The sequence below is a fragment of the Candidatus Palauibacter polyketidifaciens genome (assembly GCF_947581785.1).
In the GTDB taxonomy this organism is placed as follows: Bacteria; Gemmatimonadota; Gemmatimonadetes; order Palauibacterales; family Palauibacteraceae; genus Palauibacter; species Palauibacter polyketidifaciens.
Window position 1 is genome coordinate 1 of the sequence record NZ_CANPVO010000013.1, and the last position, 115,343, is coordinate 115,343.

A 115,343-nucleotide genomic window follows, 5' to 3' on the forward strand; every position below is an offset into this window, starting at 1 on the left:
CACGTGCGGCTTCGTTCGCTCGAACTTTTCCTTCGCCATCGCCCCTCGTTCTCCTCTCGGACTACGGGTTCGGCGGAGTTGCCCCGCGACGGATGCTCCTCTTGCTCGCGCGCGGGCTACGCCCTTTGTTTCGTCAGTGGTCTCGTGAAGGTGGTGGGGGGAGGATTCGAACCTCCGAAGGCATAAGCCAGCAGATTTACAGTCTGCCCCGTTTGGCCGCTTCGGTACCCCACCGCCGGTACCTGGCGCCCGATCGACGCCCGATCGATGAATTCCAGGGTTCGCCGCTTCGGGGCGGCTGTTCGTCCGACTCGACCGAGCTGGCGGTGGGGCTCGAACCCACAACCTCCGGATTACAAATCCGACGCTCTACCGGTTGAGCTACGCCAGCGACCCTTCCGCACAACAGTCTTCTAACATAGGGGTACGCATGGCCAATCGTCAAGGTGTTTTCGGGCACCCGATTCGGCCGTCATTCGAGGGCGCCGTCGCCTCATCTCGCGGCCCGGAGCGGACGCGGCACCTGGATCGTGCGACCCCCCACTCGAAGGCGAGTGAACTCCGCCAGATCCTCCACGATCACGCCCCGGGCCTCGAGTTCGGCGCGAATCGCGTCGGCGCGCGCGAAGTCCCGGTTCGTCCGGGCGCGTTCGCGTTCCCCGACGCGGGCCGTGGCCCATGCGACGAGTTCGTCGTCGCCACCGGATGACTCGCGGTCCCGCACGGCGAGTACTCCGAAGACGCGATCGAATTCGTCGATCATGGCAAGGGCGGCCTCCACGCCCGACGGGGTTCGGGGATGTGCGCGGTCGAGCAGGTGATTCGCTCCCCGGACGAGTCCGAACACTGCGGAGAGCGCTTCACTCACGTTCAGGTCGTCGTCCATCGCCGCTTCGAACCCGGCACGCGCTCGCGCCGCGGCCTCTCCCAGATCGGCCGAGGCATCGGTCTCCGCGTCGCCGGCCCCGCGCAGGCGGTTCCTGAACTCGTACAGGCGGCTCACGGCCTTCGCCGCGGCCTCCAGGCCGTCGAAGGTGAAGTTCAGCTGGGCCCGATGGTGTCCGCTGAGCAGCAGATACCGGATCGCCGAGGGCGCATGTCCGCGTTCGACGAGTTCCGGGATCGTAAAGCAGTTGCCGAGCGATTTCGACATCTTCCGGCCCTCGACCAGAAGGTGTTCGGCATGGAGCCAGAACTCCGAGAACGTCTTCCCCGTCACCCCTTCCGACTGTGCGATCTCGTTGGTGTGATGCGGGAAGAGGTTGTCGATGCCTCCGGTGTGGATGTCGAGCGTTTCGCCCAGGTGGTGCATCGCCATCGCCGAGCACTCGAGGTGCCAGCCCGGCCGGCCCGGTCCCCACGGAGAATCCCATACCGCCACCGCCCCGTCGGCGCCGGGGTCGCCGCCCTTCCAGAGGACGAAGTCTCGCGGGTCATCCTTGTCGTACTCCTCATCCCCCGCGGCCCTGCCGGCGGCCGCGAGTCCCGCGCAGTCGATCCCAGCCAGCCGCCCGTATTCAGGCGCACGCCCGATCGCGAAGTACACGGAACCCTCGCTCTCGTAGGTGAGTCCCCGCTCGGAGAGCGCTTCGATCAGCCGGATCATCCCCTCGACGAAGCGGGTCGCCCGTGGCCGGTGTTCCGGTTCCTCGAGTCCGAGCGTCTCCCAGTCCTCGAGGAACATCTCGATCACGGGATCGGTGACCTCGGCCAGCGGCACGCCCCGGGCAGAGGCCGCCGCAATCGTCCGATCATCGACATCCGTGAGGTTCATGACCTGGCAGACCTCGTATCCCTTGAACCGGAGGTAGCGGCGGAGCAGGTCTTCCCACGTAAAGGCGCGGAAGTTCCCGATATGCGCGCGATCGTACACCGTGGGCCCGCAGGTGTACATCCGCACCCGGCCCGGTTCGAGGGACTTGAACGGGCGGAGCCGCCTCGTAAGGGAGTCGTAGAGCCGGAGACTCATCGCCCGCCCGGAGGAAGGTAGCGTTCCGTTCGCCAGGCGCGGTAGGCGGCGACCTCCTCCGCGCGGCGTTCGCGGGAGACCTGCAGGCAACCACCCAGCTGGCGATCCGACCGGTCGAGGATGAGTCCCGCGAGGACGCCGGCCTCGCGCGCGAAGGCGAGTTCGTCGAGCGGCTCGTACGCGGGCCCGCCGAAGAGGAGTCGCGCCGCGACCCACCCGTCGATGAACCCGTCGACCGCCTCGACTTCCCGTGAGAAGAGCTCCTCGCAGGCCACGTCGGGATCCTGACGCACGGCGTGCATTCGCAGGACCGCGTAGCTCTCGTACGCCCGGCCGGCCTCCCTCAGATTCCCCGGCATCACGAGCGCAGCGCTCGAATCCGTCACGACTTCGACCGCGTTCCATGGCCATGCATCCCGCGCCTCGGATTCGTCCAGCTCCCGCCCGAACGACCGGTAGTAGAGCACGAGAGGGTCCTCCACGAGATCGGTCATGAGGGAGTCGGAACGATCCCGGAAGCCGAGGAGGAGGTCGGCCTCGAACTCCACGACGCCGCCGGAAGGGGCCGTCAGGCGATACTGGGCGTCCAGCGACCCCGCGCCGACTAGTCCGGCGAGCACGGCCAGCGCCGCCGTGATCCGCGGTCGGATGCCCGCGCTACCCGCCGGCCGCGGTGAGGACGAGCTGGGGGCGTTCCGCTTCGGGATCCGACCGCCGATCGAGGAGCCCCGCGAATTCGAGGACGTCATCGCCGGCCCCACCGAGCAGCTCCCGCTCGCGGGCGAGCAGGTTGTTCGAGACCTCGAGCGCCGATCGCTCGCCGGTCCAGTGCTCCTCCACCACATCCCAGCCAAGCTCCTCTCCGATCCGGTGCGTCACATACGCACAGCAGAAAACATCATCCAGAAAACCGTACGGCCCGACCTCATCCTCCGGGATCACATCATCCGGACTCACGAGGTAGGCGATCGCTGCATCCACCAGAATCCGCTGCTGCCGGGTCAGGCGCGGGTCCTTCATGAGGGTGAACATCAACAAACCGTAGACGGGCGCGAGGATGACGACGTCACGCAACGTGCCGGCGTATCGTGCGACCTGATCCTTCATCCCCTGGAGGTAGGCGCTTGGCATCCCCTTCCAATCCCGATCCCGGTGGAACGCGCAACCGGGCGGCCAGCCTGATGGGTACGGCCCGGCGGCGGCCGCGACGCCCCAAACATACCACCGGCCCTTTCGCGCTGTAACCCCTTCACTCCGCTGGAAGCCCGCCGCAAAATGTCACGGGCTGCCGGGTGGCGGGGTGGCGGCGTCCGAAGGACTACTCGACCGTCACGGTCTTCGCGAGGTTCCGCGGGCGATCCACGTCGCAACCCCGAAGGACCGCGATGTGGTAGGCGAGAAGCTGCAACGGAACGACGTTGACGATCGGTTGCAGGAGGGGCAGCGTCGCGGGCACCGGGATGAGGTGATCCACCTTTCGGGCGAGATCGTCGTCCCGGCGGGTCACGAGCGCGATCACGCGGCCGCCGCGCGCCTTCACCTCCTCGATGTTCACGAGCACCTTCGAGTAGACGGCACTGCGCGGAGCCATGAAGACGACGGGCATGTCCTCGTCGATGAGCGCGATCGGGCCGTGCTTCATCTCGGCCGCCGGATATCCTTCGGCGTGGATGTAGGAGATCTCCTTCAGCTTGAGCGCCCCCTCGAGGGCGATCGGGAAGTTCGGGCCCCGCCCCAGATAGAGGAAGTTGCGCGCGGGCGCGAACTCCTCCGCCACCCGCCGGATGTGGTCCTCCGTTGCCAGCACCTCTTCGATGAGGGCGGGAAGCCCGTCGAGCGCGAGCACGAAGCCGCGGCCCTCCTCGCGGGTCATCCCGCGCCGCCTCGCGAGCATGAGGCCGAGGAGCGCGAGAGACACGACCTGCGCCACGAAGGCCTTCGTGGACGCGACGCCGATCTCCGGACCGGCGTGCGTGTAGATTCCGGCGCGCGTCTCCCGCGCGATCGTCGATCCCACGACGTTGACGATGCCGAACGTGGGGGCCCCGAGCCGTCCGGCTTCGCGCACGGCCGCGAGCGTGTCTGCGGTCTCCCCGGACTGGGAGATGCCGCCCACCAGGGTCCCCGGAGCGATGATCGGGTTCCGGTATCGGAACTCGGAGGCGTACTCCACTTCGACCGGAAGGCGCGCGAGTGCCTCGATCAGGTACTCCCCGACAAGCGCCGCGTGCCAACTCGTCCCGCACCCGGTGAGGATGATGCGCTCGGCACCGTCGATGTCCGGGCGGAATTCGTCGAGCCCGCCCAGCCGAGCCGTGCCTTCCTCCGCCAGCAGCCGGCCCCGCATCGCATCGCGCACGGTGTACGGCTGTTCGTGAATCTCGCGGAGCATGAAGTGCGGGTATCCCGCCTTTTCGATCCTCTCGAGGTCCCAGTCGACGCGGCTGATTTCCTTCGGGACGGGCTCCCAGCCGACGCGGCCGCGGTTTCTCCCGAGATCGACGGTTCGGTGCCCTGAAGAGGTGAGGACGGCCATCTCGTCGTCCTCCAGATACACGATGTCGCGGGTGTGTTCGAGAACCGCCGCCACGTCCGAGGCCACCCAGGTCGCTTCTTCGTCCTGCTCCCCGATCCCGAGCAGCAGAGGGGCGCCGCGGCGCGCGACGACGATCCGCCCCGGGTCATGCACGCTCATGACGGCAAGCCCCAGCGTGCCCTCCACCTGGGTCAGCGAGGCGGCGACGGCGCGCTCGAGGTTCCCCTGGAACGCTTCCTCGATCAGGTGCGCGACGACCTCGGAGTCGGTCTCCGACGTGAAGCGGTGGCCGAGTTCGGTGAGCTTCGTTCGGAGTGCGTCGCAGTTCTCGATCACGCCGTTGTGGACCAGCGCGACCTCGCCCCGGCTGCCCGTCAGCGGGTGGGCATTGGCGTGAGTGGGCGCACCGTGCGTCGCCCAGCGGGTGTGAGCGATTCCGGCCTTTCCGGAGAGCTGGACCCCGGCGAGCCGGTCCGCCAGGTCGTCGACGCGGCCCGCGCACTTGTGGAGATCGAGCCGGGAACCGGTGTGGACGGCGAGGCCCGCCGAGTCGTACCCGCGATACTCGAGGCGGCGGAGCCCGTTCAAGAGAAGAGGGACCGCCTCCGCTGACCCGACGTAACCGACGATTCCGCACATCCGCCGTTCAGGCCTCGCGCCGCACGAGGGCTTCGATCCAGTCCGCGCGCTCGTCCGCCAGTTCCTCGCGCGGCGCCTCCGCCATGACGCGGAAGATCGGCTCGGTCCCGGACGGTCTGGCGTGGATCCACGACCCATCCGACCACTCGAGCCGGATTCCGTCCTGCCGGTCCACCTCCGCTCCGGACGGGGCCGCGGCCGCGATTGCGGCCAGCGCCTTCTCCACACCCAGTCCTTCCCGGGGGATCGTTCGCTTCACGATTCGGTACGAGGCCCGCTCGTCGACCAGCGCGCCGAGCGTGGAACGGCTCTCCGCGAGAAACTGCAGGATGAGGGCGGCGGCCAGCGGGGCGTCCCGCGTGAGGTGCAGCCTTCCGTAGATCACGCCGCCGTTTCCCTCTCCCCCGATCGAGCTCCCCGCCTCGAGCATGCGGGAGACGACGTTGGCCTCCGCCACCGGTGTGCGGAGCAACGGCACGCCTACGCGATCCGCGGCGTCCTGAATCAGGCGGCTGGCGGAGAGGTTCGTCACGACGGGCGCCGGCTCGCGCGCCGCCACGAGTTCGACGGCCAGCGCGAGGGTCCAGTCCTCACCCACTGGACGCCCCCTCTCGTCCACCAGGGCGAGGCGGTCGACATCGGGGTCCACGGCGAAGCCGACGTCCGCGCCGACTTCCGTTACGCGTTCGGAGAGCTTTCCGAGGTTTTCCACCAGAGGCTCGGGGGGCCGAGGGAAACGGCCATCGGGTTCGAGATCGAGGCCGCTCACCCGGCAGCCGAGGCTCTCGAGCAGCGGTAGCATGATCGGCCCCCCGGCGCCGCGCACGCAGTCGAGTGCGACGTGGAACGCGTTCGACGCGATGCGTTCGGGGTCGATGATCGGCAGCGACAGAATCCGCTCGATGTGGGCGCGGCCGGCGCCTTCCCGCGCGTGTCTCTCTCCCGTGCGCGCAGACCCGACGTACTCGATCTCTCCCTCGAACCTTCGCTGGACGTCCCGTCCGGCGTCCGGCGAGAGAAACCGCCCCTCGCGCGCCACCAGCTTGAGTCCGTTCCAGGGCGCGGGGTTGTGGGAGGCCGTAACGAGAAGTCCGCCGATCGCGGCCTCGTCCTCCTCCACGGCGAGGAGACCCGTGGGCGTCGCCACCATCCCGAGGTCGCAGACGTCCAGCCCGACAGCCCGGACCCCCGCGGACACGGCGTCGAGCAGCACGGGCCCGGAGACGCGGCTGTCACGGCCGACCACGATGTGCCCCCCGCCCGGGGCTCCGGCGGCGATGTGGCTGGCGAAGGCGGCGCCGTAGCGGGCCGCGATGTCGGGCGTGAGCCCTTCTCCGACGATGCCGCGGATGCCTGAAGCAGAAACGATGAGTGACGTTGACACGCTGTTCTCCACCAACGGTGAGATGGACGCGGGATGTTAATGGTTGGTCGCCCGCGCGGCTTGCGGCGACGGCTCCGGTCGCCCTCCCCGCACGGCGGGAATACCTTGCGCACTCGACCCGCGATGCGTCGTGCCACGCGTCGTCTGCCTCTACCCGAGCCGGAGATGAAGACGTGGACCCAGCCGCCCGACGGTTCGGCACCCGGGCCATCCACGCCGGGCAGCGCCCCGACCCCACGACCGGGGCGATCATGACGCCGATCTTCCAGACATCGACCTACGTGCAGGACGCCGTCGGCTCGCCGCGCGAGGGTTACGACTACGCGCGGGTCAGGAACCCCACGCGCGAAGCCCTGCAGGCGAACCTGGCCGCCCTCGAGAACGGGCGGTACGGCGCGGCGTTCTCCTCGGGCCTCGCCGCGACGGAGGCCATCGTCAAGACGGTGCTCAACGCGGGCGACCACCTCATCTGCGGCGCGGACGTCTACGGGGGCGTCGATCGCATGCTGCGACACGTGTGGGAGCGGTTCGGCGTCGACTTCGATTTCGTGAACACGGGAGATCTCGATCAGGTTCGCGCCGCGATCCGCCCGGAGACGCGCCTCGTCCACGTGGAAACGCCGAGCAACCCGACGATGACGATTACGGATATCGCGGCGTGCGCCGCAATCGCCCACGAGGCGGGGGCCGTTTTGTCCGTCGACAACACGTTTGCGACCCCTTTTCTCCAGCGCCCGCTGGACGATGGCGCGGACGTCGTGATGCACTCGACGACGAAGTTCCTCAACGGACACAGCGACATGATCGGTGGCGCGCTGGTCACGAACTCCGGGGAACTCGCCGAAGGGTTCAGCTTTCAACAGAAGACGAGCGGGGCCATCCCCGGCCCCTTCGACTGCTGGCTCGTCCTCCGCGGCACGAAAACGCTCCACCTGCGCATGCCGGCCCACTGCCGGAACGCACAACGGGTCGTCGATGTCCTCCAGGGGCACGACGAAGTCGAATCCGTCCTTTATCCCGGCCTCGAGAACCACCCGCAGCACGCCTTGGCCGGGCGTCAGATGCGCGACTTCGGCTCCATGGTCAGCTTCGATCTATGTACGGAGGAACGGGCCAACCGCTTCGCCGGACTCACGCAGGTGTTCCAGCTGGCCGAGAGTCTCGGCGGGGTCGAAAGCCTGGTATGCGTTCCCTTTTCGATGACCCACGCCTCGGTCCCCGACGACAAGAAGCGGGAGATCGGACTGGGCCCGGGACTCGTCCGGCTGTCGGTGGGCGTGGAGGACGGCGACGATCTGGCGGAGGACGTCGAGCAGGCCCTCGCCCGTCTCTGAGCGGCGGGTGCGGCAGTCCCGGCAGTTGAAACAGGGAATGGGGGCCGGACGTAGGACCGGGAGCGCGGAAGCCGGCCCCGCGACTCGGCCGGCTCACATTAGCGCGATTTGACGCGCAGGGGGGTGATTGATGGCAGCAGGTGACGAACACCAGAGGCGGATCCTCACACAGATCGCCGCGGTCTCGTGGGAACACCCGGCGGACCGGGCGGCGCTGAATACGCTCCGCAGGATTCCGGGGTTCGACCTCGCCCTGCGAAAGATCCTCGCGCTGTTCGGAGAGCGTGCGCTCCGGCTCGCCTTCAAGGCGAACGCGGTACGGACGTCGGAGACGCAATACGCCTGGGTTCACGCGCGTCTCGCCCGCGTCTGTGAAGTGCTCGACGTGCAGAAGCCGCCGGAGTGCTACGTCTCGCAGACGCCGATCGTGAACGCCGGGGCCGTCGGTTTCGGCGAGCCGTTCATCGTCCTCAACTCTTCGATGCTGGAGATTCTCTCCGAGGACGAGGTCGAGAGCGTGCTCGGCCACGAAGTCGGACACATTCTGTCCGGCCACGTGCTCTACAGGACGCTCCTGATCCTGATCCTCAACCTCGTGATCCTCCGATACACCCTCGCGGGGCTGGCGTTGCGGCCGATCCTCATGGCCCTGATGGAATGGTACCGGAAGAGCGAACTCTCGTCGGACCGCGCCGGGCTCCTCGCGGTGCAGAATCCGCGGGTCGCGATGTCCGCGCTGATGCAGCTTGCGGGCGGCGGGCGCGGCGTCTCCCTGGACCTCGATGAGTTCATCGCGCAGTCGGACGAGTACCGGGCCGGCGGCGACCTCCTTGACGCCGTTTACAAGGTGCTCAACGTGCTCGGCCAGACCCATCCGTTCGCGGTGATCCGCGTGGCCGAACTGCGCGACTGGATCGAGAGCGGCGAGTACGACCGCATTCTCGCGGGCGAGTACCAGCACCGGGACGAGAACGACGACCGCCCGTATCGCGAGGATCTCCGCGAGGCGGCGAAGGGCTATCAGGACGGCGCTCGCGAACTCTTCGACGAGGTCGACGCCGCGGTGGATCGATTGCGGGACCGGCTGACCGGCGCCTTCAGGGGACGCGCGGACGACTAGCGCCCCGCAAGCAGCCGTTGCCCGGCGGGGACGGGCACGTCATCCTGCCGCCATGAACCTCCTGATCATCGGAAGCGGCGGCCGGGAACATGCCTTCGCGGACTGTCTCCGCCGCGACGCGCCGGACGCCACGATCTACGCGGCGCCCGGCAACCCGGGCATGCTCGGCACGGCGGAACTCGTCGACATCCGGGCCGAAGACATCGGAAGCCTGCTCGACTTCGCGGCGGCGCGGCGCATCGACCTCACCGTCGTCGGACCCGAAGCGCCTCTCGCGGCAGGGATCGCCGACCGCTTCTCCGAGGCCGGCCTGCCGGTTTTTGGGCCCGACCGGGCGGGAGCCCGACTCGAGGCTTCCAAGGCGTTCGCCAAACAACTGATGCGCGACTGCGGCGTTCCGACGGCGGACCACGAGACGTTCGACGATGCCGCGGCGGCGCTGGACTACGTCGCGGGCCACGAGGAACCCCTCGTCGTAAAGGCTTCCGGCCTGGCCGCCGGCAAGGGCGCGATCGTCTGCGAAACGCGCGGTGAAGCCCGGACAGCGATCGAGGAGATGTTGGTCGGCCGCAAGTTCGGGGACGCGGGCGGGCGGGTCGTGATCGAGGAGTTCATGCGCGGCGTGGAGTTGTCCGTGTTCTTCGTGGCGGACGGGGAGCGCGCCGTGCCGCTCCTCACATCCCGGGACTACAAGCGCGTCGGCGAGGGAGACCGCGGCCTGAACACCGGCGGCATGGGGGCGTACTCCCCCGCGGCTCCCGCGGATCCGGAGTTCATCGACGAGGTGCGGCGCGAGATCGCGCAGCCCGTGCTCGAGGCGATGGCGGAGTCCGGCGCCCCCTATCGCGGCTTCCTGTACGCGGGGCTCATGCTGACCGCCGCGGGTCCGCGCGTCGTCGAGTTCAACTGTCGGATGGGAGATCCGGAGACACAGGTCGTCCTCCCGCTCACGAGTTCGAACCTGCTCGAACCGATGATGCGGGTCGCGCACGGTGACTCGCTCGCCGGCTGGCGTCCCGAAGCCGTTCCCGGGCACGCGCTCGTCACCGTGCTGGCGAGCGCCGGATATCCGGAGAGCTCGGATTCCGGGCGGCCGATCGAGATTCCGGTCTTCGACCCCGGCAAGGTGAGGGTGTTCCACGCCGGGACCGCGATGAGGGAGGGGCGGCTCGTCACCGCCGGAGGGCGAGTGCTCGGGATCACCGGGTTTGGCGGGACGCTCGAAGAAGCGGCGCGGCGCAGCCGCGCGGCCGCCGCCCGGATCCGATTCGACGGCGCCCATTCGCGATCCGACATCGGCTGGCACGAACTGGATCCCGGCCGGCTCGGGCCGGACGCGTCGGCGCGAATCCGTTCCTCGGGCACGACTTCGGGTCGCTAGGGTCGTGCCGGAACTCCCCGAGGTCGAGACGATGCGCCGGGATCTCGCCCCGCTCCTCCGAGGCCGGCGGATCCGCCGCACCCGGGTCCACCACGACGACCTGATCCTCGGAGGGCTTTCGGCGCGGTCGTTCTCCCGCGCCGTGCACGGACGTACCTTCGGAGACGCGGACCGCCGCGCCAAGTACCTGCTCTTCCCGCTGCATGCGGCGAACGGCATCGACGGTCCGGTCGAGCGGTTGATGCGCGTCCAGGTCCGTATGACCGGCCGTTTCGCGCTCGCCCCGGAACGTCCGGACTCCGCGGAGTTCCGGCACCCGGGCCTCGACCTCGAACTCGACGATGGCCGGACGCTCTTCTACGACGATGTCCGCCGCCTCGGCGGCTTCGATCTGCTGACCCCCGAGGCGTGGAAAACCCGGGAGGCCGCTCTCGGACCGGAACCCCTTGGCCGAACGTTCACCGCCGCCCGCCTGGCTCGCATCGTCGCGCCGCTGCGGGCGCCGATCAAGAACATGCTGCTGGACCAACGGCGCGTCGCGGGTCTGGGGAACATCTACGCCAGCGAGGCGTTGTACCGCGCGAGGATCGACCCGCGCCGACCCGCGGGGTCGCTCGACGCGCAGGAGGTGCGCCGGCTGCATCGGGCGGTGCGGGCGGTCCTCCGCGAGGCGCTCGAGAGTGCGGGAACGACGCTGCGGGACTATCGCGCCGTCAACGGCCGCTCGGGTTCATTTCAGACCCGGCTGGACGTCTACGGGCGCGAGGGCGTCGCGTGCCCCGCTTGCGACCGACCGATCCGCCGGATCGTGCAGGCCGGACGGAGTTCGTTCTTCTGTGTCGGCTGCCAGCGTTAGCATCGTCCGCCCCGGGACGGGATCGACGCATGCCGTCAACGGCCTTCGGAGCGCATATTGGTCGCGGAGCCGTGTAGGATGGGCCGGAACCCGGCATGCGGCGTCGGTCGCGGCGACCCGGCCGCCGCCGGCCCGCCGCCGCGACCCGGAGGGGCAGGATCGAGTGAGCTACTCGGATCACAGCGAGCAGACGCTGGTGGAGATGTGCCTCCGCGGCGATGAACGGGCTGCGCGCGAGATCGTGCTCCGGTTCGAACGTCCCGTCTTTTCCCTCATCTTCCGGATGGTGCGGGACAGGGAACTGGCGGAGGACCTGGCCCAGGAGACCTTCGTCCGTACGTTGAACAATCTCCGCCGCTACGATCCCTCCTACAAATTTTCCTCCTGGCTCTTCAAGATCGGCTACAACCTGACGATAGATCATCTGCGCAGGAAGGAACTCGAAGTCGTTTCCATGCACGGGGCGCCGGACGCGGTGACCCCGGACCGGCAGGCCGCGACGGAAATCACGCTGGTCTCCGGTGACGAACGACCTGATGAACTCCTCGAGGCTCGTGAACTCGGCTCGGAGATCGAAGCGGCCATCGGACAGCTGCGACCCGAATACCGAACCGCGATCCTCCTGCGGCACATCGAGGGCTACGCGTACGACGAGATCGCGCAGGTGATGGAGATCCCGCTCGGCACCGTGAAGACGTATATCCACCGGGCGAGAAACGAATTGAAGGCCGCTCTCGTACATCTGACGGAGCCATAGGAGCCCGCAGCCGCTCTTACCGAGGGTTGCCGGCGCCTCCAGGGGAGAACAGGAGTGAACTTGCCGCACCTTACACCTGAGGAAATCGAGCGATTCGCCAGCCGGAGGCCGGCGTCGTCCCCGCCCGGGACGGCGGTCGACCACCTGGCCGAGTGCGCCCGTTGCCGAAAGGAAGTGGAGGCGCTGCGGGACGTCGTCGCGTTTCTCGAGGGTCTGGCCCCACATCGGCCGACGGACGGATTTGCGGAGGGTGTCGCACGGCGGGTCGACCTCGCGGGTGCCGCGCTCGATCACCGGTTGGCGCAGCTGCCCGAGCGGTCGCCGGCGCCTTCCTTCGCGAGCGATGTCCTGGCGCGCGTCGATCTGCCTCACCCGGCGCTCGACCGCGCGCTCTCAAGGCTCCGCACCTGGTCTCCCGCCCCGGCGTTCGCCGCGGCGGTCATGGCCCGCGTGCGATTGCCGGTCCCCTGGCCGGAGCGGCTCCTGCGCTTCGCGCGGCGGCGCCGGGCGGCGCTGGCCACGGCGAGCGCGGCCATGCTCACCGTGTCGGGTGGCGCCGCTGCCTGGCTGTTCGGCGCTCAGGGCCTGGCGCCCGGCCAGCTTCTCGCGGTTGCCTTCGGCGGTGCGCGGGCCGTTCTGGTCGACGCCATGCTCGCGACGGGCCGTTTGGCATACCGTCTCGGCCTCGTGGACGCGGGTGGATCGATCACCGACCGGATCAGCCCCGCCGCCGCGCTCGGCAGCCTGGCGCTGTCGAGTCTTGTGGGACTCGCCTCCCTCTGGTTCATGGCCAGGATGTTCCGGCAGCCGCTTCCACAGCGCGTTCGCATCGAGAGGGCCGCATGACGCGGGCGCTGGCGTTCCTCTCCTGTTTCGCGGTCGCGCTTCCGGTCGGTGCGCAGGAGGTGGGCATCGCCGACGCCGCGATCACGTTCTCCGCCGTCGGCCGGGCCGAGTTGTGGTTCGAACTGGAGAGCGGTACCGAGCATCGACTACGTTTCGAGGGCGAGACCGTCGAGGTGGACGGAATCGGGATCGGATCCTACGCGGAGCACGGGGGCCTCGAGAGCGCCTGGCGTGATTTCCTCCGCGAGCACGCGGGAGAGGATGCTTCCGCGGTGCGCGGCGGCCTGGTCGAATTCCGACGGTTCCTGGAGGAGTGGAGTTCATCGGCGGAGGCTGCCGACCGGGATGCGGCCCGGGCCCTTGCCGGTCGGATCGACGCGATTCTCGGGCTCGCCGCGCCGTCGCCGGCCGGCGCTGCGCCCGCCCTCCCGGCGGGCGAACCGGCGCCGGGGATCTCCGGCCGACCGGGACCCATGCAGATCGTCCCCGGCGGACTCGGCTTCGACGTCACGGGCGAGCTGGACCGGCTACGCGACGCGCTCGGACGGCTCGGCGACTCCGGCGAATTCACCGAGGGCCGGCTGGCCATGATCGTCCACGGCGACTACGAGGTTCTCGCCGAGGCCACGATCCCGGGGGATGTCGCCATTCTCGACGGAACGCTGAGACTCGATGGGGATGTCGCTGGCGACATCCTCGTGCTGGACGGCGCGCTCGTGCTCGACGGCGGCGCGCGCGTACGAGGCGATGTGCTTCAGGTCGGAGGCGAGGTCGACTTCGGTGAAGACGCGTCAAGGGTCGAAGGGGAGGTCCTCTCCGACATCCGGCTGACGCCGTCGGAACCGTCGGCGGGGGCAGCGCCGGACGTTCCCTCCGTTCAGCGCGTCGAGTCGTTCGAAACCCCGATGCACATGCGGCCCGCGCAGCCGGGCCTCGGGTCGCGTCTGGCGCGGAACTTCGGGCGAGCCGCCGAGGGGGTGATCGCCGCGGGCTGCGCCTTCATGGTCCTCGCCGCACTCGGCTTGCTGCTCGTGTACTTCGGGCGGCGCCGGCTGGAGACCGTCTCGGATACGGTTCGGCTGGAGTTCGCCCGCTCGTTTGCGATGGGCCTCGCCGGGGAGGTGCTGTTCCTCCCCGTGCTTCTCGTCCTCACGGTGCTGGTCATCACATGGCTGGTCATCCCCTTCTTCCTGGTCGCCGCAGGGCTCGCCGCGGTCTTCGGATATCTCGCGGCGGCGCACGCCGGCGGCGAGATATTCGCCCGACGCCGCTTCCGCTCCGAATGGCTGGAGAGACTGCGCCGTTCGAACTCCTATTACTACGTCGTCAGCGGACTCGCGCTCCTGGTGCTCCCCTTCGCCGCCGGCGCCGCCCTGTGGGTGTTCGGCGGCGCGGCGGATTTCGTACGCGGCCTGATCCTCTTCGTGGCCATCGTCGGCACCTGGATCGTCGTCACGGCCGGGTTCGGGAGCGTCCTGCTCACGCGGGCCGGCGGACGGAGCGTCGTGATCGACTGGTCGGCGGACAGCGCCCCCGGTGATGGTGCGTCGGCGGGAGCCGGGACCGATCGGCCCTCCGCCCCCGCAGATGATGCCTGATGCCCCGATAGCCCGCGCCGCGGCGCGGACGCTGCCGGTCGTGTTCAGTTTCCTCTCGCTCGGCGGAGCGCTGACGCCGGTCGCGGCGCAGGAGTGGCGGGACTTTCGGGCGGCGCGGCAGATCGGCGACCTGGAAGCGCTGGAAATCGAACTGATGTACGCGGGAGGGCGGCTCGACGTATCCCCGTCGGAGACACAACTGCTTTACGACGTGCGGCTCCGCTACGACGCCGAACGTTCCCTTCCCCGTCGTGAATGGCGTCGTGTCGGTCGAACGGGACACCTTCGGCTGACCGCGTCGTCATCTCCCGAGGACGGGCGCGATGCCGACGATGCTGCGTGGTCCGGCGACCTGGAACTCGAACTCGACGACCTTCCTCGAGATGCGGACGCAGCCGGGAGGCTGGACCTGTCGCTGAATCCCTCGGTGCCCACGGATCTGTGGCTCGGGATCGGCGCCGGACGAGCGCGCCTCGACCTCGGCGGCGCCCACCTTACGGCGCTTGAACTCATCACCGGCGCCAGCGATGTCGAGATCGTTTTCGCTCGCGAGAACCGCGCGGCGATGGAGTTGCTGTCCATCAGGTCGGGTGCCACGGCCTTCATGGCCGAGAACCTCGGCAACGCCCGCTTCCGGCGCCTGGAGTTCTACGGTTTCGTCGGCGATGTGGTCCTGGACTTCTCCGGATCCTGGCGATCGAGCGCCGAAGCCGAGATCAGGATGGGACTGGGCGAACTACTGATGCGGGTGCCGGCGCACATCGGCGTCCGGGTTCGGCGGAGCGGACTCGCTTCACTGAGCGCGGAGAGCTTCGAGAAGGTGGGGGATTACTGGCTGAGTCCGAACTGGGAGACGGCGCGCGTGCGGCTGGAAGTTACGCTGGTCGCCGGGCTCGGTTCCGTCATCGTGGAGCACGGCTAGCAGCCTCGTCGCGCAAGGCTTCCACCGCATCCAAGCGGGTGACGGCCGCGGACGCGATGCTCGCGAAAGCGCGGGCTTCCGGTGCGTCCGGTCTTCCGATCGATGTGGGGACGCCTCGATCGCTCTCCTCGCGCACGGCCACGCCGAGCGGCACGGCGCCCAGGAAGGGCACGTCGATCGAGCCGGCGAGCCGCTCGCCGCCACCGGCGCCGAAGATGTCGTGGGTCTCGCCACACCCGGGACACGCGAAGCCGCGCATGTTCTCGACAATGCCGAGGACCGGCACATCGAGCTTCTCGAACATCCGGATACCGCGCAGCACGCCGCCGACCGCCACGTCCTGCGGCGTGGTCACCATGACCGCTCCGTCCACGCGCACGAGTTGACACAGCGACAACTGCGCGTCGCCCGTCCCCGGCGGCATGTCGATCACGAGGTAGTCGAGTTCCCCCCATGCGACCTGCTGGAGGAACTGGCGGATGACCCCCATGATGATGGGTCCGCGCCAGATCGCCGGAGCGTCCTCCTCGATGAGGAATCCGATGCTCATGAGCTTTACCCCGTGCGCCTCCAGAGGCACGACTTCTTCGCGGTCGATCCGTGGCTTCTCCTGGATGCCGAACATCGTCGGGATGTCCGGACCGTAGATGTCGGCGTCGAGCAGTCCGACGCGATGGCCCCGCCGGGTCCAGGTTGCGGCGAGATTCGTGGAGATCGTGGATTTCCCGACGCCACCCTTGCCCGAACTCACCGCGACGACGCGGCCCACGCCCGGCATGGGCGGCGCCTGCGAAGGGTGGCGCCGTGCCGCTCCCCCGTCGTCGCCCTTTGGGGGCGGCCCGGGACGCTTGGGCGCGGGATCCATGATCGGAAGCGGCCGGGGGCCGCGGGTCGGCGTGTCGGACACGGGTTGACGCTCGACTACGCGACGGCCTCGACGGAATGGACCATTGGGAGCGCGTGGCAAAGGTGCTGTTCGATCCCGGCCCGAAGCGTGGCGGTCGACATGGGACAGTCGTAGCAGGCGCCGACGAGCCGAACCGCGACGCACCCGCTCTCCGGGTCGAACGAAACGAGCTGAATGTCCCCTCCGTCCGCGCGCACCGCGGGACGGATGTCGTCGAGGACTCTCTCGATCTCGTCGAGCGTGCTCTCAACGGTGGCAGTGCTCAAATCGTCTGGATCCTGGCGCGGGTCGGGGGAGCGTTTCCGTGCCCTGCGGACACCCCGGAGTCGACGTTTCGGAGGGCTTGAGAAAGGTAGGATTCCGCCGTCCGGCGGTCAACGAGAGCTGGGCAGAAAAAGGAGCTCGCTTTCCACCGTCGCGGACGGCCGGCCCGGGCGGAGCCGGATGAGCGGACTCTCGGTCCACACGGCTCCCATGTCTCGATAGTGTAGATCGAGCGGGTTGCCGGCCTGCCCCGTGGGCAGCAGGAAGTAGCCCGCCATGTCCGCGAGCGCGGCCCGAGCGACGAATCTCGCGCTGGGGCCGTACTCGCTCACGACCGGGAACTTCCACGCTGTGGAGTCGAGACGCGCTCTCAGCGACGGGGCGTCGGGGCGAACGGTGTGGGGCCCGCCACGCGACGGATAGGGCCCGACGTGGAAGCCGAACAGGCGGTCGAGGAACGCCACGGTTCCGAGCGGGTGGGCCGACCGCTCGTGATGGACCTCCCCCCACGAGCGTGCCGGCGCGACCGCCGCAGTGCGAGCCGCCTCTTCTTCCAGCGCTTCGAGGCGCTCGACCTCCGGCGTGCGTGCATCGTCGATCCAGGCACTGTCCCCGGTTTCGACGATCTCCATGAACGCGATATCGGGGAACCACCCGTCTCCGTCCTCGAACTCATCGGCGACGATGAGTTCGCGCAGTCGGTAGAGCCAGGTGAAGAAGGGCACGGCGCCCCGGGAGGCCATCTCGGTGCGCAGATCCCAGCCCTCGAGCTGGAGCGCGAGCGAATCGAGACCCGCGCGACGAGCGGCCCGCACGGCGCGTGGCCGGTAGCGCTCCGCCCAGAGGCTGTGGCTGTCCAGCTGGGCCTCGCGCATGTCCTCCACCGTCCAGTCCGTGGCGCGAGACACGAGGTCATCGATGCGCCGGGCCCGGAACGGCGCCGGATAGTAGGCGCCCACCCGTCCGAAGAGGGACCGGGCCTGGAGGTTGTTCGCGCTGACAAGATATCCTCGTTCCGGGTCCCGCAACGCGGGCATCGCCTCAGGCGGCCAGAAGCCCGGCCAGCCCCCGGGCAGGCGCTCGAAGGAGATCGGGGAGGCGCCTTCTCCAGCCGGGCGCAGGGGCACGGATCCGGCCATGCGGTAGCCGATTTCTCCGCTCGACGCCGCGTAGACCACGTTCTGGTGAGGCGAGCGGAAGTGCGCGACCGCCGCCACGAACGCGTCCACGTTCGAGGCCCGGTTCATCTCAAGAAGAGCCGCGAAAGGCCCCCCGGGTTCGAGCCCGGTCCACAGCAGCGACAGCGTGAGTCCTCCGGCCGGTACGACATCCGTGATCACCGGGCCGCGCGCCGTCGAACGTACGACCCAGGTCTCCGGCTCGTCGCGCCCCCGCACGCGGATCTCCTCCGTCCGGGTCTCGAAGGGCCGCCAGTCGCCGGCGTCGCGATACATCGACCCGTCGAGGTTGATGCCTTCAACGACGAAGTCCGCGTCGTCCACCTCGGCGTTCGTGAACGACCATGCGATATCCCGGTTGAGTCCGACGATGACGCCGGGAGTTCCCGGGATGGACAGACCCGCGACGGCCAGCTCCGAATCCTCGGCCACGATGGAGTTGAGGTACCAGGTGGACGGCGCCCGGAGAGCGAGATGCATGTCGTTCGCGAGCAGCGGAACGCCATCCGCGGTGCGCGATCCCGCCAGCGCCCAGGAGTTCGAGGCGTGGAAGCCGAAGCGGGAGAGGTAGATCAGAGGATCGGGGGATGAGGCCGCGACGCCTGAATCCGGGGGAATCGGGGTCGGCGCGACGGCGATTCGCGGCGGCGAGGTGCCGGAAGGGAGGGTGTCCTGGAGGATGGTCGGCCCCCAGGCGGGGTATCCGGCCCTCAGCGCCCGCCGGTGATCCGCGTCGAGCGTCGCGAGCGCGGTCATCCGATCCAGTTCCTCCCGCCACTCCGAGAGGTCCAGCGACATGATACGGCCGATCGAAAGGGACGCCTGCGGACTCCACGGCTGCGGCTCGATGCCGAGGATGAGGAATTCGGGTGGCCACGGCCCGCGCCAGCTCGCGATGCGGGCGTTGACGCCCTCCGCGTATGCCTCGAGGAGGGCCCGATCCGTCTCCGCGATCTCGTCGAGTTCGCGGCCCGCGGCCGACCACAGGTCCAGCGTACGCGCGAGGCGGTCCGCGTCGATGGCGACCGGACCGAAGAGTTCGGCCAGACGTCCGCGCGCGACCCGCTGGAAGAGCTCCATCTGCCACAACCGGTCGGAGGCGTGGATGAACCCCTGGACGCGCATGGCGTCGAGTTCGGTCGTGGCGGAGATGGAGGGAACCGCCCATTCGTCGAACGTTACCGTAGCGGGCTCCGCCAGGCCCGTCAGGAGGTGCCGGCCGGATCGCGGCTGCATGGATCGCTGCAGATGGAACCACGCAAACGTCGTGAGAACTCCCACGATCACAAGGCCGGCCGCCAGTCCGACTCCCGCACGGCGCCGAAGGCTCATGGGTCGCGGCGGTCCGTGGGAGCGGGAGACGTCGGTCCCGCGTCGAGCAGGGCGTGGTGGAGCGAGACGTAGCGCTTGCCGTCACGAATCACGAGCGCCCGGGCGACAAGGTCATCAAGCAGCCCGCGCACCCGGTCGAGAGGAAGTTCGAGCCGGTCGGCGAGCGGAGACACGCCCGTGCGGCCGAGACTCCAGACCTCGCGCCACACCGCGGTGGCGCCGGGATCGAGCGCGCCCATCAGCAACGGTTCCCCGTCCGTGCTCTCGGCGGCGGCCGCGAGCCCCCGGCGCCGCAGGACCGAGTCGATCGGCCCGAGGTGGTGCTCCGCGATCCCGCGAAAGAGGATGAAGGACCGGCGCGTGGACGTGTCCGACGCGAGCAGCACGAGCTTCGCGACGATCTCGTCCGCGCAGGAAAAATCGATCACGGGGACGTGCCGCAGGTCGAGCACCGCGAGGACCGTGCGGTCCGCGTCGGCGATCTGGCGTTCGACCGTCGCCCGCACCGTCCGGCCGGTGGGACGTGTGACGAGGTAGCTGAAGAGCGTCGTGTGAGCGACGGCCGGCCTCACGCGATCACGTCCTTTCGCTCTCGACCCGCTCGGGCAGGACGATCAGTACCTGAGCGCCGGGAAAGCGGGGCAGATTCGTGCTGAGCGGCTCGCCGTCGTCCCAGTCCGGCACCCTGGCGATGCTCGCATCGCCGCTTCGGATACGGATGGTGCCGTTCCACTTGATGATCTGGCTTCGGATCGCCTGCAGGCCCTGGCCGCGACCGGGATCCGGGAAGCGCGACTCTCCGCGCAGAAAGGCCGCCTCCAGCGCCGCTGCCGCCGACCACCGCTCTCCATACCGGCGCGCATGCTCGGCGCCCAGGGAGCCCTGGAAGCCCACGCCCACATCCATGACGGCGAGCACGACGACGTCGCGGCCCAGACGCCGCTGCCACCGGTATCGCTGCGCACACACCCAGCCGATCGAATCGGCGTGTTCGAGGATGTTCTGGCACACCTCAGACAGCATGATGGAGAAGTGGATCACGGCGGGGCGGGGATAGCCGAGCCGGTCGTGCAGGATGCGCTGCGCACGGTCCCGCACACCCTCCACGACCGAATGGACATCCTCGTGGGAGCGAATCGTCGTGACTTCGATGAGGGCGTCGGAGATCTCGAGAGACGGTTTCGGCAGCTGCTTCAGGTCGAACACCTGTGCAGCCGCGAGCCAGAAGCGCATGCGGTTGATATAGGAACGCACCTCGGAATCTCGCGGAGGCTCGATCAGCGGAGGCAGCCCCGTGCGCAGCCGCGCCTCCTGACCGACCGCCAGAAGGCCAATGAGCCCGTACGGCGAAACCCAGCCGACGGAGCGGGCATCGAGCAGGAGACGCGCCTTCGGATTCCCCTCCGAGCGGACGCGCCGGACCAGCGTCTCGAAGGAGGACTCGTCCAGACGTTCGGGGACGCGGACGACCCGGCTCACGTGGAACCCCGCGCCCGACGTCCCGCCCGGCCGGTCAGGAGGCCCGTCTCGGAGCGCAGGTACTCCCCGAGCCCGGATGCGCCGCGGAATCCGGCGTTCCGTTGCGCCGCATGCGTGGCCGCCCGGACGGACGACTCGAGATCCCCGCCGCTCAGCATCTTCACGAAGCAGGTCGCCCCCCACACATCGCCGCATCCGGTCGGGTCGCCCCCCGCTACCGGGGCTTCGGGCTCCACCTTCCCGCTCACGAGCGCTTCCGCGGGCGCGACGGCGCCGGGCTGAGGGCGCGGATCCGTCGGCGCCTTCCAGAAGCCTCGGGTCGCGACCCAGGCCGCGCCGCGCTCCCCGAGTGTGACGAGGAGGCCGCGCGTGACCGGACCCACGACGTCCGCGGCGAGCGCCCACGGGTCTTCCCAGCCCGCCGCCAGCGTGCCGAGTTCCTCCTCGTTCAGCTGCACGACATCGAAGCAGGAGAGCCAGGCGCGCCAGTCGTCGAGCGGACGCGGCGAGCGCACTCCGTCGGCCCCCACGCCGAGCATCAACGAGTGCAGATCCGCGTAGACCGGGCCCTTCGCCGCCGTCCGGAGGGCCGCCGCGGCGGGGAGATCCACCTCCCAGCCCGCGATGAAGTTCACGTAGACCGCGTCGCACGAGCGTGCGAGGGGCACGAGCTCCTCCCGGGTCCAGCCCGGTACTCCGCCGGTGAGCTTCTCGGAGCGTCGCGCGTCGTCGAGGTAGATGAGTTCGACGCGGTTGTTCGGTTCCGTCACGGTCCACACGCCATCGAGGGAATCGACCCGCTCGAGCCCCCCGAGGAAGAGATCCGCCGCCTCGCGCATGTCCTTTCCGATCTTGAGGATCGGAAACAGGGTCCAGCCATCCCCGGCCTCCGCCGCGGCGGCGTCGGCGGCGGCCAGCGCATAGGCGATCCCTCCCCATTCCTCGACCGGCTCTTCCCGCCCGACGTCCCGGGCGCGGATCGTATCCCACACCATCGTCCCCACGATCCCGAGCCGCGGCATCGGCGACTCAGAGGGGTCCGAGCCGTGCGACGCGGAACACGGCGGCCGCGCCGATGACTCCCCCCAGGCCGCCGAGTTCGGTGCGCACGATCCGGCACGCCTCGGCCGCCGGCCGCAAAGCCCGCTTCCTGACCTCGCGGCGCAGGGGATCGAAGAGATGCCTGCCCGCGCGCGTCACTCCCCCCGAAACCACGATCATCTCGGGGTTGAGAATGTTGATGAGGTTCGCCAGACCCGTCCCGAGGTACCCCGCGGTCTCCCGCATCACCTCGGCGGCGTACTCGTCGCCCGCCACGATGGCATCGGATACGGCTTCGGCCGTTACCGCCCGCAGATCGCCCTCCACGAGGTCCAGCAGCATGCTCTCGGCGCCCGCCTTCAGTCCTTCCACCGCGCGGGCCGCGATCGCGGGCCCGGAGGCGTAGGCTTCCAGGCACCCGTAGTTGCCGCACGCGCACTTCCGGCCCGTGGGATCGATCGTCATGTGCCCGATCTCCGCGGCCGCGTCGGAGGCCCCGTGGTAGAGCGCGCCGTTGAGCACGATGCCGCCGCCGATCCCCGTCCCCAGCGTGATCCCCACGAGGTTGTCGACCCCGCGCCCCGCGCCCCGCCACCACTCCCCGAGAGTCGCCGCGTTCGCGTCGTTGTCGAGTTCGGTCTGGAGTCCGGTTCCCCTTACGATCAGATCGCGGAGCGGGAAGTTCCGCCACCCGAGATTCGGCGTCTCGATCACGGTGCCGGTGTCGCGGTCCAGCGGACCGGGCGCCCCCATTCCGACCCCGACGATCGCATCCTCCCCGAAGCCGCCCTCGCGCGCGGCGTCGCGCTTGACTTCGTGGATCATCGACACGATCCGGTCCACGACGAATTTCGCGCCGATGTGAGCGTCCGTGGGCAGCGTACGCATGCCGAGCACGGTGCCGCCGTCCACCGGGACGGCGCCGACGTTGATCGTGGTTCCCCCGAGATCGACACCGATGATGTGGTTTCTTCCGCTCACATCCCCTGCCCGCTTCGAGCTGGTGGGACTATCCGCCGCCGACCACGCCTCGGAGGATCATGGACGGGAATGATAGACCGGCGAGCCGAACCGCTCCAGCCGTGGTCTAGTCGCTTTCGACCTGCAGGACGGCGAGGAAGGCCTCCTGGGGAATCTCGACGCTCCCGACCTGCTTCATGCGCCGCTTCCCCTCCCTCTGCTTCTCGAGGAGCTTCCGCTTTCGCGTGATGTCGCCGCCGTAACACTTGGCGGTCACGTTCTTGCGCAGCGCCTTCACCGTCGTCCTCGCAATCACGTCCCGTCCGATCGCCGCCTGGATCGCCACGTCGAAGAGCTGCCGCGGGATGAGTTCCTTGAGCTTGCGGGCCATCTTCTGCCCGAACTCGTAGGCCCGGCTGCGGTGTACGATGACGCTCAGCGCGTCCACGGCCGCCCCGTTGAGAAGGATGTCCAGCTTCACGAGGTCCGAGCGCTCGTGGCCCGTCACTTCGTAGTCCAGCGAAGCGTAGCCGCGCGAGACGGACTTCAGCTTGTCGTAGAAGTCGAGTACGATCTCGCCGAGGGGCATCGAATACGAGATCTCGACCCGGGTCGGATCCAGGTACTGAAGGTCGACGTACCTGCCGCGCCGGTCGTGGCAGATCTTCTGGATCGCGCCGATGTACTCGGCCGGGGACACGACGCGAACCCGGACGAAAGGCTCCCGCACTTCGCTGATGTGGACGCGGTCCGGCATCTTCGACGGGTTTTCGAGCTGGATCTCGTCGTCGTTCGTGAGCGTCACCTGGTATTCCACGCTGGGCAGCGTCGTGATGAGGTCGACGCCGAACTCCCGGTCGAGCCGCTCCTGCACGATCTCAAGGTGGAGGAGCCCCAGAAAGCCGCAACGGAAACCGAAGCCGAGCGCGCCCGATGTCTCCGGCTCGTAGTTGAGGCTGGCGTCGTTCAACTGGAGCTTTTCGAGCGCCTCGCGGAGCTCCTCAAACTGGTCCGAGTCCGTCGGATAGAGGCCGGCGAAGACCATCGGTTTCGCTTCGCGGTAGCCGGCGAGAACCTCCGCGGCCCGGTCTCCGGCGTCCAGCACCGTATCGCCGACCCGGGTATGGCCCACGTTCTTGATCTGGGCCGTGAGATATCCGACCTCGCCGCAGCGGAGGGTGCCGGCGCGCTCGAACCCGAGACGCATGAAGCCGACCTCATCGACGTCGTAGACGGCGTCGTGGCGTCCGAACCCGATACGCATGCCCTCGCGCAGTTCGCCATCCACGACGCGCAGCATGGGCGTCGCTCCGCGATAGCGGTCGTACTGCGAGTCGAAGATCAGCGCCCGCAGCGGCTCCGCGGGGTCTCCGCCCGGAGCCGGGACACGCTCGACGATGGCGTCGAGGACCGCATCGACCCCCACCCCTTCCTTCGCCGACGTCCGGATCGTCGAGGCGGGATCCACACCGAGCAACTCCGAGATCTCCTCCGCCACGCGATCCGGATCGGCCGCCGGAAGATCGATTTTGTTGATGACGGGGACGACCTCGAGATCCGCTTCGAGCGCGAGGAAGAGGTTCGCGAGCGTCTGCGCCTCGATGCCCTGCGTGGCGTCGACGACAAGGAGGGCCCCTTCGCACGCGGCGAGACTCCGGCTCACCTCGTAGGCGAAGTCGACGTGTCCCGGCGTATCGATGAGGTTGAGCTGATACTCGACCCCGTCCCGGTATCCGTAGGCCATGCGGATCGCGTTGAGCTTGATCGTGATTCCGCGTTCCTGCTCGAGTTCCATCGTGTCGAGGACCTGCTTCCGCATCCGGCGCTCGTCCACCGCGCCGGTACGCTCGAGCAGCCGGTCGGCCAGCGTCGACTTCCCGTGGTCGATGTGCGCGATGATGGAGAAGTTCCGGATGTGCTCCGTGGTCCGGGACGCCATCACAGCTCCACCACCAGTCCGTCGTACGCCGGCATCACGCCGGGCGGGAGGCGGCGCTCGATCTCCGCGTGCCGCGTCCTGTGCGCGATGTGCGTGATGTACGTGCGCCCTGCCCCGAGTCGACGCGCCGTCGCCGCGGCCTCCTCCATCGAGAAGTGCCCGGGGTGCGGGTCGCCGAACCACAGCGCGTTCGTGACGAGAACGTCGACGCCCTCGAACACCTCCATGGCATCCTCGGGTACGGACTTCGCGTCGATCAGGACCCCGAGGCCGTCGAGGCGGAACCCGTAGCTGCGGTATGCTCCGTGCGGAAGCGCAACGACCTGCAGCGCGAGCCCGCAGGGTTCGATGACGTCGCGGTCGTCGAAGAGGATCAGATCGAGCCGGGGCACGGCGGATCCGGGCTGGCGCGGGGTGTCACCCCAGATATAGGAGAAGCGCCTCCGGATTCCGGCGTCGAACTCGCGCGCCACATAGACCGGGATGGGCCGGCCCTGCCGCAGCGAGAAGATCCGCAGATCGTCGATTCCGTGCGTGTGGTCCGCGTGCTCGTGCGAAAGAAAGACGGCGTCCAGCCGGTCGACGCCCGCCTGCAGCAGCTGAAGCCGAAGTTCCGGGGGCGTGTCCACAAGGAGACGGGTCGCGCCGGTTTCGATGAGGAGACCGTGGCGCGTGCGTCGGTCCCTGGGGTCCGGCGAGCGGCAGGTCGCACAGTCGCAGCCGATCACCGGAACCCCGAACGAAGTGCCGGTACCGAGAAAACGGACTCTCACGGGCCGGGCGTCAGTGGCGGAAGGGGCGGATCACAACTCTTCGACGCGCATCATGTTGGTCGTGCCCGGGACGTGGAAGGGGACTCCGGCCGTCACCACGAAGCGCTGTCCCGCCTCGCCCATGCCGAGCTCGAGCGCCACATCCCGGGCTTTGTCGAGCATGCTCGAATAGCTGATGCCGCCGTGGAAGAGGACCGGCTGCACGCCCCACACGAGCGCCAGCTGGTTGTACGTCCTCCACTGGTCCGTGATCGCCAGGATCGGGACCGAGGGACGCTGCGCCGACACGATGCGGGCCGTGTAGCCGCTCTGCGTGAACGTCGCGATGAACGGGGAGCCCACCCGCTCGACCGCGATGAGCGACGACGCCGCGATCGCGCCCGACGTGGTCTGCTGGATCTTCGAGAAGCCCTCGACCTGTTTGCCGGCCCGCCCGGTCCGCCCCAGCCGCTCGTGCTCGATGCGGCGGATGATCCGGTCCATCGTAAGGACGGCCCGCACCGGGTACCCGCCCGCGGCGGTCTCGGCCGAGAGCATCACCGCATCGGTGCCGTCGAGCAGCGCATTCGCGACGTCCGACACCTCCGCCCGGGTCGGCTGCGGGCTCTCGATCATCGACTCGAGCATCTGCGTCGCCGTAATCACCGGCCGCGCCCGTTCCTGCGCCAGGCCGATGATCCGCTTCTGGATCATCGGCACTTCCTCGTACGGCAGTTCCACACCGAGGTCGCCCCGCGCGACCATCACCGCGTCGCTCAGAGGCAGGATCTCCGCCAGGTTCTCCAGCGCCTGCGACTTCTCGATCTTCGCGATGAGCAGGCACCCGCGGTCCATTTTCTGACGGGTCGTTTCGAGGTCGGCCGGCTCCCGCACGAAGCTCAGCGCCAGGTAGTCGATGACCTGTTCGGCGGAGAACTCGATGTCCGCGATGTCCTTCTCCGTCAGCGCCGGCGCCCCGACTCGCACGCCCGGGAGGTTGATCCCCTTCTGGGACCTGAGGACGCCGGCGCTGAAGGCCACGGCCGAAACCCATGGCGGGTCATCGGAGACCTCGCGGACCGCGAACTCGAAGTGGCCATCGTCGAGCAGAATCCGGTTTCCGGGCGCGACCTCCTCGGCCAACTCCGGATATGTGGTCGGAATCTGTCGGCGCGGCGAGCTGCCCGCGGGAGCGTCTTCGCCTTCGGGGAAGAACCAGTACGTGCCTTCGGGCTCGATATCGAGCTGGTCGCCGGGCAGATCCCCGACCCGGATCTTCGGCCCGCCCAGATCGCCGATGATCGCCACCGGCCGGCCGACCTCGCGGGCCATATCGGAGATCTTCCGTACGAGGCCGGCGGCACGATCCGTCGGCGTATGGGTGAAGTTGATGCGGATTGCGTCGGAGCCGGCTTCAATCAGGTCGTGCAGCACGTCCCGGTCCCAGGAGGCGGGTCCGATCGTGCTGACGATCTTCGCTCTGCGGAAACCTGCGCTCATCCGTGGCCCAAATGGCGTGGGAGGCCACGGTTCCTATCCAGGCAGCCGGCCAGCCTCCGAGAGATCGGGTCGGTGGGCTACGATCCACTCGTGCATGTGCTGTAGCTGGCCGAGCGGGAGCCCCTCGAGGGATTTCACCTGCAAGCCCGGGATGATACAGGCGGCGGCGCGGCGGAGAAAGTAAGCGCGCTGGCGGCGGCGCTGTTCCGGGTTGAGGCTCGTTCCGCCGGGGATGTCCGGTATCGGCTCCATGAGGCGGCGGTAACTGTAAACTTCGCGGGCGGAGAACTCGGCGGGGATCAGATAGGCGTGACCTTCGACTTCAAGGGTGCCGTCGGATGAGATGGCAACGGGACCTGCCATGTCCAGCCTCCTTACGCCTTACGTAGCAACCAGAGACGCAAAAGACCGTGCCGCCGGAAGGTCGGACAATCTCCTCGATTCCCCTTCATCCCAGCCGCACGGTCCTCGGGCTTCCAGAATCTACTATAGGCTTGAACGTGCCCTCGATGCAAACTTCCCGCCCCATCTCGCCCCGGGTGCGGACCCCCGACACCGCTCGGGAGAGGATCGAGGCGGGACCGAGCATGGGCGGAATATTTGACGCGCTGCCGCAGGGGCCGCTAAACTTCGCCCCCGTTGCGCTTACGGGCCGTCCGGGTTGCCCTGTCAGGAGGCATACACTTTGCAGTACACGCTACGCGACAACGAAGAACTCGATCGCGCGCTGCGAAAATTTCGCCGCAAGGTTCAGCGAGCCGGGATCTTCCGTGATATCAAGAAGCACCGATTCTACGAGAAGCCGAGCGAGGCGCGCCGTCGCAAGATGAAGGCGGCGGAACGGCGTCGGCGTCGGCGTCGGCGTCGCCAGAAGGCCCGCCGCTAGCCGAAAGCCCCGCTGCTGGCCGAAGACCCGACCTGGCCGGCGGCTATCTCCGCCGTCTCAGGAAAAGCGGCGTTCGACGTACCCGTCGAGAATCTGCAGGAACTCCTCCACGATCCCATCGCCGCGCAGCGTCGAGTGGTGCTTGCCATCGACATAGACCGGCGCGGTCGGCGCCTCGGCCACCCCCGGCAGCGAGATGCCGAGATCCGCATGCTTCGACTCGCCGGGCCCGTTGACCACGCACCCCATCACGGCCACGGAGAGATCTTCGACGCCGGGATAGTGCTCCCGCCAGGCCGCGAGACGATCCGCTATGTGGCCTTCGACGTCGAGCGCCAACTGCTGGAAGAAGGTGCTCGTCGTCCTTCCACACCCGGGGCACGCCGTGACCTGAGGCTTGAAACTCCTCAGCTCGAGCGACTGCAGCAGCTGCTGCGCGATCCGGACCTCCTCGGTCCGGTCGGCGCCGGGTTCCGGCGTCAGCGACACGCGAATCGTATCGCCGATCCCCTCGGAGAGCAGGATGGCGAGAGCGGCCGAGGACGCCACCGTGCCCTTCCGCCCCATCCCCGCTTCCGTGAGTCCGAGGTGCAGCGGGTAGTCGCAGCGGGACGCGAGTTCCCGGTACACGGTCACGAGATCCGGCACGCGCGACACTTTCGCGCTCAGCACGATCCGGTCGGGCGCGAGACCGAGGCCTTCCGCGGCTTCGGCGGAAGCCAGCGCGCTCTCCACGATCGCGTCGAGGGTCACCCGGTGCGCATCGAGCGGCTCCGCCCGGCGCGCGTTCTCGTCCATCATCCGGGTCAGGAGCATCTGATCCAGCGAGCCCCAGTTGACCCCGATGCGGACCGGCTTGTCGTGCTCGATCGCGCAGCGGACGATCGTCGCAAACTGCTCATCGCGCCGCTTTCGGCCGACGTTCCCCGGATTGATGCGGAACTTGGAGAGGGCGGCGGCGCAGTCGGGATGGCCGGGCAGGAGGATGTGCCCGTTGAAATGGAAGTCGCCGACGAGCGGGACATCCAACCCCTGGTCTTCGAGACGCCGCGCGATCTTCGGCACGGCCGCGGCGGCGCGCGACGTGTTCACCGTGATGCGGACGATTTCGGAGCCCGCCTCGAACAGTTCCCGGACCTGATCCGCCGTGGCCGCGACGTCCGCCGTATCGGTGTTCGTCATCGACTGGACGACGATCGGGTGGGCGCCGCCCACTCGGACGCCTCCGATGTCGACCGATCTCGTCGAGCGGCGTGAAGAAGAAGGTGTGTTCAAGTGACAGGCCCCCGACGGATTTGCGCGGATCCCGCAGCCCCCGGCGGAAACCCCGCCGGAGGCCGCTACGCCGGTGGTTGAACCTGTGGCGTCAGCCGCACTCGCTGTAGCCGCAAGCGTAGCACTTCGCGCAGCCTTCTTCAAAGGCGAGGCTGCTCCCGCATTCCGAGCACACGCCCAGGAAAAGCCGGGCCGCCGACTCCTGGTAGCGTTCGATCACGGGGCGCTGCGACGACCGGGCGCCGCCGTTCGTGTTCTTTTTCCGGGCGGTCTCGACATCCTCGATGGGAAGCGTCTGCTGAATCCCTTCCTTCTCCTCGAGGTAGCGCTCGATGACCTGGGCGATCGCGTCCGGGCCGGAGAGCACCTTGCTCGCGCCGAGTCCGACGGCCCGGTCGGAAGAGATCCCGCGCAACTGCTTGTGCACATCGCGCAGTGAAATCCCCGAGCGCAGGGCGAGCGAACACAGCCTTCCGATGGCTTCGGCATCCGCCATCGCCGCCCCTCCCGTCTTGCCGAGGGCGACGAAGACCTCGAACGGGCGCCCCTGCTCGTCCTCGTTGATCGTCACATACATCGTACCCAGCGGCGACTCGATCTGCCGGGTGTGGCCCCGCAAAACGGCAGGCCGCTGCCGTCTCTCGACGCGGCGCATTCTGGAACCTTCGAGCTCGGTGATCCGCCGCTGCTTCTCCTCGACGGCATTCTCAAGCTTCCGGTTGTGCGTCTGCAGTTCGCTGTTCTGAACCTCCGCGGCGGCGAGCCGCTCAAGCGTGCCCGCGAGATCCCCGGCGAGTTCGGGCTCCACATCGACGGCTTCGAGCCGGACTCCGTCCGCCGCAACGGCCGAGCCGCTCTCGCTTGTCTGACGCTGGACATCCTTCGCCGTACTGCCCGTCGACAGCACCTGCTCGTCACGCGACCCATCGCGGTAGACGGTGACCCCCTTGCACCGCAGCTCGTACGCCATCTCGTAGATCTTGCGCACGTCCTCCTCCGTGGCGGTCGTCGCAAAATTGCACGTCTTCGAGATGGCGGAGTCGCAGTGCGCCTGGAATGCCGCCTGCATGCGAATGTGCTGCTCGGGCGGAACATCGTGCGCCGTAACGAAGATCCCCTGAACATCCCCCGGCACTTCATCGAAGTGGATGTGGCCCTCGTCGGCGATGCGCTGCATCAGCTCCTCGGAGTACCAACCCCCTTCCTTCGCACGGCGCACGAAGTCCGGATTCACATCCGGCATCAGCACGCCTGCCTGATTCCTCATGAATGCGACTGCGAACAGAGGCTCGATCCCACTTGAACACCCCGCAATGATCGAGATGGTCCCCGTGGGGGCGACCGTCGTCAGGTTGCAGTTGCGGAGCCGGCGTTCGGGGCGGATCCGATTGCCGTCACCGTCCCGCGCGCACGTCTCGTCGGGACCCCAGATCGATCGCTCCCACTCGGGGAAGACGCCGCGCTCGGCGGCCAGCCGTTCGGACTCGACCTTGCATTGCTCATCGACGAACTCCATCACCTCGCGCGCGAGTTCGACGGCGCGCTCGGAGCCGTAGGGTTCGCCGATCCTTACGAGCATGTCGGCCCATCCCATGATGCCGAGGCCGACGCGGCGGATCCGCTGGGACAGATCTTCGATTTTCGGGAGCGGGTAGCGGTTGGCATCGATGACGTTGTCGAGGAAACGGGTCGACTCCTGGACGGCCTCGCCGAGCCCGTCCCAGTCGATCCGACCCTGGTCGTCGACGAAGTAGCCCACGTTGATCGAGCCGAGATTGCACACGTCGTAGGCAAGCAGCGGCTGTTCGCCGCAGGGGTTCGTGGCTTCGTAGTCGCCGAGGTGCGGGACCGGGTTGTAGCGGTTCGCCTCGTCGATGAAGAAGACCCCGGGCTCGCCGTTCCGCCACGCGCTGGAGATGACGCTCGTGAACACCTCCTCGGCGTTCAGCTGATCCACGACATCGCCGGTCCGCGGGCTGATGAGGTCGTAGTCCGAACCCGTCCGGACCGCCGCCATGAAGGCGTCGGTGACGCCGACCGAGATGTTGAAGTTCGTGATCCGGGTCTTGTCCGCCTTGCACTCGATGAAGTGGCGGATGTCCGGATGATCGACGCGCAGGATGCCCATGTTCGCGCCCCGTCGCGTCCCGCCCTGCTTCACGGCCTCGGTCGAGGCGTCGTAGACCTCCATGAAACTGACCGGGCCGCTCGCCACGCCCATCGTCGACTTGACGACGTCGCCGGAAGGACGAAGGCGACTGAAGCCGAACCCGGTGCCGCCTCCGCTCTGATGGATGAGGGCCATGTCCCGCAGCGTCTCGTAGATGCCGTCGAGACTGTCCGGAACGGGAAGCACGAAGCAGGCGGAGAGTTGCCCGAGCGGACGCCCGGCGTTCATGAGCGTGGGGCTGTTCGGCTCGAAGATGCCGTCGGCCATCAGGTGATAGAAGCGCTCCGTGCGCTCGAGGACCTCCTCGTCCGTCGCCCCGTAGCGGCCATCCTGCGACGCAATGACATCGGCCACGCGCCAGAAGAGGTCGCGCGGCCCCTCGATGGGCTCGCCGCGGTCATTCTTCTTCAGGTACCGGCGCGCCAGCACCGTCCGCGCGTTTTCGGCAAGTCCGGGCTCGGCGAGGTCGGCCGGCCTGGCATTGGATCCCACCCGCATCTCACCCCGTACCGGGGCGCTCGTCGACACGCCCTCCCGCACCGCCACATCCGGTGGATTCATTGCCGCCCCCCCGCCTTCCTGTTTTCGACCGTCCACAAATCAAGCCAACCCGCGGAAAAAACCGGCTTCGGCCGGGACCCGACGACCGCGCGAGTCGAATGCCGGCCTAGGCCGGGAAGCCTGACGGGCGCGGAGATCGACGTACCCCGCGCCCATCGTTTCTGGTTCTTCGTATGCGATCGCTGTGGATCATCGTGAGGTTTTCAACGACTCCACAGCCTTTCCACACAAAATGCGTGTTTTTTCCACACGTACCGCTATATGTGGTGGCCTCCAGATGATAACTACACCATATGTTGTGGTCAAGCCAGGAAACCCCGGGAAACCGCCTTTCGCGCTACGGGAGAGCCCGCCGGGTGCGCAGGATCCAGAGCCCGCCTCCGCCCAGGGCGGCGACGCCGACGGAGAGGGCGGCGGTCCGTGGCTCGAGCAACAGCGTGCCGCCGAGCGCAAACATCGCCCCGAAGAGGAGCAGCGTTGCGCCGGCCGTCCGCAGGAGCGCCTCGCGGAGGGGAAGGTCGGGAGAGATGCCCGCGCGCTCGCGGATCGCGCGCCAGCCCGGCCCGGCGGGTCGTACCCGTCGATAGAACTCCAGCAGGGTCGCCTCGTCCTCGGCGCGCGTGAGCCACATCACGGGAAGCCAGACCGCCGCCGACCCGAAGGCGGTCAGTGCGAGCCGCGTCCCGAACTCCATCGCGCCGAACGCCGGCAGATAGGAACAGAGGGCAATGGCGAAACCGGCGAGCATGGAGGCGAGTTCGGCCCAGGCGTTCACCCGCCACCAGAACCAGCGCAGGATGAGCACCGCTCCGGGCCCCGTGCCGATTGCGATCATGAAACGGAAGAGGGCCCCGATGTCGTTGGCGAAGAACGCTGCAACCGTCGCGGCCGCAACGATGCAGGCCGAGGCGAGTCGGCCCAGCAACACGAGTCTCGCGGCCGATGCGTCCGGGTCGATGAAGCGGGCATAGAGGTCGTTCACCAGATAGCTCGCGCCCCAGTTGATCTGCGTCGAGACGGTCGACATGAAGGCGGCGAAGAACGACGCGACGACGAGCCCCAGGAGGCCGGCGGGAAGGTAGCGCAGCATGAGCATCGGGTATCCCAGATCGGGATCGGCCAGATCCGGAAAGACGACGACGGCCACGAGTCCGACGAGCACCCACGGCCACGCGCGGACCACGTAGTGAAGCCACACGAACCACCATGCGGCGCGCTCGGCGTCCGCTTCGGTGCGGCAGGCGAGGAGGCGCTGCACGAATTCACCCCCGCCATCGGAGCGGCGGAACGCCCACCACTGTATGCCGAGGTAGGCGAGGAAGGTCCCGAACGGGAGGGCTTCGGACCCCGGCCGGGGAACCATCCCCAGGACATCGCTCCGCCCCGCCGCCGCGAGCTGGGCCTTGAGTTCCGCGATCCCCCCGATTTCCGCGAGCGCGAAGGCGGCCACGAGAATGGCCCCGAAGAGGGCGAGAAAGAACTGGAAGAAGTCCGTCGCGACGACCCCCCACAGCCCGGCGATGCCCGCGTAGGCGAGTACGAAGATGGAGAGGGCCACGACAGCCCACAGGCGCTCGTCCCCCGGCACCCAGCCGGAGAGGTCCGGGAGGAGCCCGAGAGCCTCGACGACCTTGCGCATGGCGAGCATGACGAAGCCGATGGAGATGCAGTTGATCGGCACCGCGAACAGGAAGGCGCGCGTGGCCCGCAGGACGGCGGCAGGGCGGCCGCCGTAGCGAAGTTCCGTGAGTTCCACGTCCGTGACGATCCCGGCGCGGCGCCACAGACGCGCGAAGAGGTAGATGAGGAGGAGGTGGGAGAGGCCGAACGACCACCATTCCCAGTTGCCGGCGATGCCCCGGCGCGCGATGAGGGCCGAGACATAGAGCGGCGTATCCACCGAGAAGGTGGTCGCGGCCATCGACGTGCCCGCGAGCCACCACGGCAGCGCGCGTCCCCCGACGAAGAAGTCGACGATGCTCCCGCGCGCCCGGCGCGAGAGCCACAGTCCGACGCCGAACGTGAGCGCGAGGTAGATCGCGACGATCCACCAGTCGACCGGACTCAACGGCCTGCCCCGCCGGGCCGCGTCTCTGCCGCGGTGGCCGCGGAGCGCAGCCAGTCCGCGGCGGCCCGCTCCATCACGGTCTCGGTGGACCACGCGCAGATGCCGGGGACGCCGAGCACATCAAGCCAGCGGCGGTGGCCGAGCAGGACGACGAGGCCGCGGCGTGCGGAGCGGATGAGGGCGCGCGTCTGCTCAACGACTTCGGCCGCGGGCGCGCCGCGGCCCTTCCAGCCACGGGGCGTCGCGGCGAGCACGACGATGCACTGTCCGGCGTCGGAGCTGTCCGTGATCCGCCAGCCGGTCGCGCGCAGCTCGTCGGCGACGATCGTGCCCAGCGGTCCCGCCCGGCCCGCCGGCGGCCCGACGTCGGGGTCGTCCGACACGCCGACGACCCGTGTCGGCACCTGCGGCGTCCAGCCGCTCACTACCTCCACATCCCCCACGATCGTATCCCGGGCGAAGGCGACCGGCTCGAACGCCGGCCGCGACGTCGGCGAGGAGGGCGGGCAGTGCCGGTCCGAGCGGGTTACGGCCTCCTCGAGCCTGGCGGCAAAGCGCGCGTCGTCGGCGGCCCGCGTCAGCGACGCGATCGTCCCGCCGGCATCGGCCGGGTAGCAGATGAGGTCGCATCCCGCGGCCACCGCCTCGACGGCAGCGTCCGGATCATCGGGGCCGGCGCCGCCCATGATCATCGCGTCCGTCGTGACGACCCCTTCGAATCCCAACCGTCCGCGAAGGAGTCCCGAGACGATGTTCGGCTCCACCGTCGCCGCCCGCTCGCCGCCGAGAGCCGGATAGGCGACGTGTGCCACCATCACGCTTGCGACCCGATCCGCGGCGACCGCGAAAGGCGCCAGATCCTCCTCGAGGAGTGCGGCGGCGGCATCGATCGAGGGCAGCCCGATATGTGAATCCTCGGTCGTTCTGCCGTGGCCGGGGAAGTGCTTCGCGCACGCCGCGGCTCCGGCGGATTGGCAGGCGTCGATCCAGCGGACGCCCAGCTCTCCGACGCGCCGCGGATCCGCGCCGAAACTGCGCGTGGCGATGATCGGGTTGTCAGGTTCCGAATCCAGATCAAGCACCGGTGCAATCACCCAGTTGATCCCGACGGACAGCGCTTCCCGAGCGGTGACGCGACCGGCCGCGGAGACTGCGGCGCCGGGATCCGGCACCGCCGCGAGAGCTGCGGGCGGCGGCAACTCGATCAGGCCGCGGACCTGCTGACCGGCGCCCCGCTCGAGGTCCGCCCCGATCCAGAGCGGCCGCGCCGCGTCGTGGCGGACCCGTTCGACCAGGCGACCAACGCGATCCGCTTCGCCGCCGAACAGAATGAACCCTCCCACGCCGAGGGAGAGCGCCCGGTCCGCACGCCTCTCCACTTCGTCCGGAGACCAGCGGTCGAGCCGGAGCGCCTCGATGACGACCCGGGCCGGGTCCAGGTGGGGCCGGATCACGCGGCGGTCCGCACTCCGAGCAGGCGGGGACCGCGCGCGCCGGTGGCCCAGGGGGCGTTGGCGGGATACCCGAGCACATGCTGTCGCGCCAGGAACGCGAAGGCCACGGCCTCGCGGGCGTCCGCGTCCAGGCCGAGGGCGGACAGGTCGCGGACGGGCATGGGATCCAGCAGCCGCTCCAGCCGCGATGCGAGGACCGGGTTCCGGGCTCCCCCGCCGCAGAGGTAGCACGCCGTGGGAGGCTCCTCGATCCAGCGGTAGGCGTCCGCGATCGTGCGCGCGGTGAGTTCCGTCAGGGTGGCGATCGTGTCTTCGGGCGATAGCGCAGCGTGCCTCCGCAGCCATTCCAGCAGCCGGTCCCGAGAGAAGCGCTCGCGCCCCGTGGACCGGGGCGGGGGCCGGCGAAAGAACGGATCGCTCAGCCAATCGGAGAGGGCGTCTTCGCTCGCCGCGCCGCGCCGCGCCATGCCTCCGTCGAGATCGAAGCGGGATCGCCCTTCCGTGAGGCACTCGACCGCGCCATCGATGAGCACGACCCCGGGACCGGTGTCGTAGGCCTGCGGCGTTGCTCCACTGCACTCGGCGGGGAGCGCCGTCACGTTGCCGATGCCGCCGATGTTCTGAATCGCGCGTGATTCCGGTGCACGGAAGAGGAGCCAGTCGGTATAGGCCGTGAGGGGCGCGCCTTCCCCGCCCGCCGCCACGTCCCGGACCCGGAAGTCCGACACGACCGCGCACGAGGTGCGCTCGGCGATGACCGCCGCCTGGCCGAGCTGCAGCGTCGACCCTCCCCGGGCGCCCGCAGGAGGCTCATGCCACACGGTCTGGCCGTGGCTGCCGATGGCTTCGATGTCCGCCGGCCGGAGCGAGGCGGAAGCCAGCGTCCGGTTCACGGCCGCGCCGATCCTCTCGCCCAGCTCGAAGTCGAGCGCGCAGATCGCCGCGGCGCTCCCCGAGGTGATGGCCGTGGCGATCCGTGCGCGCGCGGCGATGTCGTAGCTTTCCGTCTCGAAGGCGACGACGCGCCAGTCCGTCGGCCGCTCGCCGTCGCCCGCCGCCTCGATGACGGCGACATCGATGCCGTCCAGCGAAGTCCCCGACATTACGCCGACCCAGAGGGTCATGCGTCCGCCCGGGCCAGCAGTGCCGGGTGCACGCGCTCCCGCAGCCTCGTTTCGTGCGCCGCGTCGTGCTGTGCGATGCCCCGCAGAAACTGATACAGCGTCAGCGTCTCGGAGCCGACGCGGGCGCGACGGGCGAGGGCCGCGGCGACCGGCTCCGCACCCTCGGCCACGGCCGCCACGGTGCGGGCCCTTTCCGCGGAAAAACCGGCGGTCCCGGCCTCGAAGCCGCTTTCGGACGGAGGGGCGTCCGCGGTCCAGTCCTCGAATGTCGGGCGAGACCCTCCAGAGTCGGCGGCCGCGACCCACTGCTCGACCCGCGGCCGCACGGCGTTTCGCTCGAAATCCGCCAGGTGCGCGGCGTGCTGGCCCGGCGTCCACGCGGTTCGACGCGCCGCGATGCGCTGTCCGGCCGCTTCGGCCGCCGCGCCGGCCGCTCGCGCGGCGACGAGACGAGTTGGCGCCTCGCTCAGCCGCGCGAGCAGCGCCGCACCGTCGGGCCAGCCCGGCGCCGCCGGGTAGCCGCTGTAGCATGGACGCTCCGGGCCGCCGAAGCGCTCGACCGCGACGCCCAGAAAGCCGTCCGCACAGTCCAGGTATCGCTCGGCCAGGGCGCGGTCGACGCGCAACGCATGCATTGCGAGCGCCGTCTTCACCGCGCCGCCCGTGAGGATCAGCGCGCCGCGCGCTTCCTCGCGCGACGCCCCCGTGAGTGTAGTGAAGATGCGGAGCCCGCGGTCGACCAGCTTCGCGGACCGCGCCCGCAGGTCGACCATGAGGTTCTCGAACACGCGGCCACTGCGGATCATCGCCCCCGTGGTGATCGTATTCAGCACGAGCTTCGTCGCCGTCCCCGCCTTCATGCGGGTCGAGCCCGCGATGACTTCGGGCCCCACGAGTGGCAGGATGAGGTGGTCCGCCACGTCCGTGACCTCCGTGGGCGGTGCCGTGCAGCCGAGAAACGCCGTCCCCGCCCCTCGCGCCGCCGCCTCCGCCAGCGCCCCGAGCACGTACGGCGTGGTCCCCGACGTCGCAATCCCGAGCACGAGGTCCGCGGGCGAGACGCCGAACGCCCGCACCGCGTCACCGCCCCCCCTTCGGGAATCCTCCGCACCCTCGGCGCTTCGCACGAGCGCGCCGGAGCCCCCCGCGATGATCGCCTCCACGAGGCCCGGGTCGACGCCGAACGTGGGTGGACACTCCGCCGCGTCGAGCACGCCGAGGCGGCCGCTCGTCCCCGCGCCAACGTAGATGAGACGCCCGCCGCGACGGAAGCGCTCCACCACATCATCAATGACGCGTGCGAGCGCATCGGCCTGCGAGGCGACGGCCTCCGGCACCACGCGATCTTCCGCCTGTATCGTATGGACGATGGTTGCGCTGTCCGCGCGATCGATGGCGCGGGTGCGCGGGTTGCGCCCCTCGGTCAGGCGGGGATCCAAGCGTCAGGTCCTCGGGAGCCCTGCGGCTCGTTGCTGGAGTTCGCGGCGTCCGGGTACATTTGGCGCAAACGTAGAAGGTTCGCCCGGAGGGCGGGAGTCACACCGGTTCGAAGAGGAGAGACGCGCCACGTGAGTTCCGGCTCTCAGGCGACGCGGAGTCCGGGGACCGACCTCGTCCTCAGGCATCTTGCCGAGCGCTTCCCCGTCCCCGACAAGCCCCGCCTCGCCCCTCTCGATGAACTCGTCCTCACGATCCTCAGTCAGTCGACGACCGACGAGAATCGGGACCGCGCCTGGCGAACTCTCGCGGCGCGGTATCCGGCAGGGGAAGTCGGGGAAGAGGCGGACGGAGCGTCTCCGGCGGGGCCGATCTCGTGGGAATCCGTGCTTCGGGCAACGCCGGCCGAACTTGAGGACGCGGTGCGCGTCGCCGGCCTCGCAAACCAGAAGGCGCCGGCCATCCACGCCGCTCTCGAGCGGCTCCGGGCCGAGGTGGGGCGGATCACGCTCGACCACCTCGAGGAGATGAGCGACGAGGAGGCGATCGCCTATCTCACGACCTTCCGGGGAGTCGGGGTGAAGACCGCCGCGTGCGTACTCTGCTTCTCGCTCCGCCGGCCCGTGCTCCCGGTCGATACGCATGTCCTCCGGATCGCACGGCGGCTGGCGTGGGTCCAGCCGCGGGCTTCCGCCGACGTGACCTACACCGCCCTCTCGCGGACCGTCGCTCCCTCCGAGCGCTTCCGCATGCACATGCTGCTCATCACGTTCGGCCGTTCGCTCTGCCTCGCGAGAGCCCCGCGATGCGGGGAATGCCCGCTCGAACCCGAGTGTCCGAAAATCGGTCTCTGACAGGGCGCCCACGCCGGCGTCGATTTCATCCTCCGATGTTTGGAAGCCCGAACACCAGGGGCTCGTCCAGCCGCAGCCGGAGGATCGTCCCGACCGGCAGCGCCGGCTCGGCTCCGTCGGCCGCGAGGAGGATGGCGGACCCCCCCACGGCACCCGCCGCGGCGCCCGCGACGGCGCCCTGGCGGCCACCGGCGAGGACGCGGCCCAGGTTCGTGCGGGCCACCCCTCCGACCGGCGCGCCGCCTCCCGGCCCGGGCATGATCTCCACCACCGACGCCGATATGGGCCAGGATTCGCCGTTGAAGAAGACATCGACGAAGCGAACTTTCACCATCACGCGTTCGCCGTCCGCGACGGCTTCACCATCGTCGCCGTCTTCGGCCGCGGCCTCGACCGCCGTGATCTCGCCGTTGACGAGCGAGTTCAGCGGCACCAGGACCATGTTGTTCTCGATGAGCGGCCGCGTCACGCCGAACTTCAAGGCGTCCCCGGGTCGGAGCTCGTTCGGCCGGACCGGATCCATGATCTCGACCTCCAGCTCCGCGCCGGTCTGAACCGTCACCATCGTATAGGTCATCTCCGGCGCGCCGCCCGGCTCGGCCACCGCCCGGCCGGCCACGGGCGGGGTCGGCGCCCGCCGCACAGGCGACGCGGGCGCCGCGGCCGCATCGCTCGCCGCCGCGCCCCCCTCCGCGCCAGGGCCGATTTCCGGCGCGCAGCCCACGACCATCGTGGTCATCGCGCCGAGTGCAACGAGAGTCGCCGACGTCGTCCGTTCCATCGTGTTCCTTCCCCCGTGTCGTTGTACGGCCTGCAACCCGCGCATACGTTCGAACCGTGCGCCCCGCAGAATAAACGCCCGGCCAGCTCCCGCGGAGACATCTTGAGATCGCTCACAGCGCTGCTGCCCTACTTCCGCCCGTACCGCCTGGGTATCGCGGTCGGGCTTACGCTCGTGATCGTGAGCAATCTGTTCACGGTCGCGGGCCCATGGGTGCTGAAGATGGCGGTCGATGCGCTGGAAAGGGAACTCCGCCCCGACCTCATCCTGCGCTACGCTCTCGTGCTCACGGCGATTTCCGTCGTGGCCGGCGCGACGAGATTCTGGATGCGCAAGCTCCTCAACGGGCTCAGCCGCCGCATGGAGACGGATATCCGGAGCGCCCTCTTCGCGCACCTTCTCAGGCTTCCGCCGCAGTTCTTCGATGCCTGGCGCACGGGCGATCTCGTGAGCCGCTCGACGAACGACGTCCAGGCGGTCCGCATGGTCGCCGGACCCGCGATCATGTACGCGGTGAACACGGCCACCGTCGCGACGCTGGCCCTCGGGCTCATGATCTGGATCGATCCCATGCTCACGCTCTGGGCGATGATCCCGATGGTCGTCCTCCCCCCCATCGTGTTCCTCTTCGGCCGGCAGATTCATGAGCGCTTCGAGAGGATCCAGGCCCAGTTCTCGGAGATCTCCAACTTCGCCCAGGAGAACCTGGCGGGGACCCGCATCGTGAAGGCGTACGTGCGCGAGGAGGCTCAGACCCGACGTTTCGCGACGCTCAACCGTGACTACAAGTCGCGCAATCTCTCGCTCGCCCGCGTGTGGGGGCTGTTCCATCCATCACTCATGTTCTTCACGGGCGTCGGCGCGGTCGTCGTCCTGTGGTTCGGGGGAGGACAGGTCATCCGCGGCGCCATCACCCTCGGCGATTTCGTCGCCTTCTCCTTCTACCTCACGATGCTGATGTGGCCCATGATCGCTCTCGGCTGGGTCACGAACCTCTTCCAGCGCGGCGCGGCCTCGATGGGCCGCCTCAACGAACTGTTCAATATCGTTCCCGCCGTCCGGGATCCGGAGTCTCCGGTCCCGCTCGCGTCGGTGAGGGGCGCGCTGGAGTTCGACGACGTTTCCTTCCGCTATCCGGAAACGGAGCGCGAAGTGCTGCGGAACATTTCCTTCCGCATCGAACCCGGGCAGACGGTCGCCATTGTCGGCGCGACCGCGAGCGGCAAATCCACGCTGGCCGCGCTCATCCCCCGACTCTACGACGTGACGGCGGGGACGATTCGTCTGGATGGCGTCGATATCCGGGAACTCGACCTCGGCTCGCTGCGCGACGCGATGGCCTTCGTGCCGCAGGAGCCGTTCCTGTTCAGCATGCGGCTGAGGATGAACATCGAACTCCGGTACGGAGGTACGGACGCGGGGGAACCGGTCTCGGACGAACTCCGCAGCGCGCTCGACGTCTCGCAACTGGAGAAGACGCTGGCCGTCCTTCCCGATGGGATCGACACGCGCCTGGGCGAGCGCGGCATCAACCTCTCGGGCGGACAGAAACAGCGTGCCACGCTGGCCAGGGCGGTCCACCGCGACGCGCCGGTCCTCATCCTGGATGACGCGCTGTCGGCCGTGGATTCGGAGACGGAAACCGCGATCCTGGAGGCGCTGCGCGAATACATGTCCGGGCGCACCTCCATCATCGTCTCTCACCGCGTGTCGGCAGTGCGCACGGCCGACTCGATCCTGGTCCTGGACGATGGGCGCCTCGTCGAGCGCGGCAATCATGAAGATCTGATCGCGGCCGACGGCGTCTACGCGCGCCTGCTTCGCCGCCAACTCGTGGCCGAGGAACTCGAGCGCATCGAGCAGCGGCGCGTCGCGAGCGCCTGAACGCGCCTGCGGCCCCGGGTTACCGGTACTCCGACCAGAGCCCGATCATCTTGTAGGCGAGCTTCGCCGCGGTGAAGGCCGAAGCTTCTTCGCCGCGCCGCGGGGCGAGTTCCACGATGTCCGCGCCCACGACGCGGCGCTCGCGGAAGACCCGGGAGAGCAGATCCAGCGCGTCCCACCAGCTTCCACCGCCGGGTTCCGGCGTGCCCGTGGCCGGCATCATCGACGGATCGAAGAAATCCACGTCGAACGTGATGTAGACGTTCGCCCCCAGCGCCTCCACCGCCCGCTCGACCCAGCCCGGCCGTCGCATCTCGTGCGCGAACACGACCTCCATCCCGTGTTCGCGGATGACGTCCCGCTCCTCCCGCGTGAGCGCCCGGATCCCGACCGCTACGATATTCGTCGCGCTCGGCCGGCCCGCGCCGCCGTGCAACCGGTGCTCGAGTACGCGGCGCATTACACAGGCATGGTTCCACGGAGAGTCGTGGTGGCGATCCCGGAGGTCCGTGTGCGCGTCGAACTGGAGAATCGTGACGTCGCCGCCAAGTCGCTCCGCCCACGCGATGGCCGGAGCGCTGGAAATCGAATGTTCTCCGCCCAGTCCGATGACGAACCGGTCCCCCGCGGCCTCGAGCAGGTCGTCGTACAGGGTCCGCAGCCTCGCGATCGCGGGTTCGGGGCCGGCCGTGCCGAGATCGATGGACGGGAGCGTGCACACGCCGACCTCATACGGTTCGCGGTCCAGTTCCTCGTCATACCATTCGATGTAGCGCGACGCCTCGATGATCGCGGCCGGACCTTCGCGCGTACCCGTCCCCCAGCTTGTCGTCGCTTCGTAGGGGATGGGGAGGATCACGGCGCCCGCCGTCTCCCAGCGGCACAGTTCGGGCGGGAGATCGAGAAAGGTGTGGCGGTCCGTCCAGGCGTGCTCCGCGAGCGCGCGGGGGAGATCGGCCTCGTTCAGTGCAGGCAGTCGGGGCAGTAGCCCTCCAGCTCGAGCCGGTAGCCGACGACGTTGAACGGCGTCATGTCGGCCAGCCCCTCCATCCAGTCGCGCGGACGCAGGCCTTCGATGTCCTGAACGCGGCCGCAGGAGAGACAGCGGATATGTTCGTGATCATCGGTGCGGCCATCGTAGCGCGCGGGACCCACGCCGAGCGAAAGCTTGCGCGCGACCCCGCAGGTCACGAACGCCTCGAGCGCCTTGTAGACCGTGGCGAGGCTGATGTCCGGAATCCGCTCGCGCACCGAGGTGAAGACATCGTCCGCCGTCGGGTGCGAGGACGTGCCGGAAAGCACGCGGTACACGGCCGCGCGCTGGGTCGTAAACCGGTGTCCGCCGGCCTCCAGGGCGCGACGCAACTCTTCTCGGGACACGCCTCGGCGTGGAGTTTCGGGAGGACTCACTTGACCATCACACCGTCGGGAACGGGCCATCGCTCAGCCTTCGCGGCCGATTCTTGCGTTTGCCGAAGCTAACGACCCCGTCCGGCGGGATCAACGGAGGCCCCCGCCTCCCGCGACTGTTCCAGGAGCGCTTCCCAGCGCTTGCCGTCACCCTCGATGGGTACGTGACGGACCGCCGCGGGCTGTCCGAGTCGCCGCTGCAGTCCGGCCACCAGACCGGGCACGCGGTTCGCCGGCGCCCGTCCGTGCTCCACGACCACCTGGTGGGCGGGCGTGCCGTTGGCCGGCACCATGCGGGCGCTGTAGAGGGCGCGCCCACCGTCCTCGAGGATTCTCGTGAAGAGAAAGAACTCGGAAGACTCCTCCACCTGGGGGAGGGGCGGAAAGAGCCAGACATCGGCAATGCGGGGCGGAGGGATGCGCCGGCCGAGGTCGCCGAGCCGGGCCGCGCGAGAACCCGGATCGTCCATGATCCCGTTCCCTGCGTGCGGCAGTTCCTTCGTGACCTTCGCGTCCATCTCACCCTCCCCGCCGAATCCCCACCCTGGGCCCGCTACCGGCAGCCCCGAACGCACGGCACGTCTACAACATACCCCGATGTCCCGGACGGAGGCAATCCGCGGCGCCCGCCCCGGGGCCCGCCCGGCGGGCGCTACCGATCCTCTTTCGAAGCCACGGCCGCTTCCACAAGTGGGCGCAACGCGTCCAGCACGACGCGTACCGCTTCGTCCAGGTCGAGTTCAACGAGGACGCCGGAAGCCTTCGCGTGTCCGCCGCCGCCGAGGAGCTGCGCGACACCGGACACGTCCACTTCCCCGTTCGAACGCAGTGACACCTTCGTTCGATTGCGCGCGAGGCCGCGGAAGAGGAGTCCGACCTCCATTCCCGCGAGCCGGCGCGGGAACTCGACCAGACCTTCCATGTCGTCGCTTCGCGCACCCGTCCTCGAGAGGGCCCGACGGTCGAGCGCGATCCAGGCGATGGGGGCGCGAGGGTCGACTTCCAGGCCCTCGAGAGCCAGCCGCATGAGGGCCAGCCGCCCCCGGCTGTACACGCCGTACAGCGCGCGGTACAGCGCGCCGGTATCCACCCCCGTCTCCAGGAGCACGCACGCGATCGCGTGCGCGCGGGGGGATGTGTTCGAGAAACGGAATGAGCCCGTATCCGTCGAAATCGCCGCATAGAGGGCCTCCGCCTCCGCTCGCGTGAGGCCCTCGTCGTCGAGCGAGAGCAGGTCGTAGACCAGTTCGCCGGTCGCGCAAGCGGCGGGATCGCGGATCGCCGGCGTCACGAGCGGAGACCCCACGGGCGGGTGATGGTCGATCAGGACGCCTCCCGTCCGCTCCGCATGTTCGGGCAGGCCGCCGAGACGCTTGGGCTCGGCGGTGTCGAGGACGGCGATCGTGTCGGCCGCGTTCAGCGGGTCCGCGGCCGCCGGATCCTCTTCGACGAGCGCCGGGAGGTCCCGGAGGAGGAATCGCAGCGAAGCCGGCGGCCGGCTCGGGGTGACGATCGTGGCTTCGGCTCCGTGCCGCAGCAGCCGGGAAGCGAGCGCGACCATGCTGCCGATGCCGTCGCCGTCAGGGTTCACGTGGGTCGTGAGCACCACGGAAGATGCGTCGCGCAGGCGGCGCCGGATCGCTTCGAGCGCCTTGGCACGAGCCGGCGGCATCGGGGACACGGTCACGACCCGCTCCCGCCGGCCGCCCGCACGATCTCCCGCCAGAGTCGGCGGGTCGCGATGTCCAGTTCCCCGGGATCGCCCCGGTTCTCGAGCACGCGATCGGCCCGGCGCCGTTTCTCCGAAGCCGCGAGTTGAGCGGCATCGATCGCGGCGAACTCCTCCGCGGTCCAGCCCCGGGACCCCAGCGCCCGCGCCTCGCGCACCTCTCGCGGCGCATCCACGACGACGATCATGTCGTAGTCGTCCTCCAGGCCGACCTCGAACAGGAGCGGTGTTTCCTCCACGATCACGCGCACGCCGGCTGCCGCGGCTTCGCCGATACGGCGGGCCCGAAGTTCACGGATTCCGGCGTGGGAGATCTCTTCGAGGCGTTCGCGGGCCCCCTCGTCGGCGAAGGCCACCTCCCGGAGCGCGGATCGGTCGATGGTCCCATCGGGGCCGATGACGCTTCTCCCGAACGCTTCGCGGATGCGGCCGTATGCCGGGGACCCCGGGCGCACGATCTCGCGCGCCAGTTCGTCGGCGTCGATGACGGTGGCACCCCGCTCGGCCAGATTGCCGGCCACGGTGCTCTTGCCGGCGGCCACCGTTCCGGTCAGTCCGACGCGAAACGGCATGGTATGGCTAGACGGCGAAAGAGGTCCCGCAGCCGCAACTCCCCGTCGCGTTCGGATTCTCGAACGTGAACCCCGTGCCCTGAAACGAACTGTGGTATCCGATGGAAAGGCCTGCCAGGTACTGGGCGCTGAACGGATCGATGACGACGGGCACCCCCTCCGACTCAAAGGTGAAATCGTCCTCGCGCACCGCGGTGTCCATGTCCAGCCCGTATTCGAAGCCGGAGCATCCGCCCGGGATCACGCTCACCCTCAGGATGGTCTCGGTGTCCGTCCCGGCCTGGAACTCCCTGACCTTCGCGGCCGCCTCCGGCGTCAGCGTGACGATGGGTTCGGCCGACCGCGTGGCCTGTGCTATTTCGCTCATACCGCCCTTGCCTGCATGGCTTCGGGTACTCGGCGCGCAGGATTCCCTGCGCCGCCCGTCTCCCTCAAGATAACCGACTCCGTCGTTTCTCCCTAGCACGGCCCGGCGGCGGCCGGCGGCGGCCCGTCAGGCAGGCTGCCGGTCGGCCTCCCGGCACGACCTCCGGCCGATCTCCTCCAGCCATCGCATGGGCACGTGCGCCCACCCGGGAACACCCCGCCGGCCGGTGTCGGGTCCGTGCCAGTCCGAGCCACCACAACGGAGCAGGCCGAGTTCGCCGGCGAGAGCGTTCATGCGGCTCCGCACGGCCGGGGGATTCGCGGGGTGGACGACCTCGACGCCATCCAGACCCTCGCCCACCCAGCGGCGGACTTCATCCTCGCCATGCATCCTGCCCGGGTGTGCGAGGCAGACGACGCCGCCCGCCGCGTGCACGTGATCGAATACGATCTTCGGCGGCGTGGGTTCCTTGCCGACGAAGGCGGGACATCCGCGCGACAGGTAACGCCGGAATGCCTCGTTGATATCGGAGGCTGCGCCGCACGCCACCACCGCCCGTCCGACGTGGGCCCTGGTCGGGGCCGCGGCGCCCGTCTGTAGTGCCACGTCCTCCCAGGTCACGGCTGCGCCCGCTGCCTGCAGCCGTTCGACGATCTCGCGCGCGCGCCGCACCCGATCCTCGCGGTAGCGGGTGAGGAAAGCCTGCAGGCCGGAATCGGCCACATCGAACCCGTACGCCAGGAGGTGCACGGACCGGCCCGGTTCGTTCGCCGACAACTCGGCCCCCGGCAGGAAGCGGAGGCCGAGTTCTCGCGCCGCCTTCTCAGCCTCGGCGAGTCCCTGCGTCGTGTCATGGTCCGTCAGGGAGAACCCGTCGAGACCCGCGTCCGCCACGGCCCGGGCCACGTCGGCCGGCGCGAGCGTTCCATCGCTGGCGGTCGAATGCAGGTGCAGATCGACGCACGGGCCCGTTCCGCGCCCGTCGGCGGCCTCGCCGGCGACGGGAACGGTCACCGACGGTAGGTCGGATAGTCGCGGGGGATGCCCATCGAACGCGAGGCCTCGAACAGACCCCGGAGGTCCTCCTCGGACATCTCCTCCAGGGCTTCGCTCCCGCCGTGCCGATCCGGATCCAGGCGAACCACCCGGTAGGGGCGCTGGTCGGTGCTCTGACAGAAGAACACGACGACGCGCTCCCCACCCTCGTCGGCGAGTTCCGCCCGCCACACGTCTCCCTCGGCCTTGATTCTCGTGCTCACGCGTTCATCGTCCGTTATGCGGTTCGTCGTCCTTCGGGGCGGCGCTGCGGACCCGGGCGCGGCGTGCGAGCCGGGGTTGAGGTCGGGGTCACAAGATCGGGGGACGATGGAACAGGGTCAATGGCGACAGGCGCGCCGGCTCGTGCGGGAAGCCCGGCGCGTGGTCGCGCTGACGGGGGCGGGGATTTCGGCTGAATCGGGAGTTCCGACATTCCGTGACGCCGGGGGGCTGTGGAAGAGCCATCGCCCCGAGGAACTCGCCACGCCCGAAGCGCTCGCGCGCGATCCGCGGACCGTGCTCGAGTGGTACGCGTGGCGGCGCTCGGCGCTCGCCCGCTGCCGGCCCAACGAGGGACACCGGGCGTTGGCGCGCTTCTTTCTGCGGCGCGGGGAGGCCGGACTCGTGACCCAGAACGTCGATGGTCTCCACACGCGCGCCGCGCTCGAGGAAGCGGGGGACGATCCCGCGGAGGCGGCGCTGCCGCTCGAGCTGCACGGCGCCGTGGGCCGCGACCGCTGCGAGTCCTGCGAGGCGCGCTGGCTTGCCGAGCCGCTCGGCGAGACGCTCCCCCGGTGTTCTGCCTGCGGGGGACTCCGGCGACCCGATGTCGTCCTCTTCGGCGAGCCGCTCGACCCCGACTTGCTGGACCGCGCGCGCCGGCTGGTGGAGCGGGCCGATCTGTGTCTCGTCGTCGGGACGAGCGCCGTCGTCTACCCCGCAGCGGCGCTTCCGCTCGCGACGCACGAGGCCGGCGGGCTCATCATGGAGGTCAACGTGCGGCGAACCGCGCTCACGGAGGTCGCCGCGGCGACGCTGCGCGGGGAGGCCGGAACGATCCTCCCCGCCCTGCTGGACTGACGGCCCGCGGCAGACCCGGCTAACGGTCCGTGGCAAGACCCCGCGTTAGCGTCGAGAGCGGTGAAGCGCTCGCGTGACAAGGAGCGACGAGGGAGCATAGCCGTTGCTGTGTGACCGAGGAGCGACGCAGAGCGCAGCGGGGTCCCCTCTGGGGATGGCGAGATGCAGCGCCGCTCGAACGCAGCGGGGCTTTTGCCAAGGGCTGCTAGGGCTCGCGTTCGACGAATACGGCGCGTGCGAGGACGGGTTTGACGTCGAAGGAACGGTCGTCCACCTCGAGGCGGGCGACGCCATCCGCCCGCTCTCCCAGACACCGTATTCGCGTGCCCGGGAAGAGGCCGAGGGCGGCGAGTTCCCGCAGCGTGCGCGGACTCTGGTCGGAGACCTCCCGCACGACGCCGCGCCCTCTCTTCAACTCGGCGAGGGGGATCCACTCGGTCTGCGCGAGTTCGCCGTCGCGCGTCGGGATCGGACTCCCGTGCGGGTCGATCGACGGTTCTCCCAGCGCCTGCGCCATCCGGTCGATGAGCGCCTCCGAAGCGGCGTGTTCGAGGCGCTCGGCCTCGGCGTGCACGTCTTCCCAGGAGAAGCCGAGTCTCTCGATCAGATACAGTTCGATCACCCGGTGCCTGCGGATGATCCGCAGCGCCGCCGCCTCTCCAGGCGCCGTGAGGAGCACCCCTTTGTAGGGCGTGTGCCGGAGAAGCCCCTGCGCCGCCAGGCTCTTGACCATGTTCGTGACGGACGCCGCGGAGCGGTCAAGTTCCTCGGCGAGCGCTGTCGTGGATACGGGGTCGCCGGATTGCTGGAGCTTGTAGACGGCCTTCAGGTAGTCTTCGACCGCCCGGCTCGGGTCCGCGGGACCGGATTTCACGAAGTCGGCCGCCGGAAGATGGAATCGGACAGTACGGGGTTCAGTTCGACGTCATCGTGGCGGAGTTCGCGGGTCGGGTTCATCTCCGTGTCCCGGTAGAGCCGCGAGATGACGTACGTGAAGTCTCCGACGTGCTCGTACCCGTCCCAGTACATGCGCGCCCGGCTCTCCTCTCCCCGCCCCTGTGAGATGTAATGGACCTGCTCGGGCCAGGGATCGTCGTCGAGGAAATAGTAGAAGTAGCGGTCGCCGGACTGGAGACCGACGCCGTCGCCGAAGGTGATGCGCACCTCGTATCCCCCTTCGTCCCGGGCTCCGGCGCGCCGGTTCACGCCGGGGTCGAGGAGCTTGTACGGGAGCCCGAACCAGTAGACGACGTCCCGTCCCACGTACTCGGACTCATCCCAGGCGCGGATTCCCGGTTCGAGGAGGCGTTCGTTGAGCGTGGCCCACATCTCGGAACCCGTGAAGGTCTGGACGTAGAGCCCCTCGGCCTCGGGGCGCTCGATGCGGGTTTGCTCGACGCCGTCCACCTTCCGGTACTCGACGCGGCGCGGGCGCATGCGACGGATGCCTCCCGTGGAGTCGTACCACACGGTGGTGATCGTGTAGCGGGCCGACTCGATGTCATGCCAGGCCTCCATGCCGCCGGCGGCCTCGACCCAGGCGCCGATGAGCGAATCGGCGAGGACCTGATCGGGCTCAAGAGCGGTCGAGGTCGCGGGAGAGGAGCCGTCCGGTGCACAGCCCGCAACTGCGGCGAGGGCCAGGGCGAGGACGGAGCCGCGGGCTGCCGGGCGTCGCGGGAGTCGGGCGCGGTGGTTCATGGGGGCCTCCGGTGTGGCTGCGGGTCGATCCTGTCGTGGCGCGGGGCGGAATATGCACGTTGGGGCCGGGCCCGTCACGGCGTGTCCGACCCTCCGCCGACGCCCTTCAACTGTACGACGATGACCTCGACGGGTTCGGATCCCCGGTTCACATCTCCGTGCAGTTCGCCCGGAGGATCGGCGTCGAGCCAATAGGCCCGTACTCGTTCTCGAACTGCGGCGTGCGCCCGGTGGTCGCGGCCTCGGCGGCCGGTTCCGCGTGGTCGCCGGACTGACCGCACGCCAGGCGAGCAGGGCGGCGGCGAGGACCGAAACGGCCGCGGCGACGAACACGCGGACGGCGGCTGGGAAGATCCTGGCGTGCGTCACGGCTCTGCTCCTTGCGTTGATCGGGTTGGGCCGGGGACGGACCGGGGTCGCACGTCGACGGCTCGGCCCGGCCGAACGGCGGCGGTCGGGGACGCGGCGACGATTTCGATTTCGATGCTGGATTCGGCCATCCCGTGCCTGGGGGAAGCGACTTGGAGCGTCAGGCGATACTGCCCCTCGTCGAGCATGGGAAGGCGGAGTTCCAGGGTGCGGCCCTCGGCGCCGGGATTCGTCACCGCCTCGAGCCAGCGGATGCCCGCCCGTTCCGTGTCGTCGCGGGCGAGTCCGCTCCATTCGAGGGCCCTGCGCCAGAACCCCTTCCCCTCTCGCGCCAGCGAAAGCGTCACCTCGAGAGCGGCGGCCTCGGCAGCGGGGCCGTACCACTCCCAGTAGACGCCCAGAGTCTCGCCCGCCCGGGCGGTGCGAGCGCCTCGCGCGCGGGCGAGCGCCTCCGAGAGCGTGGCGGGGGCGGCGGCGCCGGCGTCGAGCAACAGGATGTCGGACAGCAGCGGATGGCCTTCGGCGAGGGGCATCCGTGCGCGTGCGGCGCCGGGTCCCTCGTCGCAGCGCGCTTCGACGCCGACGAACGTGGCGGGGGTGAACTCCCGAAGCTCCGCGACCGCGAGCGGCCCGTCGCCGCTGCCGGTGCTGGCCGCCATCACGCCGTGGGCATCGGCGAGGAAGAGTCCGCTCTGCAGATCGCAGGACGGCAGGGAGTCGGGCCACGTGAACGCCGCGACCACCCGCCGGCGGCCGTCTCGCCGGAAGCTGGCCACCTGGTGAGGAAGGTTCGCGATCTCGCCGAAGACGGGCGCCCAGCTCGTGCGGCCCTCCGGCTCATCCAGCTCCCAGAGCGGCTCGTCGTCCGCGGGCCCGAGGCGCACCACGGTGAAGCGCTGCGCCCCCGGAAGGCGGTGCGACCACACGATCTCGTCCGTGCGTGAGCCGACGAACCGGCGGCGCGCCCGCTCCCAGCCGGCGGGCCAGCCGAAGCGCAGCGTGATCTCGGTGAGATCGTCGCCCCACCGCATCCCCCAGGGGCTCGCGGCATCGGCCTGGAGCGCGGCGCGGACGCGGCGGGCGAGGTGTTCCGAGCGTCGCTCAAGTCCCGGCGCGAGCCACAGCGGGTCGGAAAGGTGCCAGAACGAGCGCTCCACGGCGCGGCGCGGCGAACTGCCGCAGGCGAAGCGTTCGTAACGGCCGCGCGTCCGGCGGTCGAGTACGGGCCCGAGCGCGGTCCAGCGGCAGCGCTCCTCCTCGGTCAGCCGGCCGAGCGCGCGCTCGAAGGCCGACTCCGCTTCCGCGTAGCGGCCACTCTCCTGAAGGACGAATCCGGCCAGCCCGGCGCACCACGCGCTCTCCATGCGACAGCTTTCCAGCAGCGCGAGCGCCTCTTCCGCGCCGCCTGCCTCCAGCCGGTAGGCGACGCGCTGCCCCGTGAGCCATTCGTCGCCGGGGATGATCCGGGCGGCGCTGTCGAGGACCGCGATCAGGGCGTGCCGTTCCCCCAGGACTTCCGCCTCCTCCGGGACCGGCTCCCAATCGTCGTCGTCCCACCCCTCGACGAGGCAGAAGCGCCCGATCCCCTCGCCGCATTTCGGGTTGACCAGGGGGCCGCGCGGGAAATTGCGGCGCCGGACGTGCTCGAAGGCGCGCTGTGCGTCACGCGCCATCCGCCTCGCCGAAGCGGCTTCGGGAGATGCGGGCGGCTCGCGAGATTGAGCCGCGTGCTCGCTGGCGACGCGCCCCGACGCGGCGGCGGAGGGCGTGGGTGCGGGCGGCGTGGCGGCGGGCGTGGCGGCGGCCGGCGCCGAGAGCGTGATGACCGCGAGGGCCGGGGCAAGGACCGCGCGGCAGGTGCGGATCCCGACGTTCCGACCCGGACCCATCTCAGTACACGTCCAGGTCCCGGCCGTATGCGAGCGGTCCGTCGTAGCCGGCAGCGCGAATCTCCGCGACCATTTCCTCCGGTGTCGCTCCCCAGTGCAACTGGTGATGCAGGACGAGGATTCCCGGGCGCGCCCGCACGGCGAGTTCGGCCAGTTCGACGGTCGACGTGTGGGCCTGGGCGTGATACGACTGCCATTCCGGCGGACGGTCACGGAAGGTCGTGGCCGAGTACACCTCGTGCACGAGCACGTCGCACCCCGCGCACATCTCGACGATCGCCTCGTTCGGAGCGGTGTCGCCGGAGAGGACTACCGAGCGTCCCGCAGCGTCGAACCGAAAACCGTACGCCTCCGGCCAGCCCGTATGCACCACGGCGAAGGCGGTCACGCGGACGCGGTCGTCCTCGTAGATGACGCCCGGGGCGATTTCGACCGCGTCCACGCGCCACCCGTCCGGCGTCGACGGCTGGTGGCCGCCGAGTCGGTTCTCGATGTCCGCCTCCCACGCGGCCGTCAGGTGCTCGGCCATCGCCAGTGTCCCGCTCGGGCCGAACAGCTTCAGCGGCGCCTCCCGCTCGGCCACCCAGGGGGTGTGGATCAGGTCCGGCAGCCCGATCGTGTGATCGCTGTGCAGATGGGTGAGAAAGGCGATATCCAGCCGCGCCGCCGTAAGGCTCTCGGCGCCATAGCGATCGGCCGCCTCCGCCGCGCGCCGCACGAGGCCGACGCCGGCGTCCACGATGTAGGCCCGTCCGTCCACCAATATCGCGGTGGCGGGGCCCGACGCCTCGGGTTCGGGATTGGGCGTCCCCGTGCCCAGCAGGACGACGTGCGTCCCGGTGGAGAGATCCCGGGCGGCCTCGGCCGCGGCGGATGAAGGCTCTCCGGGGCCGCACGCCGGCAACGCCAGCGCGGGCCAGACGAGGAGCAGGCCGGTCGTGATGGTCGAGCGCATGCGGCTTCGTTCTGTGCGGGACATGCGGCAAGATCGTTCGATCGAGCCCGCCGCTCAACCGTTCAACGCGTCTTGACCGGATCCGGCGCAGCCGGCCTTTTGCGGCCATGGACGAACCACGCCGCGCTCCGCCTCCCGGCCGCAACCCGGTCGCTGTCGCCGTCGCGGCCTTCTATGTGCTCCTTTTCGCGGCGCTCGTGTGGCCCGTCTATCCGTGGTTCGCCACCATCGAGCCGCGCGTGCTCGCGATGCCGTTCTCGCTCTTCTACGTCGTCGTCGGGCTCCTCTTCTCCTTCTTCGTTCTCTTCGGGTACTACCTGTGGGAACGGAAGCGGGAGACGGCCGACGGGGACGCGAACGGCGCGAGCCGCTGATGCCCGCCTGGCTGATCGTCTTCCTCGTCACGATCGGGTATCTGCTCGCTTCGCTCGCGATCGGGCTCGCCTCCGGCCGCCACGCCTCGGACAGCACGGAGGGTTACGTCGCGGGCGACCGCTCGCTGAACTTCCTCGTCCTCTACTTCATCATGGGCGCCTCGGTGTTCAGCGCGTTCGCCTTCCTGGGCGGGCCCGGCTGGGCCTATTCTCGCGGGGCCGCAGCCTTCTACATCCTCGCCTACGCGTCCGTCGGGCTCGTCCCCTGGTACTTCTTCGGCCCGCGCGTCGCCGCCCTCGGCCGGCGTTTCGGCTACGTCACGCAGGCGGAACTCTTCGCGCACCGCTTCGACAGCCGCGCGATCCCGGCCATCCTCGCGGTCCTCTCCGTCTTCGCCTTCGTCCCCTACCTGGTGATTCAGATGAAGGGGGCGGGATACGTCTTCAACGTCGTGACGGAGGGGCGCGTCCCGCAGTGGGCCGGGTCCGCGATCGCGTACGGGGTCGTCCTGATCTACGTCTTCCGGAGCGGCGTCCTGGGCGTTGGCTGGACGAACACCTTCCAGGGGATGTTCATGATGGTGCTCGCGTGGGGGCTCGGACTCTACCTGCCGGCGAAGCTGCACGGCGGCGTGGGTCCCATGTTCGACGCGATCGCGGCCGGGCTCCCCGACATGCTGAGGGGGCCGGGACTGGATGCGGACGGACAGCCGTGGAGCTGGGGCGCCTACTCGAGTGCCGTCGCCATCTCCGCCTTCGGGTTCAGCGTGTGGCCGCACTACTTCATGAAGATCTACACGGCCCGCGACGTGGACACCCTCAAGCGGACGGTCGTCTACTATCCGACCTTCGCGCTCTTCCTCGTCCCCATCCTCTTCATCGGCTTCTCGGGCGTGCTCGCCTTCCCGGGCGTCGAGCCGGCGGACGCGATCCTGCCCACGATCGTGACCTCGGCGCAGATCGGGCTGCCGCCGCTCATCGTGGGCCTCTTCTGCGCCGGGGCACTCGCGGCCTCGATGTCCACCGGAGACGCGCTCCTGCACGCGGCGGGGTCCGTGGCGGTGCGCGACTTCTGGGGCAACGTGCGGCCGGGCGCGCTCGACGACGCGGCGCAACGGCGCTGGATTCGCCACATGGTGATCCTCGTGGGCGCGGTCAGCTACGGGCTCGCGCTGATCCCCGGACTCAGCCTCGTGGAGCTCCTGCTCCTCAGCTACGGGTTCATCGCACAACTCTTCCCGCTGACGGTCGTGACCTTCCTGTGGCGGGACGTGACGCGGGCGGGGGCACTGTGGGGTCTCGTGACGGGAGGCGGCATCGCGTTCTTCCTCGACCTGGCCTTGCGGCTGGACGTCGTGTCAGCCGCCGCGACCGCCGGCGTCCACCCCGGCATCTACGGCATGGTCGGAAACGTCATCGTCATGATCGCGGTCTCCCGCCGCACCGCGCGCCTCGCCCCCGCGCACGTCGCCGAGTTCGTGGACCGTTAGCAGCCCGTGGCGGCCAGAGCGCTTGCCACGAACTGCGAGCGGTTCGTCCCGGCAGCTACCTCATCCAGATGACGACGAGGGCGCACCGCCCGACGCCGAACCGCATCAGGCCGCACGGCCGTAACGGGCCGGCCAGTGGAGGGCGAGGGCCGCGTTGCCGCGGATGCCGGTCGCCAGTTCGTCGATCACGATGTGCTCGTTGACGGTGTGGGCCAGTCGGTCGTCCCCGGGGCCGAAGCCGACCACGGTCATGCCCGCGAGCCCGAAGTGTCCGCCGTCGGTCGCAAAGTCCCAGATGTCGACGGGCGGCTCCCCTCCAAGCGGGCCGGCCAGGACCTCGACCGCCGTCAGGACCGCGTCGTGGTCGGCGGGCAGCGAGAGCGCCGGGTTGTCGGCCGGATACGTCATCTCGTACCCCGCGTAGCTCGAGCGCTCGTGCTGCGGGATCAGGATGTCGCTGCTCGATCCCTCGATCTCGCACGCGCGGAGCACGGGGAGGAGTTGCTCCCGCAGCGAGGCCGCGTCCTGCCCGGTCACGGTCCGGCAGTCGAGCGTGACCTCCGCCAGGCCGGGGATGACGTTGCCGCTGGTCTGGTCCGTACCGATGAGCGTCGGGGCGATGGAGCAGGTGCCGAGATCGGGATCGTGCGCGAGGTCGACGTCTTCCAGCGCCGCGAGGAACCGTCCGAGTACCGTCAGCGGGTTGCGACCGATGTCGGTCATCGAGGCGTGGGCCATCCTTCCCCGCACCTGGACGCGGAGTTCGATCCGGCCCCGGTGCCCGCGACGGACCTCGTTCCGGCTGGGCTCGCCGATCAGGACCAGGTCGGGCTGCAGCGTTTCCGCCATGTAGCGGGCGCCGAGTCCGCCGACTTCCTCCTGTACCGTTGCCGTCACGTAGACGTCGCCGGGAGGCCGCTGGCGGGCGGCGATGAGGCGGGCGATCCCGTGCACCTGCGCCGCGAGCGGTCCCTTGATGTCGATCGCGCCCCGCCCCCACAGCAGGCCGTCGTGGATCTCGCCGCCATAGGGGTCATGGGGCCAGTCCCCCGGATCCCCGGCGTCCACGTGGTCGAGATGCGTGTTGAACATCACCGAGGGCGCGTCGCCGGTTCCCCGGATGAGGCCGATGACGTTGCCCGCGGCGTCATACTCGACCTCGTCGTAGCCGAGCGCGCGCATCTCGGCAGCGACGATCCGGGCCAGTTCGCCTTCTTCGCCCGGCATCGACTGCGTGCGGATGAGTCGCTGGAGAAAACGAACGCAGGCGTCGAGTCCCTCGCCCGGCAGTTCGGGAGCGGTTTCGTCGTTTGACATCATCATGATCGGTCCTCAGGGGGTTCGGGTTCCGGGCGGTGGTCAGCCCGACTGACTCTCAATGTGGATGTGAAGGAGTTCCGTCAACTCCACGCGTTCCCGCGGGAACGTCCCGCTGCTCGGATTCAGGCCCGAAGTCACGGTCTCGCCACCCGCGGCGGGAGGCCGATCGGCCTCACTTCCTGGATGGCCGACGCCACCGCAAGCGCCCGGCCCTCGCCTCGGGGCGGCGCGACGACCTGCAACCCGACGGGGAGTCCGGCCGCATCCAGCCCGGCCGGGACGCAGGCGACGGGCAGACCCGGCATCGAGAGCAGGAAGGTGGGGGCGATCCAATCCACATACGTCTTCATCGGCCGCCCCCCCACCGTCTCCGGATAGTTCTGCTCCGCCGGGAAGGGCGGGATCGCCATGCACGGCGTCAGGAGCGCGGCGTACCGCTCGAGGAGGACGAGAAGCTCTTCCCTCACCCGGCGGCGGACGTTCTCCGCCGCCCCGATCTCGGCCGGGGTCACGGACAGTCCGGAGCGGAGGTTGGCCGACACGTTGGGGCCGAAGGCGTCGACCCGGTGCAATTCGGCCTCGAAGTGGGACACGAACCAGTGCCCGCGGAGGACGAGAAACGCATCCCACGCTCCGGAGAGATCGAGATCCACCTCGTCCACCCGCGCGCCCGCCGACCGGAGCGACGCCAGCGCCTCGCGGCATGCCGCCTCCACGCCGTCGTCGATTCCGATCCGCGCGAGGTCGCCGCACCAGGCCCAGCGACTCCCGGCGAGATCCGTGGCGCCGGCGTCCGGCCAGAGCGGCTCGGGAGCGCAGACGGGCGAGGCCGGATCGGGTCCCGAGATCTCGCGCAGCGCGAACGCGACGTCCGCCGGGTCCCGGGCCATGAGGCCGGTCGACTGCAGGTCGTCCCACAGGTAGGCGGCGGGCACCGTCGGCACGAGCCCCGGGGTGGGGCGCAGCCCCGCGATGCCGCAGAAGGAGGCGGGGATCCGCAGCGAGCCGCCGAGATCCGTGCCCTGCGCGAGTGAGATCATCCCCGTCGCGAGGGCGACCGCTCCGCCTCCCGTCGACCCACCCGCGCTGAGGGCGGGGTTCCACGGGTTCCGGGTCACGCCGAACACTTCGTTCCACGTGTTTCCGCCCGCGGCGAACTCCGGCGTGTTCGTCTTCCCGAGGATGACCGCGCCGGCCTCGCGCAGGCGACGGACGACGAGCGCATCCTCCTCGGGCACGTGATCCGCGAAGAGCGGCGAGCCGTACGTCGTGCGGAGGCCCGCCGTCTCGGTCACGTCCTTGATGCCGACGACGAGCCCCGCGAGGGGTCCCGGATCCTCGCCCGCCCGGAGGGAGGCATCGACGGCGGCCGCCTCCGCCTCCGCCTCGGGGTTCAGCGTGACGACGGCGTTGAGTTCTCCGTTGTGCCGTTCGACGCGGGCGAGGCAGGCGCCGAGCAGCTCAGCCGCGGCCAGCTCCCCCGCCCGGATGCGCCGGGCCTGCTCACGGGCCGTCAGCAGCGCCGGATCGCGATGTTCCATCACCAGGACGCCGACAGCTCGACGACCGACGCCCTAGGGCAGAAACATCTGGGCGATCGCCTCCCCATACCGGGCCGAGTCGAAGGGGAGCGCGTTCGTCTGCAGCGCCACCGCCACGCCGTACTCATCGAAATTGGCGAGGAAGGACCGCGTCCCCTTCACGGTGCCCGTGTGGCTCGGGTAGCGCCGCCCCGCCTGGTCGGTGCGGATGAACCACGCCAGCGCCTGCTCGTGCTCGATCGGGTCACCGAGTCCGTCCGGCGACGAGGGATCGATCTGCCGGATCCCCGGCTCGAGCTGCGATCGGTGCATCTCGGCCACCGTCTCCGGAGCGAGCAGCCGCCCGTCGTTGATCGCGATCGCGAAGCGCACGAGGTCTTCCACGTTCGAGATGATGCCGCCGCCGGCGTACTTGTAGCTCGGGTCCTCCGGCGGGGGGTGGATGAACCGCCCCGACGCTCCGCGGACGTATCCGCGCCCCCGGTTCTGCACCACCCGCGACGGGACGTCGAACTGCGTGGCGAACATCCCCGCCGGCTCCCACACGAAGCGCTTGAGGTATTCCTCGTAGTCCATTCCCGACGCTGCCTCGACAATCCCGTGCTGCAGGTTGTGGGCGTGCGACGAGTACATCCACCCGGAGTCCGTGTCGTAGGCGAGGGGGTCGTCGCGCCACAGCTCCGTCGCCTCCTCGAAGGTGTCGTAGTGGCGCAGACTCAGCAGGTCGTGAGGGCCGAACTCGACGCCGTCGTAGTGTCGGATCCCGGATGTGTGCGTAAGGATGTGGCGCACGGTGATCGGGAACTCCCGTTCGGGATACCACGGCATGTACGTCTGGAGGGTCGCGTCGAGATCCACCTTCCCCTGCTCGACGAGCTGCATGAGACCGACCACGGCGAGCACCTTCGACACCGATCCCACGTTATGGACCGTCCGGCCCGTGGCGGGCGTATGGTTCTGGAGTTCAGCATACCCCACTCCCTCGGAGAAGACGATCTCGCCGTCCACCGCCACCGCGACGGACAGTCCGGGCAGATCGTTGTCGTTTCGGATCTGCTCCATGTAGTCGAGCAGCCCCTCCCGCGAATGGCTCTGGGCTGTCAGCGGGGCCGCGGCCTGCATGAGGAAGCAGAGGGTCAGTACGAGCGACAGCAGCGACATTGCGTTCGCCCGTGCACGGTTTGTGATCGTCATCGTTCCACTTCTCCGTCTGAAGACTTCCTCGGGGCGTTCAAGTACGCCCGACGATCCAATCTCGACTTTTTCTCTGATCCTCTATTCCTCGAGAAACGTCACCACGCGGCAGAAGGCGGCCTCTCCTCCCTTGAACTTCCAGGGAAAGCACCCGATGGTGAGCCGCCGGTTCTGCAGTTCCGGGGCGGCGATCCGTCCGCCGAGGTTCTCTATGTGCATGCAGTTGTGCGGGAAGAGCGCATTGTGCGTGAGTTGATAGTGCTCTTCCGGGAACAGTTCATCCACGGCCGCGGCGCCGCCGAACACCTTCTCCGCCATCGCCCGCACGCGGTCGCAGTGTCCGAAGGTGCCTTTCCCGAGGAATCTCCCGATGGGGAGGTTCATGGGATGATCCGTGGAGATCGCGTCCACGCCCCACACCTTGATCTTCCGGTCGATGAGCCACTGCACCATGTCGGGGTGCGCGCCGGGGTGCGTATGGACGTAGCGCTCCTCGTTCGCGTCGGCGCCGAACTGCGCGAAGCGCTCCCACCCCGTGTGCAGGATCAGGAGGTCTCCGTCGCGGATCTCCACCCGCGATTCGATCATCTCGGGCGTGTACACGGCGAGGTCGCTCATCTCGTCGCGCAGGTCGACGATGACGCCGTCCCCGTACAGCCACTCCAGGGGGATCTCGTCGATCGTCATCCCGTTGGTCACGAAGTGGCGGGGCGCGTCGAGGTGCGTGCCCATGTGGTTCGAGGTCTGGATGTACTGCGCGTTCACCCCGTGTTCGACCTTCCGCTTGATGTACTTCACTTCGAAGGGGGGATAGTAGGGCCAGAAGAAGCATTCCTGATTGAGGGGCTGTGAGAGATCGTAGAGTTTCATGAGCGCTCGGCTCCACCGGGTTCGAGGTTGAGGTGTCGAGGACCGACGGCCGTACGCTCCCCCATCCGGTCGGGGAACGCAATGCCCGGCGCCCCGGTCACGACGGTGGGATGGGGATGTCGAAGAGCGCCTTTACGGCGGGCTTCTGCACCTTGCCCATCGCGTTGCGGGGCAGGTCGTCGACCAGGCGCCAGGCGCGAGGCACCTTGTAGCGGGCGAGCCGCTCCCGGACCCACGGATCCAGCCGCTCGGGGAGCGAGTTCGGTCGCGGCGCCGCGCCGGGCTCGGGGACGATGGCGGCGGCGATCCGTTCTCCCCAGTCTTCGTCGGGGATCCCGACCACGGCGCAGTCCCTCACCGCCGCGTGCGTGCGCAGGAGTTCCTCTATCTCGACCGCCGAGATCTTGTAGCCGCCGCTCTTGAGGATGTCGACGGAGCGGCGCCCCAGAAGACGGTAGTAGCCGTCCTCGAGGACCGCCTCATCTCCGGTCAGGAACCACCCGTCGACGAAGGCGGCCGCCGTCTCTTCGGGACGCCGCCAGTATTCGGAGAACACCATCGGGCCGCGGATCCGGATCTCGCCCGATTCTCCCGGATCGAAGGCTTCCACGCCCTCAGCGAGCACGCATCCCGTGGCCGGGCGCACGAGGCGCAGGCCGACGCCGGGGAGTGGCTGGCCCACGGTGCCCGCTCGCCGCTCGCCGTCATACGGATTCGAGAGCCCCATGCCGATCTCCGTCATGCCGTAGCGCTCGAGGAGCCGGTGCCCGGTGATCTCCTCCCACCGCTCGAACGCGCGCACGGGGAGCGCCGCCGAACCCGACACCATCAGCCGGAGCGCACGGACGCCCCGCGACCATCGCCGGCGGGTGGCATCTTCCGCGGCATCCCAGGCGCGCAGGAGCTTGGCGTAGATGGTCGGCACGGCCATGAACACGCTGATGTCGCCCGAGGCCAGCCGTTCCCAGGTGGACGCCGGATCGAACGACCCGCCGAACTCCACCGCGGCCCCCGCATGGAGCGGACAGCAGAGGGCGTTGACGATCCCGTGCGTGTGGTGGAGGGGGAGGACGTGGAGGATGCGGTCGTCGCGCTCCCACTTCCACGCGTCAAGCAGCGACCGGATGTGCGCTTCGATCTGGCGGTGCGTCGTCACGACGCCCTTGGGGCGTCCCGTGGTGCCGCTGGTGTAGAGGATCATCGCGGGTCGATCCAGCCCGACCGGTGGCGGCGGTCCCGGATCGGGCGCGTCGAATGCGGAGGCGCTCGCGTCCGGGTCGGATGCGTCGTGGAACGGGATGCCGCGCTCCCGCGCGGGGCCCTCGACGCGGCGTCCCGTTTTTCCGGCCCCGATGAGCGCGGCGCAGTCCGCGTCATCGATCACGTATTCGATCTCGCGGGCGGGATGGCCCGGACAGAGGGGGACGGCGATCCCGCCGGCGCGCCAGATGGCCCATTGGGTGACGACGTACTCGAATCCCGGCTCCATGAGGAACGCCACCCGGGCCCCGTCCAGGTCGGCGGCACCGGCTGCGGCACGGAGATGTCGAGCCCATAGCCGCGATGCTGCTTCGAGCTCGCCGTACGTGCGGGACGCACCGCCCGAGAGCACGGCTACGCGATCCGACCGCTCCGCGGGCGGATGGAAGAGCGTGGGGCCGGTCAAGTCCGGGCGCGATCCGCCGCGTGCGACACTACGCGGGTGGTCAGGATGCGGATCAGGTGGCGGCGGTATGCCTCGGTTGCGTGCATGTCGGCGGCGGGTTCGGAGGTTTCCGCGCATGCGGCAGCGGCGGCCTCGATCGCTTCGGGCGTCGGCTTCTCGCCGACGAGCGTTTGCGCGGCCTCTTTCATCAGGCAGGGAGTGGAGCCCCCGTTCACGAGCGAGATGGCGGCCTCGTCGCAAACCCCGCGGGAGTCCAGCCGGATCCGCGCGGCCACGCCGGCGAGGGCGTAGTCGCCGCGGCGCCGAGCCACCTCGTCGAAGGCCGTCCCCCCTCCGGGGGCGGAGGGCGGCACCTCGATCGCGGTCAGGAGTTCATCGGGCTCGAGCGCGGAGAAGAAGGGGCCGAGGAAGAAGTCGCCAAGATCCAGCGTTCGCTCCAACCGGGAGCCGGACTCTCCATCGCGCGGGCGGCGCGCGATCCGGACCCGCGCCCCCAGCGTGAGGAAGACTGCGGGCAGTTCCGCGGCCGGATCGGCGTGGGCCACGGAGCCTCCCACGGTGCCCCGCGAGCGAATCTGCGGGTGCGCGATGAAGGGCGCCGCCTCCGCGAGGAGCGGGCTCCGCCGTGCGATGAACGGGTCGCGTTCGAGCGCCGAGTGCCGGGTCATCGCCCCCAGGCGCAGCCCTCCGTCGTCCGTCTCCTCGATCCGGGACAACTCCTCGACCCCGTTCAGGTCCACGAGACGTTCCGGCGCCGCGAGACGGAAGTTGAGCATGGGAACGAGGCTCTGTCCCCCCGCCAGCGGGCGCGCCTCCAGCGAAGTGTCCGCGAGCGCCTCCAGCGCTTCGTCGAGCGTGGCGGCAGCCACGTAGTCGAAGGGCGGCGGCTTCACGCCGTCCCCCCAGCCTGCGTCGACGCTTCGCGGAGCTTCCGGAGAAGCTCGAACAGGCGGCCCGGACTACAGGGGATGTCGAGGATTTCCAGCCCGGGAGCCAGGTCGGCCAGCGCATCTTCGACGGCCTGCGCGAAGGCGGCCGCCACCGGGATCGCGCCGCCCTCCCCCACCCCCTTCGTCCCGAGAGGGTTCAGCGTCGAAGGCGTCTCCAGGTGTGCGGTCTCGATCGGGGGGACGTCGGTCGAGGTCGGGAGCAGATAGTCCATGAAGGAGGCGTTGCTCGTCCCGCCGAACTCGTCGAACACGAGTTCCTCGTAGAAGGCGTTCCCGATCCCTGCCGCGACGCCGCCGTGGATCTGGCCTTCCACGATCGTCGGGTTGATCACCGTCCCGCAGTCGTGTACGACGATGTAACGCAGGATCTCGACCATCGCCGTCTCGGGGTCCACGGCGACGACAAGGGCATGCGTCCCGTTCGCCGTCGTCCCGTACGGCGGGCCGAAGTACGAGGTCGCCTCCAGCCCCGGCTCGGTCCCCGGCTCCACGGCTCCCCGCAGCGGGTTGGCGCTCGCCGCGAGCGCGCCGAGATCGACGGAGAGGTCCGGGGCGCCCCGTACGCGGGCGGCCCCTTCGGCGAGTTCGAGGTCATCGGGGTCGACCTCGAGCGCCTCCGCAGCGTGTTTCAGGATCTTCTCGCGCACGGAGAGCGCCGCGGCGTGGATCGCGTTGCCGGCCACGACCGCGCCTCGGCTCGCGAAGGTGCCCGTCCCCCAGTGGAAGTCGCTCGTGTCCCCGGTCACCACCCGCACGTCGGACGGCTTCACCCCGACGGCGTCGGCCACGATCTGTGCGAAGGAGGTGAAGTGTCCCTGACCCTGCGTCCCCACGCCGGTCGCGAGGCGGACCGTGCCGCCGGGCTCGACCGTGATCCGGGCCCCCTCGTAGGGGCCGATCCCCGTCCCCTCCACGTAGTTGACGACGCCGACGCCGACCGACCGCCCGTCCCCCTGCATCCGTTCGCCATCCCGCGGGAACGTCTCGTGGCCGACGAGGCGGACGGCCTCCTCCAGCGTCGCCTCGTAACTCCCGCTGTCGTAGCGGAGCGGGGCGAAGTCCTGGTACATGATCTCGTGGTTGTACGGGAACTCGTCCGGGCCGATCACGTTGCGGCGGCGGATCTCGACCGGATCGAGGCCGAGGCCGCGGGCCGCGAGGTCGAGCAGCCGCTCCATGACGAACACGCCGTGCTGCCGTCCCGCCCCCCGCACCGGCGTGACGATCGGCTTGTTCGTGAACGCAACCCGGAACTCGCTCTCGTAGTTCGGCACCCGGTAGGGCCCGAGAAGCGTGCACTGGGTGTTGATGGGGATCGTGAGACCGTACGGGTCGTACGCTCCCGAGTCGTGGATGAAGATGTCCCGCACGCCCAGGATCCGGCCGTCGCGCGCGACCGCGATCTCCGCCTCGTGCAGTTGTCCCCGCTCCTGGGTGGTGGCGAAGAAGTTCTCGTACCGGTCCTCGACCCACTTCACGGGCCGTCCCAGCTGGATCGAGGCCCAGGGGATGAGGATCTCCTCCGCGTAGAACATGATCTTCGGGCCGAAACCGCCGCCCACGAAGGGGGCGATGAACCGGACCTGCGACTCCGACAGGCCGAGGGCGGCGGCGACGACGTTGCGCACGGGAATGGGGGCCTGCGTCGTGTCCCACACCTCCAGCCGGTCGGCCCGCGCGTCCCACTCCGCCACGACGGCCCGGTTCTCGATCGCGCCGCCGATCCCGCGGTCGTAGGAGAAGCGGCGCTCCAGGACGAGATCGGCCCGGGCGCGGGCGGCGGCATAGTTCCCTTTCGTCTGTCGGACGTACGCGGCGAGGTTCGACGGGAGGTCGTCGTGGATCCGCGGGGCGTCGTCATCGAGCGCCCGCCCGAGATCCACGACGGGATCGAACGGTTCGATGTCCGCCTCCACGAGTTGGGCCGCATCCTCGGCCACGTAGCGGCTGTCCGCGACGATCATGGCCAGCGCCTCCCCCTGATGCCGGATTCGCTCGCGGACGAGGGGGAGCGCCGTGCGGGCGTGGAACACCAGGCCTTCGAGCGGCGGCGGAGGCACGAGCACCGCGCCGGGCCGGAGGAGCGGACCGAGGTCGGCGGCCGTGAAGACGGCGTGGACCCCGGGGTGCCTCCGCGCGCTTTCGACATCGAGCCGGCGGAGCCGCCCGGCCGGCAGGTCGCTCCGCACGAAGGCGACGTGCAGCGCGCCCGGCGGTTCGACGTCCTCGACGAACTGCGCGCGGCCGGCCAGCAGGCGCGCGTCCTCGTTGCGCGGCACCCGCGCCCCGACCCACGTCCCGCCCGCCCGGCTCAAGGCTCGTCCCCTTCGTCGGCGCCGGCACCGTCCGCCGCGAGGCGCTCGGCGGCGAGCGCTACGCCCTCCACGATGTTGTGGTAGCCCGTGCAGCGGCACAGGTGCCCGGACACCGCTTCGCGGATCTCCTCACGCGAAGGCGCCGGGTTCTCACGCAGGAAGGCCTCCGCCGTCATCAGGATCCCCGGCGTGCAGAAGCCGCACTGCAGGCCGTGCGCCTCGTGAAGCGCCTGCTGGACCGGGTGCAGCTGTTCGACGGAGATCGCTTCCCCGGGCGCCGTCGCAGCGAGCCCCTCGACGGTCGTCACCTCGTGCCCGTCGATCTGTACCGCGAACATCAGGCAGGCCCGGACCGGTTCCCCGTCCAGTTGCACGGTGCATGCCCCGCACACCCCGTGCTCGCACCCCACGTGCGTCCCCGTGAGCCCGACCTCCGAGCGCAGGAAGTCCGACAGGAGGAGCCGCGGCTCCACTTCCCCGGACCACGCCACGCCGTTGATCCGGGCGGATATTCGTACGGAGATCAACGCTGCTACGGGACGAGTTCCTGGCGGGGCTGGAGCTTCACGGCCCACAGCCCGCTGAAGTACTCCGCGAAGAAGAGGTTCCCTTTGTGGATCTGCGGTCCCCAGGTGAAGGGCGCGTTCGCGACCACGCCGTCCGGATCGTACGCCATGTAGCGCGCGATCTCCCGGCCCTGCTCTCCCAGGTTCCCCTTCAGTTCCCCGGAGATGTCGAGGACGCGCAGCCCGCCGTTGTAGAACGCCGCGTAGAGCTTGTCGTCCTCGATCCACATATTGTGAGAGCCCGCCTCGGGGATCTCGTAGCGCGCGACCTCCTCGGGATTGTCGGGATCCGTGAAGTCCACCACGTGGATGTATCCGGACATGAACTGCGGCGTGCGCTCGGGATCCTGCCCGTCGAAGCCGGGCCGCCCCGCCTCGTCTCCCATGAATACGTAGAAGCGCCCCGTCGGACTCCGGTACGGGAACGCCGCGTGCGTCCGGCCGCCGATGTCGCGGAAGCGCGCGATCTCCACGGGGTTGGACGGAGACCCGCTGCGGTCGCCGCCTCCCACGTCGATGAGCACGACCCCGTCGCCCCAGTTCGAGGTGTAGGCGATCCCGTCCACGATCCAGATGTCGTGGATCGCGTGCCCCGGCGTGTCGAGTTCGAAGCGGCCCACGCGGTGCGGGCCAGCCGGATCCTCGATGTTGATGACGTCGAAGCGGCGCCCGTTGTTCACCGCGTAGACGTGATCCTCGTGGATGAAGAGGTTGTGCACGCCGCCCGTGAGTTCGTCGTCGAACACGGAGATCGTCGTCACGTCCCGCGGGTTCCGGCAGTCGAGGATGACGATCCCGTTGCGGCGGTTCGAGGCGCCCTCGCGCGAGATCACACAGATCTCCCCGTCCTCGCTCACCTTCACGTCGTTCGTCGTGCGCGCATCCACCACGACGGAATCCGTGAGGACGGGGCTCGCCGGATCCGTCACGTCCCAGAAGTAGACGGCCCCGGCCGCCGCGTGCGTGCCGGTGATCGCGTAGTCGCGCCCGTCGACGCCCTCCCACACCCACAGGTCCGACGTGCGCTCGTTGTTCACCTGTCCCTGCCCCACGAACGTCACTTCCTGCGAGGCGTGTCGCGCATGGATTTCAAGCGAGGTGCGCGCGGCGCGGCCCGGCACGTTGGCGACAATCGTGTAGACTCCGGGGAAGTACGCCACGAACCGGCCCTGTTCATCGATCTCCGCCGGGGGGATGTCCGCGGTCGCCTCGATCGCGGGATCCGACATCACGGTCCAGGTGACCGGCAGGTCGGCCACGGCGCCGCCCATCGCATCCTCGACCATCGCCTCGAAACGCACCACGTCGCCCGTCCGCGCCCGTTCCGCGCTTCCCGACACCGTCAGGCGCGCGGCGGGGTTCTCCCTGATTTCGTAGGCAACGTCCGCGGAGATGCCCTCCGCTTCCGCCCGCAGCACGACCGACCCCGGCGCGTGCGCCGTGAGAATGCCGAAGCGGTCCACGGTTGCGACGCCCTCGTCGGAGGTGGACCAGCGAAGCTCGCCGTCACGCTCGTCCTCGGCCGTGTCGAGCAGCCTGGCCCGGTGACGCGTCGCGACGCCGACATACGTCGAACCGCCCGAAGGCTTCACATCGATCCGGTCCAGCGGGGGGTAGGCCACGCTCACCATGGCCTCGCCGCGCAGGCCGCGCGCCGTCGCGACGATGGCGGAGATGAGAAACTCGCCGCCCTTCACTGCTCTCACCCGGCCGGTCGCGCGGTCCACGTCGATGCTTTGCCGCGCGCTCCCGCTCCGTCCGTCGGCGAAGGCGGGGAAGAAGAGGACCTGGGCGTCGATCACATTGCCTTCCGCATCCAGAACGCGGGCTTCCAGGATGGCCTCCTCTCCCAACTCGAGCGACAGGGCACCCGGCACGACCTCGACCGACACCGCCTCCTGCGCGGCAGCGGGAGCGCCGGTGGTCGAACCGAGAAGAACGAGAAGCGCGAGACGGGGGAGAATCGCCGGGTTGCGGTACATCATCGCTCCACCTTTGCCGTCGGAGTCCTTGCGTCGCGAGCGGTTGCAAGATGTCCGCCAAACAAGGGACGCCGCAAACAAGGTTGAGCTAGACAGCCTGGGCGATCGCTCCAAGTGCACGCTGGCGCTGCTTGGCGCCATCGTCGAGCACATCTTCCTTCGCTGCCATGATCGCGCCACGCACCAGATCACTCCTGGTGGCGCCCTCCGTAGCGACGGCGACCTCGCGCAACCAGGCAAGAAGCTCCGGCTGAACTCTCAAACGCAGATTCTTCCGGCACTTTCCCGTCGCCAATCGGCTGTTGGAGAGCGTACACAGCCAACGCACCATGTCGGCGTCGGAGGAGGCCAGGGTCAGGTAGTATCGAATAACCGCAGGAGCGAACTGCTTGGGCGCCGCGCGATAGTGGTCGGCAACAAGGTGAAGTACGTCGTCGAGTTCCCTGGGCATCCGGACGCTCATCACCTTCTCCTTCGTGGCGTCCCGCGCCGCTTTGAGTTTCGGCGTCGACTGGGCGGGCACCGTCAGAACTTCTCCGGTTTCGGCGTCCACGCCGACAAGAACGTTCCTGACCGTGGCGTTCGACTTCTCGAGTTCGACCGTTCGGTACTCGTAAACGATCTCGACGCGCCCGCGCTCCGGGGCCAGAGCGTATCCGCGGTCTCCCTCCCGCAAGATTTTCATGTCAGCCCCCTGCTCGATGAACGCTTATGAACATTGCCTTCCGGTCGTCCCGGTCGATCTCAACGAAGTACACCTTGATGTACCACCGTTCCCCGCGCACGGTTGGCGTAAACGTGTGCACCACCACGGATTGCGCCCAGTGGTGGGGCGATTCCCGGTAGTCTTCATCAGTGAACGTACTACGTTCGCAGTACGAAACCAAGAGGGCCTGCGGCGCACGCCACAAGCAGAGGAAGAAGCGAGATCAAGAGTGCGACGTACCTGCAGTCCTGGCGTCAGAAGAAACGAAGGACCTGGCCGGTCGCCCGTGTTCGTACGACGGCCTCGCAGCCGAGGTCACCCGGGTCGCCGAGTCAGTTCCCCCTTGGTCCGGCACACCTCTCGCCGGTAGACGCCCGCGCTCCCGGCTACGGAGCAGGTTCAGTAGCTGTGGGCGTGGACGCCCTGCACGGCGCGGCCCGAGGGGTCGGCCATGTCGGCGAAGGCGGGGTCCCAGGCGATCGCGGCGGGCGTGCTGCATGCGATGCTCGGACCCTCCGGGACGCAGCGCACGGCGGGCTCGCCGGGGAAGTGCGACGTGAAGATCGAGCGGTAGAGGTACGCTTCCTTCGTGAGCGGCGTGTTCGTGGGGAACCTCGCCGCCGCGCGGGCGAGCTGTCCGTCGCTGATCTCACCCTCGGCGATCTCCTTCAGGCTGTCGATCCAGGAATAGCCCACGCCGTCGGAGAACTGTTCCTTCTGGCGCCAGAGGATCTCGTCCGGGAGGAGTCCCTCGAACGCCTCGCGCAGGATGTGCTTCTCCATGCGCCCGTCCGCCGGCCGCTTCGACTCGGGGTCGAGCGCCATCGCGACGTCGAGGAACTCGCGGTCGAGGAAGGGGACCCGCGCCTCGACGCCCCACGCCGCCATCGACTTGTTCGCCCGCAGGCAGTCGTACTTGTGGAGCTGGTCGAGCTTGCGGACGGTCTCCTCGTGGAACGCCCGCGCGTCGGGAGCCTTGTGGAAGTAGAGGTAGCCCCCGAACACCTCGTCCGCGCCCTCCCCCGAGAGCACCATCTTGATCCCCATCGCCTTGATGCGGCGTGCCATGAGATACATCGGCGTGGAGGCCCGCACCGTCGTCACGTCGAACGTCTCCAAGTGCCGGATCACGTCGGAGACCGCGTCGAGTCCCTCCTGCGGCGTGTAGACGATCTCGTGGTGCACGGTGCCGATCGCGTCCGCCGCGGCGCGCGCCGCCTCCAGATCCGGGGCCCCCTCGAGTCCGATCGCGAAGGAATGGAGCCGAGGCCACCACGCCTCTTCCGTGTCGTCCGACTCGACCCGGCGGCGGGAGAACTTCATCGCCAGCGCCGAGATGATCGACGAGTCCAGGCCGCCCGAGAGGAGCACGCCGTACGGCACGTCCGACATGAGCTGCCGGTGGACGGCCTGCTCGAGCGAGTCCCGCACGAGGGCGGGGTCCGTCGGCCCCTCCGCCACGGCCTCGTATTCCCGCCACCCCGGCCGGTAGTACGGAACGGGCCGGCCATCGCCCTCGCGGCTATCGAGCATGTGGCCCGGCGGGAAGTCGTGGATCTCCGGGCAGGTGTCGATGAGCGCCTTCATCTCGGAGGCCACGTAAAAGCGCCCCTCCGCGTCGCGACCGGTGTAGAGCGGCATCACGCCAATGGGGTCGCGCGCGATCAGGTAGCGGTCGCGCGCCTCGTCGTAGAGGGCGAAGGCGAAGATTCCGCTCAGCTCGTTGAGCCACTCTGCAGGGTCGTCGGGCCGTCCCTCGTATAGCGCGAGGATGACCTCGCAGTCGGAGCGCGTGCGGAACGGATAGCCGCGCACCGCGCCCCGCTCCAGTTCCGCGTGGTTGTAGATCTCACCGTTGACCGCGAGCACCGCCGTGCGGTCGGGGCCGAACAGGGGCTGAGCCCCGCTCTCGACGTCGACGATAGAGAGCCGCTCGTGGGCAAGGATGGCCCGCTCGCCCGCATAGATGCCGCTCCAGTCCGGCCCGCGGTGTCGCTGGCGTCGCGAAAGGTCGAGCGCCCGGCGGCGGAGGCCCGCCGCGCCGGGTTCGATCTCGAAGATGCCGAGGACGGAACACATGGCCGAAAGCGCCCGCCCTCAGCTTGAGGGGGGCGCGCCGGCCCGGCGGTCGGACGGGCTGCTAGGGGACAAGTCGTTCTGTCCGCGGCTTCACGAGAAACAGTCCCTCGCGCCGGCTCGAGAGGATGATCGTCCCGCTCTCGAAGTACGGATAGACGCTCCACGTCCCGTCGAAGCCGGCCGCGTCCTCGCTCCAGGGCGTGGTGTCGAAGCTTCCTGCCTCCGTCGGGTTCTCGGGGTCGCTGATGTCGAGCACGCGCAGCCCCGCCCGATTGTTCGACATGTAGAGGCGGTCGCCGCGCACGTAGAGGTTGTGGTCCGTGACGCTCGTCGCGCTGTAGTACTCGCGGACGAGGAGGGGATCGTCGAGGTCGCGCAGATCCCACACGAGGGTCCGGGTCCGGTCCACCTGCCCGCTCACCTCGTCGAGTTCGTCGTTGGAGTAGAAGTAGGCGTGATCCTCCGTGAGCCAGCCCTGGTGCGCGTAGGCCACGTTCGGGTACTCCGCCCGCGCCACCGCGACCGGATTCGATTTGTCCGTGACATCCGCGATCGAGATCGCCGTTTCGTTCGCGTTCACGCAGATCTCGCGGCCCGCATAGTCTTCATCCGGTCCGTGGTAGACGACGCACTGGGTGTCGTGCGAGTTCCCGGTGTTGCGGCGACCGGTGTTCGGATGGGCGAAACAGCCGACGAACATAGGATTGAGCGGGTCGTTGATGTCGACGATGTGCGATCCGCCGCCACACGTCTCACCGCCGCCGGATGCGCCCACCAGGTAGGCGAAGCCCGTCTCCTCATTGATCGCGACGTTGTGGACGGAGGCGACGCCTTCGTACAGCGCGGTGGGCTCGAACTCTTGCGGCTCCGTGACGTCGCGCAGCTGTGTGAGGTCGAAAATCTGCATCCCGTGCTGTCCCGCCCCGTCGGCGACGACGAACATGTGGTCCATGAACACCTTCATGTCGCGCCACGTGTTGGACCGGCTCCCCGGCGTCTTGGCGAAGTTGCCGAGATACCGCGGGTTGAACGGATCCGTGACGTCGACGAACGCGATGCCGTCCATGCGGCCCACGAGCGCGTATTCCATCCCCGTCAAAGGATCGGTCCAGCCCCACACGTCGTTGAGGCGGATGCCGCGGGGGGCGCCGAGTTCTTCCCGCGGGATGAAGGAGAGGAGGTCCACGCGGTCGCAGTCGAAGCCCTCGGCGAGCCCCTCCTCGCAATCGATCTGGCCACCCGAGATCGAGGAAAGCCCGACCTGCTCGCTCACGAGCCGGACCAACCCGCTTGACCGGACATCCATGAGCACGGCGGACCCGGCTCCGAAGTCGTCCGCGGGCAGACCCGCGACCACGTGGCGGCTCCCCGCAGCCACCACGCGTCCCACCTGGACCGGTTCCCGACCCGGCATGTCGAACCCGGTTTCAACGGTCCAGCCGTCCTCGGAGCGTTCAAGCCGATACACGAGACCCGTGCCGGCGGCCAGGGGCGCGCCGACCCACGCGACATCGCCGTCCACGGCGAGCGCGGCGCCGAACGCGGTGGGGGCCTCGTTGTCCGGCGCCACGGTCCCTGCGGGCTGCCATTCCCCATCGGCGTTTCTCGCGAACCGGTGGATGGCGCCGAGCCCGGCGTCCTGACCGGCCGCGCCGACCAGCGCCTCGCCGCCGGCGAACGCGACCGCCGACCCGAAGGCGCGACCGCCCTCGCCGTCATCGCCGCCGAGCTGCGCGACGCGCTGCCAGCCCGCGCCCGCCTCGAAGCCGAAGAGGTACGCCTCGCCGCGCCGCTCGTCGACGAGCGGCGCGCCGACCAGCGCGAGGTCGCCGTCGAGTGCGATCGAGGCCCCGAATCCAGCCGGCGCGCCACCCGCAGGCAGATGCGCTTCCTCCTCCCAGCCCCCGTTCACGCGCCGGTAGGCAACGACGACGCCCGTCCCGCCGGGACCGTCCGAGGCGGCCACGAGGAGGTGCGTGTCTCCGGCAGCCAGCGCACGCCCGAACGCCTCCAGGCCCGGCGAGGAGATCTCTGCGGCATGCCGCCATTCGCCCGCCTCGCGCTCGAACACGTGGACGGCGCCCGCCCCTGGCGCGCCCACGAACAGGTGCGGACCGCCGGACGCCAGCGCGGCCCCGAAGCCATCTCGTACCGCCGCCTCCGGCGCGTACAGCGCCTGGACCTCCGTCCAGCGGCCATCCCGGAAGACGCGCACGCTTCCGGGCTCACGCTCGGAGGCAGGCTCCCCCACGAGAACTTCGCCCCCGCCCACGAGCACCGAACTGCCGAATCCCTGCGCGGCGAGCGCCGCGGGACCGACGATCGAGACCAGGACGGTGAAGGCGGCCAACGTGGCGGCCAACGTGGCGGCTGACGATCGGATCTTCATGACTGTGACCATGATCAAGGTCCTCCGGTTTCCAGCGATCCCGCGTACGCGGTGAACAGATCGTTGATGTAGTGGACGTCGCGCCCCTCGCGCGCCAGGTAGCTCGCGGCCACCGCGGCCCGCGCGCCGCTCAGGCAATGTACGAGCAGCGAACTGTTCGACGGCAGCCGGTCGGCGTAGTCGGGCAGCCGAGTATAGGACGCGTTCACCGCTCCGGGCAGGTGCGACGCCGCGTACTCCGATGCGTATCTCACGTCGAGGACATCGCCGGACCCATCTTCCGAGAGCCGGCTCGCCGCGTCGAGGTCGATCTCCGGGATCGCGGCCGCCTCCCCGCCGTCGTCAAAGTACCGTTGGAGCGTTTCGTGCTCCACAAAGCCCCTCACATCGTCGAACCCGATCCGGACCAGACGCCGCACCGCCCAATCGAGATCCGCTTCATCGATGACGAGCGTGACCGCCGCGCCCTCCGGCAGGACCGAGCCCGCCGCCGTGCAGAACGACTTCGTGAGCGGAACGTACACCGAGCCCGGGAGATGCCGCGCCATGAACGCCGACCGGTCCGGCCGCGTGTCGATGATGACATCCCGGGCGTTCGAACCCATCCGGGCGCGGGACGCCGCCTCCCGCGGCGCGACTCGCGGCGGCCGCGGAAGGCCGCCCAGCACCGGGGCCCCGTCACGGTTGTCCCGCTTCATACGGGCGAAGTACATCGGCGGCTCGGGCTGCCCTTCGAGGATGTGGGAGATGAACGCGTCCTCCCCTTTCAGCGCCGCCGCGATCGCCGGGCTGAAGCGTCGTTCGTACCCCACAGTTGTCTCCGGGACCGCCCCGAGCGCCTTCCCGCACGAAGATCCGGCACCGTGGGCCGGCCACACCTGCAGATAATCGGGCAGGTCGAGGAAGCTCCGCACCGAGCCGTACAGCCGGCGCGCGGCGGGCGTCATCGCTCCCGCGACGCGCGTCGCCGTCTCGAGCAGATCCGGCCGCCCGAGATCGCCCACGAAGACGAAGTCCCCCGAAAGGAGGCCCATGGGCTCGTCGGCCCCCGCGCCGCGGTCCGTGACGAGAAACGACAGGTGCTCCGGCGTGTGTCCCGGGGTATGCAGCGCCCGGAACTCGATCTCGCCGATCCGGAAGCCGTCGCCATCCCTGAGCGGCACGTGGTCGCAGGCCCCGTCGCGGGCCCACTCGTACCGCCACTCCGGGCCGCCCTCATCCGAGAGATAAAGCTGGGTCCCGAAGCCTTCGGCGAACTCCCTCGCGCCGGAGAGGAAATCGGCGTGAATGTGCGTCTCGGCCACGGCGACGATCCGCAGGTCTTCGCTCGCCGCCAGATCCACGTAGCGGTCGATGTCGCGCTGCGGATCGAAGAGGATCGCGTCTCCGGTACGCTGGCACCCGATCAGGTACGCGTACTGCGCGAGCGTGTCGTCGAAAACCTGTCGAAAGAACATCTCGTCGAAGCCGCCTCTCGGAGCCCTCTTTCGGGCCGGTCGCCGCTACGGGTCCGCGATGAGCCCCGCCAGCAACGCGACGCGCTCCACGGCCCGGTCGATCCACACGAACTCGTGTCGTGCATGGGCGCCGTCGCCCACGGCCCCCAGCCCGTCGAGCGTCGCTGTGTACTGGCTCGTCAAGTTACCGTCCGAGCCGCCGCCCGCCGATCCCTCCCGGAGTTCGAGGCCGATCTCGTCCGCTACCCGGAGCGCCCGCTCCCAGAGCGCGACGTTGCGCGGAGTCCGCTCCAGCGGCCCCCGGCCCGCCACCTGCGTGACCCTGATCCGCGTCCCCGGCACGGTGGGCTCCAGCCCGAACATCCCCTCGCGGATCCGGTCGGCCTCCGCGGCCGTCCACGCGCGTACGTCCACCTCGCAGTTCGCGCTCGCGGCGACCACGTTGGGACGCGACCCCCCTCCGATCAGGCCCACGTTCACCGTCGTCCCGGCGGCAGCGTCGCCCAGCCGGTCGATCTCCCGGACCGTGTGGGCAAGTTGGAGGATGGCCGACGCACCTTCTTCCGGGGCGAGTCCGGCGTGCGAGCTTCGCCCCCCGACCGCTACGTGGTACTGGCCGATCCCCTTGCGCCGCGTCTTGAGCCGGCCTCGCGGACCCAGCGCGGGTTCGAGCACGAAAGCCCGGGACGCGCCACGCGCCAGGTCGCGTATGAGCGGCTCGGACTCGGGGCTCCCGATCTCTTCGTCCGAGTTGATGACGAAGACGGGTGAGACGCCCGCGTCGAGCCCGACGTCCCGCAGCGCCCGCAGCGCGAACACGCCGATCGCGAGTCCGGTCTTCATGTCGAAGGCGCCGGGGCCCGAGAGGCGCCCGCCGGATACCCGCATGGGCATTTCCCGCAGTGTGCCGATGGGCCACACCGTGTCCATGTGCCCCACGAGAAGCTGTGCCCCGCCCTCCGCGGGCCCATACGCCGCAGCCCGTCCGCCCGCCGCCCCGGGGCCCCGCGCCAGCAGGTGGCCGCCGCTCGCCTGTCCCGGGATGTGCTCCACCTCCAGGCCGATGTCGTCCAGGGTTTCCGTGAGGATCGCGCGGATCCCGCGCTGGGCCTCCGGTTCGGTGGAAGGGGATTCCTCGAGCACGAGTTGGGAGATGAAGTCGACGAACTCGTCGCGCAGTTCGGCCATTCGGCCGCTCACGGCCTGCGCGGGCGTGTTACCGTTCGCGCCGGAGCCGGTCACGCGCCGCCCTCGCCTTCTCCGTCGTCCGCTTGCAGCACGCCCTCGATCAGCGTCCGATGGGCCTGGTATTCGGGGAGATCGGGAATTCCTCCCGCCTCCTCCACCCCGGCCCGGATTCGGTCCCTGAACGCCTCCGCCGTGTCCGCGTCCCCCTCGAAGTCGGCTGCGCGCGCCGCGAGCAGGAGTCCGAGCAGGTGCTCCGGTTCCGCGGCGAGGATCTCATCCGCCATTTCCCGGGCGAGGCCTGACTCTCCCATGAGGAGACGGAGGAGGCCGACGTGGAACCGGGAGTCCGCATCGGTCTCTTCCGGGGGGACGGCGTCGTACGCCTGCAACGCCATGTCGATGAAGAAGGCGGCGCGCTCGAAGTCGCCGCCCTCGTGTTCCCGCATCACGCGCTCGAAGAGCCGGTCCGCGACCCCGCGCGGGCCCATGGCGGCGAGTTCCTCCATGCTCGGCATGCCGGCTCCCGCCGCAGCGCCCCCCGACGGGGCCGGCGCGGCGGCGCCCGGCACCTCGCCCGGGAGCCCGCCGGTCATCGTCATGTCTCCGATCCGCGTCACGCTTCCGCGCTGGACGAGCACCGCGATCATCACCGAGAAGGCCACGAGCGCGAGGCCGGAGAGGACCCACGGGAGCAGGGCCGAGCGCGGCTTGCGCGGCGGAGCGCCCACGGGCGCACCGCATGCCGTGCAGTAGAGCGCATCCTGCCGGAGCGGCGCCTGGCAGACCGGACAGCGCGCGCGCTGAACGAGCGGGGCACCGCACTCTGCGCAGAAATTGCCCGATGCAGGGCTCCCGCAGCGCGGGCACGGCACAGCCCCGCTCATTGGGACCGGTAGGCCCGGTCGCCGAGCCCCATGGTCGTTTCGTGCTCTTCGCCGTCGGCCAGATGGCGCGGCGGCCGCACACATGTCCTCACGTTGCTGTTCCCCGTCTTCAGCGTCGACTTCGGGTTTGCTGTCGGCTCTGTTCGATGATGGGCGCGCAAGCTCGCCGCGCAACGACGGGATGTCCACCTGCCCGGCCGGAAACGAACCGGCGCGGAACCCGATCGACGCTTCCCGTGGCAGGGTTGGCGCGGAGGGTGCATCTTGCGGGGCATTCTGCCGGATGGTCTTCGAAGGCGAGGGAACGTTGAGACGGAAACTCTGGATGCTGGCGGGGCTCGGGGCGATCGCCGTGGCGATCACGGTGCTCGCGGCGGGCGGGTTGAACGAGAACATGGTGTTCTTCCTCACGCCCGCGGAGCTCGAGGCCCGCGGAGTCGAGGTCGTGGATCAGCCGATTCGGCTCGGGGGCCAGGTCAAGCCGGGGAGCGTGGACTGGAACCCGGAGGCCGCCGAACTGCGCTTCGTCATCGGCGAAGGGGAGATCGAGATCTCCGTCGAGAGCACGGGTGCGCCCCCCGCCATGTTCCAGCCGGGGATGGGCGTCGTCGTCGAGGGGGCCTACGGGGAGGATCACGTCTTCCGTGCGACGAACCTGATGGTTAAACACTCGAACGAGTACGCCCCTCCGGAGCACGCGGGCGACGCGGGCCAGGTCTACAAGTCCCTCCTCGAAAACTCCTGAGACCTGGTGATGACCCGGTGAAGCCGCACGGGGCCGCCGTATGCTGAGCACGCTCGGCTACGCGTCCGTCATCGCGGCGCTCCTGGCTGCCGCGGTGGCCACGGCCGCCGGCGGCTGGGCCGGGCTGTCCCGCTCCGGCGGCGAGGTGTCCGCGGCGCTGGGCCGCCGCGCCGCCTACTTTGCCTTTTTTGCGATGTTCGGCGGCATGCTCGTGATGGAGATCGCCCTCCTCACGCACGACTTCAGCGTCGAGTACGTGGCGCGCGTGGGGAGCCGCGAGACGCCGACCTACTACACCGCGATCTCGCTCTGGAGCAGTCTCGAGGGATCGATCCTCTTCTGGGGCTGGATCCTCGCCGGCTACGGCGCGCTCTTCGCCTTCACCCGGCGCCGGGAGTTCGGGGCGCTGCGGGCGGCCGGGGAACCGCTGACCGCGCTCGGCGGCGGACTCGCACACGGCCTCCGCACCACCCCGCTCGTCATCGGCGTCATCGGCGTCGTCCAGCTCTTCTTCTTCGGACTCCTGGCGGGGGCGGCGAACCCGTTCGGCATCGTGGACCCGGCGCCGGCGAACGGCCCCGGACCCAATCCCCTCCTCCAGAATCACCCGCTCATGGGCCTGCACCCGCCCATGCTCTACTTCGGGTTCGTGGGGATGACGGTCCCCTTCGCCTTCGCGATCGCGGCGCTGCTCCGGGGGAACGTCGAGGCGCGCTGGCTCCGGGACGCACGCCGCTGGATGGTCGCGGCGTGGGCCTTCCTCACGATGGGGATCATCGGCGGCGGCTGGTGGTCCTACGAGGTCCTGGGCTGGGGCGGCGCGTGGGCGTGGGATCCGGTGGAGAACGCCTCCTTCCTCCCCTGGCTAACGGCGACCGCCTTCCTGCACTCCGCGATGGTCCAGGAGCGGCGGGGGATGCTGAAGACGTGGAACCTCACGCTGATGATCGGGACGTTCCTCCTCACCCTGTTCGGGACGTTTCTCACCCGGTCGGGCGTCATCGACTCCGTGCACGCCTTCACGGAGGGCGTCATCGGGCCCGTGTTCCTCGCCTTCATCGCCGTCGTGGCGATCGCGTCGCTCGCGCTCATCGGCTGGCGGGGCAACCGGCTGCGGGCGCCGGGGCAGGTGGAGAGCCCCGCCTCGCGCGAATCCGCCTTCATCCTCAACAACCTCCTCCTCGTCGGGTTCACCTTCACGGTCCTCCTGGGCACGATGTGGCCGCTCGTCGTGGAGGCGCTCAGGGGGGACCGGATCAGCGTGGGGCCGCCGTATTTCGACCAGGTCGCGAGTCCGATCGGGCTGGCGCTCATCTTCCTGATGGGGGTGGGGCCGGCGCTCCCGTGGCGGCGCGCGGGGCGGAAGCATCTGGAGCGGTCGTTCGCGTGGCCGGCCATCATCGGCGCCGCGGCCGGGCTCATCGCCTTCACGCTCGGCATCGGATACTTCCTCCCCATCCTCACGATCGCCTTCGCCGCCTTCGTGCTCACGACGATCGCGGAGGAGTTCCGGAAGGGGATCGCCGCGCGGAGGAGGATCGCGGAACGGTCGTATCTCGGGGCGCTACGGGATCTCTTTTCGCGCACGGGCCAGCGCTACGGCGGCTACGTCGTGCACGTCGGCGTCATCGTCATTGCGCTCGCGATCTCCGTCTCGTGGACGTGGAAGAGCGAACGGGAGATGACGCTCCGGCCCGGAGAGCGGCTCGCGATCAAGGACTACGAGGTGGAGCTCATCGAGGTGTGGGCGAGCGAGGAACCGCACCGCTTCGTCATCGGGGCAACCTTCGCGGCCTACCGCGATGGACGGGGGATCGGGGAGGAACGGCCCCGAATCAACTTCTACAAGGCCACGGGACAGAACATTGCGACACCCGCCGTGAAGAGTTCGCTCACGAGCGATCTCTATCTCACGCTGATGGCGGTGGACCCGGAGGGCGGGGACCACGCGACGGTACGGGCGATCGTGAACCCGGGGATCGTATGGCTCTGGATCGGGGGGATGATCATGGGCGTGGGCGCCCTGATCGCGATCTGGCCGTGGGGCCGCAGCCGGGTGCGGGCCGCGGGGGCCGAACTGCTCGCCGATCCGGCGGCCGCGGCATGAGGGGCTGGTGGCGGTGGGCCCTGCCCGCGGCGGCCCTGCCCGTCCTGGCGCTCCTCTACTGGGGGCTGGGGCAGGACCAGCGGCGGCTTCCCTCCGCCCTCGAGGGACGCGAGGCGCCCGCGTTCCGGCTCGCGAACCTCTACAGTCCGAGCGATTCGGTGAGCCTGAGCGACTTCGAGGGCAAGGTGGTCGTGCTCAACTACTGGGCTTCGTGGTGCATCCCGTGCATCAGCGAACACCCGGTGCTCGTCCGGATGCGCGAGACGTACGACCCGGAGGAGGTCGCGCTGATCGGCGTCCTTTTCCAGGACACGCCGGAGAACGGGATGCGCTTCATCGAGGAACTGGGCGGGGAGTGGCCGCTCGTCACGGATCCGGGGAGCCTGACCGCGATCGAATACGGCGTGTACGGGGTGCCCGAGACGTATTTCATCGGTGCCGACGGCGTCGTCGCGCTGCGGCACGATCTCGCGGTGACGTGGGACCTCGTCGAGCGGAACGTGGACTCGCTGCTCGTCGCCCGGCGCAGCGGCATCGGGGCGGGAAGCTGATGCGTCTCGCATACGCCGCGGCCATGCTCGCCGTGACCGGGATGGCCTCTGGAGCGGCGTCCTCCGCCGCCCAGACCGTCGACGGGGCCCTCGACGGTGTCGAACGCCCGGCCGCCCCGGGGGACCCGATCCGCAGCGCCCAAATCGACCAGCAAACGGCGGAGATCGGCGCCACGCTTCGCTGCCCCATCTGCCGCCAGCAGTCCGTCGCGGAGTCCTCGTCCCGTATCGCGCGCGAAATGCAGGATGTGATCCGCACGATGCTCATGGAGGGCCGCACCCACGCGGAGATCGAGGCCTACTTCGTGGAGGCGTACGGCCCCTGGATCCTCCTCAAGCCCCGGGCCGAGGGGATGAACCTCTTCGTCTACGCCGGGCCCGGTCTGGCCTTCCTGCTCGGCGGGTTAGTCGTCGCGCGCCGCATCCGGCGAGGCCGGAGTCGTGACGAGGAAGCGCACGAGGAGCCCGCAACGCCGGACCACCTGCGGAAGGCCGACCGCCGCTGGATCGAGGCTGCGATCAAGGAATCCTGAGACGGCTCAAGCCTCCAGTTGCTGGCGCAGGACGGTCTGGAGGATGCCGCCGTTGCGGTAGTAGTTCACCTCGACCTCCGTATCCAGCCGCGCGATGGCCTCGAAGCGCACCTCCGATCCGTCGTCGGAGACCGCGATCACCGGGATCGGGTCCTTCGGCCGCAGCCCGTCCGCGATCCCCTCGATGCGGAAGGTCTCGTTGCCGGTGAGTCCCAGCGTCTCGGCCGTCTCCCCTTCCCGGAACTGAAGGGGCAGGATCCCCATCCCGATGAGGTTCGAACGGTGGATGCGCTCGTAGCTCACGGCGATGACGGCCTGCACGCCCTGCAGGAAGGGGCCCTTGGCCGCCCAATCGCGGCTCGACCCGGATCCGTAGAGCGCGCCGCCGATGACGATGGTGGGCGTCCCCTCCTCCCGGTAGCGCGTCGCCGCATCGAAGATCGTCATCTGCTCGCCGCTCGGAACGTGGCGCGTGAAGCCGCCCTCCACCCCCGGCACCATCAGGTTCCGCAGCCGGATGTTCGCGAACGTCCCCCGCATCATCACTTCGTGGTTTCCGCGGCGGGCCCCGTATGAGTTGAAGTCGCGGAGCGCGACGCCGTGCGCCCTCAGGTAGTCCGCGGCCGGCGACGTCGGCGCGATCCCCCCGGCGGGCGAGATGTGGTCCGTGGTCACCGCGTCGCCGAGGAGGGCGAGACAGCGGGCTCCCTCGATGTCCGCAGGGGCGGCGGCCTCCTTCGACATCCCGGCGAAGAAGGTCGGCTGGCGCACGTAGGTCGAGGCCTCATCCCACGCGAAGCGGTCGCCCACGGGGATCTCCAGCGCGTTCCAGCGCTCGTCGCCGGCGTACACCTCCGCGTACTTGGCCCGGAACATCTCCGTCTTCACGGCGGTGCGGACGGCTTCGTTGATCTCGTCCTGGCTCGGCCAGATGTCGCGCAGGAAGATCTCCTCGCCCCGGTCGTTCGTCCCCAGCGGCTCGCTGTACAGGTCGATGTCCATCCGGCCCGCGAGCGCGTACGCGACGACGAGGGGGGGCGAGGCGAGGTAGTTGGCTCGCGAATCGGGACTGATGCGGCCCTCGAAGTTCCGGTTCCCGGAGAGGACGGAGCAGGCGACGAGATCGTTCTCCCGGATCGCGCCCGAGATCTCGGCCGGGAGCGGTCCGGTGTTCCCGATGCAGGTCGTGCAGCCGTAGCCGACGACGTGGAAGCCGAGCTGCTCGAAGTACGGCATGAGGCCGGCTTCATTGAGGTATTCCGTCACGACCATCGAGCCGGGAGCGAGACTCGTCTTCACCCACGGACGCTGCCTGAGTCCCGACTCGACGGCCTTCCGGGCCAGGAGGCCCGCTCCGACCATGACGGACGGATTCGACGTGTTCGTGCAACTCGTGATCGCGGCGATGACCACCGAACCGTCGTGAAGGGAGAACTCGTGCGACTCGCCCTGTTCGTTCGTCAGGCGCACGGCGACGCCGGCCGGCGCTTCGGCCACCGCCACGCCGCCGTCCCCCGTATCGCCGGACCAGCCCGTCATCTGCGTGAGGCCGCCGCCCCCGGCGCCCGGCCCCTTCAGCCCGTCGAGCGCCTCCAGGAAGCGCGGCTTGCTCTCCGACAGCGGCACGCGCTGCTGCGGCAGCTTCGGGCCCGCGATCGCCGGTTCCACCGTGGAGAGGTCCAGCTCCACGTGGTCGCTGTATTCCGCCGGCGGCGTGTCCGCATCGTGGAAGAGGCTCTGGGCCCGCGCGTAGGCCTCAACGAGCGCCACCTGCTCGCCGGAGCGGCCCGTGAAGCGAAGGTACGCGAGCGTCTCCGCGTCGATGGGGAAGATCGCGCAGGTGGAGCCGAACTCGGGGGACATGTTGCCGAGCGTCGCCCGGTCCGCGAGCGACAGGCCGGCGAGGCCCGGTCCGTAGAACTCGACGAATTTGCCGACGACGCCGGCGCTGCGGAGAACCTCTGTCACCCGCAGGACGAGGTCCGTCGCGGTGGCGCCGTCCGGGAGCCGGCCGCGGAGCCGGAAACCGAGCACGCGCGGGACGAGCATGGAGAGCGCCTGCCCCAGCATCGCCGCCTCCGCCTCGATGCCGCCCACGCCCCATCCGAGGACGCCGAGGCCGTTCACCATCGTCGTATGGCTGTCCGTGCCGACGACGGTGTCGGGATAGGCCGCGCGCTCGCCTCCCGTCGCGTCGTCGAACACGACCCGGGCCAGGTACTCGAGGTTCACCTGGTGCACGATCCCCGTCCCGGGCGGGACGACCTTGAAGTTGTCGAACGCCGTCTGGCCCCAGCGGAGGAAGGCGTAGCGCTCGTGGTTCCGCTCGAATTCCCGCTCCGCGTTGATGAGGAACGACCGCGCGGAGCCGAACGAGTCCACCTGCACGGAGTGGTCGATGACGAGTTCGCACGGCATCAGCGGGTTGATCGAGGCGGGGTCGCCGCCCAGTTCCGCCATTGCGTCGCGCATCGCGGCCAGATCCACGACGGCGGGCACGCCGGTGAAGTCCTGGAGGAGCACGCGCGCGGGCCGGAAGGAGAGTTCCCGCCCCGGCGTGGCCTGCGCATCCCAACCCGCGATGGCGGCGATGTCCTCCGCCGTCACCGACTGTCCGTCCTCGTGCCGGACCAGGTTCTCCAGCACGATCTTGATCGAGAACGGAAGACGCGACAGGTCGCTCGCGGTGGCGGAGGCGACGGCTCGCAGATCGCGGATCGCGACGGGGCCGCCGTGAGCGTCCAGTGAAGCGCGGGCGCCGAACGAATCGAGCTGCGGAAGGTTGGACATGGTGGACCTCATCGAGACCGCGAAGGGTTTGTTCCTCTGTGGGCAACGTATCGAACCCGAGGCCTCGGATCGACCGGAGAGCGGGGCGTCAGGTTGAACATGAATGTACTTGCGAATAAACTCTGATGCCGGTCGGTTGCCCCGCGATGGACCGGCCCTGGCGACGCGGACGGCCACCGACGCAGGCAAGGAGAGGGTATTGTCCGGAAGTCGAAAAGGGACGGAGCCTTCCGACGGACCGCCGGTCCCGGACCACGATCCGGCCCGGGAGGCGCCGCCGCCGAGCGGACTCCTGACGCGCCGCTCCGCAATCCGCGCCGGGCTCGCGGGTCTGCTCGGCGCGCCCTTCGCCACATCGCTCGGCGCCTCCACCCGACCGCTCGCTCCGGGACTGCGCTGGAGCGGCAAGCAGGGCGCACAGCCCGACGACGAGATCCTCCTCGGGGTGTCCGCGGCCTTCTCCGGACCATCCCGGGGACTGGGCACCGAACTGTATCGCGGGGCGATGTCCTGTTTCGGGCAGGTCAACGAGCAGGGCGGCGTCAACGGCCGGCGGATCGTCCCCAAGCTCTACGACGACGGCTACCAGCCCGATCCGTGCGTGGAGAACACGCTCAAGCTGATGCTGGAGGACGAGGTCTTCCTGCTGTTCGGCTACGTCGGCACGCCGACCGTTACCCGCGTCCTGCCGCTTCTGAAGAAGTTCCAGGACCAGCAGATGTACATCTTCTTCCCCTTCACGGGCGCCCAGCCGCAACGTGAGCCGCCGTACGGGGAGTTCGCCTTCAACCTGCGCGCCTCCTACGGCCAGGAGACGGCGGGGCTCGTCGACAACTTCGTCCGCATCGGACGCCGCCGAATCGCGGTCTTCTACCAGGCCGACGCCTACGGCCGCAGCGGCTGGGCCGGCGTGAGGGCGGCGCTGGCCCGGCACGGAGAGACGATCACCGGCGAGGCGACGTACCGGCGGGGCACCCAGTTCACGAGCGTGATGCGGCCGCAGGTCGAGATTCTGCAGGAGGCCGCCCCGGACGCCGTGATCTGCGTCGGCGCCTACGCCGCATGCGCCGCCTTCGCCCGCGACGCGATGGATCTGGGCCTGCACGTGCCCATTGCCAACCTCTCCTTCGTGGGAAGCGAGAACCTGCTGGCCCTCCTCATGGACGCGAGCAGTGATGAGCCGGCGTACTACACGCCGTGGCTCGTGAACTCGCAGGTCGTGCCCAGCTACGAGGACACATCGATTCCGGCCGTGCCCGAGTACCGCGACCTGATGACGCGCTACAACCCGCAGGTGCCCGAGGAACTCGTGGTGGAACCCTACGACCCGTTCCCGTACAGCTTCACGAGCCTCGAAGGATACCTGGACGCGAAACTGCTCACGGAAATCCTCGGTCGGATCGACGGCACCCCTGAGCGCGGCAAGCTGAACGACGCCGTGTTCTCCGTGCGCAACTACGATCTGGGGATCGGCGAACGGGTATCGTTCGGGCCCGACCGGCGTCAGGGACTCCAGAGCGTCTACTACACCGTCGTGGAGGACGGCCGTTTCGTGACCCTCAGCGACTGGGAAGCCAAGTTCGGCCTGGGCGCGACCACGAGCGACGGGGCCCCGTGACGCAGCCGGAGCAGCAGGCGATCCGGATCAAGAGGCTCTTCCGGAAGACGCGCTTCGGCATCTTCGTCCTCTTCGGCGCCATCGTATTCGCCACCTCCACGCTCTCGATCCGCACGGTCTCCAGCCAGCTGCAGGAGGAATACGAGAGCAACAGCGCGAACATCGCCAAGAACATCGCCGACTCCAGCGTCGACATCCTTCTCAACCGCAACCTCGCCACGCTGCAGTCGCTCATCGACCAGTTCGTCGAGATCCAGAGCATCCGGTACATCTATATCACGAGCGACACCGGCGAGATCCTGACCCACACGTTCGTGCCCGGCGTCCCCGAGGTGATCCGCAACGGCGACCCGCACGCGACCGAGCCGATCGAACGCAGCCTGCCGGGGATGGGCGATTTCGTGGAGGTCGGGAGTCCGATCCTGGCCGGTCAGGCCGGCACGGTGCATGTGGGGATGGACCTCGACCTTGTGCGGCTCAAGATCCAGCGTGCCACGGGACAGCAGATCGCCCTCATCTGCATCATCCTCATCGTCGGCGTCCTCGGTTCGATCTGGTTCGTGAAGCTCGCCGTCACACCGCTCGAGGAACTGCTCTCCTACGTTGTGGGGCTGGCCCGCCGGGATGCCGATTCGCTGAACGACGCGAGAGTCCTGGCGCGCGACGACGAGATCGGGGAGATGGCGCGCCTGATGCTGCACGCCGTGAAGGGTGAAACGACGCCGGGAGCGGACTGAGGTGTCCGCCGAGGGGTGGAAGGCGCCCCGCGTAGCGATCGCCTTCTTCTGCACGGTGCTGCAGGTCTGCTTCGGTACCGTCTACGCCTGGAGCTTCTTCCAGACGATGCTCGTCCGGCAGGCGGGCTGGACGTTCACGCAGGGGTCGCTCGCCTTCTGCATCGCGATCTTCTCGCTGGGGACGGCCGCGGCCTGGGCCGGCCAGTTGCTGCCCAAGGTGGGTCCCCGGCGACTCGCCCTCATCGGAAGCACGCTGTTCGCGGGCGGCTACATCATCGCGAGCTTCGCGCTCAGAATCGACTCGATCCTCCTCTTCTACGCCGGATACGGGCTCATCGGGGGCATCGGCATCGGACTCGGGTACGTGACCCCGGTAACCACGGCCGCGAAGTGGTTCCCGGACCGGAAGGGGCTCGTCACGGGCATCGTCGTCATGGGCTTCGGCATCGGCGCGCTCATCCTCAGCAAGGGTCTCGCACCGCTGCTGGTGCTGCAGACGGAGGGGGATCTCCCGCAGATCTTCCTGTGGCTGGGGATCGTCTTCGCCTGCATCCTGATCCCCAGCAGTTTCGTTATCGACGACCCGCCGGCCGCCCAGGTCGCGCCGTGGAAACAGCCGGCGAAGGTGGGCCAGTACCTGAAGTCCAGCCAGTTCGTCATCATCTGGATCGTTTTCTTCTTCAACATCGCTGCGGGCATCTCGGTCATCAGCTTCCAGTCCGAACTCCTGCAGGAGGTCTGGGGGCTGGCCGATCCCTCGGTCGAACCCGCGGTGCTGGCGGAATACGGGGCGACGCTCATCGCGGCGAGTTCCGTGTGCAACGGACTCGGGCGCATCCTGTGGGCCTGGCTCTCCGACCGTATCGGGCGCGTCGGCGTGTTCCGGATCCTGCTCGCGAGCCAGATGGTCGTGTTCGGCATCCTCATGACCGAGTCCAATCCGTGGATCTTCTCCGCGCTCGTGTGCTACGTGCTGCTCTGCTTCGGCGGAGGGTTCGCGACCATGCCCTCGTTCATCCTCGAGGTGTACGGCCCCGGGAACATGTCGAAAGTGTACGGCGCGATCCTCACCGCCTGGGCCGCGGCGGGCATCTGCGGCCCGCTGTACGTCGGATACCTCAAGGACTCCTATCCGGACCGAGCGGTGATGTACTGCTTCCTCATCGGGATCCTCATGCTCGGCGCGGGCTACCTGTTCTCGTACCTGCTCGACGACGACCGCGTGAGCCTGGGCCGCCCGACCGTAAGAAAGACGCTGGAGCGCTACGGAATCCCCGTCCCCGACCAGCCCTGACCCGTGAGCAGGGGATCGGCGGCCTGCGTCGCCGCCCTGACGACGGCGTTGTCGCTCTGCGCCTCCTGTGACTCGCCCCCGACTCCCCTGCCCCCTCCGGGCATCGCGTGGGCGCCGGTCGAACCCGTGCAGGGTCACCTCTTTGTCGTCGGCGTAGACGCTCCCTCCGGGTCGGGCGTGATCTCCGCCGCAGGCGAGGTGGGCGGCGAGGCGCTGCACTTCCGGCGCGTCGGACCGGTGCTCGAGAGTCTGGCGGCAGTCCCGATTACGACGGTGGACACGCTCGACGGGTGGGTGCGGGCGGACTATGCGGACGGCCGCTCCCGGACCGACTCGCTCCGCATCCCCGTGCGGGCGGGCGAATACGAGCATGAGCGGCTCACGGTGGCGCCGCGCTTCGGGTCGCCGCCGAACGAGGAGGACCGGGCGCGGCTGGCGAGCGATCGGGAGAAGGCCGCCCGGGCCTCGCGCGAAGCGCACGCCATGCCGCGCATGTGGAGCACGGTGCGGATCCCGCGCGAATCCCGCGTGACGAGCGGCTTCGGCACGGGCCGTGAGTTCAACGGACAGATCACGAGCCGCCACATGGGACTCGACCTGGCCGGTGCCCGCGGCGCGATCGTGACGGCGGCCGCTGAGGGCGTCGTGGTGATCGTCGACGGCTTTCTGCTCGGAGGGAACGTCGTCTACCTAAATCACGGCGGCGGCCTGCTCACCGGCTATTTCCACCTGAGCGAGCAACTGGTGTCCGTCGGCGACACGGTGACGGCCGGGACGCCCATCGGGAGGATCGGGTCCACCGGCCGCGTGACCGGCCCCCACCTGCACTGGGTCGTGCGCTACGGGGGCACGAGCGTGGATCCGCGCAGTCTGCTCGCGCTCCCGGGGATCAGATCCATCCCGGAATGATCGCCTTCCGCCCCGGCGGATAGTCCTCGAACCGTTCCCGGTACCAGCGGTGGTGGCTGAGCGCCCTCGGGACGAGGTTCGCCGCGGTGAACAGGAAGAAGGCGAGTCCGGCCAGCGACCACGTCGCGAGCGCCCAGCCGGCCCATTCCATTACTTCTCCCAGGTAGTTGGGACACGAGACGTAGCGGAACCCCCCGCCGCGGGGGATCGAATAGCCGGTCTCTCCGGGCTTCCGCAGCTTCAGCAGGGTGTTGTCGGAGTGCAGGTTCAGGGCGAAGCCGGCCGCGAAGACGGACAGGCCGGCCAGGAACCGCGGGTCTCCCAGCCACTGCGGATCGTACCGTCCGATCTCTGAGACCCAGCGTGCGTTTATATACGCGTTGACGATATTGAAGGCGAAACCGGAGACGGCCACGACCGCCGGCATGCGCTTCCCCCTGGTCCGGGTGCGGAGGGGGTAGATGAATGTCCGATTCAGATAGTGGCACTGCCAGATGCCGAGAAAGACGAGCGGCACCGCGCCGCCGGCCGACGGTCCCGCGAAATAGACCCACGCAAAGAAGATCGGCGCGGGCAGTTCCATCACAATCCACCCAACGCGATCCGGGAGGCCCGGCCCCCAGCGCCGCCCGGAATAGTGGCGGCCGTAGGGAACCTTCAGGCGAAGCAGCCCGATGAACGTGAGAGGAGCGAGGGCAAAGAGGGTCCATACCAGCGCACTGTGGAGCGCAATGCCACCCGGTGCGGTCATCATCGGCGGCGTCCGGCGCGTGTCGACACGGTTCTAGAACGAGACGACGGAGCCGAGACCGAGGTCCTCCGCCCGCCTCAGGGCCGCTTCCGCGATCGCGACGTCCTGCGCGGCATTCCCGACCGACTTGAAGAGGGTGAAATCGCGGTCGCCGCGCCCGCCCGGAGCCTGGCCGTTGACGATCTCGCCGAGTTCGGCATCGATCACGTCCCGCCCGACGATCCCCTTCTCCACCGGGATGATGAGGTCGCCGGCCTCCTCCCATATCGCTTCGCGCTGGTCCACGATCACGCGGGCGCGGGTGACGATCTCCTCGGGTATCTCGCGGGTGTGAGGCTGAAAGGCGCCGATCGCGTTGAGGTGGGCTCCGGGCTCAAGAAGTTCGGGGGAGAAGACGGGCGTCTCGCTCGTGGTAGCGGTCACGACGAGGCGCGCGCCATCGAGGGCCTCGGCCGGGGTCGCGGCGGCGCGGATCCGGGGCGGAGCCCCCCCTTCGGGCGGCACCAGCGCTGCGGCGCGCGCGGTGAGCGCGGCGGCCAGCTCCCCGGCCCCTTCGGGGGGGACGGAGACGATCCGGATCTCGCGCAGCGGCCGGGAGGCGGCGAGCAGTTCAATGTGCGCCCGGCCCTGGGCGCCGGCCCCGAACACGGCGAGCACATCCGCCGCGGGGTCGGCCAGCAGCTCCGTGGCCAGCCCGCTGCCCGCCGCCGTCCGGATCTCCGTCAGCGAGGTGCCGTCGAGGAGAGCGCGGGTGCGTCCCGACTCCGCGTCGAGCAGGATGACCGCCCCCTGGATCGGGGGTTGACCGGCGGAGACGTTCCCTGGGAAGACCGAGACGATCTTGGCCCCGAGCCCCCGGGAGCCGTCGAGGAAGGCGGGCATGAGGAGGGTGATCCCGCGCCGGCTCTCGAGATGCCCCCGCACGGGCACCACCGCCTGACCGCCGGACAGTTCCGCGAACGCGACCCGCATCGCATCCACAGCCGCTGCCGCGTCCACAGCGCGTTCGATGTCGACTCTCGAGAGAACCCGGATCTCCACTCGTTCAGCCTCCCGTACTGTCGGCGCCGGCGCGGCGCTCCTGGACGGCGGATCGCAGCATTGCGACCGCGGCATAGAGGACGACGACCACGACGAGCCAGCGCATGGCGTTCAGGGGAAGCGAGCGGACGATGAGCGCGGCGATCAGCACGGCGGGGATACCCCCGATCGCCAGGCCGAGCGCCGCGCGGAGTCCGTAGCGTCCCGCCTTCAGGAAACGCAGGCCCGCGACCGGCATGAGGAAGGCGGACGCGCCCATCATGATGGGAAAGGCGACGGCCGGGTTCAGCCCCATGAGGCTGACGACGATCATCGTCGGGGCGTAGATCCCGATCCCGATCGTCATCAGCGCCCCGAGGACGAAGAGGCAGCCCGCCGCGAGGGCGAGCGATCCGCCGGACAGGCCGGACGCCGCTCCTCCCACGGCCGCGATCCCGAAGATCGCCATGAGGAAGGTGGCGGCGGCGATGAGGAGCGCGATCCCCATCCCGATCTGGATCCGGTACCGGGGCAGGCGTGCCACGATCCCCGCGCCCAGCCAGGCCCCGAGGACGGCAGCTGCGATGAGGACGAAGAGCGTCGTCGGTTCCACGCTGATGATCGCGATGAAGATGAAGGCCTGGATCACGACCGGCGGCGTGTGTCCGATCATCATCGTGCCCGGGATCTCCTCGTCGGGCACGACCTTCTTCAGCTTGAACAGCGAGGTCGTCGGGGCGAAGGAGCCGATGCCGAGCGTGTCGAAGAAGTTCGTCCCGAAGCCCACCAGGAGTTCGAATACGCTGGGGCGGCCCCGCCAGCCGTCACGCTCCCGTCCGGCCCGCGTGGCCGCGGCGGCGGCGCGCACCCACGCCACGAGCAGCCCGGCCGTGAAGATCGCCAGGACGGAGAACAGGTAGAGGCGCGGATCGCTCAGGTCAGGCACCCTGTTCGACGCTCCTTGTTGAGGTCAGCGCGGCGGCGGGTCCTCGGACAGCGCCCGGTAGTACGCCTCCACGAGTTCTCGGTATTCCTCCGGTACGTCGTCCGATCCGGAAAGGAAAAAGCGCTCGATCTGCGACCCCAGTTCACGGCGGAGGGCGAACTCGAAGTCCTTCAGGCCCCGCAGCACGTCCGCCTGGAGCCGGGCCAGCTCCTCGGGATCGTCAAAGTCCTCCATGGTCCGCAGGCGGTCGAGTCCGGCGATGGCGTCGTCGAGGTCGCCCACATCGACGCCCTCCTGGCCCAGTTCGTCGCGCAGGCGGCGGGCGTCCTGCCCCCGCTGGCGGAATTCCCGCTGGAACTGCCGGACGTCTTCCGGCGACAACCACGGTCCGCCGCCTCCGCCGCCGCCCCCGCCGGGCGCGAATCCCTGGCCGCCGCGGGGGGTCTGACCGGGCTCGCCCGGCTGTCCGCCACGACCTCCCTGGCCCTGTCCCTCGCCCTGCTGCTGGCCGCCCTGTCCCTCACCCTGCTGCTGGCCACCTTCCTGCCCGTCTTGCTGGCCCTGGCCGCCCTGCTGTTGGCCTTGGCCCTCCTGTCCCTCACCCTGTTGCTCGCCCTCGCCCTGCTGTTGGCCCTGGCCCTCCTGCCCTTCCTGCCCCTGTTGCAGGCGTTCCTGGAGCGACTCGAGGCCGCGGACGAGGTCGCGCGTCTCGTCCAGTTGCCGGCCGAGGCGGCGCGGGTCCGACTCGCTCAGCGCATCCCGCGCGGCCTGGACCCGCGCCCGCACGTTCTCCGCGTCCCGGGTGATCTGTTCCTCGAAGTTCCGCACATAGTCCTCTGACTGGGTGCCGAGGACGCCTCGCGAGAAGAGAAGTTTGTCCCTCAGCCGGCTCTCGCGGATCTCGCCGGCGGCTTCCATCAGGTGGCGCGCAGCGTCCGGCTGATCCGCACGCGCCTCGCGCGACAGGCGATCCAGGTCGGTCTCCAACTGGTCCACCTCGCGGGCGAGTTCGGCCTTGCGCTCGCGCAGCCCGGTCACGCGCTCGCCGTCGCCGCCCGTCGGATCCTCGTTCACATCGCTCTGCAGTTCCCGCTGACGCTCCGCGATCCGCTCGGCCCTCCGCGCGGCGTCCTCGACCTCCCGTTCCACAGCCGCGACCTGTCGGTTCTCAAGCAGACGGCGTGCATCGCGCAGCCGGTCGAGGGCGTTCGACGCCTCCGCCTGTCCCTGCCCCCGGCGACCCTGCGCCTGGGCCCGCCGCATCTCGTCCGCCGCCTCCTGCAGCCGGCGCGCGGACTCCTCGACGTCCGCCCGATCGCCCTCGCGGCCCAGGCGCTGCAGTTGCCGGGCCAGCTCCTCCGTCTCCTGGATCATCCGCTGTTGCTGGCCCTGGCCTCCGCCCGCGGCGCCTCGCGGCTGCGCGGCCGCGCGCTCGTTCATCTGCTGCTGGCGTCTCGCGAGTTCCTCGAGCTTCTGCAGCGCCTCGTCCACCTCCTGATCCTGTTGCTGCTGCTGGCCCCGCTGGACGGTCTCGTACTGGTTCCGCAGGCGGTCCAGCTCCAGCTCGAACAGGTCCGCGAGCTCCTCGGCCCCTGCCCCGACGCTTCCCGGCGTACCGCCGCCGCCACCGCCGCCCTGCTGCACCTGGACGTCGCGGAACGCGGCTTCGGCGCGCTGCAGGTGCTGGAGCGAGCGCTGTTCGGGCGCGAGCGCTTCCTTGAGCTGCCGCTCCCCCAGTCTCGTCTCCGCTTCCAGCATCGCGGGGGGCGCCTGCGGGAGTTCCCTGAACACCGTCTCGAGCGACGGATCGCCCGCCACGCCGCGCTGCTGCATCTGCGCGATCAGCTCTTCCACCTGCTGTCGCAGTCGTCCCTGCAACAGCGTGAGCGTGGCGAGGTTCTCCGACATCTCCTCTTCTTCGAAATCGTTGCCGTCGCGATCCAGGCGGAAGGTCGCCGCGACGATCTGCCGCTGCTGTTCGGACAGTTCGCCGCCCATGCCGGCCCCGCCGCCTCCGCCGCCGCCCCCTCCCCCACCCTGCTCGGCCTGGCGGAAGTTCCGGTCGAAGGGACGGATCTCGACGAAGTAGATGTCCGAGCTTTCGACCCCGCCGCCGGGGCCGCCGGAGCGCAGATCCGCCGCGCGCGCGTAGTACGAGAGGACGTCGCCCGGCTCGAGCCCGAACTCTTCGAGGAAGAAGGTGTGTCCACCGGAGAGCTGCGTTGTGCCGCCGCGGTTCGTGCCGTGTAGAACGCGCGACGATTCCTCCCCGCCGTTCACCGAGTAGAGAAGTTCGACCCGCCCGAGCCCGAAGTCGTCCTCCGCTTCGACCTCCACGTACAGTTCCTCGATCGGCGAGAGGCGGGTATCCCGTCCCGGCTCGGAGATCCGCACCCCCGGGGGCTGGTCGTCGAGCGGTTCGACGAGGTAGTCGGGGGAGCCGATGACGAAGCGGTTGCCCGGACCCATGAACTCGATGCGGTAGAAGGTCTCGCCGGTCACCGTGAAGCTCGTCTCGAACGCGCCGTCCACGGGTTCGAGCGCCGCACCCTCCTCCTCGCCGTCGAACGCGAGACGCGCCGCCTCCGTGACCATCGTCGGCGTGACGCGAAGACGGACCTCCGTCCCCCGCAGCACGGCGATGTCGCCGCCATCCTCCACGGTCCGCGGGCTCAGCCCCGTGTAGGCCGGGAAGTGGTACTCGAGGTCGATCCGGTCCACGTAGGGGAGGTCCGCAACCTCAATGGTGAAGACGGCCGATCGGACGCCCTCGGAACTCACCGTGTAGTCGGTGGGCTCGTCGAGGTCGAAGAGGAGGACCTCGAAGGCGGCGCCATCCGCGGCCGGCGTCATGAAGTAGCGTTCCCACACGTCCGACTCGCCGCGCCGGACGGAGACCTCGACTTCGTCCGTCTCGAACCCCTGCGGGAACGCGCGCACGAGCTGGTCCGAGCCGCGGGCGATGAGCGCGTCGCCCGGCTCCACCGTGATCGCGTAGGGATTGGCGGCGTCGGCGGTTTTCCAGGGGCTCAGGAGGAGCGAGCCCGCCGTGCCCTGGAAGGCGGGGCCGAAGAGGGCGATCAGCAGCACGGCCGTGGCGACGCCCGCGAACCAGGCGGTCGAGCGGCGCAGCCGGTCGCGCTCGACGCGGCGCCCCCGATCCACGCGGCGGGCGCGCCGGGCCGCGACCTCCAGCAGGCGCGCATCGAGGCCGGAGGGGGCGCCCGGCGACCCGGCGCGCTCGATGGCCGCGAGGAACGCCGCCTTGAGCGACGGTTCATGCTCCTCCAGGTAGAGCGCGACCTGCGTGTCCGAGACCCGGCGCAGAAGCGGGCGCACCACGAACCAGGCGAAGAGGCCGACAGCGGCGGCCCAGAGCAGGATGCGGAAGATGAGAACCGCGCCGTCGTCGAAGCGCAGCCGGTCGATCCCGAACGTCGCGATGAAGAAGACGGCGAAACCGATCCCCAGCGTCACCGCGACGCCCTGGATGAGCTGGCGCATGCGCCACCGGCGTCTCACCCCGCGGACGATCTCGAGCAACTGATGCTCCGTGTTCCGCGTCTTCGCCCATCGCTGCATCGTCATCCTCCTCAAGCCCCTGCCAGCCCCGACACGGGACGCCGGCGCGTCCAGCGGTTCGCCAGCACGCTCTCCGCCCCCAGTACGAGCCCCGCGAGCAGCAGGAGCACCCACCAGAGTTCCGCGCGCCGCGGCACCGTTTCCTCGTCCGCCACCGCGCCGTCCTCCCCGGCGGTTCCCGCCGCCGTCGGCGCGACCCCTGCCACGGCCTCCACCACGCGCTCCGTCGCCACCGACGCCAAGTCAGATTCGGTCATCGGAGGGTTGACCGCCACGGTGGTCGCACGGCCGGCGTCGTCCCGGAGCGCCACCTGGTAGAAACCGGCGCGGGGAAACTCGATCCACGTCGGCCCTTCGCCGACCTCCACCGGCTGCCGGTCGCCGTCCGGATCTACCAGGACCCACTCGGCCTCGGCCCCGGCGAGCCCCGCGGGACCCGCCCCGCCCGCTCCGACAAGAGCGGTGAGTTCGAGCACGCCCCCGGCTTCGATCCAGCGTTCCGGCTCCCGGTATCCGGTGGCGTGGAGCGCCAGCCGGTGCACGAAGGGCAGGAAGACGGGCTGCAGAGCGAGGTCGTTCCAGAAACGGTCGAGGGTCGACGTCCAGACCAGCACGCGGCCCTCGCCCACCGGACGGTCGAGCAGGGCGGGTTCACCGCTGTCGAAGCGGGCCACCACCGCCGTGCCCTCGGCAGGCTCCAGGCTCCAGAATCGTTCGAAGCGCGCACCGGAGAAATCCCCGCTGCGAGGGCCGGAGAAGAGTTCGAACACGGGGTGGTCGTAGTCGAGCCACGACAGCCTGCGGCCATCGGCCGCATCCACGAGGGAGCCGAGGCCGGCGCCGAGCAGTTCGAGTCCGGCGTCGGACCACCGATTCATGTTCGCATCCCGCCCGAGGACGATGAGCAGGCCCCCGCCGTCGCTCACCCACTCGCGCAGCCGGCCGGCCCGGCCCGCGTCGGCGAGGTCCGCATCGTTGAGGATCGCGAAGTCCGCCGACGACAGCGCGGCGGCATCGAGCCCCGTGGCCGGCGTCCGCGAAGTCCCGATGCGGGGCGCGTCGCCGATTTCGAGGGCACGCTCAAGAAAGAGACTCCCGTCCGACGCCCTGCGGTTGTTCTCCAGGATGAGCGTGCGCAACCCGGCTTCGGGCGCCGCCATGAAGCGGAATTCGTTGTCGATGGCCAGCCCGTCCTCCGGGATCGTGAGGCGCCCGCGGCTTCGTCCTTCCGGGAGGGCAAGGTCGTCGAACACCGCCGTCCCGGTTCCGCGCGGCGGCATGTCCACCGCGATCGTCGCCACCGTCCGCCCGGCGATCTCGAGCGACACCGGGAGCCCCTCCACCGGCGCGTCGCCCATGTTCGCGAGCCGCGTCAGGAGCCGGACGCGTCCGTCTCCCGCGGCGCGCACCGCCGCCTCCGCGAGCGCGACGTTCGCCGCCTCCTCCGGCGCGACGCTCGCCGCCCGCAGCGACACCCCATCGGGAAGCCGCACCCGGCCGCCGTCCTCCCACCCCGTGCGCTGGAAGTCCGAGACGAGCGCCACCTCCCGCCTCCGGTCTTCGGACTCCGCGAGGATCCGTCCGGCAAGCTGGATGCCCGCCTCGAGCCGCGTCCCCAGGTCGGTCGTCGACAGATCCGCCAGGGCGTCCCGGGCGGCGACGAGGTCGAGCGTCAACGGCACCCGCTCCCGCGCCCGCTCGTCGAACGTCGCCACCGCGACGCGATCCCCCTCCCCGAGACCGTCGAGTACGGCGCGCGCGGAATCGAGGGCCGCCTCCCAGCGCCCTTCGTAGCCCAGGCTCGCCGACACATCGAGGAGGATGACGATGTCGCGGGCCGAACCGGCCTCCACCTCCGCCACCGAGTCGAAGAACGGCCGGGAGAAGGCGAGCGCGAGGAGGATGACCGCGATGCTGCGCAGGGCGAAGAGCAGGGGATGCCGGATCCGCTGCCGGTTCATCGTCTTGAAGGGCAGCTTCCGGAGGAACATCAGCGACGGGAACACCGTCACCCGGCTGCGCTGTCGATGGGTGAGGTGGATGATGATCGGGATCGAGAGGAGCCCGAGCCCGGCCAGGAACCACGGGGTCAGGAAACTCATCGGTCCTTGCCCTTCAGGCGCCGCGACCGGTGCGACAGGTAGCGGAAGAGCACGGCGTCGAGCGGCGTCGACGTGACGATGAGTTCGTGGTCGATCGCCCGCTCGATCATCCGCTTCGAGATCTCGCCCACGTGCCCCTTCACCAGGGAGAGGTACTCCTCGCGCATCACGTCGGGCGTCACCGGGAGCCGCTCTCCCGTCTCCAGGTCCTCGAACGAGCGCGCCGCCTCGAACGGGAAGTCGACCTCGGCCGGGTCCAGGATCTGGAACACGATCACGTCCTGCCCCTTGCTGCGGAGCGCCCCCACCGAGTCGAGGACCGTCTTCGGTTCGGTGTACAGGTCGGAGACGAGAACGACGATACCCTTCCGGGCCAGGCTCTCGGCCACCTGCGTCAAGGGCCGCGTCAGATCGCCCGCCGTCTCGGCCCGGACGCGGTCGAGCGCCGCCAGGATCAGGCGTCGGTGCCGGACGGAGGGGGGGATGTACTCGATCAGCTTCTCATCGAAGATCGCCGCGCCCACGCGGTCGCGCTGGCTCGCGGAGAGATAGGCGAGACAGGCCGTCAGGTAGCGGGCATAGTCGAGCTTCGTGATCCCGCGCGAGCCGTAATCCATGGAACGGGAAGCGTCCACCGCGAAGAAGACGTTCGCGTTCGTCTCGGCCTCGTATTCCTTGATGTAGTGGCGGTCCGTGCGTCCGTACACCTTCCAGTCGATCTTGCGGATGTCGTCGCCGGGCAGGTACTGGCGGTGCGCCGCGAAGTCGAGCGACAGCCCGAGGAAGGGCGACCCGTGTGCCCCGGCGATGAAGCCCTCGACCACGGAACGCGCCACGAGTTCGAGGTTCCCGATCCGGGTGAGCACCGCCGGATCGAGGAACTGCGTCCCCGGCACCGTCCTCGAAGCGATTCTCGCCCGCACGATCCGGCCCCCTCCCCTACATCCCCGACTTCGGCGGCTTCACGTCGTCGAGGAGCCGTTCGACGAGATCGTCCGTCGAGACCCGCTCGGATTCCGCATGGAAATTAGTCAGCACGCGGTGGCGGAAGACGGGAGCGCAGAGCGCGCGCACGTCATCGAACGACACGTTGATCTCGCCCCGCAGCAGGGCCCGCGCCTTGCCGCCGAGCACGAGATACTGCGCCGCGCGCACGCTGCCCCCGTAGGCCACGTACTGCTTCACGTAGTCGGGGGCGTCGTCGCGTCCGGGGCGGGTGCGGCGGGCCAGCCGGACGGCGTAGCGCGCGACCGGCTCGGAGATCGGCACCTTCCGCACCAGGTGCTGGAAGCCCGCGATCGCCTCCGCCGACAGCACCGCGCCGGGAGGCTCGCCCGCGGTCGTCGTCGTCTGGAGGATGACCTCCAGCTCCTCATCCTCCGGCAGGTAACCGATGTTGATCTGGAACATGAAGCGGTCGAGCTGCGCCTCGGGCAGCGGATACGTCCCCTCCAGCTCGATCGGGTTCTGCGTCGCGAGGACGAAGAAGGGCTCGGGCAGGCCGTAGGTCCGGCCCTGGATCGTCACCTGCTTCTCCTCCATCGCCTCGAGGAGGGCGGCCTGCGTCTTGGGCGGCGTGCGGTTGATCTCGTCGGCCAGCACGACGTGCGCGAACAGCGGTCCCTTCATGAAGACGAGCTTGCGCTGCCCCGTCTCCGGGTCCTCCTGGATGATGTCCGTCCCGGTGATGTCCGACGGCATGAGGTCCGGCGTGAACTGGATCCGGTTGAAGCTCAGGTGCAGGACGTCGGAGAGCGTCTGGATGAGGAGCGTCTTCGCGAGGCCGGGGACGCCGACGATGAGGCTGTTGCCGCCGGCGAAGAGCGAGATCAGGACCTGCTCGACGACATCGTCCTGGCCGATGATGACCTTCTTGAGTTCCGCGCGGACGGCGTCGGCGCTCTCGCGCAGGCGGTCGGCGAGTTCGGCGTCGTCGGGGACCGCCTCGGGCGCGGCATCCGGGACCGGGTCCGGCGCGTGCTCCGGCGTCCGGTCCGGCGCGTCGATCCAGCGGGGGTCGGCTTCCATGCCGGCTCCTTCCGGGTTCGGTGGATTCAGTGCGTCGGTTCAGTGTGTGAGGGCGTATACCACGTAGTTGACGCCCAGCTTGTACGCTTCGTTGGAGAGGGCGATGGGGACGAACCCCCGGTCCGACCACTCCATGTAGTCGCCAATGTCGTTGTCGTGATTCACGATGACCATAAGGCGGCCCTCGGGGTCGTTGTCCTCGAAGACGCCCCAGTAGCTCGCCACGCCGCCGCGGTAGGGATGCGGCATCTCGATGTTCTCCTGCCTCAGGTGGAAGAACGAGTCGAAGATCGGGTGGCTGTCGTCGAGCCGTTCAAGCCGGAGTCCCGGGAGCAGGATCTGGAGCCCCTGCCTCGTCCTCTCCAGGTCCCGCCTGCCTCCCATGTCGTCGATGATGAGGAACCCGCCCTTGCGCAGATAGTTGCCCAGGTTGTCGGCCTCCACCTGGTTCATCGTCCAGCCGCCGGGTTCCGACAGGTACGCGACGGGGAACTTGAACAGGTCCGGGTCGTCCATGGCGAGCACGTTGCCACCGCCCTTGCGCGGGCCGATCGTCGTGAGCGCGTCCATGATCTCGGCGAAGTTGCGCTCGGCTATGGGCCAGTCGTGCGACCACCCCGGGTTCCAGCCCCAGCCGCCGCGGTAGTAGAGGCGGACGAAGGTGAACTCGCCGGTGTAGGGCGTGTTGTACTCCTGGTAGGAGGCGAGGTCGTCCCCGAACCCGCCGCCTCCCCGTCCGCGCCGGCGCTGGCCCTCGAGGTCGGCGACCGCGAGCAGCGTGAGCAGCGCGGCTAGGCCGCCGGTCGCAAGGGGTCGGGCGACGGGGGGTCGAGCGACCAGGCGTCGGGAGCGCGCGGTCATCTCCCGCCCTCCGGGTCGCCGCGGATCTCGAGCAGGAGATCGAGCGCGGCCTCGAAGTTGGGGGCGATCTCCAGGGCATCGAGGACCGCGCTCCGGGCGCCGCGCGCGTCCCCGCCCCGGTGCAGCGCGAGGGCGAGCCGGTAGTGGGCCTCCGCCGGATCGGCCGGCGCGAGCGCCAGCAGCGCCCGCCGCTCGCGGACCGCCTCGGGCCACGCTTCGACCGCCTCGTAGCCGGAGGCGAGCCGCGCGTGCACGTCCAGGTGGAAGGGGTCGATCCAGATCGCGCGCTCCAGCGTCTCGCGGGCGGCCGCATCGTTCCCGAGCGCCTGCTCGAGGTCCGCGAGGGCGAGGTGCGTCTCGAAGTGGTTCTCGTTGAGGGCGGTATACGTTCGGTAGGCCTCCGCGGCGCCCGCGAAGTCGCCGGCCTCACGGCGGAGATGCCCGAGAATGAGGATCGGCGCGTCGGCTCCTGCGTACTCGGGGAAGACCTCGTGCGCCCTCTCCAGCGCCCGCATCGCCTCCTCCGTGCGGCCCGCCCGCCGTGCCTCCGCCGCCGCCATGAGCAGTCCGGCGAAGGTGTCCGGGCCGGGCGGCGTCCCGGCTTCGGGGGTGCCCAGCGCCTTCAGCGTCGGGCCGAAGCGGGTCTCGATGTAGTCCCGCAACTCACGGTCGAGGCCCGCGAGCGTCGTCCCCAGCGCCCGTTCCACGACCTCCGGCGTCTCCAGCCCGTCGCGGTATCCGGCGAGCATGGCGAGTACGGCGTCGAAGCCGCGCGTCGTCTCGATCATCTCGCACAGGAGGGAGGCCATGTAGTAGGCGTGCTGCACCTGCCCGGGGTAGGCGGGCCGCACGAAGCCGTAGTTGAAGCGCTCGAGCGAGGGCAGCCGCTCGTCCCGGAAGGCGGCGAGGAAGCCGGGGTCCACGTCGGATCCCCACCCCTCGCGCGCGTGCCGCTCGTCGAGGACCGCGAGCCCCTCGGAGAGCCAGCGGGGGATGCGGTGCTCGGTGTAGCCGAGGGTGAAGGCGTGCGAGATCTCGTGCCACAGCGTCGAGCCCCAGTTGAAGGCGCCGCCGGGGCGGGCACCGGGGGAGTCCATGGCGAGGACGGAGCCGAAGCTCACGCCGAGCGCGCCGATGCCCGCGAGTCCGACCGTGCGCACGGAAAAGTCGGCGTGTCGGTCGTAGACCTCGACCGAGATCGGGGTCGGCGGCTCGTACCCGTAGCGGGCGCGCATGGCGTCGTAGGCTTCTTCGGCGAGCGCCGTGGCGTAGATGGAGAGGGCGCCCGCTTCCTTCGGGTGCATGGAGAAAACGAAGCGCGGGCTTTCCACCGTCTCGAACCCGGCCAGCTCCTCGAGCAGGTCGAGCGTGTTGAACACCCACACGTTGAAGGGATCGCCCTCGAAGGAGGCCTCGAGCGTCGCGTGCCCCGCCTCCAGGTCGCCGACGCGGAGCTGGTTAAGGCCGAGTTCCGCCATTCCGGGCCAGGACAGCGGATCGAGGGCCACGGCTTGCCGCGCGAACGCGACCGCATCGGCGTAGCGGTGCGTGCGGTAGGCAACCTGGGCGAGGGCGACGTAGAGGCCGGCGTGCCGCGGATCCAGCCGCAGGACGCGGTCGCGCGCCTCCGCGAAGGCGGCCGCATCTCCCCGCAGGTGGGCGGCCGCCGCGATTTCCGTCCACGCGGAGAGGGAGAGGGGGTTCGTCTCCAGCGCGCGCCGGGCCTCCGCTTCGGCCTCATCCACATCCTCGAGTTCGAGGTAGAGTCGCGCCAGGAAGGCGCGGGCTTCGGTAAGACGGGGGTTCGTTTCCAGCGCCTGCTGCGCGAGTTCAAGCGCTTCGGAGGAGCCGTCGAACTTCGCGCGGCGCGCCTTCGCCAGGAGGGCGCGCGCGTGGGCCGGGTTCCGGGCCAGCGCTTCATCGATCAGCGGCCCGGCCTCGAAGCTGTCGTACTTGTCGAGAAAGAGGAGACCGAGGTCGATGCGCGGCTCGGGGTCGCCGGGATCCGCTTCGATGGCCTCCTCGAAGGCGCGCACGGCGTCGTGGAAGAGGTCGGGGTCGCGGGCGCCAAGGTACGTGAGGGCGGCTCCGACGGCGCGCAGTTCGTCGGCTTCGAGGCGGCGGGCGCGATTGTAGAAGTCGATGAACCCGTCGAACAGGGCGAGGGCTTCCTCGCGCGCGCCGCGGTCGAAGAGAAGGCGTCCCAGGTCGAGCCGCGCGAGTTGCGCGTCGCTGGCCCGGCCTTCGATGGCCCGGCGGAAGTGCGCTTCCGCTTCGTCGAGGCGTCCGAGCGCGTACAACTGGCGCCCGCGTGCGCGGGCAAGTTCGGTGTCCGCGTTCGCTCCGCCCGGGGCGCGCGCGGCGGCCCGGTCGAGGGCTTCGAGCGCGGACTCGTACTCGCCGGTCGCGGCGAGCGCGCGCGCCCATCCGCGCGCGGAGGCCGGGAACTCGCCCCCGGCACGGGCCGCCGACCGATAAGCCGCGACCGCCTGCCCATAGTCGCCGGTCTGGTGCGCCTCGAGCGCCGCGGCGAGCGGTCCGCCGCCCCCCTCCGCATCCGAACGCTCCTGCGCGCGCCCCGATGTCGGCGCCAGGAGCACGAGCGCCAGCGCCAGCGCCGGGCGCGCGAACCGCATTCGGCGCGCGGTCGACCGGACGGGCGGGCGCGGGGTCAGGCGCACGGGACGCTCCCGCCCTCGCGGATGGCGCGGTTGAGCCGGGCGAGTTCGACGAGGAGCGTCTCGAGTTGCGCGTCGTATTCCTCCTCCGCCATCTCGTCGCGACGCGCGCGGAGCGCCGCGATCCCATCCTCCACCTCGCGCTTCCGCGCCAGTAGCGCGGCCACGGCCGGGTCGTCCGCCGCCGCCCCCGCCAGCGCGGCCGGCGCCTGGGCGAGGAAGAACCGGTTCGCCAGCGCACCATCGGGTCCGTCCGGAGTCGGTTCCAGCGATCCCTCGCCGTCCCCGTCATCGTCCAGCAGGGCGTGTTCGGTCAGCATCTCGTTGTCCCGCTCGTACCGGCGTCGGACCTCGCCCGTCGCGTAGCGGAACGCCTCAAGCAGCGACACCCGTTCGTCCTTGTCCACGTCCGCCTCGTCGAGGGCGAAGGCGTCGACGAAGAAGCCGCCGAAGTGGGTTCGCTCGCGCTCGCGGGGGGAGCGCGTGGCCGTCACGACGATCCGCCGCTCACCGGCGACCGCGGGCACGAACCCGCCGCTGGCGCTCGCCGCGTTCACGACCGCCACGGTCTGCGTCGGGAACGCGTGGAGCCACATCGAGAGCGCGTCCCCCGACAGGTCCGGGCCGGGCAGGCTGAAGCGCGACTCTTCGCCGCGGCCGCTCCCGTGGCCGAGGAGGAGGATGAGCGCCACGTCGGAGGGCCCGGCCCGGCTCGCCATGGCGAGCACCTCCCGCTCGACGGCCTCCAGGGTGGCCCGGCCCGCGACGCGGGGGGAGAGCGCCTCGTCCTCCGCCAGCCACGCGACGGTCTCGCGAACGCCGAGACGCTGGTCGAGTGCGTCGAGAAGCGACTCGGCTTCCGTCCGGAACTGCTCGGAGTACTCGGGCGCGCCCCCGAGGCCGGTGACGACGAGCACGTGCGTCCGCGGCGCGGCGGTCGCCGCCTGGGGTGCGGCCGGGAGGCCCGCGAGGCCGCCGACGCCGAACAGGGCCGCGGGAATCAGCGCCGCGGTGAGCGCGACGGCTCGCACGCCGCGGGTCACGCGAGATCCTTCCGTCGGCGGTACGCCCACTCCCCACCGAGCAGCCCCGCCAGGAGCAGAAAGAGGATGGGCATGTCCCACAGCGAGCGCTCCTCGTACACGGTGTCGCCGCTCTCCGTGTAGCGGATCTCGTCGGCCAGCACCTGCGCGTCATCCGCCGTGTAGAACCGGCCCCCCGTCTCGTCGGCGATCCGGCGCAGGAGTTCCGTCCGGCGCCCCGCTCCGAACTCCTCGATCCGGGGCGTCCCCGCCCGGAAGAAACTCCCGCCTTCCGCGATGTCGCGGCTCGTCTCGGCCCCGGCCCCCGGGCCCCCGGTTCGGGCTCCCGCAGCGCGGACCTGCACGCTGTACAGCCCCCGCTCCGGCGGCACGAAACGTCCCTCGTACTCGCCATCGCGCTCGACCGTCCAGTCGAGCCGGACCTCGGACGCGACGCCGCCCGGCCCGGTCACCGTGGCGACGACGTCCGCCCCGTTCACGCGCAGGTACCGTTCGTCCTCCACCTCGGCCCGGATCCGCAGCGGCTCCCCCATCGGGACGACATCGTCGCCCGAGTCGAGACGGACGCGCCCGGGCGTGTCGTGCACGAGCCAGCGGAGCAGCTGCCGCCACAGCGTCTCGTGCGTCTCGTCCTCCAGGGGGATGTCCGCGTGCATCTGCCACAGCCACGAATCCTGGGCGGCGAACACGATCGACGTCCCGCGCCCGTACCTCTGGTGCGCGAGGAGCATGCGCGGTTCTCCCTCGGCCGGCACGCCCCGGAGGAGGTCGACGGCTCCCGGTTTCAGCTCGAACACCCGGTTCACGGAGGTGAGGGGCGGAAGCTCCGTCCAGCGCTCGGCGGAAGACTCGGCGGCCTCCGCGATCCTCATCGCCGCGTGCCGGCGGCCGGCCAACGTGAGTTCGGCCGACACCTCGAGCACGTCCGGTTCGCCGGCTCCTCCGAGCACCACCGGCAGGGCGTCGGCCAGCGGCGTCCCCGTGTAGCCGCCCTCCCCCAGCGACCGCCGCCCGCCCAGTACGAGGAGTCCGCCCCCTCGCTGTCCCACGAAATCCGCCATCATCTGCAACTGGTCGTGCGTGAAGAAGCTCGCCTCCACGCTTCCTAGGATCAGCCCGTCGTACTCGTACAACTCCTCGCGCGTGTCCGGGAACCCGCCGGCGAGTTCGCCCGGCCCCTCCACGTCGAGCCGCAGGTATTTCTCGTCGGCTGTCCTCAGGAGCGTGACGACGTGCAGGTTCTCATCGTCCGCCACGGCGCGGCGCAAAAACTTGTTCTCCGGGCGCGGCGAGCCCTCGAAGTAGAGGATCTTGCGGCGCGTGTCCCCGACCTCCACCAGAACCTGGCGCTCGTTGTTGCCGGTCAGGGCCTCTCCCTCCTGCGGATCCACGAAGAAACGGATGGCGCGGGGCCCCGACTCCTCCAGGGTGAACTGGAGTTGCACCGCTTCCTCGCCGTCCGGCCCGAGCGTGAGATCGCGCGTGCCCACGATGCGCCCTTCGTCCTCCACATCGAGCCGCACCGTGCGTCCGCCCAGACCCGCGTGGGAGACGATGACGTCGGCCACGATCGTCGTCCCTTCCAGGGCCGCGCGAGGCACTTCCACGCGGCGCACCTCGACGTCGGGGGCGATGCGCTCCGAACCCATCCCGATCGTGTAGATGGGGATCCCCGCGGCGCGCGCCGAGAGCAGCGCCTCCGAAAGCGGCGGCGTCGCTTCGTCATCGTTGTCCGCGCCGTCGGAGACGACGACGATCCCGGAGAGCGGGAGTCCGGCCATCTCCTGCTGCACGCGGGTGAGCCCCGCGGCGAGGTTCGTGCGGGGGCCCGTAAAGGCCATCTCGCCCGCAGCGTCGATGCGGTCCGCATCGGAGTCGAACCCGTACATCCTCAGCCGGAAGCGGTCCTCGAGCGCCTGCCGGAGCGCGCCTTCGCCCCGCTGCGTCGCGAACGCCTGCCTGTCGGCGGGCTCCGCGGGCGCCGGATCCATGGCCGCGGAACCCGCCACGCCCGGGTCTGCGGCCAGGGGATCGGCAGGCGGATCGCCCGTCCCTCCCGCCGGATCCTCTTCTTCGCCGCCGAAGAGGTCGAGCATCCGCTGCGCGCGCGTCTCCCCGTCTTCATCCGCCACCCGCATGCTCCGGGAATCGTCGAGGAGGATCGCCACGAAGTTCCGCCGCGGGACGACGGTCGAGACGAGGAGAACGGGCCGCATCAGGAGGAAGGCGAGGACTCCCAGCGCGGTCGCCCTCAGTCCCATCATCACCCAGCGGTCCCGCGCCTCCACCGTGGGTCCGACGCGGCGGTATTCGAGCGCGAACCAGACGACGGCGCCGACCCCGAGGAAGGCGAGGACCACCCCCCACGAGGGGGCGGCGAGGGAGAGATCGCCGCGTTCGAACACGACGGGTCGGTATTTGAAGAGGAACTCGAACACGCGGTCGCTGACCCTTCCCTTCCGAACGCGGTCTCTGTCGGCGATCCAACCTACCAGTCAGGTATCCCTCTTAGAAACAAGGCCAGCCGGACGATCGTTGCCCATCTGCCGTCCTCGTCACGTTTGCGGCCGCCGACGCGTCTTCTCGTAGGCTTGCAGGGCCCGCTCGCGGGCGGCGGCGTGGTCGACGATGGGGGGTGGGTAGTCGCGGCCGAGTTCGACGCCGGCTTCGCTGAGCGCGTTCGGTGGGGCTTCCCACGGCTGGTGGAGCCAGCGGTCGGGGAGGCGCGCGATCTCCGGCACCCAGCGGCGCACGTAGGCGCCGGCCGGATCGAACTTTTCGGCCTGCCTGATGGGGTTGAAGATGCGGAAGAAGGGCTGCGCGTCGGCGCCCGAGCCGGCGACCCACTGCCAGTTGGCGACGTTGTTGGCGAGGTCGGCGTCGACGAGCGTGTCCCAGAACCACGCCTCGCCGTCCCGCCAGTGGATCAGCAGGTCCTTCGTCAGGAAGGACGCTGTGATCATGCGCACGCGGTTATGCATCCAGCCGGTGTGCCAGAGTTCGCGCATCCCAGCGTCCACGATCGGGTAGCCGGTGCGCCCCTGCTGCCAAGCGGCGAGCGCCTGCGGATCGTCGCCCCACGGGAAGCGGTCGAGGGCGGTGCGCCAGTTGTCCGTCTCCATGTGCGGAGAATCGGACAGCAGGTGATGGCTGAAGTCGCGCCACGCGAGTTCGCGGAGGAGCGCTTCGTGGCCGCTTGCTCCCGGCGCATCGGCCTCGATCAGGGGCGCCGCGGCGCGCCACACCTGGTGCGGCCCGATTTCACCCCAGTGCAGGTGCGGTGAGAGGCGTGAACTGCCTTCCAGGTCCGGCCGGTCGCGGTCGATTCCGTATCGTTCGACGCCGTCCGCCATAAAGTCGGCCAGCCGCCGCCGGGCCGCGGTCTCCCCCACCTCCCAGGTCTCTCGGAGCCCTTCGGCCCAATCGGGCGCCGTGGGCTGCAGCCCCCAGTCGTCGAGATGGTCGCTGGCGATCGCGGGGCCGGGGGCCAGCCGCTTCGGCGCCGGATGCGGCGGTGGCGCCCGGTAGCACTCTCGGAGCCGCTTCCAGAATGAGGTGAAGACCTTGTAGGGCGTCCCCTGACCTGTCAGGATCTCGCCCGGCTCGCTGAGGAGCGAACCCGCGTAGCTCTCCGTCTCCACACCGTCGGCGCGAAGCGTCGTCTTGATCTTCGTGTCGCGCGCAACGGACGCTGGCTCGTAGCACCGGTTCCACACCACGCGGCCGGCACCGGTTTCCCGCACGACCTTCGGGATGACGTCGGACGCCGGACCCTGCCGCAGGCGGAGGGAGAGGCCCAATCCGGCGAGATCTTCCGCCAGCGCGTGCAGGCTCTGGTGCAGCCACCAGCGGGACGCCCCGCCGAGAGGCCGGACGCGTGGGCTCTCCTCATCCAGCACGAACAGAGGGACGACGGGCCGCCCCAAGCTGGCGGCTTCGGCAAGGGCGCGGTTGTCGTGAAGGCGCAGATCCCGCCGAAACCAGACGACCACCGGAGCGGTCTGCGGCGCGCGGCGCCTCGGCTCGGGCGGGGCGGGGCCGTCTACGCGAGGCCCTCGCGTTCGAGGAAGGCGATCATCGTCGAGACGCACTCCTCGGGGTTCTCCAGCTGCAGGAAATGCGTCGTGTGCGGGATGAAGTCGTAGTCCCACCCGATCAATCCCTCGAGGTCGACGCTGGGCAGCGAGGAGAACTCGACGCTCGGGTCGCCGCCGATCACCTTCACGGGACAGGCAAAGTTCGTCGTATCCGGCTCGAAGGCGTACGCGAATCCGTAGTCGAACACCTGCGCCTCGAACTCGCGCGGGCAGCGGAGTTCATACCCGTCGCCGTCCGACGCGGGCTGGAGCAACACGTCGGCGGCAAGGTGCTCCACGCCGGGCTGCGTGAACTCGAACACCCACGAACGCCGGAACTCTTCGGCGAACTCCTCCCGCGTGGCGAACCGGGGCTGGCGATGCCGGGCCAGCATGCCCAGCCGCCGCCAGAGCGTGTCGATGCCGTAGTGATCGCCATCGGCCAGGTACATGGGCGGGTCGAAGAGGACGAGCCCCGCGTACCCGAGCCCCGGCGGATCGTGGTTGAGGGCGACCATCGCCGACAGCGAGTGAAACACGCCGACCGCGGGCTTCGCACCGAAGTGCTCTTCGATGCTCGCCCGGATGCGCCCTTCGTCGGCCGTGAAGGTCGCGACGTTGTGGTGGGCGAGGTCGGCCGTCGGGTTCCGGCCGTGGCTGCGGAGGTCGTAGACGATCAACTCGAAGCGAGACACGAGGCGCGACCAGAACGGGTAATAGAGGTCGATCGCGAGCCCATTGTCGTGGCTGAGGATGAGCCGCGGCCCTTTCACGTCCCCGTGACGCCGAAGCATGATGGGAGCGCCGCCGGTCGCTTCGATTTCGACGGTGTCGAGCGGCTTCGGGACCCGCCATTCCGGACTCGTCATCGCACCCCTCCTTTCGCGCCGGATGATACGCGCGCGGCGCACCGATGGCGAGCCAACACCTTCGCGCGCGCCGTCGACGTCCCCCCACCTCCGAGTCGAATGGCCGGACGCCGGCCCCCTGGCCATCGCGGAGGTCCACCGCGCGGGTGCATCGCACTACGGCGGTCCGCTTCTGACTTTTCCGGGGTCCACTCCGCCTGGTTGGTGTCTCAATGCGTCGCGTCGTTGACGGAGGAGAAGACAAGGGAGACCAATACAAGCTTCACTCCCTTCCGATCTTGCCGAGGCAATCGCTTTCCGGTACCCTCTCGATCGTCCGACGCGGGAAGAGAACCAGCTATTTCACGAAAGAGAAGACACCCATCATGAAGAATGAACTACACCTTGTTCTGGCCGCGGCTTCGAGCCTCGCATTTGCCGCCATTGCGACGTCAGCTGCGGCGCAACAGATCTCCGAACAGGCTGTCATTGATGCACAGAATGCCTGGGGCGCGGGTATTGTCGCGATCGCCAGGACCCATGCCGATGGCGGCGACTATGCCGCCCGTGCAACGGAACACATCAATGATCTTTATGCATATGGCGAGACCAACGTCATGTTCAAGCCGACCATGGCAGCGGAAGATCAGTTCCGTGAGACATTTGAGGAAGCTCTGAGCTATTTCATTGGGCAAGACGGAACGGAAGACAAGGGGTTCGCAATCTCGGGCTGGACCAACGTTCGGTGGGAGAACAACGGCATCTACACCAACGACGCCTCCGCAATGGCCATGGGCAACTACTACTTCACCGGCCCGGACGGCAACGAGACGAAGGTCGAATACACCTTTGGCTACGTCCTTGTTGGCGGTGATTTGAAGATCAATCTTCATCACTCATCGTTGCCCTACAGTCCCGAATAGTCGCGAAGCCCGGCCCGGACGGAAGTGGACGGACGAAGGATCGACGCGCCCGCTAAGCTGACCAGGTCTCGCGGCCAACCACGACGACTCCTTCGCGCACGGTGACATCCCGGTAGAGGTCGCCGAGCCGCTTCGTGAGCGGCCCCGGCGACCCGTCTCCGATGATCCGTCCGTCGATTTCCGTCACACTCGCGAGTTCTCCCATCGTGCCGGTGCAGAACGCCTCGTCGGCGCGGTAGGCCTCGGTTGAGGGAGAGATCCTTCACCCGGCTCGGGATGTCGTGCTCCGCGCAGAGTTCGAGCACCGTGGCGCGGGTGATCCCCTCGGGACAGGCGACGGTCCGACTCGTCATCGCGACGCCGTCGCGCACGAAGAAGAGATGGGTGGCGTTCGTCTCGGCGATGAAGCCGTTGCCGTCGAGCATCAGCGCGTCATCGGCCCCGGCCGCGTTCGCCTCGATCTTGGCCAGGATCGACTGCAGGAGGTTCGCGTGGTGGATCTTCGGATCCAGCGTGTCGGGCCCGAAGCGGCGCAGCGAACTCGTGATCAGCTTGAGGCCCGCCCGCTCGTATACCGGCGCCTTGTGCTCGGCGAGCACGATGAGCGTGGGGCCCGACCGGTTGAGGCGCGGATCCATTCCGCTGGTGACCTTCACGCCCCGCGTCAGCGTGAGCCGGATGTGCACCCCGTCGCGCATGCCGTTCGCGGCGAGCGTCCGGCGGATCTCTTCGATGATCTCCTCGTCCGGGGGGATCTCGGCGAAGGCGAGCGCCAGGGCCGAGGACCGGAGCCGGGCGAGGTGCTCCCGCAGCTTGAAGATGCGGCCGTCGTACAGGCGCAGCCCCTCCCAGACGGCATCGCCCCCCTGCACCACCGAGTCGAAGGGGCTGATGCCGGCCTCGTCCCGGTGGACCAGCGTCCCGTTGACGTTGACGATGAGATCGCGGTTTCGTTCGTTGAAGGGTTGCCGCACCTCATGTCCCAATCTGACGGTCCTTGACCCCCGGCTCCTCCGGAGGTCCGCATCAGTCCCCTTGCCGACACCCACCGCAAACTGGACTCGAGGCTCAATGCTCGCCGCTGCACGCCCGCGAAGCAGACATCTACGTCAAGTCATCGCACCGCTATCGCCGTAGCGAATCCCTCTAATCGAAGCACAACGGATCGCTCAGCCTCATAGTTCAACCACCCCCGCACACGGCACACGTCCCTCGTTCCCGAACGAACAAGTCCTCTGGCGGCGTCGCTCTCTTCAGGTTCATCCACGCTGACGCGTTGCCGCTTTGAATCGCGCAGCACCGCAACCAATGTAGGAGCCGGCCGAGTCGTCGTTCCTGCATTGAACACCAAGAACTGACGGGCGCCGTGCTCTCCTCTACTCTCCTCCTCCATTCGTCCTGGAAGAGTTCTCCTAAGCAGAATTCCAACGCCCCCATCGGCGTGACGAAATAACTCGGCAGTCGCGGAATCGGCAACCATTTCGGGAACGGCGGACTATCACGGTCTCCCAAAGCGTGCATGTGGAAGTACGGCCCGGGCGCTCCTAGCCTGCCGAGTTCGATTCGCCACATCGCGAGACGGCTACATTTGTTAGTTCCCCGCTCACCCAGATCATCACACGATACCGGTGGAGGCGTCCAATCCTCTTCCGCGTCGTCTTCATAGATGGCGATCCGCAGGGATGCCTTACCCGAGAACGAAATTAGACGAACGTTTCGATTCGTACGCTCCCGTTGTCGCCTTCCACGCCGGCTTCCCTCTGATTCTACGCGCGAAATCTCCCAGATCCCGTCGATACACGCTCGCACTGGCCGCCCCGGACTACGATCGTAGGTGAGAGTCGGCTTCGTCCAGAGGCCTTCCAACTCAAAGGGTCTAATGTGGGCGCCCGTTGTACTTCGGATTCCCTCGATGTGCGCGGAGAACTGTTCCAGACGCCAGACCGTGTTTCGGTCGAGGACAGGTGCGGCGATTTTCTTGAAATCGTTCGCTTCTCTGGCAAGCTCCGCGATGTTGAAGTAAAGTCCTGACATGTCTTATGCTATTCGATATTCGTCGAGAGGGTCGACGATGGCTCGCATCTCAGGAACCTCCTCCACCGTGGATATTCTCATCCATGCCGACTCTGCGAATGCCGGCCAGTGATCTGGGCGTACGTTGACCGCATCCGACGGGGAGGTGAATCGTCCAGACGGCTGGAGGTTCTCGTCCAAGCATACGACTGGCCGGCTGATTTCAAGCAGATCTAACTCCTTGCCCGCTTTCTCGCGGAGCGCTATTCCGAACTCGCCTGAGTCTCCGCTGGATCCGGCCGTAAGTTGCCAAACGTAGTCCTCTATAGCGCCCCGCCACCACCGATCGCCGAGAAAATCTGCGAGAAGCCCCGAGTATCTTCGATCATTGAGATCTCTCCTCAAGGCAGAATCCGACACAAGGAGTTTGCGCAGGTCATCTAGCCTTAACCGAAGGCGGGCGGCCAGCCAATGTTCATCCCAAAGAAAACTAGGAAATGGAAGAATCTGATGGAGGAGCCATCGAAGGAAAAGAACGCTGCCAGCTCCTCCGGCAAGCTCATGAATGGGAGGCTGGCATTCCCGCACGTCCCGCCAGCACCGCTCGTACCAGCCGATCCCCTCGGCCAATCCCAATAGGCGTTCCGCTTGAGATTCCGAATCGCGGGGATCACTCGGCCACTCTGCAGGAAGCTTGCGCGTTGCGCGCGCAAGCTCAAGCATCTGTTCGACCCGCCGTGAGTCCTGCTTCTCAAAGACCCACTCCAAGTTATTCAGGCGGGCCAAGACATGACGGGCGCTAGAACTGGGAAGCCGAATCCTACCTTTGGCCTCGGCCAAGCGGGCGGTGTGTAGGGCGAATGCCGCCCGTTGCGTCGATGGCGGCGTGCCTCCCGGGCCCGCGGGCTTCTGGTCAACTAGCTCACGCAAGACGGTGGCTAGCGCCAAGCCTGTCTGGATCCGGAACGGCGCGTCCTGCCGATCGCGCCCCGACCAGTCGTCGAGCTTGTAGTCGACGAGCACAAGATTGGCTCGTTCAAGGTCGGCGGTATCTATGTCCGACGGATGGAGTACTTCGATGTCCGCCCGGCCGTCGAAGGCGTTTATCATTTTATTGCGGACATCATCTGGAAAATCGTCAACGATCAGCACAAAGGGCTTGCCGCCGGGATCGTGCGATGTCTTGGAGCGTTGGATCATTTCGAGAACCTGACTTCCACGGCTGTGGCGTAAGGCGGCGAAGGTTCGACAAACTGCACACCTAAGCCGTAATACTCAAGCATGCTGCGGGTGATGGTGAGGCCCAAGCCCATACCTTGGCCGAGCATTGAATCCGGGCTATCGGTGGTGGACTCGAAGGGTCGGAACCAGCGTTCAGCCTCAGCGAGGGCGACCGCAACACCCGTATTCTGTACTCGCACGCGCACACCCTTGGAATCGGAAGCGGCCGAAGCGTGGATGCGGCCTTCAGGCTTCGCCGCCTTCACTGCATTGGTCAATAGATTTGCGAAGATCGTTGACAATTCGGCCGGGAACATCGGCGGTGACTTCAGGGCCGGCGGAATGTCGGAGAGTATCTCAACATGGTACCGTTCGGCGGAGTGCCGGACCAACCGAACGGCGGAATCGAATCGTTCAGCGATGGACTGTCGCGACCGTCGCCGTCTGGCGTTCACAGACACTACATCCGTCAGATATGAGGCGTGCCGCTCCACGGTCTGCCGAAGATCCACCGCGACACGCCACGCCCCCTGCAGGCGCCTTCGCTCCTCGCCTAGCAGCGCCCCCTCTTCGAGAATGACCTTGAGCGATTGATCCAAGGTCTGCGCCGTGCCGAGCACGCCATTGACCTCGTGTACGAAGGCGGCCATCTGAGTTCCGACCGACGCCAAGATGCGGAGCATGGCCCCCTCCCATATGATGGTGTCGGCCCGGTCCCTAACGTGCTCCAGCGCCACGGCTGCCCTATCGATGAGGGACTCGGCCCCTTCGAGGTCGCGTTGGCTTAGAAGAGAATGGATCTCCTTGATGACCCCCTTGGCGTCCTCGATCTCGACACGGAGGGATCGGGTAGCAGCTGTGGACAGCTTCGCCTCCCGAGCGGCCGCTCGAATTGCGGCCCGTTTCTGGCGCTCCGCAAGACCGGCGGCTGCTCGCACGCGGGTGCATAAGTCCACTCCAGTGCGAACATGATCGACGAGCGCGAGGAACCCTGCCTCCGGCACGAACCCCTCCCGGTTGACCAAGATTCGTAGAGTTGGGGCGTGTTCCTGAGTCAGGAAGACGCCGCCGAAGTAGTTGTTCTTCGGTAGGCGAGTCAGCCCCGCGTCTACATCCTTATCGCCCCACTCGGCGCTGAAGTCTAGGTCGCGAAGCAGTTCCAGTTGGCGGGGGCGGCGAGTGTAGTCGGAGTCGATCGATAGCCAGTCGTCATCACCATACGGAAGGACTCGAAACCCCTCGAGGAACACATGAACACCACTGGCTCTCGCTGCCCACACTCGCTGATCCTGTCTCGCTCTTAAGTGACCCTCGCGAATCAAGATCCGTGCGTCAAAGCACGGCGATGAGATGGTACGGTGCAAGGAGTTGGAGTAGCCCCGCGCGTCGGGATTCTCCTCAAGGGTCCGGCGGGTCGGCGCGATCGCGTAGACGACGTTGCTGCTGCCCGGGGCGGCACGCATCTCCACAACCCAAGTCGCCAAGTCCGCCACCAGCTCCCAGTAGTCGTCTCCCGTCTCAAAGTCGCCGTCGAGGACCACTCGAAATCCGGCTAAGGGCGAAGATTCGACCGGTGCGCCGATGTCTCGCACTTCGGGACGTTCGAAGAGAAGCGGCGCAGGAATCACGTTTTCTGGCAAAGGATCTCGGATGAAATCCGGAGCCTGAAATGACGAGATCTCCGCCAAGAACCTGGATCGCTCGGACTCAGTCCACTTTCGCCTTAACTGCGACAACGTAAGGGTCGTCCCGGATAGGGCATCGGGACGCGCCGCCCGCTCACCGAACAAAATCGTGCCGGGCGGGATGTCATCGAGGGTCTCGAATCCCTCAATCTTGTCCCAGTCAATGACTGCGTGCAGCGCAGTAGGACTCGTTCCCGAAGTAACGCTCTCGACCTCCAGCCTTCTGGCCAGTTTGTGGGCGGCCAAGCGACCGATCCCCTTCACGCCTGTGTAGCGTCGTCCAAACCTCGTCGAGCGCCTTGTACCCAGTTCCTTGAACCGGGATGCGACCCTCAGGAAACCGGAGATAAACTGGTCGCGAGTCATGCCGACGCCGTTGTCCGTCACTACAATTCGACCGCTGCGAGGATCATCCAAGGACTCGCCATGGACTAGGACCTCGGTGGCGTCGGCATCGTAGGAGTTCTTGATGAGTTCGATCAAGGCAGTCGAATCTCGCCCGACGAGGAGTTCTCCGAGTTCCCGGAACAGGTGAGTGTCAACCGTGAACCGCGGGTCTTCCGTGACGCTAGACATTCGGATGAATCTCGGAAGCCGGGGCGCGCGTGCGGAAGGGGCGACGCCATTTCATCAACTTCCTGCGCTGTTCTCGAAGAGTGTTGATGTCGGCTGCACTCAGCCCGAGCCCAGCACGGAGTACATGCTTATCGGCCAAGGACCTTGCCTCCTCCTCACGACCCGCCCGAAGGAGGCGATGGATCGGCTCAAACGCGCACTCGGCGCTTGGGACCAATGGGACCGGGAGGCGGTTCAGCGTGCCGGGCTCGATCTTGAGTACACCGCCTCCGTAACGGCGGCCGTAGAGTTCCGCCCAGAGACCGACGGCACTCGTGAGGAATCCCACGGCTACGGCCTCCGGCTCAACAGGAAGACCCTCTTTCCAGCCGACCCAGTGCATCGTGTTGGTGCAATGGAAACCCCCTCGGTTGAGGACCAACAACGGAGGGCCCAATCGTGCGCAGGTAGCGAATGCATCTGGCGGATCGGGGAGATCGATCTGAAACCAGTCGTCCCGGAGCGCACACTTGTATCTCTGCTCGACACCGTTTTGAACACCCTCGTCGATCCATCGCTCGACCTCGGCACTTCCGCCGTTCTCCGGGGGGCGGACCAAGAAGGCCCGACCTCCGTTCTTCGCGAGACGCTCGTGGTCGTCGGCGTCCAAGGCCAAACCTGTAAGCCACCGCGTGCGCGCTACGATGGGATGGCGCGAGGGTTCCGGCACGCCCAACTCGTCAAGGTTACGCCGAGATCGAATGAAGTGGCCGTTGGCTCCCGTTACGATGCCGACGCGCACGGTGGCGAGTTCCGAGACACGCCGAAACTCTGGACCCTCTTCAAGCCGACGCAGTAGGGCGAGCACCGCAGAATCGATTCTTCGCCCGCGCACGAGTGCGGACTGCGCTTCGCGGGATCCGTCCGAACGTGCGAGCGCGGACTCAATTTCTTCGACGGAATCGACTGCCGCTTCTCTCGACTCGCCACACTCTCCGAAACCGGAACATGCCACGAGTACGACTGCTTCTTCGGTGCCTTCGAAGAAGCGCTCGCGGATGTGGACCAAGCGAGTGGTCGAAAACCGCTGGCGGAGGACCGCGCGCACCGGCTCGGCGTAGTCGGCCTGAAGGATCGCCTCCGGCACGAGCATCGCGAGTCGCCCGTTGACGGCGAGGTATTCCAAGGAGTGGAGAAGGAAATAAGCCCAGAGGCTGGCTGTGGCGGGCAAGTTTAGTGGCGAGGCGGCGGCCACGATCCGTGCGGTCTCGCGCTGCTCCTCCGTCATCCAGTGGTGTCGGACATACGGTGGATTGCCCACGATGGCCGCGAACGGATCCGGCGACAACTGAGCGGGCGATGTCTTCAGGAAGTCGTTGGTCGTGAAGTTGGCATCGACGAGACGCGCGTCGGATTCCACCGCGTCGGCGCAAGCGCCATCAATGTCAACTCCGTACAATTGCTCATATGGGCCTTCGATGCCGCGCTCCGCGAGTACGTGAGCGGCCGCGTCCACGAAGGCACAGCCTCCGTAGCTTGGGTCGAGGAGTGGTCCGGTTCGGTCGCCCAAAGCCCACCGAGCCATCGTAGTCGCTACGTCACGGGGCGTGTAGTACGCGCCCAAGCGCCGACGACGGCTGACTTGTGAGCCCGCCAAGGTTGACTGCGCATCAGGTGTCGTACCGGACGCAACCTCTGGCGCGGCCTGCTCTTCAACCACGGTTGGAGTCATGGCCTCCCTCGAAGGTCCGTGCGGGGCGGAAGCGGTAAGCCCCGTAACGCTACGAGGAATCTGAAGCGGGTGCCAACCCGACCAAGCCACTTGTCGGACCGGCGGGATCCCTATCGCCGTACAGGATCGAGACGATTTCCGCCGCGGGAAGCGCGCGGACACGCCGGGCCAGTCGGTATCGTCGCATACCAGCGTGGACGATATCAAGGCGGTCGAGGTTCAGCGTCTCCAGCGCCGACCGCATGGATCGAGTGAGCCGGGGCGCTTCCGAGCGCTTGACCTCGAAGCCGTAGCGCCGCGCTCCGTCCATCACGAGGAGGTTGAGTTCCGCCCCCGTGTGCGTGGACCAGTGGAAGCACCGCTCCGGCGACGCCCGCAGCAGATGGGCGATCTGCTGGATGATAAACCCTTCCCACGAGGCCCCCACCTTGGGATGCGACACGACATCCGTCCGGTTGGTAAGCCCGAGCAGCGCGTGCAGGATGCCCGAGTCGCCGATGTAGACCTTCGGGGATCGCACTTGGCGCCTGCTGATGTTCTCGAACCAGGGCTGGAGCTGCCGCACCACGAAGACCGAGGTCAAGAGGTCAAGGTACCGCCGGACCGTCGCGTGGGAGACGCCGAAGGCGCGCGCGAACTCGGCGCCATTCCAGATCTGTCCGTGCCAGTGCGCGAGCATCGCCCAGAAGCGGCGGAGCGTCGCCGATGGGATGGTGCTCCCGAGTT

At 69.0% G+C, this 115,343-nt stretch carries 92 protein-coding genes and 2 tRNA genes (1 of these 94 running past the window's edge); 23 read left to right on the forward strand and 71 right to left on the reverse strand.

From position 1 onward, the window contains the following. Window positions 1–151: 151 nt before the first annotated feature. The 7 genes from RN729_RS02240 to RN729_RS02270 all read right to left on the reverse strand — a co-directional run bounded on the left by RN729_RS02240 (window position 152) and on the right by RN729_RS02270 (window position 6,528). Window positions 152–234 (reverse strand) — tRNA-Tyr (locus RN729_RS02240). 84 nt (window positions 235–318) lie between these two features. Then, window positions 319–391: transfer RNA gene (locus tag RN729_RS02245), tRNA-Thr, on the reverse strand. Between the two features lie 102 nt (window positions 392–493). Then, window positions 494–1,969 carry a cysteine--tRNA ligase gene (cysS, locus tag RN729_RS02250; protein ID WP_310782007.1) on the reverse strand — a complete coding sequence of 492 codons (1,476 nt, stop codon included), beginning with the start codon at window positions 1,967–1,969 and terminating at the stop codon, window positions 494–496. Continuing rightward, window positions 1,966–2,589 carry a hypothetical protein gene (locus RN729_RS02255; protein ID WP_310782008.1) on the reverse strand — a complete coding sequence of 208 codons (624 nt, stop codon included), beginning with the start codon at window positions 2,587–2,589 and terminating at the stop codon, window positions 1,966–1,968. The genes cysS and RN729_RS02255 overlap by 4 nt, the downstream gene beginning before the upstream one ends. Window positions 2,590–2,626: 37 nt before the next feature. Then, entirely contained in the window at window positions 2,627–3,100 is a 474-nt protein-coding gene (locus RN729_RS02260) for a DUF1232 domain-containing protein (protein WP_310782009.1), read from the reverse strand. A gap of 187 nt (window positions 3,101–3,287) precedes the next feature. Beyond that, entirely contained in the window at window positions 3,288–5,144 is a 1,857-nt protein-coding gene (glmS, locus tag RN729_RS02265; RefSeq protein WP_310782010.1) for a glutamine--fructose-6-phosphate transaminase (isomerizing), read from the reverse strand. 7 nt (window positions 5,145–5,151) lie between these two features. Continuing rightward, window positions 5,152–6,528: a hypothetical protein gene (locus RN729_RS02270; RefSeq protein WP_310782011.1), complete on the reverse strand. Its 1,377-nt coding sequence runs from the start codon at window positions 6,526–6,528 to the stop codon at window positions 5,152–5,154. A 173-nt stretch (window positions 6,529–6,701) separates the two neighbouring features. Here RN729_RS02270 and RN729_RS02275 point away from each other — a divergent pair, with 173 nt between their 5' ends. The 8 genes from RN729_RS02275 (at window position 6,702) to RN729_RS02310 (ending at window position 15,342) form a co-directional block, all read left to right on the forward strand. Next, window positions 6,702–7,862: a cystathionine gamma-synthase gene (locus tag RN729_RS02275; protein ID WP_310782012.1), complete on the forward strand. Its 1,161-nt coding sequence runs from the start codon at window positions 6,702–6,704 to the stop codon at window positions 7,860–7,862. A gap of 130 nt (window positions 7,863–7,992) precedes the next feature. Beyond that, window positions 7,993–8,982 carry a M48 family metallopeptidase gene (locus tag RN729_RS02280; protein ID WP_310782013.1) on the forward strand — a complete coding sequence of 330 codons (990 nt, stop codon included), beginning with the start codon at window positions 7,993–7,995 and terminating at the stop codon, window positions 8,980–8,982. Window positions 8,983–9,034: 52 nt separating this feature from the next. Then, entirely contained in the window at window positions 9,035–10,363 is a 1,329-nt protein-coding gene (gene purD, locus RN729_RS02285; protein ID WP_310782014.1) for a phosphoribosylamine--glycine ligase, read from the forward strand. Between the two features lie 4 nt (window positions 10,364–10,367). Next, a complete protein-coding gene (mutM, locus tag RN729_RS02290) occupies window positions 10,368–11,219 on the forward strand; it encodes a bifunctional DNA-formamidopyrimidine glycosylase/DNA-(apurinic or apyrimidinic site) lyase (protein ID WP_310782015.1) in 852 nt (283 codons plus the stop codon). Window positions 11,220–11,382: 163 nt separating this feature from the next. Then, window positions 11,383–11,976, forward strand: coding sequence for a sigma-70 family RNA polymerase sigma factor (locus tag RN729_RS02295; protein WP_310782016.1), 594 nt, complete (start codon window positions 11,383–11,385; stop codon window positions 11,974–11,976). Window positions 11,977–12,030: 54 nt separating this feature from the next. Next, complete coding sequence (locus RN729_RS02300) at window positions 12,031–12,822, forward strand: hypothetical protein (protein ID WP_310782017.1); 792 nt, start codon at window positions 12,031–12,033, stop codon at window positions 12,820–12,822. After that, window positions 12,819–14,420 carry a hypothetical protein gene (locus RN729_RS02305; RefSeq protein ID WP_310782018.1) on the forward strand — a complete coding sequence of 534 codons (1,602 nt, stop codon included), beginning with the start codon at window positions 12,819–12,821 and terminating at the stop codon, window positions 14,418–14,420. Before RN729_RS02300 ends, RN729_RS02305 begins: the two co-directional genes overlap by 4 nt. Beyond that, a complete protein-coding gene (locus RN729_RS02310; protein ID WP_310782019.1) occupies window positions 14,413–15,342 on the forward strand; it encodes a hypothetical protein in 930 nt (309 codons plus the stop codon). Before RN729_RS02305 ends, RN729_RS02310 begins: the two co-directional genes overlap by 8 nt. Here RN729_RS02310 and RN729_RS02315 read toward each other — a convergent pair. From RN729_RS02315 to RN729_RS02365, 11 genes are all read right to left on the reverse strand, one after another. Next, window positions 15,323–16,120: an Mrp/NBP35 family ATP-binding protein gene (locus RN729_RS02315; RefSeq protein WP_310782020.1), complete on the reverse strand. Its 798-nt coding sequence runs from the start codon at window positions 16,118–16,120 to the stop codon at window positions 15,323–15,325. The genes RN729_RS02310 and RN729_RS02315 overlap by 20 nt on opposite strands. 143 nt (window positions 16,121–16,263) lie before the next feature. After that, window positions 16,264–16,515 (reverse strand): NifU family protein, encoded by a 252-nt coding sequence (locus tag RN729_RS02320; protein ID WP_310782021.1) that lies wholly within the window; start codon window positions 16,513–16,515, stop codon window positions 16,264–16,266. 108 nt (window positions 16,516–16,623) lie between these two features. Then, window positions 16,624–19,023, reverse strand: coding sequence for a penicillin acylase family protein (locus RN729_RS02325; protein WP_310782022.1), 2,400 nt, complete (start codon window positions 19,021–19,023; stop codon window positions 16,624–16,626). After that, window positions 19,020–19,595 carry a hypothetical protein gene (locus RN729_RS02330; protein ID WP_310782023.1) on the reverse strand — a complete coding sequence of 192 codons (576 nt, stop codon included), beginning with the start codon at window positions 19,593–19,595 and terminating at the stop codon, window positions 19,020–19,022. Before RN729_RS02330 ends, RN729_RS02325 begins: the two co-directional genes overlap by 4 nt. A gap of 4 nt (window positions 19,596–19,599) precedes the next feature. After that, a complete protein-coding gene (locus RN729_RS02335; protein ID WP_310782025.1) occupies window positions 19,600–20,502 on the reverse strand; it encodes a hypothetical protein in 903 nt (300 codons plus the stop codon). After that, window positions 20,499–21,524: a carbohydrate kinase family protein gene (locus RN729_RS02340; protein WP_310782026.1), complete on the reverse strand. Its 1,026-nt coding sequence runs from the start codon at window positions 21,522–21,524 to the stop codon at window positions 20,499–20,501. The genes RN729_RS02335 and RN729_RS02340 overlap by 4 nt, the downstream gene beginning before the upstream one ends. Window positions 21,525–21,531: 7 nt before the next feature. Next, window positions 21,532–22,524 carry an ROK family protein gene (locus tag RN729_RS02345; RefSeq protein ID WP_310782028.1) on the reverse strand — a complete coding sequence of 331 codons (993 nt, stop codon included), beginning with the start codon at window positions 22,522–22,524 and terminating at the stop codon, window positions 21,532–21,534. A 106-nt stretch (window positions 22,525–22,630) separates the two neighbouring features. Further along, window positions 22,631–24,442, reverse strand: coding sequence for a translation elongation factor 4 (lepA, locus tag RN729_RS02350; protein ID WP_310782030.1), 1,812 nt, complete (start codon window positions 24,440–24,442; stop codon window positions 22,631–22,633). Continuing rightward, window positions 24,442–25,215: an MBL fold metallo-hydrolase gene (locus tag RN729_RS02355; protein WP_310782032.1), complete on the reverse strand. Its 774-nt coding sequence runs from the start codon at window positions 25,213–25,215 to the stop codon at window positions 24,442–24,444. Before RN729_RS02355 ends, lepA begins: the two co-directional genes overlap by 1 nt. A gap of 30 nt (window positions 25,216–25,245) precedes the next feature. Next, the gene (gene pyk, locus RN729_RS02360; protein ID WP_310782034.1) at window positions 25,246–26,694 is read right to left on the reverse strand and encodes a pyruvate kinase; all 1,449 of its coding nucleotides are present in this window, start codon (window positions 26,692–26,694) and stop codon (window positions 25,246–25,248) included. 33 nt (window positions 26,695–26,727) lie between these two features. After that, window positions 26,728–27,057 (reverse strand): hypothetical protein, encoded by a 330-nt coding sequence (locus tag RN729_RS02365; protein WP_310782035.1) that lies wholly within the window; start codon window positions 27,055–27,057, stop codon window positions 26,728–26,730. Window positions 27,058–27,379: 322 nt separating this feature from the next. Between RN729_RS02365 and rpsU the strand changes: the two genes are divergently transcribed. Continuing rightward, the gene (gene rpsU / locus RN729_RS13985; RefSeq protein WP_310756486.1) at window positions 27,380–27,580 is read left to right on the forward strand and encodes a 30S ribosomal protein S21; all 201 of its coding nucleotides are present in this window, start codon (window positions 27,380–27,382) and stop codon (window positions 27,578–27,580) included. A 57-nt stretch (window positions 27,581–27,637) separates the two neighbouring features. Here the strand turns inward: rpsU and ispG are convergent, their stop codons facing one another. The 6 genes from ispG to murQ all read right to left on the reverse strand — a co-directional run bounded on the left by ispG (window position 27,638) and on the right by murQ (window position 37,671). Beyond that, the gene (gene ispG, locus RN729_RS02370) at window positions 27,638–28,795 is read right to left on the reverse strand and encodes a flavodoxin-dependent (E)-4-hydroxy-3-methylbut-2-enyl-diphosphate synthase (protein WP_343218887.1); all 1,158 of its coding nucleotides are present in this window, start codon (window positions 28,793–28,795) and stop codon (window positions 27,638–27,640) included. A 151-nt stretch (window positions 28,796–28,946) separates the two neighbouring features. Further along, entirely contained in the window at window positions 28,947–31,586 is a 2,640-nt protein-coding gene (locus tag RN729_RS02375) for a vitamin B12-dependent ribonucleotide reductase (protein ID WP_310782039.1), read from the reverse strand. A gap of 337 nt (window positions 31,587–31,923) precedes the next feature. Further along, window positions 31,924–33,654: a sodium:solute symporter family protein gene (locus tag RN729_RS02380; RefSeq protein WP_310782041.1), complete on the reverse strand. Its 1,731-nt coding sequence runs from the start codon at window positions 33,652–33,654 to the stop codon at window positions 31,924–31,926. Further along, window positions 33,651–35,108, reverse strand: coding sequence for a glycoside hydrolase family 3 N-terminal domain-containing protein (locus tag RN729_RS02385; protein ID WP_310782043.1), 1,458 nt, complete (start codon window positions 35,106–35,108; stop codon window positions 33,651–33,653). Before RN729_RS02385 ends, RN729_RS02380 begins: the two co-directional genes overlap by 4 nt. Further along, window positions 35,105–36,232 (reverse strand): anhydro-N-acetylmuramic acid kinase, encoded by a 1,128-nt coding sequence (locus RN729_RS02390; protein ID WP_310782045.1) that lies wholly within the window; start codon window positions 36,230–36,232, stop codon window positions 35,105–35,107. The genes RN729_RS02385 and RN729_RS02390 overlap by 4 nt, the downstream gene beginning before the upstream one ends. After that, the gene (gene murQ, locus RN729_RS02395) at window positions 36,229–37,671 is read right to left on the reverse strand and encodes an N-acetylmuramic acid 6-phosphate etherase (RefSeq protein WP_310782047.1); all 1,443 of its coding nucleotides are present in this window, start codon (window positions 37,669–37,671) and stop codon (window positions 36,229–36,231) included. Before murQ ends, RN729_RS02390 begins: the two co-directional genes overlap by 4 nt. 129 nt (window positions 37,672–37,800) lie before the next feature. Here murQ and RN729_RS02400 point away from each other — a divergent pair, with 129 nt between their 5' ends. After that, window positions 37,801–38,523: a hypothetical protein gene (locus tag RN729_RS02400; protein WP_310782048.1), complete on the forward strand. Its 723-nt coding sequence runs from the start codon at window positions 37,801–37,803 to the stop codon at window positions 38,521–38,523. A gap of 25 nt (window positions 38,524–38,548) precedes the next feature. On the opposite strand, the gene RN729_RS02405 is transcribed toward RN729_RS02400, so the two are convergent. Then, window positions 38,549–39,304, reverse strand: coding sequence for a hypothetical protein (locus RN729_RS02405; RefSeq protein WP_310782049.1), 756 nt, complete (start codon window positions 39,302–39,304; stop codon window positions 38,549–38,551). 102 nt (window positions 39,305–39,406) lie between these two features. Here RN729_RS02405 and RN729_RS02410 point away from each other — a divergent pair, with 102 nt between their 5' ends. Continuing rightward, window positions 39,407–41,188, forward strand: a complete 1,782-nt coding sequence (locus RN729_RS02410; protein WP_310782050.1) for an ABC transporter ATP-binding protein — start codon at window positions 39,407–39,409, stop codon at window positions 41,186–41,188. A 19-nt stretch (window positions 41,189–41,207) separates the two neighbouring features. Here the strand turns inward: RN729_RS02410 and speB are convergent, their stop codons facing one another. From speB to RN729_RS02450, 8 genes are all read right to left on the reverse strand, one after another. Then, entirely contained in the window at window positions 41,208–42,242 is a 1,035-nt protein-coding gene (gene speB, locus RN729_RS02415) for an agmatinase (protein WP_310782197.1), read from the reverse strand. Further along, window positions 42,152–42,553: a transcriptional repressor gene (locus RN729_RS02420; protein ID WP_310782051.1), complete on the reverse strand. Its 402-nt coding sequence runs from the start codon at window positions 42,551–42,553 to the stop codon at window positions 42,152–42,154. Before RN729_RS02420 ends, speB begins: the two co-directional genes overlap by 91 nt. 113 nt (window positions 42,554–42,666) lie before the next feature. Then, a complete protein-coding gene (locus RN729_RS02425; protein ID WP_310782052.1) occupies window positions 42,667–43,116 on the reverse strand; it encodes a hypothetical protein in 450 nt (149 codons plus the stop codon). 134 nt (window positions 43,117–43,250) lie between these two features. Next, window positions 43,251–44,285: a bifunctional oligoribonuclease/PAP phosphatase NrnA gene (locus tag RN729_RS02430; protein WP_310782053.1), complete on the reverse strand. Its 1,035-nt coding sequence runs from the start codon at window positions 44,283–44,285 to the stop codon at window positions 43,251–43,253. Continuing rightward, window positions 44,282–44,899 carry a dephospho-CoA kinase gene (gene coaE, locus RN729_RS02435; protein WP_310782054.1) on the reverse strand — a complete coding sequence of 206 codons (618 nt, stop codon included), beginning with the start codon at window positions 44,897–44,899 and terminating at the stop codon, window positions 44,282–44,284. Before coaE ends, RN729_RS02430 begins: the two co-directional genes overlap by 4 nt. Window positions 44,900–44,906: 7 nt before the next feature. Continuing rightward, entirely contained in the window at window positions 44,907–45,266 is a 360-nt protein-coding gene (locus RN729_RS02440) for an iron-sulfur cluster assembly accessory protein (RefSeq protein ID WP_310782056.1), read from the reverse strand. Between the two features lie 126 nt (window positions 45,267–45,392). Next, entirely contained in the window at window positions 45,393–46,280 is an 888-nt protein-coding gene (locus RN729_RS02445) for a PHP domain-containing protein (protein ID WP_310782057.1), read from the reverse strand. Continuing rightward, window positions 46,277–46,525, reverse strand: coding sequence for a hypothetical protein (locus RN729_RS02450; RefSeq protein WP_310782059.1), 249 nt, complete (start codon window positions 46,523–46,525; stop codon window positions 46,277–46,279). Before RN729_RS02450 ends, RN729_RS02445 begins: the two co-directional genes overlap by 4 nt. 106 nt (window positions 46,526–46,631) lie before the next feature. Here RN729_RS02450 and RN729_RS02455 point away from each other — a divergent pair, with 106 nt between their 5' ends. Continuing rightward, entirely contained in the window at window positions 46,632–47,384 is a 753-nt protein-coding gene (locus RN729_RS02455; RefSeq protein WP_310782061.1) for an NAD-dependent deacylase, read from the forward strand. A gap of 205 nt (window positions 47,385–47,589) precedes the next feature. On the opposite strand, the gene RN729_RS02460 is transcribed toward RN729_RS02455, so the two are convergent. The 4 genes from RN729_RS02460 to RN729_RS02475 all read right to left on the reverse strand — a co-directional run bounded on the left by RN729_RS02460 (window position 47,590) and on the right by RN729_RS02475 (window position 52,322). After that, window positions 47,590–48,258, reverse strand: coding sequence for a metal-dependent transcriptional regulator (locus RN729_RS02460; RefSeq protein ID WP_310782063.1), 669 nt, complete (start codon window positions 48,256–48,258; stop codon window positions 47,590–47,592). Beyond that, complete coding sequence (locus tag RN729_RS02465) at window positions 48,255–49,085, reverse strand: hypothetical protein (RefSeq protein ID WP_310782065.1); 831 nt, start codon at window positions 49,083–49,085, stop codon at window positions 48,255–48,257. The genes RN729_RS02460 and RN729_RS02465 overlap by 4 nt, the downstream gene beginning before the upstream one ends. Before the next feature lie 365 nt (window positions 49,086–49,450). Continuing rightward, window positions 49,451–51,343 carry a hypothetical protein gene (locus RN729_RS02470; protein ID WP_310782067.1) on the reverse strand — a complete coding sequence of 631 codons (1,893 nt, stop codon included), beginning with the start codon at window positions 51,341–51,343 and terminating at the stop codon, window positions 49,451–49,453. Window position 51,344: 1 nt separating this feature from the next. After that, entirely contained in the window at window positions 51,345–52,322 is a 978-nt protein-coding gene (locus RN729_RS02475; RefSeq protein WP_310782069.1) for an MBL fold metallo-hydrolase, read from the reverse strand. 83 nt (window positions 52,323–52,405) lie between these two features. On the opposite strand from RN729_RS02475, the gene RN729_RS02480 reads away from it, so the two are divergent. Both RN729_RS02480 and RN729_RS02485 read left to right on the forward strand, forming a co-directional pair. Then, window positions 52,406–52,672 (forward strand): hypothetical protein, encoded by a 267-nt coding sequence (locus RN729_RS02480; protein WP_310782070.1) that lies wholly within the window; start codon window positions 52,406–52,408, stop codon window positions 52,670–52,672. After that, window positions 52,672–54,162: a sodium:solute symporter family protein gene (locus RN729_RS02485; RefSeq protein ID WP_310782072.1), complete on the forward strand. Its 1,491-nt coding sequence runs from the start codon at window positions 52,672–52,674 to the stop codon at window positions 54,160–54,162. The genes RN729_RS02480 and RN729_RS02485 overlap by 1 nt, the downstream gene beginning before the upstream one ends. 105 nt (window positions 54,163–54,267) lie before the next feature. Here the strand turns inward: RN729_RS02485 and RN729_RS02490 are convergent, their stop codons facing one another. From RN729_RS02490 to RN729_RS02560, 15 genes are all read right to left on the reverse strand, one after another. Further along, window positions 54,268–55,485, reverse strand: coding sequence for a M20/M25/M40 family metallo-hydrolase (locus tag RN729_RS02490; protein WP_310782074.1), 1,218 nt, complete (start codon window positions 55,483–55,485; stop codon window positions 54,268–54,270). 131 nt (window positions 55,486–55,616) lie between these two features. Then, window positions 55,617–57,023: an amidase family protein gene (locus RN729_RS02495; RefSeq protein ID WP_310782198.1), complete on the reverse strand. Its 1,407-nt coding sequence runs from the start codon at window positions 57,021–57,023 to the stop codon at window positions 55,617–55,619. A 33-nt stretch (window positions 57,024–57,056) separates the two neighbouring features. After that, window positions 57,057–58,217, reverse strand: coding sequence for a serine hydrolase domain-containing protein (locus tag RN729_RS02500; protein WP_310782076.1), 1,161 nt, complete (start codon window positions 58,215–58,217; stop codon window positions 57,057–57,059). A gap of 81 nt (window positions 58,218–58,298) precedes the next feature. Next, entirely contained in the window at window positions 58,299–59,087 is a 789-nt protein-coding gene (locus tag RN729_RS02505) for a cyclase family protein (protein ID WP_310782078.1), read from the reverse strand. A 97-nt stretch (window positions 59,088–59,184) separates the two neighbouring features. Continuing rightward, a complete protein-coding gene (locus tag RN729_RS02510; protein ID WP_310782080.1) occupies window positions 59,185–60,753 on the reverse strand; it encodes an acyl-CoA synthetase in 1,569 nt (522 codons plus the stop codon). Then, window positions 60,750–61,646: a xanthine dehydrogenase family protein subunit M gene (locus RN729_RS02515; RefSeq protein WP_310782082.1), complete on the reverse strand. Its 897-nt coding sequence runs from the start codon at window positions 61,644–61,646 to the stop codon at window positions 60,750–60,752. The genes RN729_RS02510 and RN729_RS02515 overlap by 4 nt, the downstream gene beginning before the upstream one ends. After that, window positions 61,643–64,018, reverse strand: a complete 2,376-nt coding sequence (locus tag RN729_RS02520; RefSeq protein ID WP_310782083.1) for a xanthine dehydrogenase family protein molybdopterin-binding subunit — start codon at window positions 64,016–64,018, stop codon at window positions 61,643–61,645. Before RN729_RS02520 ends, RN729_RS02515 begins: the two co-directional genes overlap by 4 nt. Continuing rightward, window positions 64,015–64,509, reverse strand: coding sequence for a 2Fe-2S iron-sulfur cluster-binding protein (locus RN729_RS02525; protein ID WP_310782084.1), 495 nt, complete (start codon window positions 64,507–64,509; stop codon window positions 64,015–64,017). The genes RN729_RS02520 and RN729_RS02525 overlap by 4 nt, the downstream gene beginning before the upstream one ends. A gap of 41 nt (window positions 64,510–64,550) precedes the next feature. Then, a complete protein-coding gene (locus RN729_RS02530) occupies window positions 64,551–66,566 on the reverse strand; it encodes an Ig-like domain-containing protein (protein WP_310782085.1) in 2,016 nt (671 codons plus the stop codon). 88 nt (window positions 66,567–66,654) lie between these two features. Beyond that, window positions 66,655–67,251, reverse strand: a complete 597-nt coding sequence (locus RN729_RS02535; protein ID WP_310782087.1) for a hypothetical protein — start codon at window positions 67,249–67,251, stop codon at window positions 66,655–66,657. 420 nt (window positions 67,252–67,671) lie between these two features. Next, entirely contained in the window at window positions 67,672–69,351 is a 1,680-nt protein-coding gene (asnB, locus tag RN729_RS02540) for an asparagine synthase B (protein WP_310782089.1), read from the reverse strand. 61 nt (window positions 69,352–69,412) lie between these two features. After that, window positions 69,413–71,752 (reverse strand): choice-of-anchor B family protein, encoded by a 2,340-nt coding sequence (locus tag RN729_RS02545; RefSeq protein ID WP_310782199.1) that lies wholly within the window; start codon window positions 71,750–71,752, stop codon window positions 69,413–69,415. Between the two features lie 2 nt (window positions 71,753–71,754). Then, window positions 71,755–73,197, reverse strand: coding sequence for an MBL fold metallo-hydrolase (locus RN729_RS02550; protein ID WP_310782090.1), 1,443 nt, complete (start codon window positions 73,195–73,197; stop codon window positions 71,755–71,757). A gap of 45 nt (window positions 73,198–73,242) precedes the next feature. Continuing rightward, a complete protein-coding gene (locus RN729_RS02555; protein WP_310782091.1) occupies window positions 73,243–74,439 on the reverse strand; it encodes a M20 family metallopeptidase in 1,197 nt (398 codons plus the stop codon). Further along, the gene (locus tag RN729_RS02560; protein ID WP_310782092.1) at window positions 74,436–75,113 is read right to left on the reverse strand and encodes a hypothetical protein; all 678 of its coding nucleotides are present in this window, start codon (window positions 75,111–75,113) and stop codon (window positions 74,436–74,438) included. The genes RN729_RS02555 and RN729_RS02560 overlap by 4 nt, the downstream gene beginning before the upstream one ends. Before the next feature lie 463 nt (window positions 75,114–75,576). Between RN729_RS02560 and RN729_RS02565 the strand changes: the two genes are divergently transcribed. The 4 genes from RN729_RS02565 to RN729_RS02580 are packed head-to-tail and all read left to right on the forward strand — an operon-like array spanning window position 75,577 to window position 79,205. Then, window positions 75,577–76,014 (forward strand): cytochrome c maturation protein CcmE, encoded by a 438-nt coding sequence (locus tag RN729_RS02565; protein ID WP_310782094.1) that lies wholly within the window; start codon window positions 75,577–75,579, stop codon window positions 76,012–76,014. A gap of 40 nt (window positions 76,015–76,054) precedes the next feature. Further along, window positions 76,055–78,121, forward strand: a complete 2,067-nt coding sequence (locus RN729_RS02570) for a heme lyase CcmF/NrfE family subunit (protein WP_310782096.1) — start codon at window positions 76,055–76,057, stop codon at window positions 78,119–78,121. After that, on the forward strand, window positions 78,118–78,672 hold the full coding sequence (locus tag RN729_RS02575) for a redoxin domain-containing protein (protein ID WP_310782098.1): 555 nt from the start codon (window positions 78,118–78,120) through the stop codon (window positions 78,670–78,672). The genes RN729_RS02570 and RN729_RS02575 overlap by 4 nt, the downstream gene beginning before the upstream one ends. After that, window positions 78,672–79,205: a cytochrome c-type biogenesis protein gene (locus RN729_RS02580; protein ID WP_310782100.1), complete on the forward strand. Its 534-nt coding sequence runs from the start codon at window positions 78,672–78,674 to the stop codon at window positions 79,203–79,205. The genes RN729_RS02575 and RN729_RS02580 overlap by 1 nt, the downstream gene beginning before the upstream one ends. A 6-nt stretch (window positions 79,206–79,211) precedes the next feature. Here the strand turns inward: RN729_RS02580 and acnA are convergent, their stop codons facing one another. Continuing rightward, window positions 79,212–81,995 (reverse strand): aconitate hydratase AcnA, encoded by a 2,784-nt coding sequence (acnA, locus tag RN729_RS02585; protein WP_310782102.1) that lies wholly within the window; start codon window positions 81,993–81,995, stop codon window positions 79,212–79,214. Between the two features lie 199 nt (window positions 81,996–82,194). On the opposite strand from acnA, the gene RN729_RS02590 reads away from it, so the two are divergent. Genes RN729_RS02590 through RN729_RS02605 form a run of 4 tightly spaced genes read left to right on the forward strand, consistent with a single transcriptional unit; the run spans window position 82,195 to window position 86,553 of the window. After that, the gene (locus tag RN729_RS02590) at window positions 82,195–83,613 is read left to right on the forward strand and encodes an ABC transporter substrate-binding protein (protein WP_310782104.1); all 1,419 of its coding nucleotides are present in this window, start codon (window positions 82,195–82,197) and stop codon (window positions 83,611–83,613) included. Further along, window positions 83,610–84,350 carry a hypothetical protein gene (locus tag RN729_RS02595; RefSeq protein ID WP_310782105.1) on the forward strand — a complete coding sequence of 247 codons (741 nt, stop codon included), beginning with the start codon at window positions 83,610–83,612 and terminating at the stop codon, window positions 84,348–84,350. The genes RN729_RS02590 and RN729_RS02595 overlap by 4 nt, the downstream gene beginning before the upstream one ends. A gap of 1 nt (window position 84,351) precedes the next feature. Continuing rightward, entirely contained in the window at window positions 84,352–85,644 is a 1,293-nt protein-coding gene (locus RN729_RS02600; RefSeq protein WP_310782107.1) for an OFA family MFS transporter, read from the forward strand. Window positions 85,645–85,647: 3 nt separating this feature from the next. Further along, complete coding sequence (locus tag RN729_RS02605; RefSeq protein WP_310782109.1) at window positions 85,648–86,553, forward strand: M23 family metallopeptidase; 906 nt, start codon at window positions 85,648–85,650, stop codon at window positions 86,551–86,553. On the opposite strand, the gene RN729_RS02610 is transcribed toward RN729_RS02605, so the two are convergent. From RN729_RS02610 to RN729_RS02670, 13 genes are all read right to left on the reverse strand, one after another. Next, window positions 86,534–87,304 (reverse strand): DUF1295 domain-containing protein, encoded by a 771-nt coding sequence (locus RN729_RS02610; protein WP_310782111.1) that lies wholly within the window; start codon window positions 87,302–87,304, stop codon window positions 86,534–86,536. The two genes, RN729_RS02605 and RN729_RS02610, sit on opposite strands and share 20 nt — an antisense overlap. 33 nt (window positions 87,305–87,337) lie before the next feature. Further along, a complete protein-coding gene (locus RN729_RS02615) occupies window positions 87,338–88,345 on the reverse strand; it encodes a hypothetical protein (protein ID WP_310782113.1) in 1,008 nt (335 codons plus the stop codon). Window positions 88,346–88,349: 4 nt separating this feature from the next. Then, on the reverse strand, window positions 88,350–89,270 hold the full coding sequence (locus RN729_RS02620) for a sulfite exporter TauE/SafE family protein (RefSeq protein ID WP_310782115.1): 921 nt from the start codon (window positions 89,268–89,270) through the stop codon (window positions 88,350–88,352). 24 nt (window positions 89,271–89,294) lie between these two features. Then, on the reverse strand, window positions 89,295–92,852 hold the full coding sequence (locus RN729_RS02625) for a DUF4175 family protein (RefSeq protein ID WP_310782117.1): 3,558 nt from the start codon (window positions 92,850–92,852) through the stop codon (window positions 89,295–89,297). 11 nt (window positions 92,853–92,863) lie between these two features. Then, on the reverse strand, window positions 92,864–94,954 hold the full coding sequence (locus RN729_RS02630; protein ID WP_310782120.1) for a BatA domain-containing protein: 2,091 nt from the start codon (window positions 94,952–94,954) through the stop codon (window positions 92,864–92,866). Further along, window positions 94,951–95,877, reverse strand: a complete 927-nt coding sequence (locus tag RN729_RS02635) for a DUF58 domain-containing protein (protein ID WP_310782121.1) — start codon at window positions 95,875–95,877, stop codon at window positions 94,951–94,953. Before RN729_RS02635 ends, RN729_RS02630 begins: the two co-directional genes overlap by 4 nt. 16 nt (window positions 95,878–95,893) lie before the next feature. After that, window positions 95,894–96,982, reverse strand: a complete 1,089-nt coding sequence (locus tag RN729_RS02640) for a MoxR family ATPase (RefSeq protein ID WP_310782122.1) — start codon at window positions 96,980–96,982, stop codon at window positions 95,894–95,896. Window positions 96,983–97,021: 39 nt separating this feature from the next. Beyond that, window positions 97,022–97,843 carry a DUF4159 domain-containing protein gene (locus RN729_RS02645; protein ID WP_310782123.1) on the reverse strand — a complete coding sequence of 274 codons (822 nt, stop codon included), beginning with the start codon at window positions 97,841–97,843 and terminating at the stop codon, window positions 97,022–97,024. Next, entirely contained in the window at window positions 97,840–100,524 is a 2,685-nt protein-coding gene (locus tag RN729_RS02650) for a tetratricopeptide repeat protein (RefSeq protein ID WP_310782124.1), read from the reverse strand. Before RN729_RS02650 ends, RN729_RS02645 begins: the two co-directional genes overlap by 4 nt. Next, a complete protein-coding gene (locus RN729_RS02655; RefSeq protein WP_310782125.1) occupies window positions 100,515–101,564 on the reverse strand; it encodes a hypothetical protein in 1,050 nt (349 codons plus the stop codon). Before RN729_RS02655 ends, RN729_RS02650 begins: the two co-directional genes overlap by 10 nt. Next, window positions 101,561–104,002 (reverse strand): glutamine amidotransferase, encoded by a 2,442-nt coding sequence (locus RN729_RS02660; RefSeq protein WP_310782126.1) that lies wholly within the window; start codon window positions 104,000–104,002, stop codon window positions 101,561–101,563. The genes RN729_RS02655 and RN729_RS02660 overlap by 4 nt, the downstream gene beginning before the upstream one ends. Before the next feature lie 117 nt (window positions 104,003–104,119). After that, window positions 104,120–105,556 (reverse strand): deoxyribodipyrimidine photo-lyase, encoded by a 1,437-nt coding sequence (locus RN729_RS02665; RefSeq protein WP_310782127.1) that lies wholly within the window; start codon window positions 105,554–105,556, stop codon window positions 104,120–104,122. A 50-nt stretch (window positions 105,557–105,606) separates the two neighbouring features. Then, a complete protein-coding gene (locus tag RN729_RS02670) occupies window positions 105,607–106,509 on the reverse strand; it encodes an alpha/beta hydrolase (protein WP_310782128.1) in 903 nt (300 codons plus the stop codon). A gap of 365 nt (window positions 106,510–106,874) precedes the next feature. Here RN729_RS02670 and RN729_RS02675 point away from each other — a divergent pair, with 365 nt between their 5' ends. Beyond that, the gene (locus RN729_RS02675; protein WP_310782129.1) at window positions 106,875–107,411 is read left to right on the forward strand and encodes a hypothetical protein; all 537 of its coding nucleotides are present in this window, start codon (window positions 106,875–106,877) and stop codon (window positions 107,409–107,411) included. Here the strand turns inward: RN729_RS02675 and RN729_RS02680 are convergent. The 5 genes from RN729_RS02680 to RN729_RS02700 all read right to left on the reverse strand — a co-directional run. Further along, window positions 107,396–108,385 (reverse strand): aminotransferase class IV, encoded by a 990-nt coding sequence (locus RN729_RS02680; protein ID WP_310782130.1) that lies wholly within the window; start codon window positions 108,383–108,385, stop codon window positions 107,396–107,398. The genes RN729_RS02675 and RN729_RS02680 overlap by 16 nt on opposite strands. Before the next feature lie 1,063 nt (window positions 108,386–109,448). Further along, complete coding sequence (locus tag RN729_RS02685) at window positions 109,449–110,624, reverse strand: hypothetical protein (protein ID WP_310782131.1); 1,176 nt, start codon at window positions 110,622–110,624, stop codon at window positions 109,449–109,451. Further along, window positions 110,621–112,906, reverse strand: a complete 2,286-nt coding sequence (locus RN729_RS02690; RefSeq protein ID WP_310782132.1) for a sensor histidine kinase — start codon at window positions 112,904–112,906, stop codon at window positions 110,621–110,623. Before RN729_RS02690 ends, RN729_RS02685 begins: the two co-directional genes overlap by 4 nt. After that, window positions 112,899–114,617, reverse strand: coding sequence for an N-6 DNA methylase (locus tag RN729_RS02695; RefSeq protein ID WP_310782133.1), 1,719 nt, complete (start codon window positions 114,615–114,617; stop codon window positions 112,899–112,901). Before RN729_RS02695 ends, RN729_RS02690 begins: the two co-directional genes overlap by 8 nt. A 49-nt stretch (window positions 114,618–114,666) precedes the next feature. Next, window positions 114,667–115,343: the 3' portion of an ATP-binding protein gene (locus RN729_RS02700; RefSeq protein WP_310782134.1), read on the reverse strand. The gene runs 514 nt beyond the window's last position; 677 of the gene's 1,191 nt are visible here — the last part of the coding sequence; the start codon falls outside the window, past its right edge; the stop codon is at window positions 114,667–114,669.

Coding starts and splice junctions, on each gene's coding strand:
- RN729_RS02280 (WP_310782013.1), top strand. CDS start 7,993: ATGGCAGCAGGTGACGAACACCAGAGGCGGATCCTCACACAGATCGCC.
- RN729_RS02305 (WP_310782018.1), top strand. CDS start 12,819: ATGACGCGGGCGCTGGCGTTCCTCTCCTGTTTCGCGGTCGCGCTTCCG.
- RN729_RS02440 (WP_310782056.1), bottom strand. CDS start 45,266: ATGAGCGAAATAGCACAGGCCACGCGGTCGGCCGAACCCATCGTCACG.
- RN729_RS02640 (WP_310782122.1), bottom strand. CDS start 96,982: ATGGAAGCCGACCCCCGCTGGATCGACGCGCCGGACCGGACGCCGGAG.
- RN729_RS02535 (WP_310782087.1), bottom strand. CDS start 67,251: ATGAAAATCTTGCGGGAGGGAGACCGCGGATACGCTCTGGCCCCGGAG.
- RN729_RS02575 (WP_310782098.1), top strand. CDS start 78,118: ATGAGGGGCTGGTGGCGGTGGGCCCTGCCCGCGGCGGCCCTGCCCGTC.
- RN729_RS02260 (WP_310782009.1), bottom strand. CDS start 3,100: ATGCCAAGCGCCTACCTCCAGGGGATGAAGGATCAGGTCGCACGATAC.
- RN729_RS02570 (WP_310782096.1), top strand. CDS start 76,055: ATGCTGAGCACGCTCGGCTACGCGTCCGTCATCGCGGCGCTCCTGGCT.
- RN729_RS02340 (WP_310782026.1), bottom strand. CDS start 21,524: ATGCCGCGGCTCGGGATCGTGGGGACGATGGTGTGGGATACGATCCGC.
- RN729_RS02470 (WP_310782067.1), bottom strand. CDS start 51,343: ATGGGTCCGGGTCGGAACGTCGGGATCCGCACCTGCCGCGCGGTCCTT.
- RN729_RS02685 (WP_310782131.1), bottom strand. CDS start 110,624: ATGATCCAACGCTCCAAGACATCGCACGATCCCGGCGGCAAGCCCTTT.
- RN729_RS02690 (WP_310782132.1), bottom strand. CDS start 112,906: ATGTCTAGCGTCACGGAAGACCCGCGGTTCACGGTTGACACTCACCTG.
- cysS (WP_310782007.1), bottom strand. CDS start 1,969: ATGAGTCTCCGGCTCTACGACTCCCTTACGAGGCGGCTCCGCCCGTTC.
- RN729_RS02390 (WP_310782045.1), bottom strand. CDS start 36,232: ATGACCCTCTGGGTCGGCGTAATGTCGGGGACTTCGCTGGACGGCATC.
- RN729_RS02405 (WP_310782049.1), bottom strand. CDS start 39,304: ATGGAACGGACGACGTCGGCGACTCTCGTTGCACTCGGCGCGATGACC.
- coaE (WP_310782054.1), bottom strand. CDS start 44,899: ATGCCGTTTCGCGTCGGACTGACCGGAACGGTGGCCGCCGGCAAGAGC.
- purD (WP_310782014.1), top strand. CDS start 9,035: ATGAACCTCCTGATCATCGGAAGCGGCGGCCGGGAACATGCCTTCGCG.
- glmS (WP_310782010.1), bottom strand. CDS start 5,144: ATGTGCGGAATCGTCGGTTACGTCGGGTCAGCGGAGGCGGTCCCTCTT.
- lepA (WP_310782030.1), bottom strand. CDS start 24,442: ATGGCGTCCCGGACCACGGAGCACATCCGGAACTTCTCCATCATCGCG.
- RN729_RS02630 (WP_310782120.1), bottom strand. CDS start 94,954: ATGAGTTTCCTGACCCCGTGGTTCCTGGCCGGGCTCGGGCTCCTCTCG.
- acnA (WP_310782102.1), bottom strand. CDS start 81,995: ATGTCCAACCTTCCGCAGCTCGATTCGTTCGGCGCCCGCGCTTCACTG.
- RN729_RS02645 (WP_310782123.1), bottom strand. CDS start 97,843: ATGACCGCGCGCTCCCGACGCCTGGTCGCTCGACCCCCCGTCGCCCGA.
- RN729_RS02485 (WP_310782072.1), top strand. CDS start 52,672: ATGCCCGCCTGGCTGATCGTCTTCCTCGTCACGATCGGGTATCTGCTC.
- RN729_RS02550 (WP_310782090.1), bottom strand. CDS start 73,197: ATGTTCTTTCGACAGGTTTTCGACGACACGCTCGCGCAGTACGCGTAC.
- RN729_RS02670 (WP_310782128.1), bottom strand. CDS start 106,509: ATGACGAGTCCGGAATGGCGGGTCCCGAAGCCGCTCGACACCGTCGAA.
- RN729_RS02480 (WP_310782070.1), top strand. CDS start 52,406: ATGGACGAACCACGCCGCGCTCCGCCTCCCGGCCGCAACCCGGTCGCT.
- RN729_RS02310 (WP_310782019.1), top strand. CDS start 14,413: ATGCCTGATGCCCCGATAGCCCGCGCCGCGGCGCGGACGCTGCCGGTC.
- RN729_RS02475 (WP_310782069.1), bottom strand. CDS start 52,322: ATGTCCCGCACAGAACGAAGCCGCATGCGCTCGACCATCACGACCGGC.
- RN729_RS02490 (WP_310782074.1), bottom strand. CDS start 55,485: ATGATGATGTCAAACGACGAAACCGCTCCCGAACTGCCGGGCGAGGGA.
- asnB (WP_310782089.1), bottom strand. CDS start 69,351: ATGTGTTCCGTCCTCGGCATCTTCGAGATCGAACCCGGCGCGGCGGGC.
- RN729_RS02530 (WP_310782085.1), bottom strand. CDS start 66,566: ATGTACCGCAACCCGGCGATTCTCCCCCGTCTCGCGCTTCTCGTTCTT.
- RN729_RS02500 (WP_310782076.1), bottom strand. CDS start 58,217: ATGACGATCACAAACCGTGCACGGGCGAACGCAATGTCGCTGCTGTCG.
- RN729_RS02465 (WP_310782065.1), bottom strand. CDS start 49,085: ATGAACCACCGCGCCCGACTCCCGCGACGCCCGGCAGCCCGCGGCTCC.
- RN729_RS02610 (WP_310782111.1), bottom strand. CDS start 87,304: ATGACCGCACCGGGTGGCATTGCGCTCCACAGTGCGCTGGTATGGACC.
- RN729_RS02625 (WP_310782117.1), bottom strand. CDS start 92,852: ATGCAGCGATGGGCGAAGACGCGGAACACGGAGCATCAGTTGCTCGAG.
- RN729_RS02375 (WP_310782039.1), bottom strand. CDS start 31,586: ATGAATCCACCGGATGTGGCGGTGCGGGAGGGCGTGTCGACGAGCGCC.
- RN729_RS02545 (WP_310782199.1), bottom strand. CDS start 71,752: ATGGTCACAGTCATGAAGATCCGATCGTCAGCCGCCACGTTGGCCGCC.
- RN729_RS02580 (WP_310782100.1), top strand. CDS start 78,672: ATGCGTCTCGCATACGCCGCGGCCATGCTCGCCGTGACCGGGATGGCC.
- RN729_RS02675 (WP_310782129.1), top strand. CDS start 106,875: ATGAAGAATGAACTACACCTTGTTCTGGCCGCGGCTTCGAGCCTCGCA.
- RN729_RS02425 (WP_310782052.1), bottom strand. CDS start 43,116: ATGGACGCGAAGGTCACGAAGGAACTGCCGCACGCAGGGAACGGGATC.
- RN729_RS02365 (WP_310782035.1), bottom strand. CDS start 27,057: ATGGCAGGTCCCGTTGCCATCTCATCCGACGGCACCCTTGAAGTCGAA.
- RN729_RS02695 (WP_310782133.1), bottom strand. CDS start 114,617: ATGACTCCAACCGTGGTTGAAGAGCAGGCCGCGCCAGAGGTTGCGTCC.
- RN729_RS02495 (WP_310782198.1), bottom strand. CDS start 57,023: ATGGAACATCGCGATCCGGCGCTGCTGACGGCCCGTGAGCAGGCCCGG.
- RN729_RS02505 (WP_310782078.1), bottom strand. CDS start 59,087: ATGAAACTCTACGATCTCTCACAGCCCCTCAATCAGGAATGCTTCTTC.
- RN729_RS02455 (WP_310782061.1), top strand. CDS start 46,632: ATGGAACAGGGTCAATGGCGACAGGCGCGCCGGCTCGTGCGGGAAGCC.
- pyk (WP_310782034.1), bottom strand. CDS start 26,694: ATGAGCGCAGGTTTCCGCAGAGCGAAGATCGTCAGCACGATCGGACCC.
- RN729_RS02315 (WP_310782020.1), bottom strand. CDS start 16,120: ATGCCGGGCGTGGGCCGCGTCGTCGCGGTGAGTTCGGGCAAGGGTGGC.
- RN729_RS02325 (WP_310782022.1), bottom strand. CDS start 19,023: ATGAGCCTTCGGCGCCGTGCGGGAGTCGGACTGGCGGCCGGCCTTGTG.